The organism is Proteiniborus sp. (genome assembly GCF_040308045.1).
Classification (GTDB): domain Bacteria; phylum Bacillota; class Clostridia; order Tissierellales; family Proteiniboraceae; genus Proteiniborus.
The window spans coordinates 1-115,343 of the sequence record NZ_JAWRHZ010000055.1; the positions used below are offsets into that span (position 1 = coordinate 1).

Consider the following 115,343-nt stretch of genomic DNA (forward strand, 5'->3'; position numbering starts at 1 on the left):
AAAAAGATATCCCTTATGGGGGTAACTATTTTAATCAATATAAATGTTCAAAAATCAAGGGTTGTTAGAAATCTCTATTAAGATTTTTGACAATACCTTATAAATTGGGAAGGGAATATTATGAATAAAAACATCAATTTGTATACAAAAAAGGCTGTAGGCATGATAATTGCTATTAATTTATCTCAAGTAGTTTTATTAGCCGCTGTTATAGTTGTTTATTTGTCAAGAAATAACTTAGTCTTTTTTTCCATAACTAGTTTAGATATTCTCTTGCTTGGATTAGTAGCTATTTCTGTAACAAATAGTTATCTAGTCATGAGAGATATTAAATCTATAAATGATTTAAACTTACAAAATATTATGAAGACTAAATCTATAGAAGAGATTACAGAACTAAATAATGTTTTACGTTCTCAACGTCATGATTTTTTAAATCATTTACAGGTAGTTTATAGCTTGATTGAGTTAAACGAGTATAAAGAAGCCTCAAATTATATCGAGACCTTATATAAAGATATAAAAAAAGTGAATAAATCACTAAAAACCTCAAACACTGCCATCAATGCGTTATTGCAAGCTAAACTGGTAGACTGTGAAAATAGAGATATTCTTGTTGATTTGCATATTGACACTAGATTAGATAGGTTATCAGTTCCTGGGTGGGAGATGTGTAGAATTCTTGGAAATTTAATTGATAATGCCATGGATGCTGTTAAAGAATTAAGAGAAAAAGGATTTGTTAATATTGAAATTGCCGAAAAGGATTCTTTTTATGTTTTTATTATAAAGAATAATGGAAAAGAAATACCAGAAGACATGAGAGATAAAATATTTGAATCTGGATATACAACTAAAGGAGATAGAGGCGAAGGCATGGGATTAGCAATAACTAAAGAAATAACACAAAAGTATAAAGGAAACATTCTTGTAGATAGTAATCAAAGTATGACAATCTTTAAAGTATTAATTCCTATAGAGTAATAACTCTTTAAAACGACATATGAGACTAATAAGTGTATCTTTTATTGTGTATGTATTCATATATAAAGAGTTTAGGTGTAATATAATATTACAAACTACTCATTGGAAAGGAGTGATAGAATGATAGTAGCAGAATTGATTCAAAGTATAGGATTATTATCTGTAATCTTTTTTGGTATAGGTTTTCTATTAGTAATTATTGAAATATTTGCTCCGGGCTTTGGAGTTCCAGGTATATTGGGCATCATTTTCCTCATAGCTGGAGTAATAGTAACAGCAAAAACACTAATACAGGCATTGATATTAATAATAATAATACTAGCTATTTTAGGAGTTCTTACATCTATACTCTTAAAATCTGCAAGCAAAGGAAGGTTATCTAAAAAAATTGTGTTATCTACTTCAATAAACAAAGATGAGGGTTATATAGGTACAAGTGATATGAAGTTCTTCTTAGATAAAACGGGCATTACTCTAACTATATTAAGGCCTGCTGGTACTGTTGACTTTGATGGAGTAAAGCTTGACGTTGTTTCTGAAGGTGATTATATTCCAAAAGGTAAAGAAGTTAAAGTTATCAAGGTTGAAGGTAGAAGAATAGTAGTAAGGCAAGTAAAAAAACAAGAAAATATTATTTAGGAGGGGAATATAATGTCAACAATTGCTTTAATATTAATTATTGCTGTTATAATCATTGCAATAGCGTTATTTTTTAGCATTATTCCTGTGGGACTTTGGATATCTGCAATAGCTGCAAATGTTAGGGTTAGTATTTTTACCTTGGTAGGTATGAGGCTTAGAAGAGTTAGTCCAAATAGGATTGTTAGGACATTAGTAAAGGGAAGAAAAGCAGGACTTAGTCTTACAAGCGATCAGCTGGAAGCTCATTATCTTGCAGGCGGAAATATTGATAGTGTGGTTAATGCACTAATAGCTGCAGAAAGAGCTAATATTCCATTGGAGTTTGAAAAGGCTACAGCTATTGATTTAGCAGGAAGAGATGTTTTTGAAGCAGTACAAATGACTGTAAAACCTAAGGTTATTGAAACACCTAATATAGCTGCCATTGCTAAGAATGGTATAGAACTTATAGTAAAAGCAAGGGTTACAGTGCGAACAAGTATAGATAAATTAATTGGTGGAGCAGGTGAAGAAACTATAATTGCTCGTGTAGGCGAGGGAATTGTAACTACTGTAGGTTCAGTGGGCACTCATGAAGAAGTATTGGAAAACCCGGATTTGATTTCAAAAACAGTATTAGAAAAAGGCCTAGATGCAGGTACCGCCTTTGAAATATTATCTATAGATATTGCAGATGTTGATGTTGGAAGAAACGTAGGAGCTAAACTACAGATGGATCAAGCCGAAGCAGATAAACATATTGCTCAAGCAAAGGCTGAGGTTCGTAGGGCAATGGCAGTAGCAAAAGAGCAAGAAATGATGGCATCAGTACAGGAAATGAGAGCCAAAGTCGTAGAAGCTGAAGCTGAAGTTCCAAGAGCCATGGCTAAGGCATTAACTGAAGGCAAGATTGGTGTAATGGATTATTATAATATGAAAAATATAATGGCAGATACAGATATGAGAGAATCTATATCTAATATTGGTAAGCCGGAAAAGTCAGAGATATAATGTTAAAGAATAGGGGTTGATTTTATTGAATAGTGTTAAATTATTTGAAGCTAAAAAAGAAATAGATAATAACAACTTGAACCTAAAGCAATATTACTCTATTAATTTAACACCAAAAAGCTTACTAGATGGAATAATTCTTTCGGAAATTCTTGGTGAACCAAAAGCTAGAAAAGGATTGATGTCAAACAATGTGTATAAAAGTGTTAATAGCAGATGATGAAAGTGGCATGAGACTTGTTCTTAGGAAAATAATTGAAAAAACTGCTGATTTTCAAATTGTTGGAGAAGCAGAAGATGGTAGCTCTGCTCTTTCTCTAGTCGAAGAACTAAACCCTCAGGTTATATTTTTAGATATAGAAATGCCAAATTTAGATGGAATTGAATGTGCTAGACTTATATCTGATATAGATCCTAAGAAAATGATAGTTTTTGCAACTGCTCATCCTGGTTATATGCCTGATGCTTTTGAGGTATATGCCTTCGACTATATTACAAAACCTTTTAAAGTAGATAGAATTTTAAAGACATTAAACAGAATCAAGGAAATAGCAGCAGGAGAAAACATAAGAACTCATGAAAATACAGTATTTCAGCAACCTGTAATTGATAAGCTTATAATAAAGAATAAAGATGGAATAAACTTCATAGACATAGATAGCATAGTACTTATACAAAGAGAAGGCAAAAGTACTGCGATATGTACTGTAGACAATAAATACACTACCTCCGAGGGATTAAGTGATATAGAAGAGCGTTTAGGAAAGATAAACTTTTTTAGATGTCATAAATCATATATAATAAATACATCAAAGATAACAAAAATATCTCCTTACGGAAGATGGACTTACATCGTTCATTTCAAGGATATAGAAAACGACGCTTTGATAACCCATAAAAAATATGAAGAACTAAAGATATTATTTAACTTATCATAAGGTATCAAAAAACAAAATACTTCGGGCTTTGCCCGAAGTTGTTTTTTATAACTATACAGCTTCGTTTAATCTTTTAGTTAAACGACTTACTTTTCTAGCTGCAGCATTTTTATGAATAGTATTCTTAGCAGCAGCTCTTGATAATTTTTTCTCCACTAGTTTAAGTAAAGATCTAGCTGAATCTAAGTCTCCGTTATCAACAGCTTTATTGAATCTAGCAATATATGTTTTAATTTCAGATTTTCTGGACTTATTAAAAGCAGTTTTTACTTTAATAACTTCAATTCTCTTCTTTGCAGATTTAATATTTGCCAATAGGTTCACCCCCTTCAAAAACCTTAACAAGAGTAATTTTATCATGAAGGAAAATAAAATGCAAGAAAAATGTGCTATTTCTTTTATATCCAAATTATATATAAATTATTCAGGATTCAAAAAAGTATAAATATATTTAACTAGTGCAACTATATATTATATATGCTCTGAATTACTCAATTTTGAAAAATGATATTGCTTTGGAGGTGAAAGTATTGTTTCAAGTAAGAACTGATTTGGCAATTGAAGCAAGGGAAGTATATCAGCAAAGAAATAAAGGTGAAATAAAAGATGTGAATGTAGAAAGGGAAGAGAAGGATAACTATGAAGTTACTAGGGTTAAGATCTTAAATGAATATGGAGAACAGAGACTTGGGAAACCTATAGGAAACTACATTACAATTGAAGTTCCAGCATTAAAGAAAGCTGATCAAGATTTAAAGGATGAAATTAGTAAGACTATGGCAAAAGAGCTTAAGGCATTAATTAATCCAACTAAACACACAAAATCCTTGATTGTTGGATTGGGCAATTGGAACATAACACCAGATGCATTAGGACCTAAGGTCATAGATAAGGTATATGTGACTAGACATCTATTTAAAGCCTATAATAAAACTGAAGATGAGACCATGGCCAATGTATCAGCTATTTCACCAGGAGTTATGGGAATAACAGGTATAGAAACAAGTGAAACAATTAAGGGGATTGTAGAAAAAACTAAGCCCGATATTGTTATTGCTGTAGATGCTCTAGCATCTAGAAAAATGGAGAGAGTCAGCACAACTATACAAATAACTGACGCAGGTATAAGCCCGGGTTCAGGAATAGGTAATAAAAGAAAGGCACTTAATAAAGAGACTTTAGGAGTTCCTGTATATGCCATAGGAATACCTACAGTTGTAGATGCAGCTACAATGGTAAATGATACTATGGAGCTAATTATTAGCGCTCTAAAAAACCAAGCTAATAAAGGAACTGGTTTCTATTCTATGTTAGAGGAAATGGAGTCCCAGGATAAATACGAATTAATAAAAGAAGTACTAACCCCATATATGCCTAATGTTGTCGTAACTCCAAAAGAGATAGATGAACTAATAAGCAATCTATCTTTAATAGTTGCAAACGGAATTAATATTGCTCTACATCATGGAATAGATTTAAAAGATGTAAATAGATATATAAACTAGAATTTAATAAATACAATAGAAATATTAGTTCATAGTTTCGGATACAATGTAGTTACAGAAATCTTTGATTTCGTCGTAACTCCTTATGTCAGCGATAGCTACCTACGTCTATTTGCAAATTTAGACCCTATAAAAACATAGGGTTTTCTTGTTTCTTACTATATTCATAATACTAGGTCATGTGGAATATAATTTCATATAATATTTTTACTTAAGGAGTTGTTAATATGGTAAGAAACCAGAACTTTAAACAGGGAATTACATATGTATTAATAGCTATGCTTTGTTTAGCAAATTTATTTCTTGGTGCAAAGGTAATTAGTAAATTATCAAGTATTAAAAGTGTAACAGAAAAAAATGGGAAAAATACCATTAATGATAAAGTTATAGAAGTTTTCAATGCAGAAAACAATTTTGAAATAAAAAAGGAAAACAAAAAAGAAAAAGTAATTAATATAGAAAAGCCAAGTAAAACTGATAATGATGCTAGAGCTAGTAATTCTAAGGTTAGTATGTTTTTGAAGATTTTGCTTAACTCAAATGCTTATATGAAGGTAGTTTTTGAAATGGAAAATAAGGAATCAGAGATAAAGCCATCTCAAGAAGGTATTCTTAATAGAATGTCAATGATACTTAAACCTGACTTTTATATAAAACCGCATTTACCAGCTATAGTAAGTGCATTTAATGATACCTATTCATGGGAAGAAAAAAAATTAGATAAAGAGAAAAATGATGAATTAGAAGGCTATCTTATCCTTAGTGATATAATATTTATAGAAGATCCAGAAGAAAAAAACGATATGAATAAAGATCTTGAACTTATAGGAAGAAAGCATGAAGATAAGTTCTATATAGAACCTCCAAAGACTGTAACCTTGAATCATGAAAATCCTTATATATTTTTGTATCATACTCATGGGACAGAAGCATATTTACCAGTAACTACAGGAAGGTTCCATACTGAAAAGAGAGAATATAATGTCATAACTATAGGAGAAATTATAGGTAAAGTCCTTGAAGAGAAGGGGCATAAAGTAAAACATACTGATGTCTATCATGACATTCCTTCTTATAATCAATCATATACTAAATCATTATCTACATTAAAGGAAGAATTAAATAGAAATGAAAGCATAAAGGTAATATTTGATATTCATAGAGATGGAATAGAAGAGGATGCTCCAGCAACACTAAGTAAGGCACAGGAAGCTGCGAGGGTTACTATAGATGGTAAAAGCGTTGCAACTTTTTCTTTAGTTATTGGGCCAGACAATCCAAATAAAGAACAACTTATTAAGTTTGCAAATTATATAAGATATATTTCTGAAAGCATGTATCCAGGTCTTTTCAAGAGTATAATTATAAAACCCAGTGGAAAATTCAATCAATATGTTAGTGACTATTATGCTTTGATAGAGGTGGGAAGCAATTTAAATACAATAGATGAGGCGAAAGAATCAGCTAAATATATTGGTGAGATTTTAGATAAAGTTATAGAAGGCATTGATAACCCTGAATAATTTTCTTCTTCAAACTATTTTTTTGTGCAAATAAATGTTATAATTATTCATAGCATTTAGCTTAAGGGGGTAAATCTATGGAACAGGGATCAAAGACTAACATTAGAAAAGAAATATTTGAATGGATAAAAAGCATTGCTTTTGCAGTAATAGTAGCAATATTAATCAAGACTTTTTTATTCAATACGACTTATGTTCTTGGATATTCAATGTATCCAACATTACATGAACGGGACAGGCTGTTTACAAATAAGATAGTTTATAAGGTAACCGAACCAAAGCGTGGAGACATTGTAGTGCTTAAGGCTCCCGATGATCCAAATAAAGATTATATTAAAAGAGTAATAGGTATAGATGGAGATATAGTTGAAATAATTGATGGAAAAGTTTATGTAAATGGAGAACAATATATAGAGAAATATATATCAGAAGATGCATATACTTATAGCTATGAAAACAGTTCTTGGAAAGTAGAAGAGGGGTACTTATTTGTTTTAGGTGACAATAGAAATAAAGGAGCTAGCAAAGATAGCAGGTATTTAGGCCTCATACCAATAAGTGCTATTAAGGGAAAGGCAACATATAGATATTTTCCTTTTGATGATAGATTCGGCTCACTTTATAAATAGGAATAAAAAACCAAACAGTTGTTTATAATATATTTGGTGATTGTTTTGGAGAGCAGACTTGAGAGATACAAAATTAAGAAAATATATAAAAGACAAAAAAGGATAAAAATAATTGCATTTATTTTTGCTATTATAATTTTTATTACAGGACTTAGTATAGTGGATAGAGCTGTTAGAGATATGATGTGCATTCATGATAAACAGCTTTATTTTTTTAATTATGATAATGAGCACTATAGACTTCATTTGTTTGGCAAGGATTATATAGTTGAAAAAAAAGGAATAAATGATAAAATATATAGTGCAAAAATGATTGTAGAAGATTTTTCTAAAATAGCTAACAATTATTTGGAATGGATATTATCAAAAATAAAGACCAGGTAAAATATTAATTCTGGTCTTTTATCAGTTGTTAACCTATGTTATAATTGAAAAAGGTATTTTTTCCTGTAAAAGAGGAGGATAGATATAATGAAAGATAGACAAAAAAGAGTTAGAAACTTTTCAATAATTGCTCATATAGATCATGGTAAATCAACGCTAGCAGATAGATTAATTGAAAAAACAGGTCTACTTACTTCAAGAGAGATGCAAGCTCAACTCCTTGATAATATGGATTTAGAAAGAGAAAGAGGAATTACGATTAAGTTGCAAACCATAAGACTTGTTTATAAAGCTAATGATGGAAATGAATATATTTTAAACCTAATAGATACTCCGGGGCATGTTGACTTTAACTATGAGGTATCAAGAAGTCTAGCAGCATGCGAAGGTGCAATACTTGTAGTTGATGCTGCGCAAGGAATAGAAGCTCAAACATTAGCAAATGTTTATTTAGCATTAGACCAGAACTTAGAAATAGTGCCTGTAATAAATAAGATAGACTTACCTAGTGCAAGGCCTGATGAAATAAAGAGAGAAATTGAAGATGTAATAGGACTTGATTGTGAAGATGCTCCGCTTATATCTGCAAAGGATGGTATTAATATTGAAGAAGTTCTAGAAAATATAGTAAAAAAAATACCTGCACCAGAGGGAGATAAAGAAGCTCCCCTAAAGGCTCTTATTTTTGACTCATACTATGACAGCTACAAGGGAGTTATAGCTATGATAAGAGTAATGGATGGTGTTATAAAACCAGGTACGGAGATTAAAATGATGGCAACGAATAAAACATTTGAGGTTACAGAGGTTGGAATTTTTGCTCCAAAACATACTCCTGTAGAAGAACTAGTAGCAGGAGACGTTGGTTATGTTGCAGCCAGTATAAAGAATGTGAAAGATGCAAGAGTAGGGGATACTATCACAGAAGCATTAAGGTCTACCGAAAAGCCCCTCCCTGGTTATAAAAAAGTGACTTCAATGGTTTATTGTGGTATTTATCCAGCCGAAGGAGAAGATTATAATAGTGTTAGGGATGCTTTAGACAAGCTTCAGGTTAATGATGCAGCACTAGTATTCGAACCGGAAACATCTGTCGCTTTAGGCTTTGGTTTTAGGTGTGGTTTTTTAGGACTACTTCATATGGAAATCATCCAAGAAAGGCTAGAGAGAGAATTTGATTTAAATATAGTTACAACTGCACCTAGTGTTATCTACAAGGTGAAAAAGAGTAGTGGAGAGATTATAGAACTACAAAATCCTACAAATCTTCCTGATGCCACAGAAATTGAATATATGGAGGAACCAATTGTAGATGTTACAATTATGACTCCAACAGACTATGTAGGTGCAATTATGGAACTATGTCAAAACAGAAGAGGAACCTTTAAAAATATGGAGTATCTTGAGCAAACAAGAGTATTAATGCATTATGAATTACCATTAAATGAAGTTATTTATGACTTTTTTGATGCATTAAAATCTAAAACTAGAGGATATGCATCACTTGATTATGATTTAAAAGGATATAAACAATCTGAATTAGTAAAGCTTGATATTTTAATAAATGGAGAATTAGTCGATGCTTTTTCTATTATCGCACATAAAGATAAAGCATATGAGAGAGGTAGAATGATTGCAGAAAAGCTTAAGGATGTTATACCAAGACATCAATTTGCTGTGCCTATACAAGCTACCATTGGCTCAAAAATCATTGCAAGAGAAACTGTAAAGGCACTTAGAAAAGATGTATTAGCAAAATGCTATGGTGGAGATATTTCTAGAAAGAAGAAATTATTAGAGAAACAAAAAGAAGGAAAGAAGAGAATGAGACAAATTGGCAATGTAGAAGTGCCACAAGAAGCTTTCTTAGCTGTATTAAAATATGATGAAAAGTAATGAATAATAACAATAGAAACACACGGAGCTAAAATAGATTTTATCTATACTCTATAACAGTCATAGTCTCGTCCTGCAAGTGTTCGATTAATATATATTATTTTATGATTATAATGGTGTGAAGCTAAGGAAAAGTTCCTTAGCTTTTAAATATATAAAGGAGTGTTTCTAATGAAAGACATTGGAATATATATCCATATTCCTTTTTGCCAGAGTAAGTGCTATTATTGTGATTTTTGTTCTTTTCCTGGGACACTAGATAATGCAGACAAGTACATTTCTTTTATAAAGAAGGAAATAGATATGTATGAAGAAGAGTTAAAAGATTATAATGTAGGAACAATTTTTATTGGTGGAGGTACACCAACAGTAATAGATGGGAAATATGTCTATGAAATAATGGAATATATACACAAAAAATTAAATGCTGATAGAGTAAAAGAAGTTACTATTGAAGCAAACCCAAAAACATTAGACCAAAATAAGTTACAAATATATAAAATTGCAGGAATAAACAGAATTAGCGTTGGTGTTCAATCAATGAATGATGCAATGTTAAAAAAAATTGGAAGAATACACACAGTAGAAGATTTTATTCATACCTACAAGCTTATAAGAAAATATGAATTTAATAATGTTAGCTTTGATTTGATGTTTAATCTTCCAGAACAAACTTTAGAAGACTCAATAAGAACATTAGAATTAGCCACGGAATTACAACCAGAGCACATATCTTATTACAGTCTGAAGTTAGAGGAAGGTACCTTTTTTTATGATAAATACATTAATAATCAGTTAGCTCTGCCTGACGAAGATATTGAAAGGGACATGTATCACGAAGGAATAAATTTACTAATGAAAAAAGGATATTGCCATTATGAAATATCTAATTTTGCTAAAAAAGGATGGGAAAGTAAGCACAACATAATCTATTGGAAATGTGAACCCTATATAGGATTAGGATTGTCTGCTCATTCATATTTTAAAAGCAATAGATATGGCAATACAGAGAATATGAACTTCTATTTTGAACAAGTATCTAATAAAAGACTAGCTATAGAAGAAAAAGAATTTATAGAAAAAGATATGGAAATGGCAGAATATTTAATATTAGGTCTTAGATTAATTGAAGGGATTAACTTTAAAAGCTTTGAAGACAAATTCAACATTAATATAAAAGAAGTCTATGGAAAAACTATAAATAAATTTATAAAAGAAGGTTTATTAGAGGAAAGCAAAGGAAATATTAAGCTAACACTTAAAGGTTTAGATTTATGTAATATAGTTTTTATGGAAATTCTTCCATAAATAAAATATGCAAAAAGGTATTGACAATTTAATGTAACAATGATAACTTAAAATCATGAGATTAGCACTCAACAACCAAGAGTGCTAATAATAAAATAGGATGTGATCATGTATGATGCTTGACGATAGAAAACTTAAAATTTTGCAGGCAATTATACAAAGCTATATAACTAGTGCTGAACCTATAGGCTCTAGAACTATTTCAAAAAGGTTTGATTTAGGCGTTAGTCCTGCCACTATCAGAAATGAAATGTCTGACTTAGAAGAGCTAGGCTACTTAGTTCAGCCTCATACTTCAGCAGGTAGGATACCTTCTGATAAAGGATATAGACTATATGTAAATAGACTGTTGCAATCAACAGATTTAGATTTTATATTAAGACATGATTTAAAAAGTAAGCTTATAGAGGAAATAGGAGAAGTTGATCAGCTTATTTATAATGCTGCTAAAATTCTATCAAAGGTAACAAACTATACTTCTCTTGCCATTGCCCCACAAATAAAAAAAAGTCAGTTAAAACATATTCAATTAGTTCCTATAGATGAGACTAAAATATTGATGGTTATTGTAACTGATTCTGGAATAGTTAAAAATACTGTTTTGAGAACTGACTCTGGTATTTCATCTGATCATCTTAATATAATATCCAATTATTTAAATGACAAACTAAAGGATTGCAACATTGGAGAAATTGCCCCAGAAATATTAGATAATCTAATAAAAGAAATGTATGAGTTCAAAAAGTCAATTTTAGACATTATCCCAATTTTAATGAATACATTAAACGATACTGCTGAAATTGGAATCTTTTTAGATGGTGTAACTAAAATTTTTAACTTTCCAGAGTATAATGATGTGGAAAAAGCTAGAGATTTTATTTCTTTTATTGAAAATAAGCCTTATATTCTAGAAATGATGCTTGGTGAAGGACAAAATGATATTGAGATTACAATTGGCAATGAGAACGTCTACGAAGAAATAAAAAATTGTAGTGTAATAACTGCCACATATAGCTTAAATGGAAGAACTATAGGGAAAATAGGTGTTATAGGACCAACGAGGATGGATTATTCTAATGTAATAAGTGTGGTCAGGTCGTTATCTTTAGATTTGAATGAAATAATTAAGAAAAATTTTATAGAATAGAGCTAAAGACACAAGTCATACAATGATAAAGTGTGAAATTGTCAAAATGATGCACAATACAATAATATCTTTGAATGGAGGGCTAGAAAATGGAAAAAACGGCAAAAGAAGATTTTGTTGAGCGTAGCTTAGAGAATGGAGACGCTGATAGTAATCTAGAAGCCACTATTGAAGAAAATGAGAATGATAAAGAAATTAATGTTAGCGATTTGTTAGAAAAATATAACAAGACAGCTACTGAGCATGAAGAACTTTCAAATAGGTATATGAGACTTCAAGCTGATTTTAACAACTTCAAAAAGAGAACAGAAAAAGAAAGAGAAAGCATATTTCAATATGCAACACAAGAACTAATTACATCTTTGCTTCCTGTTATAGACAATTTTGATAGAGCACTTAAAGTAGATATTGAAGAATCTACTGTAGAGAATTTATATAAAGGAGTAGAGATGGTATACAAACAATTAATGGAATCCCTTAAATCTAATGGTTTAGAAGAAATAAATGCATTAGGAGAAAACTTTGATCCAAACTATCATCACGCAGTTGCTCAAGAGGAAAATGAGAACTATGAAGAAAATGTGGTTACAGAAGTTTTTCTAAAGGGCTATAAAATTAAAGAAAAAGTTATAAGACCTAGTATGGTTAAGGTTTCAAAATAATTTTGTACTACATAAGGAGGAATAAATATGTCAAAAATAATTGGAATTGACTTAGGAACAACAAACTCTTGTGTGGCAGTAATGGAAGGTGGAGAACCAGTTGTTATTGCCAATGTTGAAGGAAATAGAACTACACCATCTATAGTTGCATTTACAAAAGATGGAGAAAGACTTGTTGGAGAAACAGCAAAAAGGCAAGCAGTTACAAACCCAGATAGAACAATTGCTTCAATTAAAAGATATATGGGTAAAGACCATAATACACTAATAGATGGGAAACAGTATACTCCTCAAGATATTTCAGCAATGATACTCCAGAAGCTTAAAACTGATGCAGAAAACTATTTAGGTGAGACTATTACAGATGCAGTTATTACTGTTCCTGCATATTTCTCAGACAGCCAAAGACAGGCTACAAAGGATGCTGGTAGGATAGCAGGATTAAATGTAAGAAGAATAATTAATGAACCTACTGCAGCGTCTTTGGCATACGGTATGGATAAAGATGAAGAACATCATAAAATAATGGTATTTGACTTAGGTGGAGGAACTTTTGACGTATCAGTACTTGAACTAGGAGATGGAGTGTTTGAGGTTATAGCAACTAGTGGAGATAATCATCTTGGGGGAGATGATTTCGACCAAGTAATTATTGACTACATGGCAGAGCAATTTAAAAAAGAAAATGCAGTAGACTTAAGAAACGATAAAATGTCTCTTCAAAGATTGAAAGAAGCTGCAGAAAAAGCTAAAAAAGAGCTTTCAAGTGTAATGACAACTAACATAAATTTACCATTTATTACTGCTACTCAAGCAGGCCCATTACATTTAACAATGGACTTAACAAGAGCTAAGTTTGATGAACTTACTGCTCATCTTGTAGAAAGGTCAATGGAGCCAACAAGAAAAGCTTTAAAAGATGCAGGCTTATCTCCATCAGATATTGATAAAGTTATTCTTGTAGGTGGCTCTACGAGAATTCCTGCAGTACAACAAGCGGTAAAAAACTTAACAGGAAAAGAGCCTCACAAAGGTGTTAACCCAGACGAGGTAGTTGCACTAGGCGCGGCTATTCAGGCTGGAGTTCTTAGTGGAGAAGTTAAAGATTTATTATTACTTGATGTAACGCCATTATCACTTGGAATCGAGACTTTGGGTGGTGTATTTACTAAGCTTATAGAAAGAAATACTACTATACCAACTAAGAAAAGTCAGGTGTTTTCTACAGCTGCAGATAATCAAACAGCAGTTGATATACATGTACTTCAAGGCGAAAGACAAATGGCTAGTGGAAACATTACTTTAGGACGATTCCAATTAACTGGAATCCCACCAGCACCAAGAGGAATACCACAAATAGAAGTGACTTTTGACATAGATGCTAATGGTATAGTAAATGTATCAGCAAAAGATTTAGGTACAGGAAAAGAACAAAAAATAACTATAACTGCGTCAACTAACTTATCTGAAGATGAAATTCAAAAGAAGGTTAAAGAAGCTGAGCAATTTGCAGAAGAGGATAAAAAAAATAAAGAGAGTATAGAAGCAAGAAATAATGCTGATTCATTAGTATATCAAACAGAGAAAACACTTAAAGAACTTGAAGGAAAACTAGATGGTAGTGAAAAAGCAAAGGTACAAGGTAAATTAGATGAGTTAAAGAAAGCTCTTGAAGGAACAGATATAGACAATATTAAGAAAAAAACAGAAGAACTCACAACAGAGTTCCACGCACTATCTCAGAAACTATATGAGCAAGCTTCTCAACAAGGTGCACAAGGAGCTCCAAATCAAGGGAATGAGCAAGATGACAATGTTGTAGATGCAGACTATGAAGTAGTGGATGATGACGACAAATAATAAATAAAGCTAAGTCCTTAGGGATTTAGCTTTTATATTGACTATTGACATATTCAATTAAATAAATTAAACTAATAAGCGTTTATTGAGTTTTTATAGCGTAATACGCCATTAGAAGGTGGTGAGATATTGAACAAAAGGGATTATTACGAAGTGTTAGGTATCAATAAAGATGCTACAGAGCAGGAAATTAAAAAAGCTTTTAGACAGTTAGCTAAAAAATATCATCCTGACTTAAATCCTGATAATAAAGAAGCTGAACAAAAATTTAAAGAAATAAATGAAGCATACGAAGTTCTAAGTGATGCAGATAAAAGGGCTAGATATGATAGATTTGGTCATGATGGTGTAAATGGGCAAAGTGGAGGTTTTGGCCAAGGATTTGAAGGATTCGGTGGATTTGGAGATATATTTGAAGATATTTTTGATATGTTTGGAGGGGGATTTTCAAGTAATAGAAAAAATTCTCCTAGAAAAGGCCCCGATATAAAATATCGACTTGATATAGAATTTGAAGAAGCGGCCTTTGGAGTAGAAAAAGAAATTGAATTTGCAAGGACTGAGAACTGCTCAAAATGTAGTGGTACAGGAGCAGAGCCCGGGACTAGCAAGACAAAATGCCCAAAATGTAATGGGACAGGAGAAGTGAAATATGCTCAAGCTACTCCTTTTGGTCAGATTGTAAGAGTTGGAACCTGTGATAGATGTAATGGTATAGGAGAAATTATTGATAAGCCTTGTACTAAATGTTCTGGAACAGGAAAAGAAAGGAAAGCAAGGAAAATTAGCATTAAGATACCAGCTGGTGTAGATACAGGTTCTGTAATTCCGTTAAGGGGTGAAGGGGAAGCCGGTGAAAAAGGAGGCTCTCCAGGAGATTTATATATTTATATAAATATAAAACCTCATAAAATATTTAAAAGAGAAGGAAATGATATTTATTGTGAAATTCCTATTTCGTTTGTGCAAGCTACTCTTGGTTCAGAAATAGAGATCCCTTCTCTTGATGAAAAGATTAGCCATATTATACCGGAAGGAACTCAAACAGATACTGTGTTTAAATTTAAAAACAAAGGTATTCCTAATGTAAGGGGATATGGAAGAGGAGATCAATACGTTAAAGTCGTTGTTCAAGTTCCAACAAAGCTAAATGATAAGCAAAAGGAATTATTAAAACAGTTTGCTGTAGAAAGCGGAGAAAAAGTTTTTGAGCCTAAGAAAGGTTTTTTTGATAAAGTAAAAGATGCTTTTTCAGGATAATAATCACTCCATTTAATGGAGTGATTATTATATGCGTATTATAAACCTTTGTGTTTTTTATAACATATAGGGTATAATATTTGAGGAATGTTATTTTAACAGATTACTATTTATGAGGGATGTGAATGATATGAAATGGATCGAGGTACAAGTAAAAACCACAACAGAGGCTGTGGAGACTGTTTCAAGTATATTATATGAGGTTGGAGCAGGAGGTTTATCTATTGAAGATCCGAATGATATCATTTTGTATGCCAATAATGAAGAAAGCTGGGATTATATCGATCCTAGCCTATTTGGGCAACAATATGAAGGAGTTATAGTAAAGGCATATTTTCCAGAAAGTGAAGATTTAATTGATAAAATTGAATTAATAAAACAAAATGTAGAAAAAATTCCTCAATACAATTTAGATAAAGGTTTAGGAGAGGTAACGACTTCGGAGGTTTATGAAAAAGATTGGGCAGAATCTTGGAAAAAATACTATAAACCTAAAAAAATAGGAGATAGAGTAGTAGTAAAACCTTCTTGGGAAGATTATGAAAAAGAGGATAATGAAATAATATTAGAATTAGATCCAGGTATGGCATTTGGTACAGGTACCCATGAAACCACAATAATGTGTATTAGGCAGTTGGAAAAATACATAGATTCAAGACAGACTGTTTTCGATGTAGGATGCGGTAGTGGAATATTATCTGTAGCAGCTGCAAAGCTTGGAGCGGAAAAAGTCATTGCTGTAGATTTAGATGAATTAGCTATTAAAGTATCAAATGAAAATGCTAAGATAAATCATGTAAAAAATATTATAGATGTTAGGCATGGGAATCTTTTAGATGTAGTTAATGAAAAGGCAGATATAATTGTATCTAATATTATTGCTGAAATAATTGTAGTTTTAACTAAAGATATCACTAAATTTTTATCAAAAAATGGAATTTTTATTACATCCGGTATAATACATGAAAAAATAGATATTGTAAAAGAAGCAATGATAGCAGAAGGATTAGAGATAATAGATACAATAACTTTAGGAGAATGGGCTTGTGTAGTATCAAAGTTAGGGGAAGAATAAAAATATGCATAGATTTTTTGTTGATAAAGAAAATATAAAAGATAATAAGATTACAATAGTTGGCGATGATGTTAAACATATAAAAAATGTTTTAAGGCTAAAAGAAGAAGATATAATATCTATATGCGATAGGCAAAAAACAGATTATATTGCAAAAATTGCAATGCTTTGTAAGGAAGAGATAGTTTGTGACATATTAGATACTAATAAGTCTAATACTGAGCCTCCAGTTGAAGTTATATTATATCAGGGTATACCTAAGTCTGCAAAAATGGATGTAATTATTCAAAAATCTACTGAAGTTGGAGTAGTTAAGATTATACCTGTAATAACAGATAGGACTGTAGTTAAGATTCAAGAAAGAAAAAAAGAAGAGAAAAAGCTAGAACGATGGAATAGAATATCTGAAGAAGCAGCGAAGCAAAGCAAAAGAGGCATAGTACCAGATATTTGCCCAATACTTACCTTTGATGAAATGCTTGAGACATTAAAAAATGATGCATTTGTCATAGTTCCTTATGAAAATGAAGAAAAGACCGGAATTAAAGAAGTATTAATAAAAAATAAAAATAAGAGAGTAAATATAATAATTGGACCAGAAGGTGGATTTGAAGACTGGGAAATCAAGTCTTTAAAAGACATTGGTGCTAACATTGTATCGCTTGGTCCAAGGATACTAAGAACAGAAACAGCAGGTTTTATAGCATCAGCAATAGTATTATACGAGCTTGGAGACTTAGGGGTGATTTCATGAAAAAAGTAGCTTTTCATACTCTTGGCTGTAAAGTAAATCAATATGAAACAGAAGCAATGGCAGAGCTTTTTAAAAATAATGGATATGATATTGTGGAAGAAGATGAAAATGCAGATGTTTATGTAATAAATACTTGTACAGTAACTAATCTTGGGGATAGGAAGTCAAGGCAATTTATTCGTCGTGCAAAGAATAGAAATCCAGATTCTGTTATTGCGGTTGTAGGTTGCTATGCTCAGGCTTCACCCGAAGAAGTAATTAGTATAAAAGAAGTTGATATAGTTATAGGAACTAAGGATAGAGATAGGATTGTAGAGTTAAGCCAACAGGTCAAAGAAAATAGAAGAAAAATAAATATTGTAACTGATATTATGAAGCAACATGAATTCGAAGAGATGGAGATTGATGATATCAAAGGCAAGACAAGGGCATTTTTAAAAATCCAAGAGGGATGCAATCAATATTGTTCATACTGTATCATACCATATGCGCGTGGGCCAATTAGGAGCAGAAAGCTAGAAAATATAATAAGAGAAGTAAAAAAGCTTGCTAATAAAGGATTTAAAGAGGTTGTGTTGACTGGTATACATGTAGCATCATATGGTAAAGATATTGGAGAAATAAGATTAATAGATGTTATTGAAGAGGCTCACGAGATTTCTGGAATAGAACGAATTAGGTTAAGTTCAATAGAGCCTACAATTATGACAAAAGAATTTTTGGATAGATTGGTTAAGCTTCCAAAGGTGTGCGATCATTTTCATCTTTCGTTACAGAGTGGAAGTGATACTGTTCTAAAGAGAATGAATAGAAAATATACAACTGAAGAATATAAGAATATAGTTCAATTAATAAGAGAATACATGCCCAATGTAGGTATTACCACTGATATAATCGTAGGATTTCCTGGAGAGACAGAAGAAGAGTTTCAAGAAACATGTAAGTTTGTTAACGAAATAGGTTTTTCAAGAATACATGTTTTTCCTTACTCACCTAGAAAAGGTACACCTGCTGCAAAACATAAAAATCAGATATCTGGTGAGATAAAACATCAAAGAAGCAAAAAACTCATCAAGATAGGAGAAGAAAATACAACTAAATTTATTAGTAGATTTATAGATTCTACATTAGATGTATTGTTTGAAGAAGAATCAAAACTAAACTCTGGATTTATAGAAGGATATACTACAAATTATATAAGGGTTTTATCTGAGGGTAGCACTTCCTTAGAAGGCGAAATATTACCTGTAAGACTTGAGAAAGCAAAAGGTGAAAATTTAATTGGTAAAATATTTTTTCAATGAAGGATTTTTTTATTAGCTTGTTGAATAGTAATATATATAACTTTTATATTTTCAACCAAATCTAAGGAGGTGAATCGGGTGTCAGAGTGTATTTTTTGCAAAATAATAAATGGTGATATACCTGCAAGTAAGATTTATGAAGATGACAAAGTAGTTGCTTTCAATGATTTAAACCCGCAATCTCCTACTCATATCTTGATTATACCAAAACAGCATATACCCTCTGTAAACAATATAGATGAAAATAATTCCCATATTATTAGTCATATATTTGTTGTAATAAATAAGATTGCAAAAGAGAAAGGTTTGAGCAAGAAAGGGTATAGGATAGTAAATAACTGCGGAGAATTTGGTGGTCAGTCAGTAGAGCATATACATTTTCATCTTTTAGGAGGCAGGCAATTACAATGGCCTCCAGGCTAAAAATAGAGTTGCATAATTCTGATATTTAATGTATAATAATCTAGTGCCGAATTCCACTTACTGCATATAGTATAGTAAAGACCTGTTGTAGTGGTTGAGGGGAGGGAGAACGAATGTCAGAAATCAAAGTCGGGGAAAACGAATCATTAGATAATGCTTTAAAGAGATTTAAAAGACAATGTGCTAGATCTGGTGTATTAGCAGAAGTTAGAAAAAGAGAGCATTATGAAAAACCAAGTGTAAGACGTAAAAAGAAATCTGAGGCTGCAAGAAGAAAGAACTCAAGAACAAGATAAGAGGTGAAACATATGTCCCTTAAAGATAGATTAATGGATGATTTAAAAACTTCTATGAAGAACAGGGATAAGATTAGAAAAGATGTTGTCACAATGGTAAGAGCAGCTATTAAACAAAAAGAAGTTGACGAAAGAATAGAACTAGATGAAGAAACTATTATCGACGTTATCTCAAAACAGGTAAAGCAAAAAAAAGATGCTATTGAAGACTTTAAAAAAGGTCAAAGGCAGGATTTAGTGGAGTTGACAGAGAAAGAAATTGATATATTATTAGAGTACTTACCACGGCAACTGAGTGAATCTGAACTTGATGAAATAGTAAGAGAAGCTATTAATGAAGTAGGAGCTAATTCAGTTAGGGATATGGGCAAGATAATGTCAAATGTAATGCCTAAAATAAAAGGCAGAGCAGATGGTAGTATGGTAAATAAAATTGTAAAACAATATTTAAAATAGATGAAAACCTGAACATAAAATGTTCAGGTTTTCTTATTATATGACTAGCTTAAAGGATTTATACCCTCCTTAAGAATACAAATATTAAAAGCCGCATAGATTTATATATGAGGAGGGTTATTGTGAAAAAAAAGATTGATGATATAAAGTCCAATGTTTCAGAAATACTTGAACTACCTAAGGATATCATGTTAGATTTTCCTAAGATTACTTTAATAGGGAATCTACAGTTATATATAGAAAACCATAAAGGAATCATCGAATATGGCAGTTTAAGGATTAGAATAAATACTAATGCTGGAATTATAAGAGTATTGGGAAAAAACATGGTGATAAAGACTATAGTAACTGAAGAAATAATAATTGTTGGTGAAATCGAATCTGTAGAATTTACATAAGTAGGAGGGGAAACATTGCTAGTCATTCGCATATGGAATTATTTTCGTGGATATGTTATTATTAAAATTGAAGGACTAACTCTAGAAAAGTTTATTAATTTGGCTATATCCAAAAATATTATTTTATGGGATATAGTAAGAATTGATTATACTACTCTAAAAGCGAAAGTTAGTGTGGTAGGCTTCAAGGAGTTAAGAGATGTTGTGCAAAAAGTAGGCTGTAGAGTATATATAGTAGAGAAGAAGGGATATCCTTTTTTTCTTAATAAGTTTAAGTATCGGAAAATGCTTGCTATTGGTTCTGTATTATCAATTGTTCTCGTCATTTTTTTGACATCTTTCATATGGAATATAGATATTGTTGGAAATGTAAGAATAGGAGATGACGAAATATCGAATGTTTTGTCATCCATTAATATAAAAGAAGGTATAAGGAAAAGTACTGCAAGAAATCAAGATATCAGTAACACATTGCTACTTAAAATTCAAGATTTGTCATATGCGAATGTTGAAATACGAGGAACTAAGATGATTGTAGAGGTTAAAGAACGAGATTTGGTTCAAATAGAATTAAGAGAAGATACACCCTGTAATATTGTTGCTTCTAAAAAGGCTGTTATAGAGAAAGTAATAGTTAAAAATGGGAAAGCAGTAGTAAGAAAAGGTGATGTGGTAGAAGAAGGCCAAATTTTAATTAGTGGAACTTTAAAAGATGAAAGACTTGAATCACCACTTTTTGTTCATTCTGAAGGTAATGTATTTGCAAAGACTCGTTATAATGAAATAATAGAAGAGCCTATAGTAAAGTCTATAGATGAGGAAACTGGTAGAATCTTTACAACTCGAGAGATAGTAATTGGCGATAAAAGAATACAGCTAATGAATGGGGAAATACCATTCAAAAATTATGTTGAGGAAAATAAAGTCAAGAAAATTGGAAATTTAGGAATTATAAAACTTCCATTATTAACTGTTAACCACATGTATAAGGAAGTTGAAAAGACTAAAATAAAGCAAGACATTGATTCCTTAAAAAAGAGTTCTTCAGTAAAAGGAACACAGCAATTAATGAAAAAAATACCTAAAGAATCAAAAATAATTTCAAAAGATATTAGATTTAGTATTGAGGATAATATTTTAATTACTGAAATAGTATTAGAAGTAAATGAAGATATTGGAGTTAAAGAAAAAATTACTATTACAAATAATCAGGAGGATTAATATTGGAAAGAGAGACACAAGAAAGAAGAGTTAGCATAAATAAAAATGGCTATGAGCCAGAACTCTTCGGGAAATTCGATGAGAACATAAAATTGATTGAGAAAGAATTTAATGTAGATATTGTATCAAGAGAAGGAGAAATTAGAATTTTAGGGGAAGAACCTTATACTTCTTTTGTTGAAAAATTGATTTATAGTCTTCTTAAAATAATAGAAAAACAAGGAAGACTGACTAAGCAGGAAATCACATATGCTATACAACTTGTTTTGGAGGGGCAGGAGGATACTTTAAAAGAATTATTGGATCGGATAATTTGTATCACAGCCTCTGGAAAAACTATAAAACCTAAGACAATTGGGCAAAAGATTTATGTGAATACCATAAAAGAAAATGATATTGTATTTGGTATAGGACCTGCTGGTACAGGAAAAACTTATTTAGCAATGGCAATGGCAATATCAGCATTTAAAAATAAGGAAGTAAACAGAATTATTTTAACTAGACCTGCTGTTGAAGCAGGTGAAAGTCTAGGATTTCTTCCTGGAGATTTACAGGAAAAGGTGGACCCATACTTAAGACCGTTATATGATGCATTATATGATATACTTGGACCAGAGACTTATGCAAAATATATGGAAAGAGGATTAATCGAAGTTGCTCCATTAGCTTATATGAGAGGAAGAACCTTAGATTCTTCTTTCGTCATTCTTGATGAAGCTCAAAACACTACTAATGAACAAATGAAAATGTTTCTCACAAGATTAGGTTTTGGCTCAAAGGCAATTATAACAGGAGATATTACACAAATTGATTTACCTAAAGGTAAAAGCTCAGGCCTAATACAAGTAACTGAGATATTAAAAGGCATAAAAGGAATTGATATTGTGTATTTAACAAAAAAAGATGTTGTAAGACATCAACTTGTTCAACGAATCATTGAAGCCTATGATAAATTTGAAAAAAAGAGTGATACAGGTAATTAAATAAATCTTAGGAGGAAAGTCCATGATTTCATCTAAGAAAAAAACGGACAAACCATCAAAAAATCCTATTCTGTCTTTTTTTGGTAAGACTTTAGTACAGCAAATATTTCTTGCTTTAATATTTACTGTACTTATGTATTTTATTGTTGGTAGCAGCATGGCTCCTGAAAGAATTACTATTAAAGTAGGAGATTTAGCCCCAGATGATATTAGATCTACAAAGGAAATAGTAGATGAAATAACTACAGAAAAATTAAAGCAAGAAGCTATGAAAAATGTTGAACCAAGACATAGAGTTGAAACTGCTGTGCAAGTTAAAATAAAAAATGATATTAGTAAGTTTTTTATTATATTAAAGGAAATTCGAAATATTGAAGAAGAAACTCTTGCTAATAAGACAAGTATTCTCGAACAAGAATCTAATATAGGACTTAGTAAAGAGGATTATAACATAGCCTTAACCATGACAGATGATATTATATCAACACTTGAAAATAATATAAATGACATGGTAAGTCAGGTAATGAGTATTGGAATTAAAGAAGAAGAGCTAGAGTATGAAAAGCAAAGTATAGCAAGAAACTTTGAAGAACTTGAACATCTTCCTGAAGAAGCTAAGATTTTAGGAGTAAATATTATAGGAAAAACTATAAAGCCAAATAGATTCTTAGATGTGGAAACTACTATACAAAAAAGAAAAGAAGCTGCTGAACAAGTGGCACCTGTTATTATTAAAGAGGGTCAGATAATTGTAGAAAAAAGACAACCTATTGACGAAAGAATTTACTCTTTAGTAAAGAAAACTGGACTATTGAAAGAAACAGAAGGACCAGATTACAAGTTGATTTTTGGGACATTAACTATTATTTTGATATTAGAGGGTTTAATCATATCATATTTATTTATTTTTGATAAAAAAGTTTTTTATGATGTTAAGCTTCTGGTAGTATTAGCAATAATTATTTTATCTACTGTAGCAATTTCTAAGGGGATATATAGAATATCAGAGTATTTGATGCCAATTGCAATAGCTACAATGCTTATATCTATTTTAATTAATCCAAAATTAGCCATATTAGCAAATCTGGTTACCTCAATTTTCATTGCTACAATAACAGCTAATGATATGAATACTATGATAGTTCTACTTATTGGAGGAACAGTAGGAACCTTTGCTATAATTAATACTCATCAGAGATATAATATTCTTTTAACGGGGTTATTAGTAAGCAGTGTTAACGTATGTACAATAGGTGCCTTAGGGTTTATTCATGGTGTAGAAATTAAGGAAATCTTATATACTAGTATTTATGGTGCTTTGAGTGGTCTGTTTAGTGGTATACTAGCTATAGGTTCTTTACCTTTATGGGAGTATTTATTTGATATATTAACTCCTTTGAAGCTTTTAGAGCTGTCTAATCCAAACCAGCCCCTACTAAAAAGGTTACTAGTAGAAACACCTGGTACTTATCATCACAGTATTATAGTAGGTAATCTAAGTGAGGCTGCTGCTGAGGGGGTTGGGGGCAATCCATTAATAGCAAGAGTTGGTGCATATTATCATGATGTCGGTAAGCTTAAAAGGCCATTCTTTTTTAAAGAAAATCAATTTAATGGCGAGAATCCACATGACAAAATAAATCCTAGTCTAAGCACTCTCATTATTACCAACCATACTAAGGATGGAGACGAATTAGCACAAAAATATAAGCTTCCTAGTGCTATAAGAGATATTATAAAGCAGCATCATGGACAGACATTAGTAGCCTATTTTTATCATAAAGCCTTAAATAGTGAAAATGGAGATACAGTAAAGGCAGAGAGCTTTAGATATGATGGACCAAAACCGCAAACAAAAGAAGCTGCTATAGTAATGTTAGCTGATTCAGTAGAGGCAGCCACAAGAGCTATGCCTGATCCTTCAAAGGGCAAAATTGAAGGACTGGTTAGACAGATTATAAAAGATAAGTTAAATGATGGACAGCTAGATGAATGTGGTCTTACATTAAAAGATTTGAATACTATTGCAAATGCTTTTGTAACAGTTTTATTAGGAATATTTCACGAAAGAATCGAGTATCCAAAGCTTGATTTAGCTGAGTTGAAGGGAGATAACTAAATGGATGTTATAATTGATAATTCTCAAAATAAAGTTAAGATTGATGATTCAATTAGTGAATTAATTGAAAAGGTAGTTCTAGAATGTTTAAAGATAGAGAATAAAGATACAGGTTATGAAGTTAGTGTGACATTTGTAGACGATGAAGAGATTAGAGAGCTTAATAGAGAATACCGAGATGTAGATAAATCAACAGATGTTTTATCTTTTCCATTAGAGGAAAATGAATTTGATATTCCAGAGGACACTCTTTTAGGTGATATTGTGATTTCTGCTGAGACTGCAAAACGACAATCTGAAGAATATGGACATTCTTTAGATAGAGAAATTGCATACCTTACAGCTCATAGTATGTTTCATCTATTGGGATATGATCACATGAATGAAGATGATAAAAAAACGATGAGACATAAAGAGAAGGAAGTTATGCTGTCTTTAGGTATTTTTAGAAATTAAGTATAGATAGGTGTTTTAATGTGAAAGTAAGAAAATTAATCGATAGTTTTAACTATGCCGTATCTGGAATTATATATACTCTGAAAACTCAAAGAAATATGAGAATACACTATATAGCTGCAATTTTAGTGCTATTTCTGAGTCTTTTTTTAAATTTTACTAGAATAGAGCTATTAATGTTATTCTTTACAATAGCATTAGTAATAGTTGCAGAAATGATTAACACTGCAATAGAAAAGGCAATAGATTTATTTACTCAAGAGTATAATATTCTTGCAGAAATTTCGAAAAATGTAGCTGCAGGTGCTGTATTAATCGCTGCAATTAATGCTATAATTGTTGCTTACCTTCTTTTCTTTGATAGAGTTAATCCTTTCGCAGAAAAGATGATATATAAAATAAAAAACTCTAATATTCACTTAACATTTATTGGTATTATATTAGTTATAATACTAACCATAGTAATTAAAGCAAAAACTAATACAGGTACACCTTTTAAAGGAGGCACTATTAGCGGACATTCAGCACTAGCCTTTTCTGCAGCTACTGCCATAATGTTTATTTCAGAAAGTGTTTTTTTGGGAAGTCTTGGTTATTTAATAGCATTACTTGTAGCAGAAAGCCGTTTAGAAAATAAAATACATACCTTGATCGAAGTATTTGCTGGTACATTATTAGGAATACTAATCACTGTACTTATTTTTAAGCTTGTCGGTTAGAATGGAGGAATGATTTTGACTGAATCTAGTACGTATATACGGATTGCAATAGTATTTATATTATTGCTTTTTTCTTCACTTTTTTCTAGTTCAGAAACTGCTATAACTTCTATTACTATAGCTAAAATACGCCAGCTTAAAGAAGAAGATGAAGAATCTGCAGAAATTTTGAAAAGCATGAAGAGAAAAACAAATGACATTATTGCTACTATACTTATTGGAAATAATATTGTTAATATTGCTGCAACTGCAGTTTTGACTGAACTTATTTTGCAGTTACCTATCAGTGGCAAGAATTCCACACTTATAGCAACTGCAATAATGACTATTCTAATATTGATTATTGGGGAAATAACCCCGAAATCTTTTGCAGCACAAAACCCAGTTAAGGTTGCTGTAAAGGTTGCAAAACCATTAGAATTATTAGCAACTATTTTTAAACCTATTCTTTTTATATTAACTAGAATTACAAACGTAATAATTAAGTTTTTAGGTGGAGAAATAGTAACTAATACACCTTTTGTAACTGAAGAAGAAATTAGGTCCTTGGTAGATGTAGGAGAAGAGGAAGGCACTATTAAACATCAAGAGAAGGAAATGATAGAAGGAATATTTGAAATAAATGATATTGATGTTACTGAAGTTATGGTACCTAGGATTGATATTGTTGCAGTTTCAGAGGAAGCTACTTTAAGAGAAGCTTTAGATCTAATAATTACATATGGTCATTCAAGAATTCCAGTATTTAAAGATACAATTGATAACATTGTAGGCATCTTATATGCAAAAGACATGTTGCCATTTGTATCTACAAAAGACCAAAGATTTGACGAAAAAAGCATTGCTAATCTTATGAGAGCGGCTTATTATATTCCTGAAACAAAAAAGGTTAATCAATTGTTGAGAGAATTACAGCAGGAAAAGGTACATATGGCTATTGTTCTAGATGAATATGGAGGAACAGAGGGACTTGTTACAATAGAAGACATATTAGAAGAGATAGTAGGAGATATATTAGACGAATATGATAATGAAGTGGATTTAATTGAAAAAATAAATGAAAACATATATTTAGTAAAGGCAGATGTTTCTTTAGAAGAAATAAATGAAATTTTTGAAACTAATCTTCCTGAAGGAGATTTTGATTCTTTAGGAGGATTTGTATTCGGTACTTTGGGTAGAGTACCTGTGCAAGGAGACATGGTTACTTATGAAAATCTTCAAATGACTGTAATGGAACTTGATAATAGAAGAATATTAAGTATTGAGATAAAAAAAATAGAACAGTAATTAGATTAATTGAAAAGTGCATAAGGGGGAATACATATGTTAAAAAAAATATCTATAAATGTTTTAATTATACTATTAATACTTACTAGCGTAACTGCTTGCAGAAATAAAGATAAAACTACAAATAATCCAGATATTGATGAAAAAGAAATTTCTAATAATAGTCAAGTAAAGCAGGAAGAAACAGATGAAACAGAAAATGAAGATGACATCCAAATAGTTTTGTCTAATGGTATACCTTCACCATTAAGTGGTATATTTGAAGAAGAAGACAAAGTTAATAGAAGACCAGTAGCAGTAATGTTTGACAATGACCCTAAAGCTAGATGGCAGGCAGGACTTAGTCAAGCTGAAATAGTATATGAGTTCTTAGTAGAGCCTCCTTATACTAGATACATGGGTATTTTCTTATTAAATGAACCTGACCTTATTGGACCCGTTAGAAGTGCGAGACCATATTTTATAGAGACCTTGCTTGAATATGATCCTTTATATGTAAGGGTTGGAGGTAGCGAAACAGCAAAGGCAAATGTAAAAAAATACAAAATTGCAGATATTGATGGACTATATAGTGGTGTTTTTTGGAGAAATACTAAATCTGGTAAACGAGCGCCAAACAATATGTATATAAGTATGGAGGGAATAAGAAAAGAGCAAAAGAGACTTAAATATAAGGAGACAGCAAATGTCAAAGGTTTTCACTTTAATGAAAAGGATATTGAAATAGAAGGTACACAAGCAATAGAAGTATTAATAAAATATTATCCAAATAACACAACAAAATATGAATATGACTCTGAGAGTAAGGTATACAAAAGATATAAGGACGGAAAGCTACATATAGATGAAGCTGACGAAAAACCGGTATTGGCAAAAAATATTATTGTACAAGAAGCAAAGACAAAGATAATAGATAGTGAAGGAAGAATGGAAATACAAGTAGTAGGACAAGGTAAAGGTCTTTATTTTACAAATGGCAAGTATCAAAATATAACTTGGGAGAAAAAATCCCTAGATGATAAAACTAAGTTTTTTGATGAAAAAGGTAATGAAATTAAATTAAATCCAGGAACTACTTGGATACAGTTTGTAAAACCGGATCCAGACATTGAAATTAAATAATGGGGTGATTCATAATGGATGTTAAAGAATTAATTTGTAAAGCATTAAAAGCTAGAGAAAAAGCTTATGTACCCTACTCAGGCTTTAAGGTAGGTGCGGCATTGCTTTCGAAAAGTGGTAATATCTATACCGGCTGCAATATTGAATCCGTTTCTTTTACACCTACAATTTGTGCAGAAAGAACTGCAATTTCAAAAGCAGTTTCAGAAGGAGATAGAGAAATAGAAGCAATAGCAATAGTAGGTAACCTTCAGCAATATACATTTCCTTGCGGTGTGTGTAGGCAAGTAATTAGGGAATTTGGTAAGGATGCTACAATAATAATAGCTAAAAATGAAGATGAATATAAAGTATTTAAACTAGAAGATTTGCTACCACACAGCTTTGGACCAGAAGAACTTGATAATTAGGAGTGAAATAATGAAATATAAATCAGGATTTGTAACTATAATTGGCAGACCAAATGTAGGAAAATCTACACTATTAAATCACATAATAGGCGAAAAAATGGCAATAGTATCAGATAAGCCTCAGACAACAAGAAATAGAATTCAATGTATATATACTGAAGACGGGTTTCAAATTATCTTTATTGATACACCTGGGATACATAAACCTAAGAATAAACTAGGTGAATATATGGTTAACGTATCAAGGGAGACATTAGCTGAAGTTGATGTAATATTATTGCTTGTAGACGAAAGCCTCATAATGGGACCTGGAGATAAGTTTATACTAGAAGAATTAAAAAGTATTAAGACAGACAAAATATTAGTAATTAATAAGATTGATAAGTTAAAGCTTGAAGAAGTAGATATTATTAAAAATAACTATAAGGAATTAAATATATTTAAAGAAATTATTCCTCTATCTGCTATAAAAGGTAAGGGTGTAGATTCTCTAATTAAGGCGATATTAAAGTTACTTCCTGAAGGACCACAATATTTTCCTGCCGATATGATTACTGATCAACCCGAAAGGCAAATAGTATCTGAGATTATTAGGGAAAAAGCGCTTCACTATCTTGATGACGAAGTTCCTCACGGAATTGCAGTAGGAATAGATTTGATGAGGAAGAGAGAAGATAAGGATATTATTGATGTCAATGCTACAATATATTGTGAAAGAGAATCGCATAAAGGAATAATCATTGGGAAAAATGGAAGAAAACTAAAAGGTATCGGGAAAAGTGCTAGGCAAGACATAGAAGCTCTATTAGGGAGTCAAATATATCTTGAACTTTGGGTAAAGGTAGAAAAGAACTGGAGAGAAAAGGAAAAGCAAATTAAATATTTCGGGTACAAGTAAAATATATATCACATTTTGTTCATTTTAACTATAATAGCACAAATTGTATTGAATTAAATAATCACATAGTAATAAACTAATTACACATGATCACTTAAGGAGGGCAAAAAAATGTTGATGAATAAAATGTGGAAAATATTTGAAACTACAGGTAATATTAATGCTTACTTGTATTATAGAAATTGTAGCTATACAATAGAGAAAAAGGATATTAGTATAATCAATGCTACTAAAGAAGAAAAAAGAGCATAATAAGTGTTAGGACCTGAGGTGAATTAAGTTGTTGAAGACAGAAGGCCTAGTAATAAGACAGACAAAATATGATGAGTGGGATAAAATACTCACTATATTCACAAGAAATAATGGAAAGGTTCAGGCTATTGCAAAGGGTGCAAGAAGACCCAAAGGAGGCTTGGTAGCAGGTACACAGATGTTTAGTTATAGTGACTTTTTACTTTACCCAGGAAGAAATCTTTATCAAGTTAACCAAGCTGATATAATAGAATCCTTTTTTGCACTTAGAGATGATTTATATAAACTAGCATATGCTACATATATTATAGAATTAATTGATGCTGGAGCTGTAGAAGAACTTGCAAATATAAAGCTTTTTGACTTATCCATAAAAACAATTAGAATTCTTTCAAAGTTAAACAAAGATTATAAAAAGCTTCTTACAGCCTTTGAACTGAAATATATAAGCTTTATAGGATATAGACCTTATATAAGAAGCTGTGTAATATGCAATGGTGATTTAGGCAATACAGTAAAATTTAGTAATGAACACGGTGGAGCCATATGTGAAAGTTGTTCATCTCATGGTTATTATGGATATGTTGTAACTAGAGAGATACTTAGTAAAATTGAAGAATTACTTTTTATATCACTAGATGATATTGAGAATCTCGTTATTTCAAATAAAGATATTGATATTATTGAAAATATAGTTTCAAATTATATTATGAGTCATATAGAAAAAAAGAAATTTAAGTCTCTAGAATTTCTAAAAAACCTTGAAAAATGAAAGGAGGAGTAAAATGGATATTACATTAGAGAAAATCGACAAAATTAGAGAAAGAACAGGAATTAGTTACAAAGAGGCAAAGGAAGTATTAGAGAAACATAATGGAGATGTATTAGAGGCACTAATTGACCTTGAAGAAAACAAACATACTTGGAGCGATAATTTGTCTAACAAGGGAGAAATAATAATAGAAAATCTTAGAGAAATTTTGAGAAAGGGTAATGTGACAAAAATAGTAGTAAAGAAAGATGGAGATACTATTGTGAATTTACCAGTTACAGCAGGTGCTATCGGAGCCATATTAGCTTTACCTGTGACTGCGTTGGGATTAACTGCTGCATTAGTTTCAAAATGTAGTATAGAAATTACTAAAGAAGATGGAGAAATAATAAATGTAAATGAAATGGCTGAAAAAACAGTAGATAAAGTAAAAAAAGGATTTAAGAAAGAAGACAGGTCTGATACAGCTTCAAAAGACTCTAATGACAGCAGTGAAACGGAAAGCTAGTATTGACAATATGTAATAATTTTGCTAAATTATGAATTGAAGATATAAAATAGCTGCAATGACAAAGAGGTTTACTAAGAAGAATTATTTAAGAGAGTCGGGAATGGTGAGAAACCGATATAATTGCTTAGTTAATGGAGCTTTAGAGTAGCGTAAATTAAGAGGATATTCACAAGAATATCAAGTAGGGTGGAACCGCGGAAGTTACCTTTCGTCCCTATAGGGATGAGGTTACTTTTTTATTTCTTAAAAGGAGGAGCAAATATGGAAACAAAAAAAACTATGGAGAAGATAGTTTCACTAGCAAAATCTAGAGGATTTATATTCCCAGGCTCTGATATTTATGGAGGTCTTGCAAATACATGGGATTATGGTCCTCTAGGAGTAGAATTAAAAAACAACGTAAAAAAAGCTTGGTGGAAAAAGTTCGTTCAAGAGTCAGCGTATAATGTAGGGCTTGATTCTGCCATATTAATGAATCCTCAGGTATGGGTAGCATCAGGACATGTAGGGGGATTTAGTGATCCATTGATGGATTGTAAAAAATGTAAAGCTAGATTTAGAGCTGATAAGCTTATCGAAGACTATATTATTAAATCTGGAAATGAACAGATTAGCGTCGATGGCTGGTCAAATGAAATGATGGAGAAATACATAAAAGATAATGATATTAAGTGTCCTGAATGTGGTGCATTTGATTATACAGCAATAAGACAGTTTAACCTTATGTTTAAGACTTTCCAGGGAGTGACAGAGGATTCTAAATCAGAAATTTTTTTGAGACCAGAAACTGCTCAAGGTATATTCGTTAATTTTAAAAACATAGCTAGAACTACAAGGAAGAAAATGCCATTTGGCATTGGACAAATTGGTAAATCTTTTAGAAACGAAATAACTCCTGGAAACTTCATATTCAGGACAAGAGAATTTGAGCAAATGGAACTTGAGTTTTTCTGCAAACCTGGAGAAGATCTTGAATGGTTTAATTACTGGAGAGAATTTTGTAATAACTGGCTAATTAATTTAAACATGACTGCTGAAAATATTAGGCTTAGAGATCATGCAAAAGAAGAGCTTTCTCATTACAGTAATGCTACAACAGATATTGAATATCTTTTCCCATTTGGCTGGGGAGAATTATGGGGTATTGCAGACAGAACAGACTTTGATTTAAAACAACATATTAAAGTATCTGGTCAAGATCTAAGTTACCTTGATCCTGTTACAAATGAAAAATATATTCCATATTGTATCGAGCCATCTGTGGGAGTAGATAGAGTTATGCTAGCATTCTTTGTAGATGCCTATAACGAAGAAAAGCTAAAAGATGGTAGTGAAAGAATAGTACTTAAATTGCATCCTGCATTGTCGCCTTTCAAAGCTGCAGTGCTTCCACTTACAAAAAAATTAAGTGAGCCAGCAATTGAACTATATAATAGACTCCTAAAGAATTTTATGGTTGACTATGACGAGTCCGGCAGTATAGGAAAGAGATATAGAAGACATGACGAAATAGGTACTCCAATATGTATTACTTTTGACTTTGACTCACTTGAAGATAATTGTGTAACAATAAGAAATAGAGATACAATGGAACAACAAAGAATCAAAATAGAGGATTTAGAAAGAATTATTAAAGAAAAATTAGATTTTTAATGAATTGGGAGTCCATGGATTGGCTCCCAATTTATTTTATAAATCACTTAATCTACTTATAGCTATGGATTTATTTTATAAGTTCTGGTAAAATATCTTTAGAATAATACCCGAGGGTTAAAGGGGTGATTGAAATACAGCTCTCAGAAAGACAGGAGAAAATAATAGATATCGTCAGGGCTAATCAGCCAATAACTAGTGAAGAAATAGCAAAACAATTAAATTTTACTCGTGCGACTATTAGACCAGACTTGGCAATATTAACAATGTCAGGCATACTTGATGCAAGGCCTAAGGTTGGTTATTTTTATAGTGGAAAGGAAGCATTAAGCTTTTTTTCTGAACAAATAAAAAACATGACCGTTTCAGACATTAAATCAGTGCCTATAGTAGTAGACGAACAGACTACAGTATATGACGCTATAGTTACTTTGTTTCTTGAGGATGTAGGCTCAATTTACGTTACTTCTGATGGAATATTAACAGGTGTAGTGTCTAGAAAGGATTTCCTAAAAAATGCAATAGGCGGTATGAATTTAAATAATATTCCTGTAGGAGTTATTATGACACGAATGCCAAATATAATTACTATTTTACCAGGCGAAAATGTATTAAATGCAGCAATTAAAATTATTGAACATCAGGTTGATAGTTTACCTGTAGTTGAAGAAGTTGAAAAAAATAATAAAAGTGGATATAAAGTAATTGGAAAGGTTTCTAAGACTAATATTGTAAGAATATTTGTAGACCTATACAATAACAGTTAGGAGGGAGAAAATGAATAAAAATACTATAATATATGTGTTATCTGACTCCATAGGAGAAACTGGAGAACAGGTTGCAAAAGCAGCCATAAGTCAATTTAATTCAGGAAAATATGAGACAAGAAGATTTCCGTTTATCACAGAAGAAGAACAAATACTAGAAATTTTTGAGGAAGCAAAACATGAAAAATGTATGATAGTGTTTACTATTGTCATAGAAAGACTTAGAGTATATATATTAGAAAAAGCAAAGGAATATAATATACAAGCTGTTGATTTGTTAACCCCTGTATTAGATTCTCTTAAGAATGTTGTTGGCATGGAGCCAAAAAGGGAAGCAGGAATAATAAGAAAATTAGACGACCAATATTTTAGAAAGGTAGAAGCTATAGAATTCGCAGTAAAATATGATGATGGAAAGGATACAAGAGGTATAAAGAAAGCAGATATAGTATTAATAGGTATTTCTAGAACTTCCAAAACACCTCTCAGTATGTATTTAGCACATAAAAATTTGAAAGTTGCCAATGTTCCATTAGTTCCAGAAGTACCACCGCCAGATGAGTTGTTTGAGTTGGACCCTAAAAAAATAATTGGCTTGACAGCAAATCCATTTAAGTTAAATGAAATAAGACAAGAAAGATTAAGGGCATTAGGTTTAAGTAATAATGCTAATTATGCTAGCATGGATAGGATAAAAGTTGAATTAGAATATTCTGATAAAATTATGAAAAAACTAGGATGTCCTATTATTGATGTTTCCACCAAGGCTGTTGAAGAAACAGCAGGAATAATATTAGAAATGAAAAAAATAACAAATGATATATAGTAAAATTCTGTGAGTATTGTATTCTTATGCAATGCTCATTTTAATTTAAGCCTACAAAATAATAAAAAATTATATTAATTGTAATACAATAAAGGATTATAAATTTATTTGTGGTATATATATTATAATAAAATTATTTTTATTGGAAAGAATCAAAATACCGAAAATATTTGGGGAGGAGGCATATTTGTGAATATTAGATTAGAAACAGAAAAGATAGAAGGCAATATTTTATCAAAGTATGCGACCCTAAGTAAAAACTCAAAAGGAAGATTAATTGAAGAACAGAAATGCTCTATAAGGACAGATTTCCAGAGAGATAGAGATCGAATAATTCATTCAAAGGCATTTAGAAGGCTTAAACATAAAACACAAGTTTTTATAGCACCTGGGGGAGATCATTATAGAACTAGATTGACACATACTTTAGAAGTAGCCCAAATTTCTAGGACTATCGCTAGGGCTTTGCGACTAAATGAAGATTTAACTGAAGCTATAGCTCTAGGACATGATTTGGGTCATACACCTTTTGGACATACTGGAGAAAATGTTTTAGACGAAATCCATCAAGATGGATTTAAACATAATGAGCAAAGTCTTAGAGTAGTAGATTTGCTTGAAAGCTCAGAGGAAAGAAAAGGGCTAAACCTTACTTTTGAAGTAAGAGACGGGATATTAAATCATACTGGTGCTACAATGCCTGTTACTTTAGAAGGTCAAATAATTAGATTTGCCGATAGAATTGCCTATATTAATCATGATATTGATGATTCACTAAGAGCCAATATAATATCAGAAAGCATGATTCCTCGAGACTGCATAAGGGTACTTGGACTTAAACACAGAGAAAGAATAAACACAATGATAAGAGATATCATTGAAAATAGTTATGATAAGAATAGAATTAGCATGAGTGAGGAAATAAAGTTTTATACAGATAAGCTAAGGGATTTTATGTTCCAAAACGTCTATTTAAATAAAAAGGCAAAAAGTGAAGAAGAAAAAGCAAAGAGAATAATAAAACTATTATATAAATTTTATATGGAAAACTTTAGTGAATTACCTAAGGCACACAAAGAATTTTATAAAGATGTTAATTTTAGCAAAGAAGATATAATATGTGATTATATAGCAGGAATGACAGATAGATATGTTATAAATTTATATAGACAGATATTTATACCTAAATCATGGAATAAATAAATAGGGTTTATATTGAATCACGATTTAAGGTAGTCTTTATAAAACCCATTTGTGGAAATTTTATACTAAGGGAAAATACTACTTTCCTATAGGTTATAAAAGAAGGATATCTAAGAAATATGTCGAATATTAATCAGGATATTGTTGTATTATTTTAGAGTAATGTTAGAATATATAAAATAGACTTAAATAATTAAAGAAGGAAAATGAAATTTTATGACGAATAGTAAAATAAAGGTGGTTTAAATGCCTTATACTTTTAATGAAGATACTATAAGAGAAATCAGAGAAAGTAACGATATAGTAGACGTTATTTCTCAGTATATAACATTGAAACGCACAGGTTCCAACTATATAGGATTGTGTCCATTTCACAATGAAAAGACTCCTTCATTTACTGTATCACCTTCAAAACAAATGTATCATTGCTTTGGATGTGGTGAAGGTGGGGATGCTATTTCTTTTATTATGAAACATATGAACTTGGAATTTGTCGAATCATTGAAGCTATTGGCGGATAGAGCGAATATCGTGCTAGTAGAAAAGGAGGAAAATATTGATTTTAAGAAAGAGAAATTAAAAGAAATAATATTCAATATAAATAAGGAAGCAGCAAGATATTATTATGATAACTTAATAAATGACAGCATGGCTTTGAAGTATTTATACAGTAGAGGAATAAATGCGAAAACAATAAGAACATATGGACTTGGATATTCACAGAATAACTGGGATGGAATATTAACGTTTTTATCAAAAAAAGGATATCCTGAAGAGCAAATTGAAAAAGCAGGACTAATTATTAAACACAGTGATGGTAACAGATACTATGATAGATTTAGAGGAAGAATTATGTTTCCTATAATAGATACAAGAGGACGTATTATTGGCTTTGGAGGAAGAACAATAGGAGACATGCAACCAAAGTATCTGAATTCACCTGATACATCAGTTTTTTCAAAAGGAAATAATCTTTATGGATTAAATACCGCAAAGAAGAATAGTAGAAATAAAATAATACTAGTTGAAGGATACATGGATGTCATATCCCTATACCAATATGGGATAAATTATTGTGTTGCATCTTTGGGCACTGCTTTGACGCCAAACCAATCTAAACTTTTAAAGAGATATAGCAATGATATATATATATGTTATGATTCAGATAATGCAGGATTAAACGCAGCTAATAGAGCATTAGATGTGATGAAGGAAGAAAAGATAACTGCTAAAGTGCTTATGCTTCCTAGCGGAAAAGATCCAGATGATTTTATAAGAGAAAATGGAAGTAAGAATTTTAATGATTTATTTGATAGATCCTATAATTACTTAGATTTCAAAATCTTTTTTTATAAAAAAAAATATAATCTTAATACACTAGAAGGGAAAATAGATTTTACTAAAGAAGTATCTAATATGCTTAAACAAATTGAGAGTCCTATTGAACTAGATGCTTATATAAATAAAATATCTCTTGAAACAAATATTTCTACAGAAGCAATAAAAGAAGAAATACGAGAAAAACAAAGAGGACAGACCAATTCTATTATTAAGGACAAGTATATTAATACTAATTATAGGAATAATAATAAATATAATATTTTACCAGTGAAATACAACCTAGAACCAGGACATTTGATAGCTGAGAAAAAACTATTAAATTTTATAATCCAAGACAAAAAAATATTTAGTTATGTGAAAGATAGATTTAGGCCTGATGATTTTCTTAATCACGTATACAGAAGAGCTGCTGAAATTATTTACGACATCTACAATAGTGAAGAAGAAATTGACCAGGATAAAATCACTATTCATTTTGAAGGAGAAGAGCTTAAAAAGTTAGAAGAAGCAATTGACCTTAATTCTAACTTTAATAATGAAGAAAAAATCAAAGCTGTAGATGATTATATAAAAAAGATAAATTATTATGAGTTGAAAATCAAAAAAAATGAAATTAAAGAGCAAATAGCCGAGATTGAAAATAATAAGGCAGAGATTAAAGGAGATGTTGAAAAATTACTAAAAGAGCTATGTATAGAAATTATCGAAATAGACAAAGAACTAAAGCTACATCAGTAGTCTTTGCTGAAGGGAGGGGACTAAAATGAACAATATTGAAAAACAAAAAGAACCGAATATGAGTGTTGTTAAAGGCTTAATTGATAAGGGAAAAAAGCAAGGAATGCTCTCATATAAAGAAATTATGGATACTCTTGAAGAATTAGACCTTGATACTGATCAGATAGATGAAGTTTATCAAAATCTTGAAGACATGGGTATTGATATAGTAGGTGATAAAGAAGAGGATATTTTACTTGATAAAGATATAGAAGGTGAAGAAGAGATAGATGTTGAAAAAGAAGATTTATCACCTCCAAAAGGCATAAGTGTTGATGATCCAGTTAGAATGTATCTAAAGGAGATAGGAAAAGTTCCTTTATTAGATGCAGAAGAGGAAACTGAATTAGCAAAAAGAATGGAACAAGGAGACGAAGAAGCAAAAAGAAGGCTTGCTGAAGCAAACTTGAGATTAGTAGTAAGCATTGCAAAAAGATATGTAGGTAGAGGGATGCAGTTTCTAGATCTTATTCAAGAAGGTAATCTTGGCTTGATAAAAGCAGTGGAGAAGTTTGACTATAGAAAAGGGTTTAAATTTAGCACATATGCAACTTGGTGGATTAGGCAAGCCATAACTAGGGCGATTGCAGACCAAGCGAGGACCATTAGAATACCGGTTCATATGGTAGAGACCATAAACAAGCTAATAAGAGTTTCAAGACAGCTGTTACAGGACTTAGGTAGGGAACCTACCCCTGAAGAAATAGCTAAAGAGATGAATTTAGATGAGGATAAAGTTAGAGAGATACTGAAAATTGCTCAGGAACCTGTTTCATTAGAAACTCCTATAGGTGAAGAAGAAGACAGTCATTTAGGTGACTTTATTCCAGATGATGATGCACAGGCTCCTGCGGAGGCAGCTACTTTTACATTATTAAAAGAGCAATTAATGGAGGTATTAGATACTCTTACACCTAGAGAGCAAAAAGTTTTAAGACTTAGATTTGGTCTTGATGATGGAAGGGCTAGAACTCTTGAAGAAGTAGGAAAAGAGTTTGACGTTACAAGAGAAAGGATAAGACAGATAGAAGCAAAAGCTTTAAGAAAACTAAGACATCCTAGTAGAAGTAAGAAGCTAAAAGATTTTCTAGAATAATCTTAACTATTTTAAATAGAGTTTAAAGATTCGCTTTTGCGAATCTTTAATTATGATTGTTAATTATATAATGAGGTGCTAGTATGATTGATACACTATTATTTGATTTAGATGGTACACTTCTTCCTTTAGATATGGAAGAATTTACATTAAAGTATTTCAAGGAGCTATGTATTAAATTCTCATCTATTTTTGAACCAAAAAAGTTGCAAGAGGCAGTTTGGTCTTCTACAAAATATATGGTGAATAACTTAGAAAAAGAAAAAACTAATAAAGATTGTTTTTTTGAAGACTTTCAAAAAAGAGTTAATCATGACCTAGAAAAATTATTCCCGATCTTTGATGAGTTTTATAATAAAGACTTTGTTAACATCAAAGATATTGTAAATAAAAATCCTATAGTAAAAGAAGCTGTTGAAATACTTAAAAGTAAAGGATACGATTTAGTGATTGCAACTAATCCATTATTTCCCAAAGAAGCAATTTACCATAGGATAGATTGGGCAGGGCTTAAAACTACTGATTTTAAATTAATTACAACATATGAAAACATGCACTTTTGTAAGCCAAATATAGAATACTATGAAGAAATCCTATCCCTAATAAATAAAAAGCCAGATAATGCAATAATGGTAGGAAATGATGTACAAGAAGACATAGTATCATCGGTTTTGGGGATAAAAACATTTTTAGTTGAAGACTGTTTAATTGATAGGAAATCACCAGCATATAAATCTGATTATAGGGGCAGCATGGATGACTTCTATAGTTTTGTTAAGAAGTTGCCAAATCTATAATAATACTTTCTAAAGGAGCAGAAGTATGAAACTATCACCAAGACTACAAGCTATTGCAGATTATGTTCCTAAAGGCGCAATCGTTGCAGATATAGGAACTGATCATGGATATATTCCTGTTTACCTTGCAAGGGAAGAAATATCTTGCAAAATTATTGCTACAGATATTAATGAAGGGCCACTACAAAATGCTAAATCATATATTGACAAAGAATCCTATGGAGAAATAATAGAGACAAGATTAGGAAATGGGCTTAAGTGCATGTTACCTAATGAAGTAGATACAGTTATTATTGCAGGCATGGGAGGTATCTTAATCGCAGAGATACTAGAGAACTCGAAAGACATTACACAAACTATTAAGAACTTTATACTTCAACCTATGGTAGCATCAGAAGATCTTAGAAGATATTTAATTAATAATAATTATAGAATTCTTAATGAAAAACTTGCTAAGGAAGGCAATAAAATATATGAGGTAATGCTAGCAACCCATGGCATGGACAAAATAGAAAATGACATATACTATGAAATTGGGAAAAAATTAGTAGAAAATAAAGACGAGCATCTTAAGGAATTTTTAAAAAATAAAATTAGAAAAACAGAAAATATATTGAGAAAATTAAAAAATAATGAAACTATAGAAGGAAAACAAAGATATGAGTCTTTGAAAAATAAAAACGAAGAATATAAGAAGGTGTTAAATGACATATGTTAGCTAAAGATGTAATAGAGTTAATGAATATCATAGCACCACCTGAGCTAATTGAAAAAAGTTGGGACAATTCAGGTCTACAGATTGGAAGACTTGATAAAGAGATTAAGAAAGTTTTAGTTGCCCTTGATGTGAGTCCACTTACAGTAAAATACGCCCTTGATAATTCTATAGATATGATAATCTCTCATCATCCATTTTTTTTCTCACCGATCAAAGCCATTTTTCAAGAAAGCATTAAAGGTAAAATGATAACGGATTTAATAAAAAATGATATAATGGTATATAGTGCCCATACAAATTTAGATTCTGCAGAAAATGGTATCAACGAAATATTAGCTAGAAAATTTATGCTGATAAATACGAGTATTTTAGCAAAAAACTATACAGAAAAGTTTTATAAAGTAGTAACCTATGTTCCAAATTCTCACAGTGTTATGGTAAGGAATGCTATGGTAGACAGTGGCGCAGGGTTTATTGGAAATTATAGTCATTGTACCTTCAATATAAGAGGGGTAGGTACCTTTATTCCTAGTGAAGGGGCTAATCCTTATATTGGAGAGTCAAATAAGCTAGAATTTGTTGAAGAAGAGAGAATCGAAACTATAGTAAGTGAAAAGAATTTAAGGAATGTAGTTCAATCAATGCTTAAAGTTCATCCCTACGAAGAAGTTGCATATGACGTATATAGTCTTATTAACAAAGGTAAAGAATATGGGTACGGTAGAGTTGGAGAATTAGAAAAGGAAAAAACGTTATACGATGTTGCTATTTTAGCTAAAAAAGTTTTAGAGTGTGATGCTGTAAGAATATACGGAAATCCTGATTTAATAATTAAGAGGGTAGCTATTTGTGGTGGAAGTGGATTTGATTTTTTAAATGATGTATATTCTAGCAAAGCTGACGTATACATTACAGGAGATGTGAAATATCATGATGCGCAGCTTGCTTTGGAAAAAGGCATATCTATAATAGATGCAGGTCATTTTTATACTGAAAAAATAGTACTGCCATATATTAAGAGCTTTTTAGACGACATCCTAGCGAAAGAGATCTGCGTTATGAGCTATAATGAAAAGAGTATTCCTTTTATGACTATTTAATTATTGTTTTACAACTTATTAGCCTTAAGGAGGTCTTGAGATGAGCCAGTTAAAGCTTTTATGGAGTTTGCAACAACATGATAGGAGATTGGCACAGCTAATACAAAAGCTTAAGGAAATCGAAGATGAAAAGAAAATGGATGATTTAATAGTTAGGCTTCAGCAGGTAGAATATGATGTAACAAATAAAAAGACTCGAAAAGAAGTAAATGAACTTAAGATACAAAGATCTAACAATAAATTGGAGCAAATAACACTTAAACTTAAAGATGTGGAAAAGAAACTTTATAATGGTAGTGTTTCAGATTTAAAACAGCTGACCTATATGAATAAAGAAGCACAGGATATTAAAAAAGAATCTATTAGATTAGAGAAAGAAACATTAAGCTTAATGGAAGAAACAGAAAAATTAGGACAAGAATTAATAGAAGTAGTAAATAATTATAATAAACTTAAAGAAGAAATAGAAAATAATATGAATGAATTTAAATCTACATCAATACAGTTAAAGTTGGAAATTAAGAAGGAAAAAGTAATAATTAATAAAATATCATCTAGATTAAGTGAAGACCTTAGAAAGAAATACTTTACATTAAAAGCAAGCAAAGGAAAAGTATTGGCTCAAGTACATGATGGTAAATGCAATGGGTGTCATATGACTATACCTTTATATATTATGTCAAAATTAAAAAACAAAGAAGAGATAACATATTGTGATAATTGTGGAAGAATACTATATTATAAGGAATCATAGGATATAAATAAACATATATTTTCATTTTGTGTTTTTATAAGACATTATTAAAATTCTGGAATTATAACAATTATTTACATTTGACATATTAACGATTGTTATGTTATATTATATTATGTTAACTGAATAGTCAAGTAAGCCAGATGATCGCATGCATATGCATGAGGAAAGTCCGAGCTCCATAGAGCAGGGTGCTGGGTAATACCCAGTGGGGGCAACCCTAAGGAAAGTGCAACAGAGAGATACCGCCTAATATATTAGGTAAGGGTGGAAAGGTGAGGTAAGAGCTCACCAGGGGCTAGGCGACTAGCCTGCTATGTAAACCCCACCTGGAGCAAGACCAAGTAGGGACTAGGAAAGACGGCTGCTCGTCGTCATCCCAATGGTAGGTCGCTTGAACTTATTGGCAACAATAGGTCTAGATAGATGATCATTAAATACAGAACTCGGCTTATAGACTTACTTGATATAAATTATGAAAACTCAATGCTTTTAAGGCGTTGAGTTTTCTTTATTTTAAAATGTTAACAAATTGTTGCTAATTAACTTCCAGTATAATATAATAGTAATAATTAATTATTTATCTAAAGACTTACTTTTTCTAGACTAACGGAGGGGATGTGAGAAGCAGTGAAAAGATGTTTTGCTGCGTTGACCGTAGCCACTTTAATGTTTGCATCTAGTACAGCTTTTGGAGATACAGGAGTATTTATAAAAAACGCAATATTAATGGATGAAGATGGTGAAAACGTTACAACTTTTTCACAAGGAGCAAGAGTATACATTTCTGAAGAAAAAGAGAATCAATTTCTAATAAATGAAAATAATGATATATATTATGCAGACAAGCAGGATTTACTTTTAATTTCAAAAAAAACTAAAATATATAGAGTTAAGAGCACACCATCAATTATGTATTTAGAACCTAATCCTAACTCTAATCCCGTTAAAGAACTACAATTGGGAGATATTCTTTATTTAGAAAAATTAGAAGGACAATTTGGATTGTTTAAGACTGAGAACCAAAAAAAAGGGTTCGTTTTTCTTTCATCATTAGATGAAGGTTATATTGAAAAGGAAAACATTTCTCATGGAACTGCTACAGCTACAATGACTGTAAAAAATAGCGAAAACAAATATTTACATATCAGAAAAGCAGATTTATTGTACATAAAAGATTTTAGAGATAATCAGTATATAATTTTAGATGAAGAAGGAAATGAGTTTTTTGTTAATCCCCTTTTAGTTTCACTTAATAAGGACAGTATTCAGGCATCAAGATCTTCCTTTAATAGAAGAAATGTTACTAATATTAGCAAAGTAATTGAATATGCTTATAATGCCATTGGGAAGCCATATGTTTATGGAGATACAGGTAAAAAGGGTTATGATTGCTCTGGTTTAACCTACTCTGCTTTTTTAGAAATAGGAATTAAGTTACCACGTTCCTCTAGTACACAAGCTAGTACCGGAGTACCTATAAAAAAAGAGGATTTAATAACTGGAGATTTATTATTTTTTAATACAAGTGGTAAGGGAATATCTCATGTAGGCTTGTATATAGGTGAAGGTAAGATGATACATGCTTCTACTGGGTCTAAAAAGGTTAAAATAGAAGAGATAGATTCTACTTATTATAAGAAAAGATATGTTTCTGCAAGAAGAGTTATTGTTGATTAAATTACATTAGCTTTGCTTATGAAGTTTTATTAAGGTCTAATTGTAGATAGATTTTAATAAAGCTTTTTATTTTTGTTTGTAATTTGGCTTTTAGTTGAATAAAAGGTCATTAATGTGCTAATATAATAGGTAATGCGTGTTATAAATATTTTAATAGGGCTACAATTTGTATTTTTTAATATACTATTTGAAAGGATGGATTACATATGGCAGAAATTCTAAAAGGCGCTCCTGTAGCAAAGGCAATAAAGGAGAAAATAAAAAAAGAAGCAGAACTACTAAAACAGAAGAATATTATTCCTACTCTTGGTATAATAAGAATGGGAAATAGAGCTGATGATATTTCCTATGAAAAAAGTGTCATAAAAAATTGCGAATCTGTAGGTATACAAGTTCGTGTGTTTGAAGTTTCGGCTGATACTCCTATGAATGAATTTGTTGAGTTACTAAAAAAAGTTAACGAAGATGGCAGTATACATGGTATATTGATGTTTAGACCTTTGCCAAAACATATTGATTATGAAGTTATAAAAAATATAATAGATCCTCGAAAAGACATTGATTGCATGAATCCTATTAATCTTGAGAAAGTATTTGAAGGAGAATTAGATGGTTTTGTTCCTTGTACTCCAAAGGCTGTAATTGAGGTTTTAAAATACTACAATATACCATTAGCAGGAGCAAATGTGGCTATAATAAATAGAAGTATGGTAGTTGGGAGACCTCTAAGTATGATGTTTTTAGGTGAGAGCTCAACAGTTACAATATGTCACTCTAAGACTAGAAACTTGCCAAAGGTAACTTCAGATGCTGACATAGTAGTTGCAGCTGTTGGTAAAGCTAGAATGCTTGGCAATGAATATTTTAGTGAAAATAGTATAGTAATAGATGTAGGAATTAACGACGCTGGTGAAGGGAAAATATGTGGAGATGTAGACTATGATAATGTAGTTGAAAACGTAAAAGCCATCACTCCAGTTCCTGGAGGAGTAGGGAGTGTGACATCAGCTATTCTACTTAGCCATGTAATTATTGCATGCAAAAACATAACAAAATAATATTATAAGTGTTAATGATAGTGCATTCCAAATGTTAGACATAAAAACTAGCATTTGGGGGTGCACTTTTTTATTAAAGATTTAATGTTTTAATTTCTACAAGAAAGTTCAAGTTAATATATGAAAAAACAAAACAAGACATTTTTCATTGAAGGAAAACTAGATTCATTTAGAGAATAATTTATTAGATATTTGGCTGAATAGAGGAGGAGATTTTTTTGAGAATTTCGCTTAATACTAGAGATAAAATACTTATTGTAAATTTCAATGGTGAACTTGATCATCATTCAGCAGAAGAAATCAGAAAGGAGATAGATAAGATATATTTTGAAAAGAGATTAAGGAGCATTGTTCTAGACTTAAAAAACTTAAATTTTATGGATAGTTCAGGAATAGGGTTGATAATGGGTAGATATAAAAATGTATTTGAAAATGGTGGGAAGTTATATTTAATAAATGTATCTTCTAGAGTTGAGAAAATACTCAGAATGTCAGGTATACTAAAAATTGTGCAAATGTACAATGGTTTAGATGATATCCCTGAAAATATCTAAAGGAGTGATAGTTTATATGATACAAAATAGTATGAGATTAGAGTTCCCCAGTAAATCACAGAATGAATCTTTTGCTAGAGTTGTTGTTGCTTCCTTTGCAGCGCAGTTAGATCCGACTATTGAAGAGCTATCAGATATAAAGACTGCTGTCTCTGAAGCTGTAACAAATGCAATAATTCATGGATACGAAGATATAATTGGAACAGTAATTATTGAATGCAGAATAGAAGGTAATAAAATTGAGATTATTGTTGAAGATGAAGGAGTAGGAATTGAAGATATAAATAAAGCTATAGAACCATTTTATACTTCAAAACCTGAACTTGAACGATCAGGAATGGGCTTTACAGTTATGGAAACATTTATGGATGAACTAGAGTTGTTTTCGGAGATAGGAAAAGGAACCAAGGTTAGAATGGTGAAAGTTTTCAAAAGCGTAAAAGCTGAGGAGTAGATAGTATGAATGCAAGCTCTATTAAAAAAAATAACTATGGCTTGTTAAGTCACTCTGAAACAATAGAATTAATAAAAAAAGCCCAGCAAGGCGATGATAATGCACAGACTTTATTAGTAAACCATAATCTTGGTCTAGTAAAAAGCGTATTAAGAAGATTTGTTAATCGTGGTCATGAACCTGAGGACTTATATCAGCTAGGTTGCATTGGACTATTGAAGGCAATTCAAAAATTTGACACTAATTATGATGTAAAATTTTCTACATATGCAGTCCCAATGATAATTGGAGAAATTAAAAGATTTTTAAGAGATGATGGAATAATAAAAGTCAGTAGATCTTTAAAGCAAACTGCTATGAAAGCTAATATTGCAAAAGAAAAACTTACCAAAGAACTTGGAAGAGAGCCAAATATTCAGGAAATAGCTGATGAAATATGTGTAGATAAAGAAGACATTGTAATGGCTTTAGAGTCAAATATTCAACCTGATTATTTGTATGATGTAGTTCATCAAAATGATGGATCTCCAATACATTTAATAGATAGAATTATGACAAGTGAAGATGAAGACGTAGAGGTATTAGATAAAATAACTCTTAAACAGATTTTAGGTCAGTTAAAGCCAAGAGATAGACAAATAATTATTATGAGGTATTTTAAAGATAAGACGCAGACTGAAATTGCAAGCATGCTTGGAATTTCTCAAGTTCAGGTATCGAGAATTGAAAAGAGAGTTCTCAGAGATATGAAGGATATGTTAACTAAGGTATGATAAATCATACCTTTATTTTTTTGCATTAAAAAAACGTTATTAGTAAATAATAAAGTTATAAGATATGTGGAGTGACTCAATATGAAAGTTAAAATAGCGAAGTTCATAGGGTTTTGTTTTATTATATTATCTATTATTATTGTTAGTTATTTTTGTTATCAAAACTATAATTCAGCAAAAGATGAACCTAAAAGGGCAAAATTAGTAATTAATATAGAGTAATGGAGGTGGTTTATTATCAATGCTGTAAAAGTATTTTTACAAACTGAACCTAAAGTCACTGTTGCTCCAGAACAGAAGCTTAAAATTAAAGATGTTGCTTCCATCTTTTGTACTGATAAAAAAATAGAGAAAGAAATATTAGAGCTAGAAGTACATGATATATCTGGAAAAATAAAAAATGATGTTATTCCAGCACTAAAAATAATTAATGTAGTACATAAATACAACGAAAATATAGATTTAGAAATAATGGGTGATACAGAGATATTAGTAAATATACAAGGAGAAAGTAGTGAATGGAAGCTGTTTTCAATACTTAAGACGGCGCTTGTTTGTTTTATTCTTTTTCTTGGAGCAGGTTTAGCTATAGTTAATTTTCATGCAGATGTTAATATGGATAAATCTCTTCAGATAATATACCATATGGTAACTGGAGAAGAAAAGCAAAAACCTCTTATTTTGCTAATACCTTATTCTTTAGGAATTGGTGCAGGCATGACAGTGTTTTTTAATCATTTATTTCAGAAAAAATGGAAAAAGGAACCTAGTCCACTTGAGGTTGAAATGTTTATGTATGAGAAAAATATTGATGACTACATTTTAGATACAACTAAGCATAATTAGCACAAATGGTGGTGGTTCTATGATAAAACAGATATTTTTATGTGCGATTGCTCTATCTGGAGGTTCTTTAGTTGGTACAGCAGCTGCTGCATTTGTGACCCTTCTTGATATTGTCCCTAGAATGGCACAGGTTAGTGATACTTCAGATAAAATTGGGTTGTACGAGATTTCAATTTCTTTATCAGCAACTTCAATTTCATTTTTAACTTTAATTGGCTGGGGGATTGGGATTAAATCAAAAATATTTCTTGTAATAGTTGGATTTACTTTAGGTATATTTGTTGGATTACTGGCTTCTGCTTTAGCCGAGGTATTAAATGTTATGCCTGTATTATTCCGAAGAGTAAGAATTCAAAAATATATTCTAGCTGTACTTATTGCAATTGCTTTGGGGAAAATTGTAGGCTCTTTTTTTAGTTGGAATATTATTAGTAAACATTAGTTTTAGGAAGGTGATTGTTTTTATGAAGGATAGATTTAAGAACTTTAGCTTAACCTGCCTCATTGAAAATACTGAAAGCAAAAAAAATAGATATAAGGAGAGTTATTATCATCACTACGATGATATATGCAAAATTCGATTGAATCAAAGAACAAGTAATATTAGATAAGGTAGGTGTATTAAATGGATAGCATAAACCAAAAAGATTATTATAAATACGTAAAGAAAAAAATGCCCAAGCCTAACTACATAAAAAATTGTTTTTGGGCTTTTATTGTTGGAGGGTTAATTAGTGACCTTGGACAGTTAATAACAAACTTTTTCAAAAATACTGGGTTAGACAAAAAATCTGTAGCTTCAGCTACATCTATTACATTAGTATTTCTAGGAGCATTTCTAACCGGACTAGGTTTATATGATAGACTTGGAAAAAAAGCTGGAGCAGGTTCTATAGTTCCCATTACAGGTTTTGCTAATGCAATAGTATCTCCTGCAATGGAATTTAAAAGAGAAGGCTTTATACTTGGAGTTGCATCAAAAATGTTTGTTATAGCAGGACCAGTATTAGTATATGGATATGGGAGTTCCATACTTATTGGTATTATTTATTTGCTACTTAAGAAATAGGGAGGTTATAATTTGGCACAGAAAAAACTAGGAAAACAGACTGTAGTACTAGAAAACCCACCATCAATAATTTCTACAGCTACTATAGTAGGACCTAAAGAGGGAGATGGGCCATTAAAAGACTATTTTGATCTTATTTTAGATGATGATTTATGGGGAGAAGATAGTTGGGAGAAATGCGAATCAAAGCTACAACAAGAAGCAGTTAAGTTAGCTTTAAATAAAGCAAAAATGGTACCTTCACAAGTAGATTATTTATTTGGTGGAGACCTTTTAAATCAAATAATTTCTTCATCTTATGCTGCAAGGCAATTGAAAATTCCTTTTTTCGGGCTATATGGAGCTTGTTCGACCAAGACGGAGTCACTAACCTTAGGAGCGATGGCTATAGATGGAGGATTTGCAGATACTGTTGTAAGTGTTACATCAAGCCATTTTAGTACAGCAGAAAGACAGTATAGATTTCCTTTAGAGCATGGTAATCAAAGACCACCAACAGCTCAATGGACCGTTACAGGATCAGGTGCATCAGTGCTTTCTTCGTCAGGAAATGGTCCCTACATAACGCACCTAACTACAGGAAGGATTATTGATCCTGGTATTAGTAATGCAAATAATATGGGACCAGCAATGGCTCCAGCTGCTGCTGATACTATAATTCAACATTTTAGGGATACAGGCTTTAAACCAGACAATTATGACATGATAATAACTGGTGATTTAGCTACTGTAGGAAAAGAAATAGCAGAAGAGCTTATTGTTAAGGAAGGATACGATGTAACAAAAATTTTCATGGATTGTGGAATAGAAATATTTGATGCAGAAAGACAAGATACCCACTCTGGTGGAAGTGGATGTGGGTGTTCCGCTGTTGTGTTTGCAGGGTATCTTTATAATGCACTAAAAACTGGTAAACTTAAAAGAATTATGCTAGTTTCTACTGGAGCTCTTCTCTCACCAACCATTATACAGCAAGGAGAATCTATACCTGGAATTGCCCATGCAGTAACTATTAGTATTGAGAAATAGAGGAGGATTATTATGGATTATATTAGAGCCTTTATAGTGGGAGGAATTATATGCGTAATTGGTCAAGTTATAATGGATACTACAAAACTTACTCCTGCCCATGTACTCGTATTATTTGTAACATCTGGTGTTATACTTACAGCTGTAGGAATATATGAACCCATAGTAAATTTTGGCGGAGCAGGGGCTACAGTACCATTACCTGGCTTTGGTTACGCATTATCTAAAGGAGTTATAGAAGCTGTCAAAAAGGATGGTATAATAGGTGCATTTACGGGGGGAATAACAGCAACTGCTGGAGGTGTAGCAGCAGCAGTTTTCTTTGGTTACATTATGGCAGTTATTTTTACTCCTAAAACAAAGCAATAATAAGGAGGGGAAATGAAAAGGAAGATAATTTTGGTCACAGATGGTGATACTCTAGCAAAAAAAGCAGTTGAAAGAGCTGCAATAAACATAGGTGGAAGGTCTATATCAAGATCTGCTGGGAATCCTACCCCAATAAGTGGCGAAGAGATTATAAAATTAGTAGGTGAAGCTTTATATGATCCTGTAGTAGTAATGGTTGATGATATAGGGAACCCTGGACAAGGAAAGGGTGAGGATGTTCTAGCTTACTTACTTAATCATAGTGATGTTGAGGTATTAGGAGTAATTGCAGTAGCCTCTAATACTGAAAATGTAAAAGGGATAGAAGTAGATTTTTCTATAGATTATACAGGAAAAGTTGTAGAGAATGCTGTAGACAAAAATGGGTATGAAACAAGAACTAAAATATTATATGGAGACACAGTAGATGTTCTAAATAACTTTTCAGTTCCAATTATTATTGGAATAGGAGATATAGGAAAAATAAATGGCGCAGATAATTATACTAAAGGCTCTCCATTAATAACTAAGGCTTTAAAGGAAATAGTCAATAGAAATAATAAAAATTAAAAAACTAGAGAACAAATAACGTTGCTCTCTAGTTTTTATATTATTAATTTATATTAATTGTCATTTGAATCCACGTCAGAGTCTGAGTCAGAATCAGAGTTAGGTTCTTGTTCAGAGTTATTGCTATTATCTTCATTATTGAACCAGTAATCAAACCAGTCAAACCATTCTTGGTCATTTACTTCACTTTGGGTATGAATATCGCATTCTTCAGAAGGTACAGTATATTGGTAATCAGCTGGTACTATTCCATTGTGCTCTTCTGGATTATATGCAGGCTCACGTTTAATAAATACTTTATTTTCAATTAACTCCGGAGGACAATAATCTGAGGATAGTTTGCCTGTACTTGTATCTATAGCAACCTCCACGTGAACATTACATTCTTCTGTAGGTTCTGTACCCTTTACAAACATCTCAGTTCTTACTGTACTTCCCCTTGGATCACGAGAGCATAATTCTGTTGCAAGTTTACCTGAAATTTTACAAATTTGTCTAGTCACTATATTATCAGGTTTAGTAAAGTTTTTAGGTTCATATCCCTCATGAATACTTGTCATAATATATGACCAAAATTCAGCAGCCATTGAACTACCTTTTGTCATTTTAATTTGTGGAGAATCGTTTCCTATCCAGACTCCAGCAACGTAATAAGGAGTATATCCTGCAAACCATACATCACCTTTATCCTGTGTAGTACCAGTTTTACCAGCTACAGGTATTTGCATTTTGTTTCTAAGCTTTGCTCTTCCAGCTATACCATTTGATACAGTAGTTCTTAATATATCAGACATAATATAAGAGACTTCAGGCGAAGTTACTTTGGTTTTATTTGGCTTATTTTCTAGAATGACATTATCATATCTATCTAATACTTTAGTATAAGCTATAGGATCTACAGCTACACCGTTATTAGCTATTGCACCAAAAGCAGAAGTTACTTCTAATGGTGTTAGTCCCTTAGTCATACCCCCTAAACCTAGTGCAGATAGATTTTCATCATTAGTAAACTTATTTTCTTGCCTTGTTATAAAACTGTCTTTACCATCTTCTTTAATTATTCCCATTTTTGCTAGGTATTCTTTTGATACATCAATGCCAATGTTACTTAACATTTTGACTGAGTTTACGTTTACTGACTGTTCTACAGATTCCCTTAATGACATTAGACCACGATAACCTGAGTACCAGTTCTTAGGCCATAGATTTCCGTTATGGTCATAGTGAGGTATATCATCAATTGTATCTGCTGCAGTAAATCCATTATCTAATGCAGGAAGATAAACTGCTAAAGGTTTTATTACAGAACCTGGTTGACGTTGTGAAAGTGCTCTGTTAAAAAGTCTACTTCCATCTATATCCCTTCCTCCTACTAATGCTTTTATCTCACCTGTATTGTAATCTATAACAACTGTTGCAGACTGTGGTTGAACGATTCCTACCTTATCGTTATTTTGGAAGTATTTTGGATTTATTAAAAGTGTGCCGTCAGTATTAACCCTGTAAAAATTCTTGTTATTATTTAGATAAGAACTCTTAATAATAAGCTCTTTTTTATCACTAACATCATAATTATCCATTGCAAGTGCTAAAGAACCTACAACATGCTTAACAAGATTTTTCTTATCATCTATTGTATAATAATCTTCAATATCAATTGTCTTCGGATAAATATTTAGTTTTTTGTTCTTAACAACTAGGTTTCCTTCATCTGTAAAGTTATAAGTTCCAGCTTCAATAATAAGGTTTCCATCTTCATCAATTAAATTAGATTGTTTATAAAGAACAACTTTCTTATCGTCACCGATAATATTCTGTCTTTTATCAACAGACCAGTCAACAAGAATAGGTCCTTTAATTTTATTTAAGTCTCCTGAAACAAGTATCTCTCCAAATTGTTCATAAGCTTTTTCAATCTTTTGCTGCATATTTAAATCCATAGTAGAGTAAATTTTTAAACCACCAGTATAAAGCTCTTTTTCAGCTTCATCTTTTGTATATCCGGCTTTTTCAATTAAGTCGTTTAATACTTGTGTTTTTACATAATCTGAAAAATAAGATGATATTCCCATTAGCTCTCTCTTGCCAGGTTTAATGGCGCCTTTAATATCTTCATTCTTTGCTTCTTCATATTCTGATTTATTAATATAACCTAACTCTAACATCTTACTTAAAATTGTTCTTTGTCTGTTAATAGGTTCACTATTAAACACTGCTGTATATCTAGTGCCTAAGATATCTACTTGTCCTACTACTTCATCATCACTATCAACATCATCTGGTAGATATAACTTGTAGGGAGGTAGACTATTAGGATTTTTAGTTATTCCAGCTATTAATGCACATTCAGCTAAAGTGAGCTCTCCTACATCTTTAGAAAAGTATGTTTGTGCAGCTTCTTGTACTCCATACGCTCCTTGGCCAAGATAAATTCTATTAAGATAAGCTTCCAGTATTTGGTCTTTTGTAAGCTGTTTCTCAATTTGAATTGCCAAATAAGCTTCTTTAATCTTTCGTTCCAGCTTCTTTTCGTTTGATAAATATAGATTTCTAGCTAACTGCTGAGTTATAGTGCTTGCACCTCTAGCAGCAGAACCTGCTTTAATATCATCTACTAAAGCGCTCACTATACCTCTAAAATCAACTCCTATATGATCACTAAATCTTTCATCCTCAATAGCAATGAAAGCATTTTGAAGATTCTCAGGTATCTTATCTAAAGTCACTGAAGTCCTATTTTGTTCTGTAAGTAATTTTTCAATTACATTACCTTTTTCATCAAGTATATAGGAGCTTTGATGTAGTAAATCGTCAATATTTGTTGGATCAATATCAGGAGCAGTTTTTACAACTGCTAGTACGTATCCCCCTACAATTCCAGCAGCTATGAAGCCAAACAATAAGAAAAATACTATAATAAGTCTAAAAACACTTAGTTTACTCTTTTTATTATTCTTCTTTTTCTTTCTATTATCTTTACTTGAATTTTCCTGTGTCATAACTAACCTCCTTAAGTATAGGTGAAGGAAACTAACATGAACCTATATCATAGAAATTATACCACAATATTAGTCTTTTGTTAATCAAAATAGTAAAAAAAAGAACATATGTTTTGGATAATAAGTGCTAATTGATATAAATAAAATATTAACTAAGCACATTGAATTGATAAATTTGACTAATACATTAGAAGTATACCATAATTTGGTGGCTTTCATTCATTATATGTACAAGGTATGTAAAAAAACGACTTATCAATAATTGATTTATTAATAAATAATTAGTATAAACATTTCAATATCAATACATATATTATAGGAGGGGTGTTTTTTTGAGAAGGAGAAGAAACAAAAAGAAAAAAGTATTTGCAATTGTAGTTATTATTTTGGTTTTATCTATATATGGTTTTGTATGGGTAGATAAAAATATTAAGCCTACTGTCCTTGCAATTTCAGAAGTTCAAGCAAGAAAAATTGCTACTCAAGCAATAAATGAAGCGGTTAAAAACAAGATTAAAGATGATATAAAATATAAAGATCTTATATTTGTTAATTTTGATAGAGAAGGTAAAGTTACCATGATGCAAGCAAATACAATTATGATGAACAGTATAGCTTCTGATGTAGCATTGGAGGTTCAAGAAAACATTAGAAATGTGGCGACAAAACAAGTAAAAATTCCTATAGGTAACGCTCTAAATTCCCAATTATTTAAAGGACCTAATATTAATATTACTATAGTACCTCAAGGGACAGTCACTGTTGATTTTACTACCGAGTTTATTGAATCTGGTATAAATCAAACTATACATAAGGTATATCTGGTTATAATTACAGATGTGAGGGTTATAGTACCCTTGGCTTCAGAAGTTATAAGAATTGTAACTAATATACCAGTTGCAGAAACTATTATAGTTGGAGAAGTACCAGAGAGTTATATTTTCATACCAGAAGAAGAAGTCCCAAATGTTGTGAAATAAAAAAGTAATAAATATTATAAAACTTGAATTATAATACTGTTATTATATATAATTGAAGTTAAAATATGAGTAAAAAATACTCTTACTGAGGTGAAGCAATGTACGATAATCAAAAAACTGACAAACAAGAAAAAGTACTTATTGTTGGAGTTGATTTAGATAGGAAAACTGATATTGACATTGACAGTTCTATGAATGAATTAAAGGAATTAGTTCATGCTGCTGGAGGAGTAGTAATAAGTCATATAGTTCAAAACAGAGATAGAATTGATTCTGCATATTTTATTGGAAAAGGAAAGGCTCAAGAAATCGCTTTGTGTTGTGACGAATTAGATATTGACACAGTAGTATTTAATAATGAGCTTACAGGAGCTCAAATCAGAAATCTAGAGGCAGTGTTGAATAGAAAGATAATAGACAGAACAAACCTTATATTAGACATATTTGCAAAAAGGGCAACCAGTAAAGAAGGACGGTTACAGGTTGAACTTGCGCAACTTAAGTATATGCTGCCTAGATTAATTGGCCTAGGAAATCAATTATCTAGAACTGGAGGAGGTATAGGGACCAGGGGACCTGGGGAACAAAAGCTTGAGACTGATAGAAGACATATTTTTCGACGCATAAGTGATATTGAGAAAGAGCTAAAAGAGCTAGAGAACGTAAGGATGATAAAAAGAAAAAAAAGGCAGAATTCAGAGATACCAATAGTTGCCTTAGTAGGCTATACTAATGCAGGAAAATCTACTTTGTTAAACAGCCTTATTAGGCTTGATGAAGAGTATAGTGAAGATAAAAAAGTATTAGCAAAAAACATGCTGTTTGCAACATTGGATACAACTCTTAGAAAAAGCGTACTTCCAAATGGTCAAAGTTTCCTAGTAACTGATACTGTTGGATTTGTTAGTCAACTGCCAACAAAACTAATTGAGGCTTTTAAAGGAACCCTTGAAGAAGTAAAGTATGCTGATTTACTATTACATGTTGTTGATATGACTAATCAAGATTTAAATATTCAAGTAAAGACTACGCTTAGCATACTAAAAGACTTAGATGTTCTAGATAAGCCGATGATTACTATTTTTAATAAGGCCGACGCTACAGAAAACGAAGTTATTATTGATGTTTTAGGACCAACTATTACTTTATCAGCTAAAACAGGATATAATATGGCTCTATTGCTTCAAATGATTCAAGATAATTTGCCTCAGAAGTTTTATGAGGTGGATTTATTAATACCTTATTCAGAAGGTAGTTTGTCAACTTATATATTCGATAAAACAAAGGTATTAAAGCACGAATATAAAGAAAGGGGAACACAAATTACTACTATATTAGATTCTATTGAGTATGAAAAGTTCAAAAGATTTGTTATAGAAGAAGATAATTAACTAGTTGATTATCTTCTTTGTACTAGCTACTATTTGTGCAATTTTATCATAGACTTTTGCTGCCCCATATGCTGCTATCGGTCTTCCAAAGGCTACAAAATGTAGCCTTCTGGAAGAAAAACCTCCAAATTTCATTAACCAGTTAACTGGTTCCATAGTGTTTAATAAGAGTAGATCGCTTAATTTACCTCCACCTAATTGATATGCGTCTTTAATTGCAGGTAATTTTAATCTAGGAACGAACTGCCTGCTTAGTGTAAATACATTGTTTCCATGTTCATCAATACCTTTCATTAATATTTTACCTTGCTCCTGCTTAGATAAAGTATCAAAGAAAGGGATATTTAGAATATCTTCTTTTGTTGGCTTTCTATCTACTGGGAGCAAACCTAAATGTATTGACGCTGCTAAAACAGAGGAATGAGCTCCTCCTACGCAATGATATATTACAATCATAAATTCACCTCAGCTGACTAGTCAAAAATTATTTTTCCCAAAGTAGTGTTATTTATGAATAAATGATTAAAATTTAGTTATATTAATATTAAGTAAATATGAAATTTTCTGAAAAGTATTGAAATTTTTTAGAACTTGTTGTATTATGAATATAATAAGAAGAAGGGAGGCGTTCGCCATGATTTTTAGAAGTTGTGCAGGCGGTGTGGTTTTTCATGACGATAAAGTTTTCATTATGCAAAACGATAAAAGTGAATGGGTTCTACCAAAAGGTAAAATTCGTGACGGTTTCTTAGCTTCAGAGACAGCAATCGAGCGTGTCAAAGAGGAAGCAGGGCTTGATGTGGAGATTATATCTACAGCCGGAGAAACCAGTTACGAATTTTATTCTTTTTCTAGGCAAAAACCGGTATGCAATGAAATAACATGGTTTATCATGGAGTCTAAAGACATGAATTTTTTCATAAATGAGGATTATGGTATATTAGATGCAGGATTCTATAGCATTGATGAAGCTATCGACATGATAACATACAGTCAAGACAAGTCTTTAGTTAGCCTTTCATATAGAAAGTTTTTAAAATTAAAGGAGAAGGAAGCAATTTTAGTATAAGGGTAGTTATCTACCCTTTATTTTTTTTATTTAAAAATGCTATAATCTAACTATGAAGTGGAGGTGGTGCATAATGCTTATAAAGTATAGAACAATACATAGTTTTGGTTCTGATGAGATAACTATAAATAAATCAAGATTTATCGGGTATGCAAAACCTATTTCAAGCGAAGATGAAGCAATAGGTTTTATACAGGAAATAAAAACAAAGCATAAAGATGCTACTCATAATGTTTATGCATATGTTTTTGGTGAACATAGTAATATTCAAAGATATAGTGATGATGGTGAACCAAGTGGAACCGCAGGAATTCCTGTATTAGAAGTTATTAAGAAAGAGGAATTAAGAAATATAGTTGTAGTAGTTACAAGATACTTTGGTGGTGTTAAGCTAGGTGCAGGCGGTTTAGTAAGAGCTTATACAAAGGGGGCTAAGATAGGTCTCGAGGCTGGACTCATAGTAGATAAAATATTGTTCAGAAAAATAAAAGTTAGGATCGATTATACTCTTTATGGAAAATTAGAAAATGAACTTTTGAGACTAAAATATATAATTACTGATGTAGTTTATGATGATGCAGTAAACATAGTTATATTATGTGAAACTAACAAATTTGATAATTTAATCAGTGTTATTACAGAACTTACAAGCTCAAGGATGACTTATATAGAACTTGATGAAGAATATTATTCTGTAAAAGATAATAACTTGATAATATAAAAATGAATTAAAGAGTTAATCTTTAAAACTACCTGGGTATATATTAGAAAAACAGGAGGAAAGTAAATGAAAAGCTGTAATGAACTAAAAAAAGAAATGCTAGACAAAAAGACCTGGGCGGTGGTAGGAGCTTCTGTAAATAAAGATAAATATGGATATAAGGTATGGAAAAAGTTAGAACAGCTTGAATATGAAACTTATCCTATAAATCCAAATTATAAAGAGATAGACGGGCAAAGATGCTATAAATCATTAAATGAACTTCCTAAAAAACCAGATGTAATAAACTTTATAATACCTCCTACAGCTATTTTGGATTTACTACCTATAGCCAAGGAAATGGGAGTACAATATCTTTGGTGTCAACCAGGTGCTGCCAATGAAGAAGTAGTTTTAAAAGCGAAAGAATTAGGATTTATTATCGCATATAATGTATGTGTTTTAGTAGAGTTAGGATAATTAAGGTCTCCTTATTATGGAGACTATTTTTTTGCTTTTCCAAAGATTTCATAAGTTCCCATAATAAAAAGAAATATTGAGAAAAACTTTCTTAAAAAAGATGGAGTCATTTTCATTGCAACAGATGAGCCAATAAAAGCTCCGATTACTCCAGTAACAATAATTGGCACTGCAGTTTTCAAGTCAATATTTTTTTCTTTTTTGTGTGTTAATAAGGCAACAGTGGCTATGGGTATAAACACAGTAAGATTAACTCCTTGCGCTTGATGCTGATTAAGATTAGAAAAAATTATTAATCCCGGGATTAAGATTGTTCCTCCACCTATACCCATTCCACTTATTACGCCTGATAGTAAACCAATAAAAAATAATTTCATATTAAAATCATCCTTATAGCTGTTATTATCATAAAAAGTCCAAATACTTTTCTTAGAATATTACTTGGTACTTTAGTTAGATTTTTTGCGCCAATATAGCTTCCTATGATTCCTCCAAGTGTTACTATTATTGCCACCTTTAAGTTTAATACTCCATGTCTAAAGTACAAAATAGTGCTTACAAAAGATAATGGGAATATAATACTAATAGCTGTTGCATGAGCTTTATGTTGACTCAAGCCAAGCATAAAAACTAGTGCAGGTACAGCAATTGTTCCTCCTCCTGAACCAAATAGACCATTTACTAATCCTATAATGAGACCAATTGATAGTATTTTAGCTTTATTTTTTTTGTTATTCATCTAATCACCTAGAATAAAAATTGATATTATACGTAATCTTAATATATAGATATTACTTTTTCCAAAAAGTTCGTACTTATTCACTTGACAGAGGTAAAAGATGATAATATACTTAAAAACATATAGGAATACTAGGAATTAGGAGGTTGCAATGAAAATTGTAAATTATATTACGGAATTAATTGGAGATACACCAATAGTAAGGCTAAATAGAGTAGTTGATCATAGCTGTGCAGAAGTACTAGTAAAGCTAGAGTATTTTAATCCAGGGAGTAGTGTGAAAGATAGGATAGCATTAAATATGATAGAAAAAGCTGAGAATGAAGGCAAATTAAATAAAGGCTCTGTTATAGTTGAACCAACAAGTGGAAATACGGGTATTGGTTTAGCTATGGTAGGTGCTGCTAAAGGTTATAGAGTTATGCTAGTAATGCCTGATACTATGAGTATAGAGAGAAGGAATTTGTTCAAAGCATATGGTGCTGAGCTTGTATTAACACCAGGAGTGAGAGGAATGAAGGGTGCAATAGAGAAAGCAGTAGAACTTGTTAATAGAAATGACAATTATTTTTTGCCTCAGCAGTTTGAAAATCCTCATAATCCTGCAAAACATATGGAAACAACAGCAATTGAAATTCTAAAGCAAGTAGAAGGAAATATAGATGCCTTTGTTGCAGGTGTAGGGACTGGAGGAACAATATCTGGTGCAGGCAAAGTATTAAAAGGCAAGTTTGGGAAAATTAAAATAGTTGCTGTTGAGCCTGACAGCTCACCAGTATTATCGGGTGGAACTCCTAGTTCCCATAAAATTCAAGGTATAGGTGCAGGCTTTATACCTGAGGTCCTCGACACAAGTATAATAGATGAGATAGAAAGAGTTAAAGATGAAGATGCAATTACAATGACTAGAAGGTTAGCAAGAGAAGAAGGCTTATTATTAGGAATATCTTCAGGTGCTGCTGTATTTGTCGCCGTAAAAAAAGCTAAAGAACTAGGAAAAGGTAAAAAAGTAGTAGTTATTGCTCCTGATAGTGGAGAGAGATATCTTAGTACAGGTATATTCGAATAGTATTTGCTTAGTTTGCTAAAATATGCTATATTGTTTTTGATAACAATCTGGAGGTAAACATATGAGCAATATACAAAACCTATGCAGTGAAATTGTTAATTGGTTAAGAGACACAGTAAAGGAATCAGGTTCAGGGGGTTTAGTTTTTGGACTTAGTGGTGGAATTGATTCAGCTGTTGTAGCAGCTTTAGCGAAAAAAGCATTCCCAGATGACGCTCTTGGAATTATTTTGCCATGTCATAGTAACCCCGAAGACGAGGAACATGCTAGACTGGTTGCTAAAGCATTAGATATTGAAACTAAAAAAGTAGATTTGACTAATGTATATGATTTATTTTTGAGTGAGTTAGATACTAGTACTCAGAATATTTTAGCTTTATCAAATATCAAACCAAGATTTAGAATGACTACTCTATATTACTATGCACAGGTAAAAAAATATTTAGTAGCCGGAACAAGCAATAAAAGTGAATTTACTGTTGGATACTTCACTAAGCATGGTGATAGTGGTGTAGATATATTACCAATAGTAGATCTTTTAAAAGAAGAAGTATTTGAACTAGCTAGGTATTTAAAAATTCCTGACTTAATAATCAACAAGACCCCAACTGCTGGACTATGGGAAGATCAGACTGATGAAAAAGAAATGGGCTTTAGCTATAAGGAATTAGATGGCTATATTAAAACTGGAGAAGCAGACCAAAACATAAAAGAAAAAATTGAAAAAATGTATAAGAGAAGTGAGCATAAAAGAAGGTTTCCGCTTATGTACATTAGATAAGAGTAAAGATTATAATCTTTACTCTATTTTTATGATAAAGGAAATTGATACACCAACATCTTTGTGTTAAAATATATTTGTTAATAATTAAGGAGGTTTGAAAAATGTCAGGACATTCTAAATGGTCAACAATAAAGCATAAAAAAGGAAAAGCAGATGCCCAGAGAGGAAAATTATTTACTAAACTTGCTAGATATATAACTGTAGCAGTTAAAGAAGGAGGACCTGACCCGGAGTATAATAATAATTTAAAAAATGCAATCGAAAAAGCCAAAGAGGAAAATATGCCTAATGATAATATCGAAAGAGCAATCAAAAAAGGCTCTGGCGATCTTGATGGTGCTAATTTTGAAGAGATTACTTATGAAGGATATGGACCAGGTGGTGTTGCTGTTTTTGTTGAATGTTTAACAGATAATAGAAATCGTACAGCTTCTGATGTAAGACATGCATTTGATAAATTTGGAGGTAATTTAGGCTCTACAGGTTGTGTTTCATGGATGTTTGATAGAAAAGGGCTTTTAATTGTAAACAGAGATAAAGAAGTGGATGAAGATGAGTTAATGCTTAAGGCTATAGATGCAGGAGCAGATGATTTTAGTGCAGAAGATGAATACTTTGAGATAATTACTGCTCCAGAAAGCTATGAACAGGTGAAGGAATCATTGAAAGAAGAAGGATATAATTTCTCAACTTCTGAAGTAACTTACCTTCCTCAAAATGAAACAAAACTTGAAGAAGAAAAAGACATAAAGAATATGGTAAAACTAATAGATGCACTTGAAGATAGTGACGATGTTCAAGAAGTATTCCATAATTGGGATATGCCAGAAGATTTGGATATATAAGTAGAAATGATTATAAAAAAAACACTCTCATATGTCGTTATATAATAATGAGAGTGTTTTTGTCTAGTAAAGAGCAAAATATGCTAGTTAAGTGTTATAACAGTCATCTTTATGGTAATAATTGCTAGTGGGAGGGATTGTCATATGGAAGCTTTGTCAGTTAAAACACCAGATATGTATAGAGGTTTAAGAGATAAGTTTCTGTTTGGTAACGATATTAATTCAATCTATATCCTTCTAGCTTTATATGATTTAGAAGAAAATATATCTAGTATATATCCAAAGTACATGAGTAAGAATGATATCAAAAAGAAAATTAAATATGTATTAATGAACAGGGACGACAATGAGATTATATCTAGAAGCTTGAGTGATATCATACATGAGGATATTAATAGACTAGAGCTCTGTTTTTATTTGGAGGGCTATAAGCACGGCTTTACTAATAAAAAATGGGCAAATATTCTTGAAAAAAAAGCTTTAGATTTTTATGGCTTAGAAGAATTATATCGAAGAACTCATCTTTTTCATTTTAATATCTCTGATAAGTTAATAAGTGATTTAAAAAGAAGATGCAAAAGAGAGATAGACAATAGAGAGAAAAGAGATAGATTTATCGAAACATTAGTATATACTTTTACTAACAAGGTTATTAAGAAAAAAATTGTTGAACTAGATAAGTACATAAATAAACAACTTAGAATGGACTTTGACTTTCATGATATAAGAATTGAGGAGGAGAAGCATTATTTACAAGACGAAGAAGTAGATAAAGTATATCTTTCTATAGTTAATTCATTAATTAAAAAAATGAAAATCATATACAAAGAAGCGTATTGGTATGCCTTAAATGATAAAGTTTTGGGAATGTATTACTAATAGAAAACTAAGGGAATATAACATTTTTAAATATTTGTTAATAAAGTAAAATGCAGGGTAATAATTATTTAGAAGATATAGAAGGATTTATGAGATAATTGTTGAATAACTATATTAAATTTTCTTAATATATGTTAAATAAGGGGGAGTTTTCATGTATGTTAAAAATCATGTTTTATCAAAAGATAAGCTTGTAATGCTTCAAGTAGAAGATAGTATAAGTGATGCTTTAGATAAAATTACTAAAGGGGATTTTTTATCTTTGCCAGTATTAAATGGGGATAAATTTGTAGGCATTTTAATGAAAGAAACTATTTTTAGGCGTTACTTTGAAGAGGGTTATACAGATAAAGAAAAATATCTAAAAGAAACTAAGGTTAAAGATTTGTGTAAAACTGATGTAAAAACAATTAATGATAATGTTTTTATTGAAAATGCTTCATATTTATTAAATGAATTTAGAACTCCTTTTCTTCCAGTACTAGATGATAAGGATAATTTTATTGGAATATTAACTCATAGTTCAATCTTTAATGCTTTTTCTGATATTTTTGGTTTTAATGAAGGTACTAGAATAACCATAAATGTATATGATATTCCAGGACAAATAGCGAAACTGACTGAGACTATACGGAAATCTAATGTAAATATTGCTAATTTTGCTGTTATGGATGCAAAGGTTATGGATGTATATAAAGTTGTTATAAGAGTAAATATGACTGATGTAGAAGAACTTATTGATAAAATTGAAAAAGCTGGTTTCAAAGTATCTGGAGTGAATAACTAACCTGCATATAATGCAGGTTAGTTATAACTAGTAGGAAAGTTCAATATTTGTCTTTTTTATTTTTTGAACTTTCCGTCAACGAGTTTCAAAAAAAGGCTACCTTATTACGCTTCGATGGAAGCCTTTTTTACTACACTATCTTCAGGAAAGTGTATATTTTTTTCCGTTTTGGGAAAAATATCTAATTAGATAGTGTAGGAGGGATATTATGAAAAGAATATCTATGGTTTCAATTATATTGCTTTTATTTGGAATTACTGCAGTTAGTATGTTTTCGGGGTACTATATAGGGTTAAAAAAAGCAAACGAAAAACCAAATCCACCAATAGAAAATACAAAAATCACCCCGACAAAATTAGGAGATACAGAAAAAGATAAATTAAGTACAGATGACCATGATGATTATGAAGCAAGTTTATTAAATGAAGAACAAATAGGACCAAATACTATTATAGAGTATATAACTTATTATACAGAATGTAATCATGAAACCGTGGTTACTTCTGAGCCAGAGAAACACATGGTAAATATGACAAAGGAAAGCTTCGAAGAATTTATAAAAAATAACCATCCAAAGTGGAAAGTAGAAGAATTTTCTCATGATAAAGTAGTGGTATTAATAGTAAAAAATCATTTGTGTCAAAATCATTATGTAATAGGAGAAAAGGATGGTAAAATAGCTGTTTTTAAAATAGATGTAAATGGAGAAAAGGTAATAGACCGAGTTTATAATGATGCCCCCATATCTTTACTAAAAGAAATAGATCAGGAAAAGTTAATAAAAGGTATTATCACAGATAGCAAAGAAGAACTTTCGGAAGTTCTTGAAAATTATATAAGTTGACAACAGAAAAAAGCATAACAATAAGTTGGGATTAAGATTTTCTTTGTCCTGACTTTATTTTTTTGCAAAGCATAGTGAAATGTAGACTAATTAATATGTCTTTTCTATACTGCACTTCGATAGATGACTCTTTAAAAAAGTTTTGATTGAAGCTTCTATTAAAAACATATATGATAAAATAAATATCTAAAGGATTTACGAGAATTATATCGAATTATGTTTATATAATGATTGGAGCTGATAAATGTGGTAATATTTGGGATAGATCCAGGAATAGCTATAGTAGGATATGGGGTTCTAGAATATAAAGGCAATAAATTTAGAGTGATTGATTATGGATCAGTACAAACTACAAATGGAAATAATTTTCCAACTAGATTGAAGATAGTATATGATGAGATTTCTTTGCTTTTAGATAAACATAAACCAGATGCTCTTGCAATAGAAGAACTTTTTTTTAATAAGAATGTAAAAACTGCTATAACAATTGGACAAGCGAGAGGAGCTCAAATCCTAGCTGCAGTGAATAAAGGCATTGAAGTATATGAATACACACCTCTCCAAGTAAAGCAGGGTGTAGTAGGATATGGTAGAGCAGACAAAAGACAGATTCAAGAAATGGTTAAAATACTACTAAATTTAGATAAGATACCAAAACCAGATGATGTTGCTGATGCTCTTGCAGTTGCTATTTGCCATGCGCATTCTGGTAATTTTAGAGACTTGTTTAAAATGAAATAGAGGTGATCTTTTTGTATCAATATATAATTGGTAATATTGAAGAGATAAGCGAAGATTATATAGTTGTAGAAAATAATGGAATTGGTTATATTGTATATACCTCAAAAAACACAATAATGGACATTGGACAAAATACTAAGAATAGAAAAATACTTACACATTTAATCGTAAGGGAAGATGTATTAAGTCTTTATGGATTTATAACTAGTGAGGAGCTAAAAATGTTTAAGCAGTTAATTACCGTAACTAAAATAGGACCTAAGGTTGCTATTGGGTTGCTATCTACTTTGAATCCTTCAAACATTAAAATCTCAATATTAAGCAGTGATGTTGGTGCACTTTCTAGGGCACCAGGAATAGGTAAAAAAACTGCTGAAAGAATTATACTTGAACTAAAGGATAAAATTGATGATAATATTACCTATGAAGAAGGGGTTGATGTTTCTGTGGCTGTGGATGAAACTGAAGAGGTTATTGTAGCTTTAACTACTCTTGGATATACAAGGAATGAAATATTCAAGGTATTGTCTTCAATAGATACTCAGGGGAAAAGAACAGAAGAAATAATCAAGCTTGCTTTAAGGAAACTATCAAAATAAAGAAAGGATTTTGATATCATGGATGATATTAATAATAGAATTGTTACAAGGAATTTAAAAGAAGAAGATACTGACATTGAGACAACTTTAAGGCCAAGAACATTGGATGAATATATTGGACAACATAAAGTAAAGGAAAAGCTTGATATATTTATTAAAGCTGCAAAGGGTAGAAACGAACCCCTTGATCACGTGCTTCTATATGGACCTCCAGGACTTGGTAAAACAACGCTTGCTAATATCATTTCTAATGAGATGGGTGTAAATATAAGAATTACTTCAGGACCTGCAATAGAGAGGCCTGGGGATCTAGCAGCTATATTGACAAATTTATCTGAAAATGATGTTTTATTTATTGATGAGATCCATAGATTAAATAGGAGCGTTGAAGAAGTACTTTATCCTGCTATGGAAGATTATGCACTTGACATAATAATTGGAAAAGGACCAAGTGCTAGATCGATAAGGCTAGACCTTTCTAAATTTACTCTCATTGGTGCAACTACTAGAGCTGGTTTATTAACTTCACCTTTAAGGGATAGATTTGGAGTTATATGCAAGCTTGATTTATATGATACTGAAAGTTTAAAGAAAATAGTTGTGAGATCAGCTAGTATATTAGATGTTATGATAGATAAGGATGGAGCTTTAGAAATTGCAAAACGATCAAGAGGAACACCAAGAATTGCCAATAGACTACTAAAAAGAGTAAGGGATTATGCTGAAGTAGTAGAGAATGGAAATATAACAAAGGAAGTAGCAAATAAAGCCTTAAAACTACTAGAAGTTGATCCACTTGGATTAGATAGTGTAGATAAAAAGTTAATATTAACTATAATTAATAATTTCGGTGGTGGTCCAGTTGGATTAGATACATTGGCTGCTTCTACAGGTGAAGAGCGAACTACCATAGAAGATGTGTACGAGCCTTATCTTTTACAATTAGGATTTTTGAATAGGACCCCTAGAGGAAGGGTTGCTACAAAAAGATGTTATGATTATTTTGGAATAGAGTACAGAGAAGATTAATAAGTACACAAAAGTAGAGGGGTGTTAATTTGAAGAGATATTTCTTGACAATTTTCTTAGCATTATTTATATCTTTTGTTCTATCAAACCAGGTGCTTGCAAGTGAAGATGATTATGTAAAAATCGGACTAAAATCACCTTTGAAATCGGTTTTTTCGGTAAACCTTAGTAGTGAAGGATTTCGAGTAGGAAAGTGGAAAGATGGTTATAATGCACTTTTCAATATTGATGAAAGTAGATTAACTGTTAGGATAGATGGTTATTATATAAATATATTTGGAAATTACACTAAGGCTGATGATGTATCTGCTGCTACTTGTGGACCTTTTCATATAAGGACTAACAAAGCATTTACTGCATATGATGAGGCCTCATATGAAGTAAAAAAACTTAGAAGCTTAAACATAGATGCATTTGTCTATTATAATCAAGATTTTTTTGAAATTTGGATAGGGCAGTTTATATCAGAGAGAAAAGCTATGGAAGAGGCAGCAGAATATATGGATTATTTAAATAACTTGACCGATATTGCTCTTGACAGTAAGGATAGAATTATGATATTAAATGAAAATAATGAAATAGTGTTGATGTTTGATAAAAATCAAGATATCCATTTATCTTCATTATCTACACAATATAAAGACTTAGTCAAAGTTGAAGGTGCTAGTTATAGAGATTTCATCACTTTTTCTAGAAATGAAAATGAGTTAGTAGTAATAAATAACGTTAGTATTCAGCATTATTTGTATGGAGTTGTGCCAAAAGAAATGCCTCCTTCTTGGCCGTTAGAGGCATTGAAAGCCCAAGCAATAGCAGCAAAGAACTATGCTTTATTATATAAAAATAAGCATAGTAATGAAGGCTATGAATTATGTGATACTCAACATTGTCAAGTATATGGAGGGTACAATTCGGAAAATATAATGACTAATAAGGCTGTTGATGAAACATCTGGGAAAATATTAACTTATAATGGTAAGCTAGTAGATGCTTATTATCATTCTTCAAGTGGAGGATTTACTGAGAATAGTGAGAATGTGTGGAGTAATAGTTTTCCATACCTTAGTGGGGTCAAAGATGATTTTTCCTTAGGTTCTCCCTATGATACATGGCAATTTGTAATTAGTGAAGAAGAAATAAGAAACAAGCTTTTCGAAAATGGCTTAGATGTTGGGTATATAACTGAAGTCGAAATTCTATCAACGTCTCCAAGTGGAAGAGTTCAAGAATTAATGGTCAAGGGAACAATGGGAACTCAAATACTAGCAAAAGAAAAAACAAGACAAATTTTTGGGACATCAAATATCAAGAGTACATTATTTAAAGTGAAATTTTATGGTGAAGGTAGTAATATTTCAACAAGAGATATTTACATATATAATTTTAGTAATGGAGACATTATAAAAAAGCCAATTGCTGAAGCTGCTGTCATAACTTCTGATGGGCTAAGTGTTTTGGATTCTATATTTTTATCAAATGGTATAACAATATCAGATGGTTCAAGTACTTATGAAATATATAATGAACTAGATAATAATTCAATAGATAGTGTTGGAAAATATGTATTTATTGGTAAGGGCTGGGGTCATGGAGTAGGTATGAGTCAATGGGGAGCTAAAAAAATGGCTGAACTAGGATATGACTATGTGCAGATTTTAGAACATTATTATACTGGAGCAATAGTTGAGTAAAGGATGATAACAATGAGAAAAGAAGATTTTTATTTTAATTTACCAGAAGAGCTTATAGCACAAACTCCAATAGCAAATAGAGAAGGCTCTAGACTGCTAGTTTTAGATAAGAAGACAGGAGAAACAGAACACAGTTTTTTTTCGGATATAACACAATATTTGAATAAAGGGGATTGTCTAGTATTAAATAATACTAGAGTAATTCCAGCAAGGCTATTTGGTCACCGAAAAGATACAGGTAGCAGTGTAGAATTTTTATTATTAAAGAGGATAACTAAAGATAAGTGGGAAACTTTAGTAAAGCCAGGAAAAAAAGCAAAACCAGGAGCAATATTTGACTTTGGTGATGGAGTAATGGAAGGAAAAATACTAGAGGTTAGAGATGGCGGTACAAGGATAATAGAATTTATATATCATGGTGTTTTTGAGCAAATACTAGATAAACTTGGGGAAATGCCACTTCCTCCTTACATCAAAGAAAAGCTTAAGGATAAAGAAAGATATCAAACTGTTTATGCAAAGAAGGAGGGTTCTGCAGCAGCTCCTACAGCAGGTTTGCATTTTACAGAATCTCTATTACAAAAGATAAAAGAGAAGGGAGTTAATATCGTATATATTACTCTTCATGTAGGCTTAGGTACTTTCAGACCTGTAAAGGTGGAGAATATTGAAGAACATGATATGCACTCTGAATATTATGAAATTGATAAAAATGCAGCAGACATAATCAACAACACTAAAAGTTCAGGAGGTAAAATTATAGCAGTAGGTACTACTTCTGTGAGAACCATAGAATCCGCAAGTAATGAATATGGTGAAGTATCTCCTAAAAGTGATTGGACTAACATATTTATTTATCCAGGATATAAATTCAAAATTGTAGATAATTTGATTACTAATTTCCATTTGCCAGAATCCACACTAATAATGTTAATAAGTGCCTTAGCAGGAAGAGAGAATGTTTTAAGAGCCTATGAAGAAGCAATTAGATTAAGATATAGATTTTTTAGTTTTGGTGATGCTATGTATATTAAGTAATTAAGATATATGAAATATTGTATTTTTATTAATAGGAGGCAATAATGGTATTTAGATATGAATTAATAAAAGAAGCAAGTGATTGTGGAGCTAGATTAGGCAAAATTTATACGCCGCATGGAGTTATAGAGACACCTATATTTATGCCAGTTGGAACTAGAGCCACAGTAAAGACAATGACTCCTGAAGAACTTAAAGACTTAGGGGCTCAAATAATTTTGGGTAATACCTATCATTTATATTTAAGACCAGGTCATAAACTTATTGAAGAGGCAGGTGGATTACATAAGTTCATGAACTGGGATAAGCCCATATTAACAGATAGTGGAGGATTTCAGGTTTTTAGCTTAGGAGAATTGAGGAAAATAACTGAAGAAGGTGTAGAGTTTAGATCACATATTGATGGTTCTAAGCATTTTATAAGTCCTGAGAAATCTATAGAGATTCAAAATTCTTTGGGTTCAGATATAATGATGGCTTTTGATGAGTGTGCTCCTTATCCGAGTGGTTGGGATTATGTAAAGCAATCTTTAGAGAGAACTACAAGATGGGCAAAGAGGTGTAAAGAGGCAAATAAAAACCCTGAAACTCAAGCTTTATTTGGTATAGTCCAAGGTGGAATGTACAGAGACTTAAGAGAACAAAGCGCTAGGGAAATTATTGACTTGGATTTTCCAGGATATGCAGTAGGAGGGTTAAGCGTAGGAGAGCCTGCAGAACTTATGTACGAGATGCTAGACTATACAGTACCATTATTACCTAAAGAAAAACCTAGATACCTTATGGGAGTTGGTAGTCCAGATTATTTATTTGAATCAGTAATCAGAGGTATAGATATGGCTGATTGTGTACTACCTACTAGAATAGCTAGAAATGGAACTGTCCTTACAAGCTGCGGTAAGGTCGTCATAAGAAATGCAAAATATTCAAAGGATTTTACAAGTCTTGATCCAGAATGTGATTGTTATACTTGTAAAAATTATACTAGGGCATACATTAGACACCTTTTTAATGTAGATGAGATATTGGGAGCAAGATTAGCAACTATACATAATGTCTACTTCCTCTTAAAACTCATGGAAAACATTAGGCAAGCTATAAAAGAAGATAGACTACTTAAGTTCAAAGAAGAATTCTATAATAAATATGGATATACAAAATAAAAATAAAGGATTTATAATGAAAATGTAGAATAATAAACAGGGAAAGGAGGGACTGTCTTGAGAGAAGTCATATTATTTGGAGCTGCTGCACAAAGTGGGAACTTATTATCAACTTTGATGCTCCCAGTATTATTCTTAGCTATCTTCTATTTCTTTATTATTAGACCTCAACAAAAAAAGGATAAGAAAATTAAAGAAATGAGAAATAGTGCAAAAGTTGGTGACGAGGTATTAACTATTGGAGGAATCTACGGAAAGATTGTGAAAATTAAAGATGATGTAATAACAATTGAAGTAGGCTCCGACAAAACAAGATTTAACATTACTAAATGGGCTATAGGTAGTATTCAAGCATCATCAGAAACAACAGAAGAATAAGGCTACATATAGTTTTTAACTATGACATGAAAAGATTTTCTTAGTTATTTTAATTAATAACTTGGAGGATCTTTTTTATTTTTTGTAATAAAATGACACGCACAGCATAAATATTGATTAAGGATATAGGAGGTGGAGTTATGAGTTATTTTAAGAACCAGAATAGTTCAAACTATTATACAGATATTATTAAAGGTACGATTTTAGGACTAATATTAACGATAATATTGATTTTTATTTTTACAATTATTTTGACTTATACAAAGCTCTCAGAAAGTCTTATACCATTGATTAATTCAATTATTATGATTATAGGAATTACTTCAGGGGCTGTTTTTATTTCAAGAAAAGTAGATAAAAAAGGATGGCTAAGTGGAGGATTAATAGGTGTTTTGTATTTCTTTGTTATATTTATTTTGGGGATATTATTTATTGAAGATTTTACAATAGATAAGTATTCTTTAATTAAAGGATTAATGGCTATAGTGACTGGTTGTATAGGGGGAATGATAGGTATAAACATAAAATAAACCTTTATTTAGCAATATTATTATGTTATAATCAATATGTTAATTATAAATTGTTTTTTTAAGGAGGCATTAGTATGAGACACATCAAAACTATTACTGGACGTAATTTAAAGAATACTGTTGCTAATCACGGATGTGGAGAATGTCAAACATCTTGCCAATCAGCATGTAAGACTTCTTGTACAGTAGGAAACCAGAAGTGTGAAAAATAAGTTGTTGTTACATAAAAAGTAGTGGGCAACCACTACTTTTTAATTTGAATTAATGATTCTATGAAAATTTATCACTTATAAATAATAATGATTTTTTTGAGTATAAGGAGGCTAACATGATACATAAGTTTGAATTAAATAACAAAAAGTTAATATTAGACATTAACAGCGGTTCGGTACATGTTGTAGATGACATAGTATGGGATATTATAGATTTTTATGAGAAGTCATCTAATAAGTGTGAAATAGTAAGTGCTTTAAATCATAAGTATGATGAAGAGGCAATTTCTGATGCCCTAAAAGAAATTCAAGAGCTTATTGAAAATGGGCTATTATTTAGCAAAGAATTAAGTATAGATAATATAGAATATAACAAGGAAAATATTGTTAAGGCTTTGTGTTTACACGTAGCACATGATTGTAATCTTAGATGCAAATATTGCTTTGCTTCTCAAGGTGACTTTCATGGAGAGAGACTTATTATGCCATTTGAAATAGGAAAGAAAGCATTAGACTTTTTAGTTCGGAGCTCAGGGAATAGAAGAAACTTAGAAGTAGACTTTTTTGGTGGTGAACCATTAATGAACTTTAATGTTGTAAAGCAACTTGTTTCTTATGGAAGAGAGTTAGAAAAAAAACATAATAAAGTTTTTAGATTCACTATAACAACAAATGGTGTTCTTCTAGATAAAGAAAAAATGGATTTCATAAATGAAAATATGGATAATGTTGTTTTAAGTCTAGACGGTAGAAAAGAAGTCAATGATAACATGAGGCCAACAATTACTGGACAAGGAAGCTATGATGTAATAACTCCAAAGTTTTTGGAATTTGTAAAGCTTAGAGGAAATAAGTCTTATTATGTTAGAGGAACATTTACTAGTAAAAATCTGGACTTTGGTAAGGATGTAATTAGTCTATATAAAGAAGGATTTAATAGTATATCAGTCGAGCCTGTAGTAGCAAAACCAGAACAAGATTATGCATTGTTAGAGGAGCATTTACCTTTAATCTTGAAAGAATATGAGGAGTTATCACAAGAGTATATTAAAATGAATAATGAAGGAAGAGGTTTTGACTTTTTTCATTTTATGATAGATTTAAACCATGGACCATGTTTTGTTAAAAGAGTAGTAGGATGTGGAGCAGGAGTTGAGTATATGGCAGTTACTCCAGAAGGCGATTTGTATCCTTGCCATCAGTTTGTGGGAAATGAAGAATTTAAAATGGGAGATGTAAATACAGGAATTATAAATACTAAACTTAGAGATAAATTTAAAAGTGCAAATGTATATTCAAAGGAAGATTGTAAAGACTGCTGGGCCAAATTTTACTGTAGTGGAGGCTGCCATGCTAATGCATATAACTTCAACAATGATATTACTAAACCCTACTCTATAGGTTGTGAAATGGAGAAGAAGAGAATTGAGTGTGCAGTATCAATTGCTGCAAATATAGACTAGGAGGAGAGCAATGATAACTGAATATCAATGCATGAAACCTAATACACATGAAAGTTGCTTTATTGCTAAAAGCGCAGAAATTATTGGGAAAGTAAGCATAGGAGAGTACACCAGTATATGGTATAATTGCGTTTTAAGGGGTGACGAAAATTCAATTACTATTGGGAAATATACCAATATACAGGATGGTACTGTTATTCATATAAGTAAGGATTATAGCACTGAAATTGGTGATTATGTAACAGTAGGTCATAAAGCAATAGTTCATGCATGTAAAATAGGAAACAACGTACTTGTGGGCATGGGAGCCATTATTTTAGATGGAGTGAGAATAGAGGATAATGTTTTAGTTGCTGCTGGTAGTATTGTTACTCCAGGGAAAAGAATTCCTTCTGGTTCATTGGTATTAGGTTCTCCTGCTAGAGTAGTAAGAAGTTTGACTAATGAAGAAATTGAGCAGTTAAAACAATCTGCGGTAGATTATGTAAAATATGCAGAAAAACACAAGAAATGACGAATATTGCCTTAGTATTGACTTCAAAGTTGTTAAGGTTGTATAATAGTCTTTATGAAGATAGAAGGGGGAATAATAAAATGAACCTTAGAAATACAATAGTTTTTATATTAATATTAGCGATAATTGGGGTTACAGCTTATAGTGCCATGTCTGGAGTTGATTTAGGAAAGATTAAGATCCAGACTGCTAGAGAAAAAGTAGGCTTAGGGCTTGACTTGGCAGGTGGAGTTTATGTGTTACTAGAAGCTCAAACAAATGAAACAGGAGCAGAATTAGATAAAAAAGTTGACCAAGCTATGACAATTATAAGACAGAGAGTGGATAGTCTTGGGGTAGCTGAACCCAACATAGTTAGAGAAGGTAATAAAAGAATAAGAGTTGAACTTGCTGGTTTAAAAGATACGCAACAAGCTATTGATATGATTGGTAAAACAGCTCAACTTCAATTTATTGATACTGAAGGAAATATAGTGGTAACAGGGAAAAATGTGAAAAAGTCAGAAGTTGCTTTTCAACAGGTAAGTACAGGTGTAGAAGAACCAGTGGTATCCTTAGAATTTGATAAAGAAGGTGCTTCAAGCTTTGCAGAAGCTACCTCAAGATTAGCGTCCAAAACTAATGATCAAGATAAGATTATTTTTATAGTATTAGATGATAAGGTTATATCAAATCCAGTTGTAAGAACAACAATAAATGATGGAAAAGCTGTAATTGAGGGAGGATTTGATGTTCAAAGTGCAAGTGAACTTGCAACTTTAATTAGGGCAGGAGCATTACCAGTGGAACTTAAAGAAGTTCAAACATCTATTATCGGACCAACACTTGGGCTTGAATCTTTAGATAGAAGTATTTATGCTGGTGCAATTGGTTTGGCTCTAATTTTCTTATTTATGATTATCATATATAGAGTACCGGGATTTATTGCAGATATTAGTTTGACTATATATGTATTAATAGTACTAGGTATAATGATAGCATTAGGAGTAAAACTAACTTTACCAGGTATTGCTGGACTAATTCTTTCAATAGGTATGGCTGTTGATGCCAACATCGTTATTTTTGAGAGAATCAAGGAAGAACTAAGAGTAGGTAAAACCATCAGAACAGCAGTAGATAGCGGTTTTAAGAGAGCTTTATCTAGTGTATTAGATGCAAATGTAACAACTCTTATTGCAGGTTTAGTATTATATTATTTTGGAAGTGGCCCAATAAAAGGATTTGGAGTTACTTTAATCATTGGAATTATTTCGTCAATGATTACAGCAGTATTTATAACAAAGTTCTTATTAAAACTCTTTATTGGAACAAACCTAGTGAAAAATACGAAACTTTATGGTGCGTAAGGGGGGAAATATTGTGAATATAATTAAGAAAAGAAATGTTTTTTTCATACTATCAGCTCTAGTTATAGTATTTGGTCTTATATATGGACTTTCTACTGGATTAAACTACGGCTTAGACTTCACAGGTGGAACTTTAATGCAAATTGATTTAGGAAAAACTGTTTCGGTTGAAGAAATTAGGAAAATCACTGATACTTTTGACACAAAAGCAAGTATAATTCATGCTGGAACTGATAAAAAAGAGATAATAGTTAAATCCACCTTAGATTTGGATAACCAAGAAAGAAACGAAGTTTTTACAAAATTTAAGGAAGAATATGGTTTAAAAGATGATGCTCTTGTACGATCAGAAAAATTTGGACCATCTATAGGAAGTGAAATTCAAAAGAAAGCGTGGCTTTCAATTATTATTGCTACATTAGGTATGCTCATATATATTTCTTTTAGATTCGAAGTTAAGTTTGGTTTAGCTGCTATTATTGCTTTAATTCATGATACTTTGGTAGTTTTAGCTGTTTATGCTATTTTTAATATTCCACTAGATAGTTCCTTTGTAGCTGCTATTTTGACAATTGTAGGTTACTCAATAAATGATACAATAGTAGTTTTTGATAGAATTCGTGAAAACCTAAAACTTATGAAGAAAGAAAAATATGAAGATATTGTTAATATTAGTATAAAGCAAACAATAAAAAGAACAATTAACACTTCATTTACAACATTATTAGCAATAGTTACTTTATATATATTGGGAGTAGATGCAATTAAGGATTTTGCTTTTCCACTTATTGTAGGTATATTAGTAGGAACCTATTCTTCAATATTTATTGCTAGTCCAATATGGTACCTTTTAAAAACAAAGCTTAAGGAGAAAAATAATACAAATATGAATAGAGCCTAATTGAAACTGCCCACAGGCAGTTTCTTCTTTTTTATTCCATTATTACAGAACAATAATTATTGTTAAATCTATTATTATCATGGTAATATATACTCATAAGAGAAGATTTTCATTATAAACATAAAAATTTCTAAACTTAGTGAGGAGGTATTAAGATGCAAGCAGGATTTATTATATCATTAGTGTTCGCTATTATAGTCGCGGTTTTTGCACTTAGAAATGGAAATAATGTAAATATCGATTTTCTTTTTGCAAAGGTTCAAGTATCACAGGCCATAGTTATTTTTGTTTCAGCAGCTTTAGGTGCGATAATAGTAACTGTGCTAGGCTTAGTAAGGCATGTAAAATTATCTATTAAGATTAAAGAACAAAACAAACAAATTAGCTGTTTAGAAAATGAAAAACAATTACTAGAGAATAAAGTTGAAGATATGATAACAAAAGAAACAGTAAATAATGATAAAATAATTGATGAAGATAATGAGAAAAAAGTTGAACAGGAAAAGAATCCTGATGTTAGCGAAAATGACAAGTTTATTGGTATCGAATAGTATATTATTGTTGAACACTATATAAGTATAAGCTATAATGATAATGTATTTTCTATTTAGTAGGTGAGCAAATGATAAAATTCAGTAGTCTGGTAAAAATTGCTGAAAGTGATAATTCAGCAGTAGAAAAACTTAGTAAGGCCCTTAATATTTCAAGGCTTACCTCAAAAGTAATGATAAATAGAGGAATAATAGATATAGAAGAGGTAGAGGAATTTTTAAATCCAAATATTGAAGATTTTTTAGATCCTTTTTTATTAATGGACATGGATATAGCAGTAGACAGAATAATTGAAGCAATACACAAAGGTGAGAATATTTGGATATATGGAGATTATGATGTAGATGGGGTCACTAGTACATCAATTCTGATTCTTTATTTGAAAACTTTATGTGAAAATGTACAATTTTATATCCCAGATAGAATGACTGAGGGATATGGACTTAACAATGAAGCTATAGACTATATAAAAGGCAATGGTGGAGAATTAATAATTAGTGTTGATTGTGGAATTAAATCATTTGATGTTGCAGAATACTGCAGAGCTATTGGAATAGACCTAATAATAACTGACCATCATACATGTGATGAGGAGCTACCTAAGGCTTTAGCAGTTATAAATCCGAATAGATTGGATAGCGATTATCCCTTTAAAAAACTTGCTGGAGTAGGAGTTGCTTTAAAACTTATACAAGCGTTAGCATTGAAAATAGACACAAAAATAGATTACAGAAATATTCTTCCAATTGTAGCTATAGGTACTGTAGCTGATGTAGTATCTCTAACAGGCGAGAATAGAATTATAGTTAAAAATGGATTGTATATGATTAAATATACTGATAATCAAGGTGTAAATGCTCTTTTAGAAGTTACTGGCCTTGGTAATAAGGAGATAAATAGTGGACATATTGGGTTTGTTATAGGACCTAGGATAAATGCTACAGGTAGAATTGGAATGGCTAAATATGCTGTTCATCTATTTACTACAAAGAATTATAATGAAGCTATGCGTTTAGCTAATATGTTAGATGAGGAAAATATAAAAAGGCAAAATATCGAAGCTAAGATATTAGAAGAAGCTGAATATATTATTAATAAAGAAGTTGATTTAGATAAAGACAAAATATTAGTAATAGCCTCTGAGAATTGGCATAGTGGAGTTATAGGTATAGTAAGTTCTAGAATAACTGAAAAATACCATAGACCTAGTATTTTGATATCTATTGAAGGAGACGAAGGAAGGGGATCAGCAAGAAGTATTTCAAGTTTTGATTTATATGAGAATTTGAGCAAATGTAAGGATTTACTCATCAAATTTGGAGGACATAGACAGGCTGCAGGACTTACTATAAAAAAAGATGAAATTGATAAATTTAGAAAAAGAATAAATAATATTGCAGATGAAATACTAGACGAGATAGACCTTGTACCTCAAAGTATTGTTGATGCAGAAATTGATATTGAAGAAGTTATATTAGATTCTGCTAAAGAACTAAAATTACTTGAGCCGTTTGGAATAAATAATCCAAGTCCCATTTTTTTACTTAGAGGTATTTTAATTAAAGCAATTAGACCTATAGGTAAAGATGGCAAGCATTTAAAACTAACAATAATGAAGGCTGACCAATATGTAGACTGTATTGGGTTTAACTTTGGTAGTTATTATAATGATTTGAAAATTGGTCAAAAAATAGATTTAGTTGTATCTATTGATATTAACGATTTCTTGGGCCAGCAAAGTGTTCAGCTTATAATAAGAGATATTATTACATCATATAAAGAAAAGTTAGAAAAGTCAGGTGGATACATAAATTCTCTTTTATCTATACTTGAGGGAATTGATAAAAAGAATGATTTTTGTTCTAATAATGTTATTATAAAAAATCAAAGTGATGATGAGAGAACTAGCTACATAATAAATACCATAAAAGAAAATGATAGCATTTTAATTATTATCAATAATATTTTCAATTTAGGAAAGCTACTAAATACGATGCAATATGAGGGACGAGACCTTGTTAAAAAAGTAGGAATTTCCTATAATGCACCTATAGAACATAAATCATGTGACATTATTATTAACCCCACTTTAAATCGTTTAAATATGAAAAATTATAAAAAAGTTATTTTGTATGACATGTGTTTTAATGAAAGTTACTTAATGGAAATAATTGATTTTTTTAAACATGTTACTGTACAAGTCCAAGTGGTTGAAAGTGACTTTACAAATAATAGATTTTTAATTGAATATATATTACCCAAAATTGATGATATTAGATTAATATATAAAACATTTATTTCAAGAAAAGAAGAATATCTTAGAATTGAAACAGATAAATATTTAAACTCATTAGCAGATAAAACTAATAATAATATAAATAGACTAAAGCTGCTAACTATTTTGGTAATACTAAAAAAAGCAGAATTACTAGATTATACAATAAAAAATGAGTTTCTATTTGTGAAAATGTTTAGTATGCCTAATAACAAAATTGATATGTATAGAGTTACTGTTTATGAAAAACTTAATGGAGCATTAGCTGAAATATTCAATTTAAAAACAGCATTAAATTTCTTAACTAAATTAGAGGAGGAAGCATAATGGATTTTAAAAGCAAAATAAGAAGCATTCTGGATTTTCCTAAGAAAGGTATTAATTTCAGAGACATAACAACAGTATTAAAAGATAAAGAAGCATTTCATGAATGTATTAAGCAAATGGCAGATCATCTGAGAGATAAGAATATTGATATTATTGTAGGACCTGAGGCTAGAGGATTTTTAATAGGAGCTCCTCTTGCATACGAACTTGGTGTTGGTTTTGTACCTGTTAGAAAGCCAGGAAAGCTTCCTTCAGAGATCGTAAGTTTTGAATATGAGCTAGAATACGGAACAGATAAACTTGAAATGCATAAAGATGCTATAGAAAAAGGACAAAGAGTCGCTATAATTGATGATTTACTTGCAACTGGAGGAACTGCACTATCAACATGTAAAATGGTTGAGCAACTAGGTGGAGAAGTAGCATCAGTTGGATTTTTTATTGAATTAGAAGATATTAATGGAAGAAAAATCTTGGAAGATTACGATGTGTTTTCAATAGTAAAATTCTCATAGAAAAAATATATTTTCCAAAATTTACAACAGCCCATAATTTGGGCTGTTTTTATAAAAACTGTATGCTTTGTTTTATTTTTTTTATCTAATTATTTCATGAATCGTTTGAATCTGTTATACTATATTTATATAATTTTGTAGAAACTAGACTTTAGTGAGAGGTTGAGGAAATTGTTAGAAAATTTAATTCAAAAAATTGAAGAGTACAATCCTCATGGTAATATGGAACTAATAATAAAAGCATATAATTTTTCTGAATCTGCTCATGCTGGACAACTTAGAAATTCAGGAGAAAGATTTTTTATTCATCCTTTTAATGTGGCAATGATTTTAGCAGAGCTTAACATGGATACCGCAACAATAGCTGCGGCGCTTTTGCATGATGTTCTTGAGGATACAGATGTGACTTATGAGACCTTAGCTAAAGAATTTGGCGAAGAAATAGCCAATCTAGTTGATGGAGTTACAAAGCTAAAAAAATTAAAATATAGAACTAAACAGGAGACTCAGGCGGAAAATCTTAGAAAAATGGTTATTGCTATGTCTAAAGATATTAGGGTCATTATTATTAAATTGGCTGATAGACTACATAATATTAGAACTCTTGAATATATGTCAGATGCTAAGAAGAAGGAAAAAGCATTAGAGACACTTGAAATATATGCCCCAATAGCTCACAGGCTTGGTATTTCAACAATTAAGTGGGAGTTAGAAGATCTTTCTTTAAGATATATTGATTCAGAGGGATACTATGATTTAGTAGAAAAGGTATCTAAAAAGAGAAGAGAAAGAGAAGCATATATAAGAAATGTTATTGATGTTTTAAAAGAAAAGCTAGACGAGATGGAAATTGAAAATGATATTAGCGGTAGGCCTAAAAACTTTTATAGTATATATAAAAAAATGGTTTATCAAAATAAAACTTTTGAGCAAATTTTTGACCTAACAGCTATTAGAGTTATTGTTGATTCGGTAAAAGATTGTTATGGAGTACTGGGCATTGTTCATACTCTATGGAAGCCAATACCAGGTAGATTTAAAGATTATATAGCTATGCCTAAACCTAATATGTATCAATCATTGCATACTACAGTTATAGGACCACAAGGTGAGCCTTTTGAGATACAAATTAGAACTTGGGAAATGCATAGAACCGCAGAATATGGTATAGCTGCTCATTGGAAATATAAAGAAGGCTTAACCAAAACAGATGGTTTTGAGAACAAGTTAACATGGCTAAGACAGCTATTGGAATGGCAAAAAGAACTCAAAGATCCTAAAGAATTTATGGAGTCATTAAAAATCGATTTATTTACTGATGAGGTTTTTGTATTTACTCCTAAAGGTGATGTTATAAGTTTACCAGCAGGTTCTACCCCTTTAGATTTTGCATATAGGGTTCATACAGCTGTGGGGAATAATTGTGTCGGGGCAAAAGTAGATGGTAGGATAGTTCCTTTAGACTTTAAATTAAAGAATGGCAATATTGTCGATATATTAACCTCATCAAGTAGTAGTGGACCAAGTAGAGACTGGTTGAAAATAGTTATTAGCAGTCAAGCAAAAAGTAAGATAAGACAATGGTTTAAAAAAGAGGAAAGAGATTCAAATATAAATAAAGGCAAAGAATTATTAGAAAAAGAGGCTAAAAGACAAGGATATAAATTAACAGAACTCTTAAAGGAAGATTGGCTTAAATCCATAGCAAAGAAAGTTAGTTTAAATAACGTAGATGATTTATATGCTGCAATAGGATATGGAAGCATTACTTTACCTCAGGTAATTAGTAAACTAAAAGAGAACTATAGAGAGTACTACAATCAAATATTAGATGAAAAGGAAATTGTAAGTAAGCAAATTGCATCAAAAAGAGAATATAAACCAACCCAAGGAATTTCAGTAAAAGGTGTAGATAATGTTAAAGTAAGGTTTTCTAAATGCTGTAGTCCTGTCCCTGGAGATGAGATTGTTGGATATATAACAAGGGGACGTGGGGTATCAGTTCATAGAAGTGACTGCCCTAATGTTAAGGGCTTAGAAATACAGGAGAGATTTATTGATGTAGAATGGGACACTGATAAGAAAACATCCTATCAAGCTGAGATTCAAATCAAAGCTACTGATAGATCTGGACTATTAACTGATATTACACAGCTTTTAACAGATATGAAGCTTACTGTAACATCACTAAATGCGAGAACAAGTAAAGAAAAAACAGCTCTTATTAATTTAACACTAGAAATTAAGGACATTGAACAACTAAAAGAGTTGATGAAAAAAATAAAAAGGCTTGAAGGAGTTATCGATGTATATAGGGTTATAACTTAGAAGGGAGAATTACATGAGAGCAGTCGTACAAAGAGTTTCAACAGCAAGTGTTAGAGTAAATGATGAAATGGTGAGTTTAATAAATAAAGGACTTTTAGTATTATTGGGAGTTGGGCATGATGATAAAGATAAAGATATAGATTATCTAAGCAACAAAATTATTAACCTTAGAATTTTTGAAGATGAAAATGATAAAATGAACCTCTCTCTATTAGATATTAGCGGAGAATTACTTGTCGTATCACAATTTACTTTATTTGGAGACACAAAAAAAGGTAAAAGACCTAATTTCATGAATGCAGCACCCTCTAACTTGGCTAATGAAATGTATTTAAAATTCGTTGAAAAGTGCAGGACCTATGGTATAAAAGTAAAGACTGGTGTTTTTGGCGAGCATATGGATGTAGCTCTAATAAATGATGGACCAGTCACAATAATAATAGATAGTAATAAGGATTTTTAGGAGGTTTTTTAATGATCGTTGAAAGATTACCACTAGGAGTGTATGCAGCCAACTGCTATATTGTAATGTGCGAAGACACCAATGATGCTATGATAGTAGATTTAGGAGGTGAACCTGAAGAAGTTATAAATAAATCAAAAGAGCTAGGCTTTACTATTAATTGTATAGTGCTGACCCACGCCCATGGTGATCATATAGCTGGAATACCAGGTCTTTTACATGAAATTAACTGCCCGGTCTATGTTCATGAAAAAGACGAGGAAATGCTATTAAATCCTGAGCTAAATCTGTCTGCTACAATGTCCATTGATCGCATTAGCATTAAAGCAGATAAATTACTTAAGGCTGAAGATATTTTGAAAATTGGAAACTTAAATATTGAAGTTATCCATACACCTGGACATACAATGGGAGGGATAAGCTTAAAAGTAGAAAATTATATTCTAACAGGAGACACTTTATTCAAAGGTTCAATTGGTAGAACTGACCTTTATGGTGGCTGTTATGATACGATTATTGATTCAGTTAATAGGAAGTTGTTAATTTATGATGATGATACAATTATTTTGCCAGGACATGGACCTGCTTCAACAATAGGAATTGAAAAAAAGACTAATCCTTTTGCTAAAAAGTAAAATAACAGAATACTCTCAAAGATAAGTGGAAGAATAATAACAAATAACTTTGGGAGGCTTTAACGTGAAAAATTTGTACTTTAACTATAAAGATAATAGCTTTTTGAAGGATATAGAAATAATAGATTTACTAAAATTAAAAGAGATTGGGTTAAATGACAGTGAGGTAGCAAGTGAGCTAAGGATTCCAAAATCTCATTTGTCAAAATTGTACAGTGAATATGATGTTGAATTACAAGGGGAATAAAAATGATTTATGTATGCTTAGAGGGACATAATTTTAGATATGAAGTAAATGAATTGGTAAAAGTATTTTATTTTAACAAAGACATAAACTTTATTGAAAATAAGGCTTTGACTGATACTCAGAGCCTTTTAATCATGAGCACTTTGACTAATACCATAAACAAAGTTTCAGTAAATACAAAAGTTTATGAAGGAAAAGAGATCATTAGTAGTGATAATATAGATGATATATCTAAAATTGACATTAAAGATAATAATGATGTTAAGATAGCTAAACTTGCCATAAAACAGTCAATTTTTGATGCTTTGTCAAAAATTAATTCAATCAAGGTTCCTTGGGGAATTTTGACTGGAATAAGACCTACTAAGATTGTTCATAATTTATTAGGTAAGGGTGTTGGGAAAACTGACATAATGAACATATTGATTGAAGAGTATAAGTTGAAAGAGGACAAAGCAAAGCTTACATTAGATATTGCTGTAGTTGAGAAAAAAGTTACAGACTTAGTTGATAACAATAAATTTAGCTTGTATGTGAATATACCTTTTTGCCCTACGAGATGTCTATATTGTTCTTTCCTATCCAACCCAATAAGTAAATATAAAGAGCTAGTAGATATTTATACTGATAAACTTATTTATGAAATTCATAAAACTAAAGTTCTTTTAAAAGATAAGATAATAGATACAGTATATATAGGTGGAGGAACTCCAACTTCTTTACCGGTAGAAAATCTTAATAGAATTATAAAAAGCATATATGAATCTTTTAATAAGAATAATATTAGAGAATTTACTGTTGAAGCGGGCAGACCTGATACAATTACTAGGGATATGCTTTTAATGCTTAGAAATAATGATATAAAACGCATAAGCATTAATCCTCAAACAATGTGCCAAAAAACACTGTCTTTAATTGGACGAAAACATACCCCACAAGATATAATTGACGCTTTTAAATTAGCTAAAGATATGGGGTTTGAAACTATAAACATGGATATAATAGTTGGCTTGCCAGAAGAAGGTCCTAAAGAGATAAGAGCTACTATGGAAGAAATAATGAAGCTAAATCCAGAAAATCTAACTGTTCATACTATGGCAATAAAAAGGGCATCAAGATTAAAGGAAAACCTTGAGAAATACTCGTTAGCTGAACAAAACACTATAGAAGAAATGTTGTCTATTACGAAAAATTATGCAAGCAATATGGGTATGCATCCATATTATATGTATAGGCAAAAACAAATATTAGGAAATTATGAAAATGTGGGATATTCTAGAACGGAAAAAGAATGCATATATAACATTCTAATTATGGAAGAAAAGCAAACAATTATCGCAGTAGGTGCAGGTGGTATAACTAAAATTTTCTATCCAAAAGAGAATAGGATAGAAAGAGTACCAAATGTAAAAGATTTAAAAGAATACATTGCTAGAGTTGAGGAGATGATACAAAGAAAGGAAAAATATATAAAAACATTGACATAAATATTTACATAAACTATAATATTAAGCAATACATAAATACTATGAATGGAAAGAGTAGTTAAGTCGCTTAGTAATAGAGAGTCGATGATGGTGGAAAATCGATACTAATATTTAATGAAGACATCCTGGAGTAGATATGCTGAAACAAAGTAAGCCTATTCGTTAACCAGCGTTAATGGTTTTTAAGTGGGATATTTACATATGTCCAACAAGGGTGGTACCGCGGGAAATACACCTCTCGTCCCTGTCATTTTATTTGACAAGGATGGAGGTGTTTTTTATTTTTTAAAATATTAAAGCAATTAAGGAGGAAAAAGTATGCTAACAAAGGCGCCAAAGGGCACCAAAGATGTATTATCAACAGAATCATTCAAATGGCAATACCTCGAAAGAATCTTTAGAGAAGTATGTGAGAGCTTTGGATATAAAGAAATAAGAACACCAGTATTTGAGCATACAGAGCTTTTTGAAAGAGGAGTAGGAGAGACAACAGATGTTGTACAAAAAGAAATGTATACCTTTGAAGACAAGGCAGGGAGGAGTATAACCTTAAAGCCAGAAGGGACAGCACCTGTAGTTAGAGCATTCATAGAGCACAAACTATACTCAGGTGCAATGCCTCTAAAATTTTTCTACATTACTCCATGCTATCGTTATGAAAGACCACAAGCTGGTAGGTTAAGGGAATTTCATCAATTTGGAATAGAAGTATTTGGAAGCAGCCATCCTGCAGTGGATGTTGAAGTCATGAGCCTTGTATATAATATCTATAAAATCCTTGGCGTAGAAGGTATAGAGCTTAGTATTAACAATATTGGATGCCCAAAATGTAGAACAGAATACAACAAGAAATTGAGAGAGTTTTTAAAGGATAAATTAGACAGCCTATGTGAAACATGCCAATCTAGATATGAAAAAAATCCTATGAGAATTTTGGACTGCAAAAATGAAAGATGCCAGACTGAAATAATTGATGCTCCGCTTATGGTTGATTATCTGTGTAATGAGTGTAGCGACCACTTTGAAAAGGTGAAGGAATATCTGGAGATAGCTGGCATTGAGTATAAAGTTGATCCTAAAATTGTACGAGGATTAGATTATTATACAAAGACTGCATTTGAGTTTATTTCAAATGAAATAGGTTCTCAAAGTACTGTATGTGGTGGAGGAAGATATGATGGGCTTGTAGAAGAGCTTGGAGGTCCACAAACACCTGCTGTTGGATTTGGAATGGGTATGGAAAGACTTTTACTTACCCTAGAGAATAATGGAATAGAAGTCCCTAGAGAAAAAGGCTTAGATATATTCATAGTTACAATTGGAGATAAAGCTGACAAAGAAGCTTTTAGACTGTTAAATAACCTAAGAAAAAATGGAATATCTGCTGATAAGGATTACTTGGAAAGAAGTATAAAGGCCCAATTTAAGTATTCTGATAAATTAGAGTCTGAATACACTATGGTAATCGGAGATGATGAAGTAGATAAAGGTATAGTATCAATTAAAAACATGAAAACTGGAGAACAACAAGAAGTAAAGCTAAATAATTTAATTGATGAATTAAAATTCAAGTTAGGGAGGTAATATTATGGGAGAATCAATGGGAAGTTTAAGAAGAACACATATGTGTGGAAATCTTAGAATAGACAACGAGGGACAAGAAGTAGTATTAATGGGATGGGTTCAAAAAAGAAGAAATCTTGGTTCATTAATATTTGTAGATTTAAGAGATACTTCTGGTATAGCACAAGTAGTATTTGACAGCAATATTTCAGAAGAAACCTTCAATAAAGTAGAAACAATAAGAAGTGAGTATGTTTTAGCTGTTAGAGGTAAAGTATATAAAAGACAGTCTATAAATAAAGAGCTGCCAACAGGGGAGATAGAAGTATTTGTTGAAGAGCTTAAAATATTAGATGAGGCAGAGACTCCACCTATTTATATTAAAGATAATGATGATGTAGCTGAAGCTATGCGTTTAAAATATAGATATTTAGATTTAAGAAAACCTTCAATGCAAAGCAATTTAAAAGTGAGACATAAAACTGCTAGAGTAGTAAGAGAATTCTTAGATGAAAACTTTTTTGTAGAAGTTGAAACTCCAATGCTAACAAAACCTACTCCAGAAGGCGCAAGGGACTACTTAGTGCCTAGCAGAGTTAACCCAGGTAAATTTTATGCATTACCACAATCACCACAGCTATTTAAACAGCTACTAATGGTATCAGGTATGGATAGATATTATCAAATAGTAAAATGCTTTAGAGACGAAGATTTAAGAGCTAATAGACAGCCAGAATTTACCCAAATAGATATTGAAATGTCATTTGTTGATATTGAAGATGTATTAGCTATAAATGAAAAACTAATATATAAAATATTTAAGGAATTAAAAGGAGTAGAAATATCACTTCCAATAGACAGAATGACTTATGATGAAGCTATGAATAGGTTTGGTTCAGATAAACCAGATTTAAGATTTGGATTTGAGATTAAATATTTATCTGACATAGTTAAAAATAGTGAATTTAAGGTATTTGGTGATAATGTAAAAAATGGTGGGGATGTAAGAGCAATAAATGTAAATGGATATGGAGAAGAATTTACTAGAAAAAACATCTCTCAATTAGAGGACTTTGTTAAAACTTACGGAGCAAAGGGATTAGCTTGGATTAAAATATCAGATGAAGGTATTACTTCACCTATAGCCAAGTTTTTAAAGGAAGAAGAGCTAAACGGTATTATAGAAAGGATGGAGGCAAAAAAAGGAGATTTAATACTAATAGTAGCTGATAAACCATCTGTAGTCTTTGCATCCTTAGGAAGTTTAAGAATTGAAGTAGCTAAAAGATTAAACTTAATAAACAATGATGAGTATAAATTAGTTTGGATAACTGAATTCCCACTATTTGAATATGATGAGGAAGAAAAAAGATACGTTGCAAAACACCATCCATTTACTCATCCAGTAGACGAAGACATAGAATTATTAGAGACTGCACCAGAAAAAGTAAGAGCAAAGGCTTATGACATAGTTATAAATGGAGACGAAATAGGTGGAGGAAGTATTAGAATAAATAATTCTCAGCTACAAGAAAGAATGTTTAAAGCGCTAGGTTTTACTATGGAAGAAGCATGGGATAAGTTTGGATTCTTATTAGAAGCATTTAAATATGGAGCTCCACCACACGGCGGGATAGCATATGGCTTTGACAGGTTAATAATGCTTTTAACAGATAGAGATAATATTAGAGACGTTATAGCCTTTCCTAAGACACAAAGTGCAACCTGCCTACTCACAAACGCACCAACTATAATAGCAGAAGAACAGCTTAAAGAGATACATGTAAGTACTACAGTGAAAGAATAAAAAATAAAATTAGGTAATTACTAAATAAAGTTATTATCTAAAAGCCCGAGAATCCTAGTTTTGCAATGAATATCTTGGGCTTTTTGTATTCTTGACGGCTTGCATTCTAAAAATAATTTCAAAATTAAAACATTTATTTAATTCAAAAATATTAAGAAGGAATTTATAATAACAAATAGAATTCAAAGAATATGATGTAGTACATAATAGAGGAAGCCCCTAAACATCTATTAGAATAAAAAGTATATTATTGATACATAACTAAAACTGTGCTATTATTTATTTGTTCATTAATTTGAAACAATACGATATTTATATAAGGAGAGGTATTATATGCTGCACGCTTTCTCAAGAACTGAGATGCTAATAGGAACAGAGGGATTACAAAAACTAAAGACTAGCAAGATTGCTATATTTGGTATTGGAGGAGTCGGTAGTTTTTCAGTCGAGGCTCTTGCAAGAAGTGGAGTGGAATCCTTTGCACTTGTAGATAATGATGATATTAGCCTGACTAATATAAATAGACAAATTCATGCTACTAGAAAAACCATAGATAATCCTAAAGTAGAAGTAATGAAAGAACGTATACTTGAAATAAATCCAAAAGCAAATGTGGTTACTCATAAGGAATTGTACAATAGTAGTAGTGCAGAAAGGCTGTTAGATGATGATTTTACCTATGTTATAGATGCCATAGATATGGTTTCATCAAAACTAGATTTAATTGAAAGATGTAAAAATAGAAACATTCCTATAATTAGTGCTATGGGAGCTGGTAATAAATTAAACCCAACAATGCTTGAGGTATCAGATATTTATAAGACTAGTGTTTGTCCTTTAGCAAAGGTAATGAGAAAAGAACTAAGGAGTAGAAATATTAAAAGCCTTAAAGTTGTATATTCAAAGGAAATTCCTATAAAACCTCAAAATCTTGGTGAAGATTATGAAACAAATTGTACTTGTCTAAATAAGGATAGATTGAATGTAGTAAGAAGACAGGTACCTGGTAGTGTTTCATTTGTGCCTTCAGTTGCTGGTTTAATTATTGCATCTGAGGTAATCAAAGACATTTTGGGTATAAGTAATATATAATTAAATTATGGAGGTTGAGAAATGGAGCAAATTGGGTTTGTTGTTAACGTTAGTGACAATATGGCAAAGGTTGTAGTAGGTAGAACTTCTGCATGTGGAGAAAACTGTGCTTCATGTGGTTCAAATTGCAATGTACAAGGAGTGTCACTTGATGTTAAGAACACTTTAGGAGCTAAAGCTGGGGATTATGTGGAGCTTAAGGCTCATACAAGTCAAATTTTGAAATCAGCAATTATCGTATATTTGTTTCCACTATTTGCTATGATAGTAGGGATTATATGGGGAATAAATATTTTTAAGTCTGTTGGACATTCTAGCTACGAAACATATGGCTTTTTAATGGGCTTAGCCTTTTTAGGATTTTCATATATTATTTTGAAACTAGTTGATAATAAAATTAAGAAGAATAATAGAACAATTATTGAAATGACCAGGATAGTAAACAAATAATTAATAGTTATTTTTGTTTGCAGAGGAGGATGGAGGATGGAAGCTATAAAACAAAGCAATAATAGCGATAACATTCAAAAAAGACTTAGGAGAATAGAAGGTCAAATAAAAGGAATACAAAAAATGGTAAGTGAAGAGAAATATTGCGGTGATATTTTGATACAAATTGCAGCAGCTAGGGCAGCACTCAACAAGGTAGGTGGGATGATTCTAGAAAGTCATATGAAAGATTGCTTAAAGAAATATCTTGAAAATAAGGGAGAAGACGAAGTATTAGATAATTTAATAGATACAATGATAAAGTATACTAAGTAATTTGAACTTATTCAGTAGTGTTTTTTAAACTACCTAGAAATCAATTTTATATTTTAAAAAAGCTTTAGAGAAGAATGATTTCCCTAAAGCTATTTTTAGTTAATTGTTTTTAAAATATTGCTTAATACTGAAAAATTAGCTAGGTTTTTTTTGCTTTTGATTAATTAAAGCTCTGCTAAATGAGGAAGATACAATTATTCCTATTGCAATTGTTATTGCAATAAATATAGCCTCTGTTCCCAATTCTGCAGCACCTGTAAAATCCTTATCGATTATAGCTAACATTGTATAGTACATTCCAGCTCCTGGAACTAGTGGAATAATACCTGGAATAATAAATATAGATGCTGGTTTTCTAAAACGCTTAGCCATAAATTCACCTAAAAAACCAACTGTTATAGCAGCTAGAAAGGTGCCTGCTATTGAAGAAGAAAAAATATTTCTCGTAATAATATAAACTACCCAGCTTATTGCACCTCCAAAGCTTGATTTGATAACAGAGTCTCTCGGTATATTAAAAAATATTGCAAAACCTGCAGTAGATAAAAAAGCATAAGTGAACTGAATTATGTAAAACATCATTATACTCCCCCATGATATATTATAAGCATAAGGCCTACTCCAAAGGCAACAGATAATGCTACTATTATTGCTTCTAGCCCTCTTGACATGCCTGCTAAGAAATCGCCAAGCATTGAATCTCTTGCAGCATTTGTGATAGCAACTCCTGGAACCAATGGCATTATAATACCGATTATTATTTTATCCATATTATGTCCTATTCCAAGCTTAACTGATATAATTGCAAAAAAAGTACCAATTGCAGCAGCTACGAAATTATTAATAAAATATATTATATTGGTTTTACCAAGTATGTTTGTTATCTTAACTACGATTATACTTATGAGAAATGCACAAATAAAATCATTAATCGTTCCTCCAAATAAGAGAGAAAAAAAGCCTCCAGCAAATCCTCCAAATAAAATGTTAATAAGGTGTGGGTATGCTTTTTCGTTATCAATTTCTTTAAGACATTTAAATCCTTCTTCTATAGTCATATCAGAGTTGACAAAATTTCTTGAAAACTCGTTTACCATAGCTATTTTATTTAAATCAATAGTCTTACTTTTTGTTCGCTGAATATATGTCATTATGTCATCACCAAATCCAATTGCTAAATGGATTCCAGTGGGGATAACAAAAGGCTCTGAGTATGTAATAAAGCTTCTTGATTTGCATATTCTAGAAATTGTATCTTCGACACGATAAGTTTCTGCACCATTTTCAAGCATTATTTTGCCAGCTAAAATAGCCATACTTAATAATTTTTTAGCTTCCCTTTTTATTTCCACTTCAATACCACCCTTTATGTATATATATCTTTATTATACCAAAATAATATTATAAAAAATATTATGATATCTGTAATAATAATGTAAAATAAAATTATAAGTATAAACTTTTTATTACAAACATTTAAAAGTTGTTTATTATATTTAGTTATAATGGTATATTATATATGAAAAAGTAATTTATTCAATATACTAATTAAAGATTTATCTAAAGGAAAGGAGACAGATGATTATGGATTTTAGCAACCTTAGTAAATTTGACCCAGAGATAATGAAAGTAATTGAACAAGAGACAGAAAGACAAAGAAGCAAGATTGAACTTATTGCATCAGAGAATTTCGTAAGTAAACAAGTAATGGAGGCAATGGGAAGTCAATTAACAAACAAATATGCGGAGGGTTATCCCGGTAAGAGATATTATGGAGGTTGTGAATTCGTTGATATAGCGGAGGATCTTGCTAGAGAAAGGTTAAAGAAACTTTTTGGAGCTGACCATGCTAATGTTCAACCTCATTCTGGAGCAAATGCAAATCTAGGTGTATATTTTGCAGTACTTAAGCCTGGAGATAAAGTTCTAGGTATGAACCTTTCTCATGGTGGTCATTTGACTCATGGTAGTCCAGTAAATATTTCTGGTACATACTTTAATTTTGTTGCTTATGGAGTAAATAAGGAAACTGAAACTATAGATTATGATGAAGTAAGGGAAATTGCATTAAAAGAAAGACCTAAGCTTATAGTTGCAGGAGCTAGCGCCTACCCTAGAGTAATAGACTTTGCAAAGTTTAAAGAAATAGCTGATGAAGTAGGAGCATATTTAATGGTTGACATGGCTCATATAGCAGGACTTGTAGCAGTGGGCTTACATCCAAGTCCTGTACCTTATGCAGACTTCGTTACAACTACAACTCATAAAACTCTTAGAGGACCTAGAGGTGGAGCAATTCTTTGCAAAGAAGAATTTGCGAAGAAAATTGATAAATCAATATTCCCAGGAATCCAAGGTGGCCCATTAATGCATGTTATTGCTGCTAAAGCAGTCAGTTTTAGAGAAGCACTAGAAGAAGACTTTAAAGAATATCAGAAGCAAGTGCTAAAAAATGCTAAGACATTAGCTGATAGTCTTATAGAAAAAGACTTTAGACTAGTTTCAGGTGGAACAGATAATCACTTAATGCTTTTAGATGTTAGAAACAAAGGATTGACTGGTAAAAAAGCAGAAGCTTTACTTGACCATATAGGAGTAACTACAAATAAAAATACTATACCATTTGAAACTGAAAGTCCTTTTATAACTAGTGGACTTAGAATTGGTACTCCAGCAGTTACTACAAGAGGCATGAAAGAAGAAGAAATGAAGGAAATTGCAAATATTATTAGCCTAACTCTTGAAGAAAAAACTGATGAAAATACTTTAAAAGGGCTAGTTAAATCACTTTGTGATAGATTCCCACTTTACTAATTTACGAATTATATTAATCAATACTTATTGAAAGGATATTATATGATTATAATCATATAATATCCTTTTTCTTTAGAAAATTGGTGAATATATGGTTTGTTTCGGGGAAAAATATTAATGTAAAATACGTCTAAAATGGAGTAGGTGACTAATTGTTTGAATATGGTTATATAATAGTACCGTCCATTATAATAGGATTTTTGTCTAGGACATCAATGTTAAGAGTGGATTACAGACAGTATCCAAGTTATCCCCAAGGTGTATTTTCACACTTGACTCTTGGAATGATAGCTGCTTCACTAGGTTCAGTAGCAGTACCTGCAATTGTTGCAAATGAATTTGCTGCATTCACATTTTTATCTCTTGCAGCTCAACAATTTAGAGATGTAAGAAATCTTGAAAGACAGAGTTTAGATAATATTGAGCCTACTGAACTAGTGCAAAGAGGCACAGCATATATTGAAGATATTGCTAAAGCTTTTGAAGCAAGAAATTATGTTACAATGCTTGTATCATTAATTTCAAGTATCGGGATATATGTGTTAATTAAACTAGGAATTAGCAAGAAATATTCTATTATAGTAGGTGCAATTATAGGGATTGTAGCATTTTACATATTTAATAAAGCTATTTCTAGGCAAATTATTGAGGATATAGCTGAGGTTAAGCCTGCAAAAATTTCGTTTAATGGTGCTTTTTTATTAATAAATGATATTGTTATAATGAACATAGGGTTAGAGGCATCTAGGGAAATTTATTTAAAAAATGGAATAGCAGTTGAAATAACTCCAAATGATGAAAATGGAATCACAACACTTGCTAACATAGGACAAAGACAGGCTATAATCCATAATGCTTCAGTTCTTCTAGGATTAAGAAAAGATGTAGATGAGCCAGATTTTACTCCAATAGCTAGAAGGGACCCACATACAGGAAATGTGGTTATGGCAATAGTAGCACTTGAGCCGGATGTTGAATGCCTTGTAGAAGCAGTAAAGAAAACCTTAGTTCTTGAAAGTGCAAAACGCAAGCCACTTCAATCTTATATTGGAAGAAAAGCTGCAGATTAAAGGAGTGCAAAGTATGGATGTAGGAATAAAGGACAGTATTATAGCAATTATAGCAATAGATGAAAAAGTAGTTTCTGGTGGGAGTGTCCCTACATTTTATGCTAGAGATAATGAAGAACAAAAGAGAATTGCTTTGACAATTTCAAAGATTACCACTGGTATGGTACATGATTTAGAAAATGGTTGTTTAGTAATAGTTAGACATTAGAAAAAGGTATAATGATAGTTCATTATACCTTTATTTTAGCTTATATGATTATTCTAATAATTATTGAGCATAATTCATTGTATTGTGCTATAATTATTGAAGACTATATACAAAATCGAGATAACTATGATATAATATTAAAACCTAGTACTAATAGTAGGTACGACTAAAGTGTTTAATATTATATATACAGTATTTTAAATATGATTGTTTTTAGAAGGGGATATTATGGAAGTAAATAATTATGAGATAAACACCTATTATGATGGAAAAAATATTATTGATAATGTAGAAGAGAATAGTATTGCTGAAGAATTAGGAATTGAGTCAGGAGATACACTTATTTCAATAAATAATAATCCTATTACGGATATTATAGATTATAAATATTTGATTACTGATGACTTTGTTATTATTACAATTCAGAAAAGAAATGGAGAGTTATGGGATCTTGAAATTGAGAAAGATTATGATGAAGATATAGGTATTACATTTACAAATCCTTTAATTGATAAAGCAAAGCACTGTAGGAATAAATGCATTTTCTGCTTTATTGATCAGCTCCCAAAAGGCATGAGAGAAACATTATACTTTAAAGACGATGATTCTAGATTGTCTTTCTTACAAGGCAACTTTATAACATTAACAAACCTTAGCGATGAAGAAATAAACAGAATAATTAAATATAAATTAAGTCCAATAAATATTTCGGTACATTCTACTGATCCGGACTTAAGAATAAAAATGTTGAATAATAAGAATGCAGGTAAAGTTTTTGACATTTTAAATAGATTTAGTGATGCTGGCATAGAAATGAATTGCCAAATAGTTCTTGTGCCTGGCATAAATGATGGAGATAATCTTAGAAAAACATTAGTTGATCTATCAAGTTTGTATCCAAGAGTTTCTAGTGTGGCAGTAGTACCTGTAGGGCTTACGAAGTATAGAGAAGGTTTATGCCAGATAAAAACATATGATTATGAAACTGCTAATGAGATTCTGGATTTTATTCATAATAATCAAGAGAAATATTTAAAGTCTATAGATACCCGTTTTATTTTTGCTTCAGATGAGTTTTATATTTTAGCTAAAAGAACATTTCCTGAATATGAGGATTATGAAGGATTTCCTCAGTATGAAAATGGAGTAGGGTTAATAAGATCATTTTATTCTGAAGTTGAAGAAGCTCTTAAGGATATTAAGGAGAATTCATTTCTAAATGAAAATTATATTATTGCTACAGGAATGCTAGCTTATGATTTTATTAAAGAAATTGCTAGTATGGTTACAACAAAAATAAAGGGACTAAAATTAAAGGTAGTACCGATCAGAAACGAATTTTTTGGTGAAAAGATTACAGTTTCTGGTTTAGTCACAGGCAAGGATTTGATTAATCAATTAAAAGGACTTTTATGTGAAGAAAAGCTGATAATACCTAGATCTATGCTTAAAAGTGATGAGAAAGTGTTTTTAGATAACGTTACAGTTAATGATATTAATAACATTTTAAATACAAAAGTCATTATTTCTGATGTTGATGGCGGAAAGTTTATAGATATTTTCAAGAATGATATGAGGTGATAAAATGGCTAGACCAATTGTTGCAATAGTTGGGAGACCAAATGTAGGTAAATCTACACTTTTTAATAAAATCGCAGGTAAAAGGATATCTATTGTTGAAGATATGCCTGGTGTTACAAGAGATAGAATATATGCCGAAGGTGAGTGGCAAAATAAATATTTTACTATGATTGATACTGGTGGAATTGAGCCTGCAAGCAATGACATAATTATGTCTCAAATGAGAAGACAGGCAGAAATAGCAATAGAAACAGGAGATGTAATTCTTTTACTTGTTGATGGATTAGAAGGTATAACGACTACAGATAGAGAAGTAGCTGATATGCTAAGAAAAACAAATAAAGAAATCATTTTAGTTGTTAATAAAATTGATACACCTAAAACACCTGATACTGTATATGAATTTTATGAATTAGGTTTAGGAACTCCTATAATCATTTCTGCAGGGCAGGGATTAGGACTAGGAGACTTATTAGATGAGGTTGTTAAGCATTTTCCACAAGATAAAGACGTTGAATATAATGAAGATATAATTAAAGTTGCTGTAATAGGTAAACCAAATGTTGGTAAGTCATCTCTTATTAATAAAATCTTAGGCGAAGAAAGAGTAATTGTAAGTGATATTGCAGGTACCACAAGAGATGCAATAGATACATATTTTACTCATGGTGAGGATGAATATGTTTTTATTGATACAGCTGGTTTACGTAAAAGAAAAAGAATAAATGAAAATATAGAAAGATATAGTGTAGTAAGATCTCTTACTGCTATAGAAAGAGCAGATGTTTGTATTATAGTAATAGATGCAGCTGAGGGAATTACTGAGCAAGATACAAAAATCGCTGGGTATGCACATGAAAATGGGAAAGCTGCGATAATTGCAATAAATAAGTGGGATTTAATTGAAAAAGAAACAAATACTTATCTAAAATTTGAAGAAGATGTAAAACGAGTGTTATCTTTTATGAGTTATGCCCCCATTATTTTTATTTCAGCTGAGACAGGTAAAAGAGTTGACAAACTTCTTGATTTAATAAAAGTAGTTTCTAATAATCACTCAATGAGGATCTCAACAGGTACTTTAAATGACATTATTGGCGAAGCAGTACTAATGAATCAACCCCCATCAGATAAAGGTAGAAGACTAAAATTATATTATGGTACACAAGTAGGTATTAAACCACCCAAATTTGTCATATTTATTAATGATGAGGAACTAATGCATTTTTCATATGCAAGGTATCTTGAAAATCAAATTAGACAGTCTTTCGGATTTGAAGGAACACCTATCCAATTTGAGTTTCGTGAAAAAGGAGAAAAGGGGGATTAATATTGTTTAATGTCATAGCTGTAATGATTATAAGTTATGGGCTGGGGAATTTTGCAACATCCTACATTCTAGGAAAGGTTTTTAAAAAAACAGATATTAGAAAGCATGGAAGTGGAAATGCGGGAGCCACAAATGCCTTAAGAGTGTTTGGAGTAAAGTTAGCTGCTGCAACCTTTGTAATTGATGCACTTAAAGGTGTACTAGCAGTAATCATTGGAAGGTTAATTCTTGGAGATGTGGGAGGATTAATCGGTGGAGTTTTTGTAGTTGTGGGTCATAATTGGCCGGTGTTATTGAAATTCAAAGGAGGCAAAGGAATAGCTTCTACAATAGGTGTAGCTACGACTATTAACTATCAAATAGCCTTAATATGTATTGTTGTAGGATTAGTAATAGTTATTATAACTAAATATGTATCATTAGGGTCTATTACTGCTATATCTTTATTACCAATATTGGCAGTAGTTATGGTTAGACCTTTTGATTTTAATTTCTTTATATTTTGTTTGATTTTAACTTCAATGGCTATTTTTAGGCATAGAAGCAATATAAAAAGATTAATAAATGGAAATGAATCGAAATTAGGTCAAAAAGCACTTTAATAAGGAGTGAACATAAGTTGAATAGTATTTGTATACTTGGAGGAGGAAGCTGGGGGACAGCATTATCAATTGTTCTAGCGAAAAAAGGCTATAATGTTGACTTATGGCTAAGGGATAAAAAGCAATGTGAAGAAATTAATATGACAAGAGAAAATTTAAAATATTTAAGAGGAGTTCTGTTACCCAATAACATCACTGCTGTCGATGATATTATTAAAGCAGTTTCCAATAAAAAGATAATAGTTTCAGCAGTTCCTTCTCATGCAATTAGGGAAGTTTTGAAGACTATAAAAAATCATACTTCTGAAGAGCCTATTATTGTTAATGTGGCTAAAGGAATTGAAGTTGATACTTTGCTGAGAATTTCTGAAATTGTAAAGGAAGAAATACCAAAAGCAGAATATACTGCCTTATCAGGGCCATCTCATGCAGAGGAAGTTGCTAGAGACATACCAACTACAGTAGTGGCAGCTTCTACTAAAAAAGCTGTAGCCGAATATATTCAAGATGTTTTCATGACACCTAAATTTAGAGTATATACCAACCCTGATGTAATAGGTGTGGAATTAGGAGGAGCATTAAAAAACGTAATTGCCTTAGGTGCTGGTATATCAGATGGATTGGGGTATGGAGATAACACAAAGGCTGCATTAATGAATAGAGGCTTTGTTGAAATAGCCAGAATAGGCGAAGCTATGGGTGCCAATAAATTAACTTTTGCAGGACTATCTGGAATTGGAGATTTGATTGTAACATGCACAAGTATGCATAGTAGAAATAGAAGAGCAGGAATACTAATAGGACAAGGCTACAGCTTGGAAGAAGCTATCGAATCTATTGGAATGGTAGTAGAGGGTATTAAAACTACTAAGGCTGCATTCCAGCTTTCACAAAAATATGATGTTGTTATGCCAATAACAGAAGAAATATATAGGGTTTTATACGAAGAAGCAGATGTTAAAAATTCAGTAGTTAATTTAATGTTGAGAGATAAAACTCATGAAATAGAAGATATAGTTAATGAAGACCAATTTCTTTGGTAAAGACATGCGAATTGCATGTCTTTTTTTATTAGCATGTCATAATGTTAAAGCACACAGTCATATATATATATATAACTAAAGGATTTTGTTTTATAAAGCCTATATTTATTTTTATAGAAAGCTAACTAAAGTGACTTGGCTCTATAAAAAGATAAATATAAATTTTAATTATTTTGTAAAGGAGGCTAATTAGGTGGATAAGTTTGATATTTACAGAGATATTTCAGAAAGAACTGATGGTGACATCTATATTGGTGTAGTTGGGCCAGTTAGAACAGGAAAATCGACTTTTATAAAAAGATTTATGGAAAAACTAGTCGTGCCAAATATAGATAATAAATTTAAGAAAGAAAGAGCAAATGACGAACTACCTATGAGTGGTTCAGGAAAAACTATAATGACTACTGAGCCTAAGTTTGTACCTACTGATGCTGTAGAATTAACACTAAAAGACAATGTGAAATTCAGAGTAAGAATGGTAGACTGCGTTGGATATTTAGTAAAAGGTGCATTAGGTCATGAAGAAAACAATATACCTAGAATGGTAATAACTCCATGGTATGAAAAAGAAATACCTTTTGAAGAAGCTGCTGAAATAGGCACCAGAAAAGTAATCACAGATCATTCAACAATAGGCGTTGTAGTAACAACAGATGGCTCAATTACCGAGATTGATAGATCAAATTACATCAAAGCAGAAGAGAGGGTTATCAATGAACTAAAGGAATTAGATAAACCCTTTGTTGTTCTCCTTAATTCTAGGCACCCAGAATTAGATAGTACAATAGCCTTAAGAGAGAATTTAGAAGAAAAATATAAGGTTCCAGTTATAGCTGTAGATTGTCTTAACATGGAAATGCCAGAAATAAATAAGATCCTTGAAAAGGTATTATTAGAATTTCCTATAAAGGAAATTAACATTAATCTACCTCAATGGATTGAAGGATTACCAAAAAATCATTGGGTAAAGAGCACTATACTTAGTTCGATAAAGGAAATAGTTCACAATCTTCAAAGACTTAGCGAAATCAATTATGCTGTAAGCAAATTTGACGAGCTTGATATAATAAGTGATGTTAAGATCAAAGGAATTGAACTTGGTGAAGGTGTAACAAATATTGAGATGAATGTTGACGGTCAGTTATTTTACCAGATTTTGAATGAATTAACTGGTTACAAGATAGAAGGTGAACATCAATTATTAGGACTAGTAACAAGTTTGGCTAAAGCAAAGAAAGAATTTGATAAGATTGAAAGAGCTTTAAGCGATGCTAGGCTTACTGGATATGGGTTAGTTCCTCCTAGCCTTGAAGAATTGGATTTAGCAGAGCCTGAAATTTATAAACAAGGAAATAGATTTGGAGTTAAGCTAAAAGCAATGGCACCAAGTTTACATTTTATTAGGGCAGATCTAACAACTGAGGTTTCTCCTATAATAGGAACCGAGAAACAAAGTGAGGAGCTTGTAAAATATTTATTAGATGAATTTGAAAGTGATCCTTCAAAGATATGGGAATCAAATATGTTTGGGAAATCTTTACATGACCTAGTAAAGGAGCAGCTAGAAAGTAAGTTAAACATGATGCCAGAGGATGCTAGAAGTAAAATGCAAAGAACATTAGAAAGAATAGTGAATGATGGAAGTGGAGGACTAATCTGTATCATAATATAAAAATAGGAAGGTTTACCTTCCTATTTTTATGCAAAAACTGGTCGGGATGATAGGATTTGAACCTACGACCCCAAGTCCCCCAGACTTGTGCTCTACCAAGCTGAGCCACATCCCGATATCTATACTTATCCTTCGTAAAATAGACTAGTCTATAAAGTAATATTCACATTAATAATGTATTAATTATATACTATAATATTTGAATTTGCAAACAAGATGTATTACTGAGAAATCTAGTCTTTTAGTATTATTTTTGTGTAGATATTTTCTAGATTTGTTATTTGTGATATACTTTCTATAGACAATATTAGAAAGCAGGTACTGTTAATGGTTTCAAAATATATTATGCCAACTCTTGTAATGATATTATTTGTTAGTCTAATTGGCTATATACTAGTAGTTTTAAAAGAAAAATTATATTTGGACGACAATATTATCATTATTGGAAAGAAGTCTGTAACTCAAGAACATATAGATGAAGCTGATATGAAAGTTTTCTCTATAGGTGGAGTTAAAATAAAATCAGGTGATGAAGTGAGAGTTGTTTTTTCGAACAAAAATACAGTAGATGGTATAGTGATTGGAGCAAAAGCCAATAATATGGAGCTTTTAATTGTAACGCATAGAGATGAGGTAAAAACTTTTAAGGTAGACAAAATCAAGAAAGTAAAAATAGTAAGCAAGTATGGTAGTTTTTTTTAATTAGCCTTCTAGACTGTATAAATACAGGTGTTTAAAAATTTTTTCTCTTATTTTTGAAGGAAATAAGGAATTTTTGCAGAATTATCTATAGTAAGAGGTGGTTAAATGTCTCAAGAGGAAAGAAAAAAAAAAGAATCAAACGAAAAAAGTTTAGAGTAGGCTTAATAGCTATTGTAATTTCCTATGTTTTCCTTAGAATGTTACCTGTATTTTCTATTTCGAATCTTAAAACTGTAACCGTTGAAAATGGAGTAATAGAAGAGGTGGTTTCTTCTAAAGCTGTTATTATCAAAGATGAAGTTATATATAAATCTGAAACTCAAGGAGCTATATCTTTATTGAAAAAGGAAGGCGAAAAAGTAGGCAAAGGAGTACAGATTGGCAAGATTAATAAATCAGAAAATAGTTCTTACTCAAAAGAATTAGATGAAATAGAAATGCAGATAGAATTAATAAAAAAAACATCAGGTAGCAAAGAAGTATTTAACAAAGATAAAGAGAAAATCCAAAGCAATATTGAGATAATAATAGACGAACTTCAAAATAGTATTATAAAAGAAAACTATAAAGATGCTTCTATTTATAAAAACACTTTATTAGAGAGTATTGATAAACATCAGTTAGTTACAGGGCAAAAAAGTCTTGTGTCTCAAAGTCTTGATAGTCTTATGAAAAAAAGAGATAATATAATTAAGAATTTGGAAAAATCAGAGATAATTAACTATTCTTCGAAAGCAGGAATTGTAAGCTACGAGCTAGATGGATTAGAAGAAGTTTTTTCTGTAAACAAAATTAATGAATATGAACTAAGTGATTTTAGGATTATTGATAGCAATAAGATTGACTTATTAGAAAAAAAGGAAGTTAAGTATGGAGAACCTGTCTTTAAAATTATTGATAACTTCGCATGGTATGTGATGACTGAAGTTGACGGAAAAAATGCGGACAAGCTAAAAGAAGGCAAAACTATATTTGTAAGGATAAATGATAATGATAAAAAGATAATTGCTAGGATAGTAAAACTTATTAAGGAAAAAGATAAGTGCTTAATAATTTTGAAGTTTACAGATTATTTGCATGAGCACTATAAGGAAAGATACATAGACCTTCATATAATAAAAAATACTTATGATGGATTAATTGTTCCCAATAAATCCATCATTGAGAAAGAAGGAATTAAGGGTGTCTATATTAAAGACATTAGTGGCATAGTAAAATTTAGACCGGTAAAAATATTAACAAGTGATGGAGAGAATACTATTGTAAGTGAAGGAGAAGGAAACAGTAGACAAATAGAGATTAACGTAAATGGGACTAAACTAAAAATTGGGACAATACAAATGTTTGATGAAGTATTTACTAATGGAAATAAGCTTAAAGAAGGCATTATTTTAAATTAACTTAGGGAGGGATACAAAATTTACATAAGAGATAATATTGAAATCATTAAAGAAAAAGCAAACAAAATCTTATCTAGAAAGAATTTAAGCTTCAATGATATTACTTTAGTAGCTGTAACTAAAACCGTAGATACAGAAAAAATTAACAAAGCTATTGAACTTGGAATTACTAATATTGGAGAGAATAAAGTTCAGGAAATTCAAAGTAAATATGAACAAATAAATAATAAAGTTAAATGGCATATGATAGGTCATTTACAAAGCAATAAAGTTAAATATATTATTGATAAAGTTGAAATGATACACTCTTTAGATAGAATGAGCTTAGCTGAAGAAATACAGAAAAGGGCCGAAGAATTTAATGTTTATGTAAATTCTTTAGTTCAAGTAAATATTGCTGAAGAAGATTCAAAATTCGGATTAAGAAAAGAAGAAGTTATTCCTTTTATTGAATCTATTAGTAATTTTAATAGGATAAGAATAAAAGGATTAATGACAATAGCACCATATGCAGAAGACCCTGAGGAAGTTAGGTATGTCTTCAAGGACCTAAGAGAATTATTCGAAGAAATAAAAGAACTTAATTTGGACAACATAGATATGAAGTATTTATCTATGGGGATGACAAATGATTATGAGGTAGCATTAGAAGAAGGTGCAAATATTATACGTATAGGAACTGGTATTTTTGGAAAAAGAATATATTAGGGGGGTCAAAAATGGCAGATATGGCTAATAAATTTTTGAATAAGGTTAAATACATAATAGGGTTAGAAGATATGGAAGAACATGAAAATGAACAAATTGAAAATGGTAAAGAAATAGAGTTAGATACACAAAAAGGCTTGTATAAGCAAAACAAGATTTTAAATATTCATACAAACACTAACATTAAGCTTGTAGTTTATGAACCTTTAAAATATGAAGAGGCTCCTAAAATGGTTGAAGACTTAAAAAACAGAAAAATAGTTGTAATCAATTTAGAGGAAATGGAAATTGAGCCAAAAAAACAAATTTTTGATTTTTTAAATGGCTCCATATATGCTTTAGATGGGAACATTCAAAAAGTTTCTAAAGATATTTTTATATTAGCACCTAGTAATGTGGAGATTGATTCAAAATTAAAGGAAGAACTAAAGAACAAAGGAATATTCCCTTGGCAAAAATAATTAAGAGGTGGAGAGGTTGAGTATTATTAAAGTAATCTTATATAGATTAATTTACATTATTGAAACACTTATTTTTATAAGAGCCATTTTATCTTTTGTAGCAAGAGATTTTAACAACTCAATTATATCTTTTGTTTTTCAAGTGACAGAACCTATTCTATCTCCATTTAGAGAACTTATTAGGAGACTTAATATCAATACTGGAATGATTGATATTTCTCCACTGCTAGCTTTACTCTTTTTGTCGTTTTTATCAAGAATTCTAATGTATTTATAAGGTGAAATAATTATGACTATTGATAAAACAGCATTAATACAACATATTAAAGATAGAGAACAAATTTTAGTTTTAAGGAGAGCAATAGACAAACTTGAAAGAGTATTAGAAAATTATTCTATAGAATATACAGATTTTCTAGATCCGTATCAAAGGAAATTATGTCATTCATTTTTAAATAGATTTAAAGAAGTTTCTTTTTTTGAGGAAGGTGGATTGGAAGACTCTGAGAGAAAATCTATTGTAATGTATCCTATATATATTGATAGAAATGATATTGAAATACCAATAAAAGCATTGAGAATTGATGGAAGCTTCAAGTTTAAAGAATTAAGTCATAGAGATTATTTAGGGGCCTTAATGAATCTAGGGATAAAAAGAGAAAAAATAGGAGATATTTTAATACATAAAAATTATGGAACCATAATAACTTTTGAGGAGATTGTTAATTATATAAAATACAACCTAAAAATGATTAACAAAGAGTCAGTATTTGTTACTGAGATGGATATATCTGAATTAGTGGAGGTAGAAGAAGAATATACAGAGAAAAGTCTTACCTTATCTTCTTATAGATTAGATGTATTTGTAAGTACTATATGTAATATTTCAAGGGAAAAAAGTTCATCTCTCATAAAAAACGGTTATGTAAAAGTAAACTGGCAGACTATAGGTATACCATCTAAAGAAATTCATGTTGATGACATGATATCAATACGTGGATTTGGGAGAATAAAAGTAACCCAGAACTTAGGTAAAACAAAAAAAGATAGAAATAAGGTCGTTGTTAGACTAATCTAGTAGAGGGGAGTGCCGACTAATATGCTTACACCACTTGACATTCAAAATAAAGAGTTTAAAAGAGGAGTAAGAGGTTATAAAGAAGCAGAGGTAGATGCTTTTCTTGATGAAATTATGATGGATTATGAAAATGTATATAAAGAAAATATAGAGTTGAAAGATAAGATAGCAATGCTAGATGACCAATTAAAGCACTATAATAGAATTGAGGAAACGCTTCAAAATACATTAGTTGTGGCTCAAAGCACTGCTGAAGAGGTTAAAATTAATGCAAGGAAAAATTCAGAATTGATTATTAAAGAGGCTGAAGATAATTCTAAAAAATTAATTGATGAAGCTAGAAACGAAGTAATAAGAGTAAGAGAAGAGTACGAAGCAATAAAAAAAGATATGTTAGTGTTTAAAACAAGATTTAAGACATTACTTCAATCTCAATTAGAATCAGTAAATGAATATTACAGTGATTTGGAGAAAGATGACATAACAGAGTAAAGGATATGTGTTTTATTACGTATCCTTTTTGTTTTTATACTTGACACTTTTAGTTATGCCTATATAATAGAGTAGAAAACAAAAAATTACTCATATTCTTTTGTTATGTGTTAAAACTAATCATTAACATACTCTATATTTATATGTTTTTTTGGAGGATTATACATGAATACTTATATTATAGGTAATAGGAAAAATAATAAAAAAATAATTGATCTAGGCGATGACATAAAGATAGGATCAAAGGAGTTTTCAATAATATCAGGACCTTGTGCAGTTGAGAGTGAAGAACAAATTGAGTTGGCCGCTTATACCTTGAGTAATATGGGAGTTAAAATACTTAGAGGGGGAGCATTTAAACCAAGGACTTCTCCATATACCTTCCAAGGGCTAGGACTTGAAGGATTAAAACTTTTAAAAAAGGCTGGTAAAAGGCATAATATGAAAATTGTGTCAGAAATTATGGATCCTAGAGACATAGATTGTTCATATGATTATGTTGATATATTTCAAATTGGATCACGAAATATGCAAAATTATGCTTTATTAAAAGAGGTGGGAAAATTTGATAAGCCTGTCCTTTTAAAAAGAGGAATGGCTTCAACTATAGAAGAGTGGCTAAAAGCAGCAGAATATATTGCATCAGAAGGTAACGACAATATTATCCTTTGTGAAAGAGGTATAAGAACCTTTGAAAAGTATACAAGAAATACTTTAGATTTAATTGCGGTTCCTATACTTAAAGAGCTAACCAAGCTTCCTATTATTGTAGACCCTAGCCATGGAACAGGTAGAAAAGAACTTATTAGACATGCAACTAGGGCAGCTGTGGCTATAGGGGCAGACGGCGTAATGATAGAAGTACATCCAAACCCATGCGAAGCCTTATCAGATGGAGATCAGTCTTTAAATTTTGAAGAGATTAAAAGTGTCTTATCAGATATTAGGGCAATTAAGGATTGTATTAATAGCTTTAATAGTTATTAATAGCACTTACAACACTAATATTCCATATTATATAATATAATCAATTTTTTACAGTGATTAGTATACTTTTGGAATATTGAGGTGATATTAATGTATTTAAGTAAAGAAGTTAAATATGCAGACTATTTATTGTTTTTTTTCATATTATTAGTTCAAATTTGGGGAGCCAAGTTTAAGAAGAATAATTTATTGTTTTTTTATTTATTATTGGCATTATTCACTTAGAAATTTTTGATGATTTATGTATTTTATTTTAGGGCTTTAACAGTTAATTAACCTATTATCTAGTTAAAGCCTTTTTTATATTTGTTAAGTGTAATATAATGTAATATAATATATATATTGCTAATACATTATAGAGACTTGATTATAAATTAAACCTTTTAGGGAAAATTATTAGGAGGGGGATTTTACATTGAGTGAAAGTAATAAAATTGAAAAAAGATTAGAAGAGTTAGCAAATAATCTTGAAAAAGCAAAAATAAATGAATATGTGGAATTTGTAAATAATAAGAGAAGATTGTTATATATAAATTTTTTAGGAGGAGTAGCTAGAGGTTTTGGTATGGCTGTAGGATTTACTATACTTGGTGCTTTAGCCATATATATTTTACAAAAAATAATTTCCTGGAATATTCCTTTAATTGGAGACTTTATTGCCGATATAGTTAGAATTGTACAGGAAAGATTATAGGAGGAGGAAATGGAAAAACAAAAGCTGAAACATTTTAAAGAGTTATTGATTAAAGAAAAAAGTGGTATACTAAATACTTTGAAACTAATGAATTCAAATGAACCTAATGATTCAATGCAAGAGTATTTTGATGAGCTATCCTCGTATGATAATCATCCAGCAGATTTAGGCACCGAGATGTTTATGATGGAACAAAATATGGGATTAAAAAGCAGTCAAGCTAATATAGCAGATAAAATAGATGCTGCATTAGAAAGAATTAATAATGGTTCATATGGGGTATGCGAAATTTGTGGAAATAGTATAGATGAAGATAGATTAGAGATATTACCATATACCAATCTGTGTATAGAATGCTCTGATAAAGAATTACCTATAGATAAAAAGATGAGCTATCGTCCTCAGGAAGAGGAGAACATACAGTTCCCTTATGGAAATTCTAACACAGATATTTCAGTAGAAGATAATGTAGGATTTGATGGAGAAGATAGCTTGCAGTCTGTTCTGAAATTTAATGATGTTCCAGGAGATCCTTCATTTACAACAGGTGATAATCAAGGAATATTTGATGATGTGGAGCATGGTCTTGTTGAAGAAGTTGAAGGAATATCTGAAGATTATTATAAGGAACAATTTATAGACACTAAAAGAAAAGATAATTCTGACTAGTAGGCTAGATATAATCTAGCCTCATTTTATAGCTTTAAGTTGTAAAAAAAGGTTTTATACTTTACAATAGTAATATACTAATTTAAGGAGGCAAAAGATGCTATATGTTGCAATAAGTTTAATAATAATAATATTAGATCAGATAGCAAAGCTATATGCAATAAAACTACTTAAAATGAATGCTCCTATTGTTATCATCAAGGATTTTTTACAACTTAATTATGTAGAGAATTTTGGAGCCGCTTTTGGAATATTACAAAACAAAAAAATGGTTTTCATTATAATTACAACTATGGTGGTGATTGGAATCATAACATACATAAGGACGAATACAAACCTAACTATTACTATGAAGATAGCATTGTCAATGGTAATTGGTGGAGCTATCGGAAACCTTATTGATCGGATTAGATTAGGATATGTGGTTGATTTTATAGATGTGAAATTTTGGGGTCTATACGATTTCCCAGTATTTAATTTAGCAGATAGCTTTATTGTTATTGCTACATTATTAATATGCTATTTAGTAATTTTTAACAAATATGAATTTTAGGAAGAGTGTTATTATGGAATTATTAGAGATATTTGTTGATGGTGAAGACAATGAAAGAATAGATTTATTTCTATCACAAGAAATAAACGATGTTTCAAGATCATTTATTCAAAAACTTATAAAAGAAGGATTAGTTAAAGTAAATAACAAAGAAGTAAAAGCCAAGTATGTTGTTTCTGAAGGAGACTATATAAAGGTATATCTTCCAGAACCTAAAAAGTTAGATATAGAAGCTGAAAATATACCAATTGATATTGTTTATGAAGATGAAGATGTTGCTGTTGTAAATAAACCACAGGGCATGGTAGTACATCCTGCACCTGGAAACTATAAGGGCACGTTAGTAAATGCTTTATTATATCATTTAAATAGCTTATCAAGTATTAACGGTATTATTAGACCAGGTATTGTACATAGAATAGATAAGGATACTTCTGGACTCTTAATGATAGCGAAAAACGACTTAGCTCATGAGGAATTGTCAAAACAATTGAAGGCTCATACAATTAATAGAATTTATAACACACTTGTTGACGGTAATATTAAAGAAGATAAAGGCACAATAGATGCGCCAATCGGAAGACATCCTGTAGATAGAAAAAAAATGACTGTAACAAGCCAAAATAGTAGAGAAGCAGTGACACACTTTAAGGTACTAGAGAGATTTGGTCAATATACTTTCATAGAGGCAAAACTTGAAACTGGAAGGACGCATCAAATAAGAGTGCATATGTCATTCATTAATCATCCTGTGGCTGGTGATCCTGTTTATGGGAGTAAAAACCAGAGGTTTAAAACCAAAGGACAGCTTCTTCATGCCAAAACTATTGGTTTTATTCATCCTAGAACTAAAGAGTATTTAGAGTTTGATTCATCTTTGCCAGAACAATTTATGAAAATTTTGAATATTTTAAGGGATAATTAATTGAGAAAAGGTAATATTTATAAAAACTAAGTTAAGTTTTTTATCTACTATTCAGTTACAAGGCATACTTAAGCTTATTTTTCAGGTATTTAGCTTTTTTAGAAGTGATGTAGGAGGGTATAATTATGGAGACAAAGGCTATTATTATGGATGAAAGCGCTATAAATAGGGTTATTACTAGGATTGCACATGAAATTTTGGAAAAAAACAAGGGAACTAAGGATTTAGTGTTAGTTGGCATCAAGACTAGAGGGGTACCATTTGCAGTAAGGATTGCTGACAAAGTTAAAGATATTGAAAATAAAGAGGTACCAGTACAAACTCTAGATATAACCTTATACAGAGATGATTTATCAGAAATTAACCATAAGCCAATAGTGAAATCAGAAGAGTTTAATTTTAATATCAATAACAAAATAGTAGTATTAGTTGATGATGTATTATTTACTGGAAGGACTGTAAGAGCGGCTCTTGATGCATTAATTGATAAGGGTAGACCTAGAAAGATTCAACTTGCTATATTAATTGACAGAGGACATAGAGAACTTCCAATAAGAGCTGATTATGTTGGAAAAAATGTACCTACTTCTAGAGAAGAAATAATAAGTGTAAATTTATTTGAAACTGATGGAGTAAATCAAGTTCTAATAAGTAACTTATAGATAAATATTGAAGACTCCAGTCTAAAGGCTGGAGTCTTATAATAATGATCATTATTCAATTTTTGTTAGTTTATTTAGTAATTCTTTATCTGGAGTCACATAAATAGTATTGTAGTAATCATAAATAACCATACCAGGTTTTGCACCATTAGGCTTTTTTACATTTTTTCTTTCAGTATAGTCAACTGGGACATTACTAGATAATCTGGCCTTACTATGATAAGCTGCTAATAAAGCAGCCTCAGTTATAGCATATTCTGAAATTTGACCATCTTTTTTCTTAATAATTACATGAGAGCCAGGAATATTCTTTGCATGCAGCCAAATATCGTCTTTATTAGCTAGTTTTAAAGTGAGACGATCGTTTTGTTTATTATTTTTTCCAACATAAATATGGTATCCATCAGATGATACAAAATGATGTGGAAAAGATATAACTTCTTTTTCTTTTTTCTTCCCCTTAGTTGAAGATTTTTTAACGTAACCTTCATTAACTAATTCTTCTCTTACTTCTTCTAGTTCTTTTAACTCGGTACAGTTTTCTAGGCTAATCAATACATTTTCTAGATAATCTACCTCTTCTTGAGTTTTTACTATTTGTTCACTAACAAGTTGATGAGCACTTTTTAGCTTGTTATATTTCTTGTAATATTTTTGTGCATTTTGAATAGGAGATAAACGAGGATCAAGATTTATAAGAACCTTTTCTAAATCTTCTTTATAATAGTTCTCTAGTACAATTGAACTCTGCTTTTTTTCAACCTTATGAAGATTTGCTGTTAATAAATCACCGTAGATTTTAAATACTTCTCTTTCTTCAGCCTCTAGAAGCTCTTCTTTTTGCTTTGCAAGTTTATTTAGAGTTCTATCAAGTTTTATTGAAATGGATTTTCTTAAATCGCTTGATTTGTGTTTAATTCTATCTATTTTGTCTCTAGTAATATAGTAAATTTCTAAAAGCTCATTAATTGAATTATAGTGGATTTTAGGGAAATTACCATACTGTAATATATCTATAGCAGAGAATGCTATAATTTCATCACTTCTTTCGTTATTTACTATGGTTGGAAAGAAAACATTGTCATTAATATTACAAAAAAACTTTTTAAAAGAAATGTATAAATTATCAGCATAATCACCATTCAATTGCCCAACTATTATGCTATCATTTAAGTTTGCTCTGTAGCATATTTCTTTTGCTATTAAAGGACTTATCCCAATTATATTTCCATATAACATTTTAAATACTGGTATTCCTTTTTCGGATTTATCAAAGAGACTAATAAAATCTTCTTTACTTAAATTAAACGGAATTAACTTATTTTGAGAAGGAGGATTTTTATATTCTAGTCCAGGTAGAACTTGTCTTATACTACTAAGAGACGAAGGTACCCGTTTTATAGAATCAAAAATCCTATTAGTTTTTTTATCAATCAAAATTATATTGCTATGTTTTCCCATAATTTCAATAATTAATGTTTTAGTTGACAATACTCCTAATTCATCTAGACTTTGTATATCGATACATATTACTCTGTCCATGGAATACTGATAAATGTCAATTATTCTTCCACTTTGAATATGTTTTCTGAGTAGCATACAAAACATAGGTGGCGTAATTGGATTAACCTTTGTTTCATTAGTAATATAAATTCTAGGATTACTACTACTCGCAGAGATAAGAAGTTTATAATTATTGCTGCCATTTCTTATACTAAGCATTATTTCATCATTTTCAGGTTGATAAACTTTTTCTATTCTACCGTTATTCAATAAATTGAATAGTTCATATGTTACAGATTTTACTACTATTCCGTCAAAAGACATAATAATTCCTCCAAATATGTTTTAATAAAGTATATCACTTTTTATAAACTATTGAAAAGATTTAATCTCTAGGATATATACTTAGAGAAAAGTGATTCCTACAAAAAATTCTTGACTAAAGAAAGCTTAAAAAGAGATAATAAACAATAAACTATTAAGATTTTGTAATAAAACAAAGGGTTGAAGCCAATAAAGTCAAACTTAAATATATAGTATCATATGAATAAAAGAACATTCAAATAATTTATGTTAGTACTAATTTCTTTGTTGTTTATTGCTTATTCTATGTCATTGACACAAGTGTATTTTATGGTAAAATTGATTATAATAGTTTGGGAAGGATGAGTAGCTTGATAAAGAGTATGACGGGATTTGGTAGAGGAGAAAAGAATGATGGTATTAGAAATTTTATAGTAGAAATTAAATCTGTTAACCATCGATATAATGACACCTTAGTAAAGATGCCTAAGCATATTGGATATCTTGAAGAAAGAGTAAAAAAACAAGTTAGAAATGTCGTTAATAGAGGAAAAGTAGAAGTATATATTAATTTAGAATATATCAGTGAAGGAGAAGTAGAGGTAAATGTAGATTTACCTTTAGCTCAATCATATAAAAAAGCAATAGACTTATTGTGCAAAGAGATTGACTTAAAAAATGATTTTTCTGTTGAAATGTTCACTAAATTCCCCGATATTATTAAGGCAAAGAAAAGAGAAGAAGATGAGGACGAAATGTGGCTTTGCTTAAATAAAGCAGTTGATATGGCTTTACAGAATTTAATTATTATGAGAATTGCCGAAGGGAAAGAACTTGCGAAAAATATAGAATCAAAACTTCTTAATATTAACGAAATAGTTAAAGAAATTGAAAAAAAAGCCCCTCTAGTTGTAATAGAATATAAAGAAAAGCTATGGAATAGAATCAACGAATTATTAGATGAGAAATATGAAATCGATGAAAACAAACTGGCAAATGAAGTAGCCTATTATGCTGATAAAAGTAGCATTGATGAAGAAATAGTGAGATTGTATAGTCATATCAATCAGTTTATTAATACTTTACAATCAAATGAGGACACTGTTGGCAGAAAATTGGATTTTTTAGTACAAGAAATGAATAGAGAAGTAAATACGATAGGATCTAAAGTAGGAGACATTAGTGTAACTAATTATGTAGTTGAGCTTAAAAGTGAAATGGAGAAAATTAGAGAACAGATTCAAAATATTGAATAATCTCATTAAGGAGGATGATCATGAGTATAAAGCTTATTAACATAGGATTTGGTAATATAGTATCTGCCAATAGGATAATTGCTGTAGTAAGTCCTGAATCAGCACCTATCAAAAGAATAATTCAAGAAGCTAGAGATAGAGGAATGCTTATTGATGCTACTTATGGAAGAAGAACAAGGGCTGTAATTATTACGGATAGCGACCATATTATATTGTCTGCAGTACAGCCAGAAACAGTAGCACATAGATTAAATAGTAGAGAAAATACTGAAATTGAGTAACTATATATATTTATGAAAAGAGGAGAATTACATGGAAAATGGATTGCTTATTGTTATTTCTGGTCCATCAGGTGTAGGTAAGGGGACGGTATGCAAACAACTACTTCATGATAATGACAAAATAAATTTATCAGTATCTGCAACTACAAGAGAACCAAGGGCTGGTGAAATAGATAAAATAAGCTATTTTTTTATAGATAAAGAAGAGTTTGAAAGTATGATAGTAAATGGAGAGTTTCTTGAGTATGCATATGTACATGGGAACTATTATGGCACTCCTAAAAAATATGTTTTGGATAAAATCGAAAAAGGTAATGACGTTTTATTAGAGATAGATATACAAGGTGCTCTGAAGGTAAAAGAGATGTATCCGGATGGAGTATTTATCTTTATACTTCCACCTTCTATGGAAGAACTAAAGAAAAGAATTATTAATAGAGGTACAGAGACTGAAGATGCAATAGAAAAGAGATTTATGGCCGCATACAAAGAAATTCAATATGTTTTTAAATATGACTATGCTGTTTTGAATGATGAGATAGAGTTAGCAGTAAAAAGAATTGAATCAATTATTGATGCCGAAAGGTATAAAGTCAATAGACAAATAGATATTATTAAAGAAATTTAGGAGGTTTTTTATGTTATATCCTTCAATTAATGATTTATTAAAAAATGTAGACAGTAGATACACTTTAGTTTTATTAGTGTCTAAAAGAGCAAGACAAATTGTGGACGGTTCAGAACCTTTTGTAGAACCAGTGTCTAGTAAGCCAGTATCTGTTGCAGTCCAAGAGGTGGCTGAAGGTAAGGTTACTTATACAAGACCACAAGCTAGCAAATAGGTTTTATTGCGAGGTGAATGAGATGCTTAGTGGAAAAAATGTAGTAATGGGTGTTACTGGTGGCATTGCAGTATATAAAGCTGTTGATGTAGTTAGCAGACTAAGAAAATTAAATGCAAATGTAAACATAATAATGACTAAATCAGCAACTGAATTTGTAACACCTTTAACTTTTCAATCAATATCGCAAAATCCAGTGACAGTAAATATATTTAAAGAGCCAACACATTGGGAAATCGAGCATATTTCTTTAGCAAAAAAAGCTGATATTTTTTTAGTAGTACCTGCTACAGCCAACATTATTGGCAAGGTAGCTAATGGAATTGCTGATGATATGTTAAGTACTACAATAATGGCTACAAAAGCAAAGGTGATTTTTGCACCAGCCATGAATACAAATATGTATAATAATTTAATTTTCAAAGAAAATTCTAATAAGCTAAAAAAATATGGCTATGAATTTATTAAACCTGGATCTGGCAGGCTAGCCTGTGGTGATTTTGGAGAAGGCAAGATGGCAGAACCATGTGATATAGTAGATTATTTAGTAAATTCTTTAACCAATAGCCAACTTAAAGGAAAAAAAATCATAGTGACTGCTGGACCTACTATTGAACCTCTTGATCCAGTTAGATATATGACTAACCATTCAAGTGGTAAAATGGGATATGCTATTGCAAATGAAGCACAGCGGAGAGGAGCAGAGGTTATATTAGTATCAGGTCCAGTGAATTTAGAGCCACCTATAGGAACTAAGTTGATTAAAGTGAATACTACTCAAGAAATGTTAAGTTCAATAGAAAAACATTTTGCTGAATGTCATGTGCTTATAAAAGCAGCAGCTCCTTTAGATTATAGGCCAGTTACCGTAAGTGAACATAAGATAAAAAAGAGCAAAGATGAAATAGAGTTTAAGTTTACTAGAAATCCAGATATTGCTGCGCACTTTGGTAAGCTTAAGAGAAATCAAATAATTGTCGGGTTTGCTGCAGAAACAGAAAATCTTATAGAGAATGCGAAGAAAAAGATTGACAAAAAAAATTTAGATTTTATTGTTGCGAATAATGTACTTACTGAGAATTCTGGATTTAAAAGCGATAGTAACATAGTAACAATTATTGATAAAGATGGAACAGTAAAAGACTATCCACTAATGAAAAAAGAAAAAGTAGCAAAAGCAATAATAGATAAAATATCTGCAATATTAAATTGTTGATTAGAGCTAGATGTTTGACATGGTAGAGTCCTATCTTTATTGTGTATACATCTAGCTTTTGAAATATTTTATGCTTAAATCGAAAGGTTGGATCTTATGACTAATAAAGTATTTGTCGAAGTAGTTGTAGACAATACAAGTTCAAACACTGATAGATTATTCACCTATATTGTTCCGGAAGAATATAAAAAAGATATCGAAATTGGAAAAAAGGTATTGGTACCTTTTGGAATAGGCAACAAACTAGTTGAGGGGATAATAGTTAATATAATTTGCCATACAGATATAGAATATAAAAGGATTAAACCTATAAAAACTATTTTTAATGATGATCCTGTTTTATCTAATGATTTAATTAAGTTAAGCTTTTGGATGAAGGAAAAATACTTAGCACAATATAGTGACATCCTTAGAACTATGCTGCCTACTGGTACGACAAATAA

At 30.9% G+C, this 115,343-nt stretch carries 128 protein-coding genes, 1 tRNA gene, 1 other RNA gene and 1 other annotated feature (1 of these 131 running past the window's edge); of the genes, 121 read left to right on the forward strand and 9 right to left on the reverse strand.

The genetic code is table 11. The annotated features are described in order from the left end of the window. Positions 1 to 120 precede the first annotated feature (120 nt). From ABV008_RS10810 to ABV008_RS10830, 5 genes are all read left to right on the forward strand, one after another. Entirely contained in the window at positions 121 to 984 is an 864-nt protein-coding gene (locus ABV008_RS10810) for a sensor histidine kinase (RefSeq protein WP_352419833.1), read from the forward strand. A 120-nt stretch (positions 985 to 1,104) separates the two neighbouring features. After that, the gene (locus tag ABV008_RS10815) at positions 1,105 to 1,623 is read left to right on the forward strand and encodes an NfeD family protein (protein ID WP_352419834.1); all 519 of its coding nucleotides are present in this window, start codon (positions 1,105 to 1,107) and stop codon (positions 1,621 to 1,623) included. A 12-nt stretch (positions 1,624 to 1,635) separates the two neighbouring features. Then, positions 1,636 to 2,616, forward strand: coding sequence for a flotillin-like protein FloA (floA, locus tag ABV008_RS10820; RefSeq protein WP_352419835.1), 981 nt, complete (start codon positions 1,636 to 1,638; stop codon positions 2,614 to 2,616). Positions 2,617 to 2,641: 25 nt separating this feature from the next. Continuing rightward, a complete protein-coding gene (locus ABV008_RS10825; protein ID WP_352419836.1) occupies positions 2,642 to 2,836 on the forward strand; it encodes a hypothetical protein in 195 nt (64 codons plus the stop codon). Continuing rightward, entirely contained in the window at positions 2,808 to 3,554 is a 747-nt protein-coding gene (locus tag ABV008_RS10830; protein ID WP_352419837.1) for a LytR/AlgR family response regulator transcription factor, read from the forward strand. Before ABV008_RS10825 ends, ABV008_RS10830 begins: the two co-directional genes overlap by 29 nt. Positions 3,555 to 3,605: 51 nt before the next feature. On the opposite strand, the gene rpsT is transcribed toward ABV008_RS10830, so the two are convergent. Continuing rightward, positions 3,606 to 3,869, reverse strand: coding sequence for a 30S ribosomal protein S20 (rpsT, locus tag ABV008_RS10835; RefSeq protein ID WP_352419838.1), 264 nt, complete (start codon positions 3,867 to 3,869; stop codon positions 3,606 to 3,608). Positions 3,870 to 4,084: 215 nt separating this feature from the next. On the opposite strand from rpsT, the gene gpr reads away from it, so the two are divergent. The 52 genes from gpr (at position 4,085) to spoVAEA (ending at position 50,621) form a co-directional block, all read left to right on the forward strand. Then, entirely contained in the window at positions 4,085 to 5,059 is a 975-nt protein-coding gene (gene gpr, locus ABV008_RS10840) for a GPR endopeptidase (protein WP_502929776.1), read from the forward strand. A gap of 227 nt (positions 5,060 to 5,286) precedes the next feature. Beyond that, the gene (gene spoIIP / locus ABV008_RS10845; protein WP_352419839.1) at positions 5,287 to 6,582 is read left to right on the forward strand and encodes a stage II sporulation protein P; all 1,296 of its coding nucleotides are present in this window, start codon (positions 5,287 to 5,289) and stop codon (positions 6,580 to 6,582) included. A 77-nt stretch (positions 6,583 to 6,659) separates the two neighbouring features. Further along, on the forward strand, positions 6,660 to 7,211 hold the full coding sequence (lepB, locus tag ABV008_RS10850) for a signal peptidase I (protein ID WP_352419840.1): 552 nt from the start codon (positions 6,660 to 6,662) through the stop codon (positions 7,209 to 7,211). Positions 7,212 to 7,256: 45 nt separating this feature from the next. Continuing rightward, positions 7,257 to 7,595, forward strand: coding sequence for a sporulation-related protein NgaS (locus ABV008_RS10855; protein WP_352419841.1), 339 nt, complete (start codon positions 7,257 to 7,259; stop codon positions 7,593 to 7,595). An 87-nt stretch (positions 7,596 to 7,682) separates the two neighbouring features. After that, on the forward strand, positions 7,683 to 9,491 hold the full coding sequence (lepA, locus tag ABV008_RS10860) for a translation elongation factor 4 (RefSeq protein WP_352419842.1): 1,809 nt from the start codon (positions 7,683 to 7,685) through the stop codon (positions 9,489 to 9,491). 171 nt (positions 9,492 to 9,662) lie between these two features. Further along, positions 9,663 to 10,799 (forward strand): radical SAM family heme chaperone HemW, encoded by a 1,137-nt coding sequence (hemW, locus tag ABV008_RS10865; RefSeq protein WP_352419843.1) that lies wholly within the window; start codon positions 9,663 to 9,665, stop codon positions 10,797 to 10,799. A gap of 112 nt (positions 10,800 to 10,911) precedes the next feature. Further along, positions 10,912 to 11,946 carry a heat-inducible transcriptional repressor HrcA gene (gene hrcA, locus ABV008_RS10870; protein ID WP_352419844.1) on the forward strand — a complete coding sequence of 345 codons (1,035 nt, stop codon included), beginning with the start codon at positions 10,912 to 10,914 and terminating at the stop codon, positions 11,944 to 11,946. Positions 11,947 to 12,035: 89 nt separating this feature from the next. Next, positions 12,036 to 12,608 carry a nucleotide exchange factor GrpE gene (grpE, locus tag ABV008_RS10875; protein ID WP_352419845.1) on the forward strand — a complete coding sequence of 191 codons (573 nt, stop codon included), beginning with the start codon at positions 12,036 to 12,038 and terminating at the stop codon, positions 12,606 to 12,608. Positions 12,609 to 12,635: 27 nt separating this feature from the next. After that, on the forward strand, positions 12,636 to 14,468 hold the full coding sequence (dnaK, locus tag ABV008_RS10880) for a molecular chaperone DnaK (RefSeq protein ID WP_352419846.1): 1,833 nt from the start codon (positions 12,636 to 12,638) through the stop codon (positions 14,466 to 14,468). Between the two features lie 126 nt (positions 14,469 to 14,594). Beyond that, a complete protein-coding gene (dnaJ, locus tag ABV008_RS10885; RefSeq protein ID WP_352419982.1) occupies positions 14,595 to 15,728 on the forward strand; it encodes a molecular chaperone DnaJ in 1,134 nt (377 codons plus the stop codon). Positions 15,729 to 15,858: 130 nt separating this feature from the next. After that, positions 15,859 to 16,803, forward strand: coding sequence for a 50S ribosomal protein L11 methyltransferase (gene prmA, locus ABV008_RS10890; RefSeq protein WP_352419847.1), 945 nt, complete (start codon positions 15,859 to 15,861; stop codon positions 16,801 to 16,803). 4 nt (positions 16,804 to 16,807) lie between these two features. Next, a complete protein-coding gene (locus ABV008_RS10895) occupies positions 16,808 to 17,557 on the forward strand; it encodes a 16S rRNA (uracil(1498)-N(3))-methyltransferase (protein WP_352419848.1) in 750 nt (249 codons plus the stop codon). Next, positions 17,554 to 18,861: a tRNA (N(6)-L-threonylcarbamoyladenosine(37)-C(2))-methylthiotransferase MtaB gene (mtaB, locus tag ABV008_RS10900; RefSeq protein WP_352419849.1), complete on the forward strand. Its 1,308-nt coding sequence runs from the start codon at positions 17,554 to 17,556 to the stop codon at positions 18,859 to 18,861. Before ABV008_RS10895 ends, mtaB begins: the two co-directional genes overlap by 4 nt. A 78-nt stretch (positions 18,862 to 18,939) precedes the next feature. Continuing rightward, positions 18,940 to 19,284, forward strand: coding sequence for a histidine triad nucleotide-binding protein (locus tag ABV008_RS10905; RefSeq protein ID WP_352419850.1), 345 nt, complete (start codon positions 18,940 to 18,942; stop codon positions 19,282 to 19,284). 113 nt (positions 19,285 to 19,397) lie between these two features. After that, complete coding sequence (gene rpsU, locus ABV008_RS10910) at positions 19,398 to 19,580, forward strand: 30S ribosomal protein S21 (RefSeq protein ID WP_285621211.1); 183 nt, start codon at positions 19,398 to 19,400, stop codon at positions 19,578 to 19,580. Positions 19,581 to 19,592: 12 nt separating this feature from the next. Then, positions 19,593 to 20,036 (forward strand): GatB/YqeY domain-containing protein, encoded by a 444-nt coding sequence (locus tag ABV008_RS10915; RefSeq protein WP_352419851.1) that lies wholly within the window; start codon positions 19,593 to 19,595, stop codon positions 20,034 to 20,036. Between the two features lie 122 nt (positions 20,037 to 20,158). Further along, entirely contained in the window at positions 20,159 to 20,434 is a 276-nt protein-coding gene (gene yqfC / locus ABV008_RS10920) for a sporulation protein YqfC (RefSeq protein WP_352419852.1), read from the forward strand. A 15-nt stretch (positions 20,435 to 20,449) separates the two neighbouring features. Beyond that, positions 20,450 to 21,655, forward strand: a complete 1,206-nt coding sequence (gene yqfD, locus ABV008_RS10925) for a sporulation protein YqfD (protein WP_352419853.1) — start codon at positions 20,450 to 20,452, stop codon at positions 21,653 to 21,655. Between the two features lie 2 nt (positions 21,656 to 21,657). Next, a complete protein-coding gene (locus ABV008_RS10930) occupies positions 21,658 to 22,638 on the forward strand; it encodes a PhoH family protein (protein WP_352419854.1) in 981 nt (326 codons plus the stop codon). Between the two features lie 22 nt (positions 22,639 to 22,660). Next, on the forward strand, positions 22,661 to 24,757 hold the full coding sequence (locus ABV008_RS10935) for an HD family phosphohydrolase (RefSeq protein ID WP_352419855.1): 2,097 nt from the start codon (positions 22,661 to 22,663) through the stop codon (positions 24,755 to 24,757). Next, a complete protein-coding gene (gene ybeY, locus ABV008_RS10940) occupies positions 24,758 to 25,213 on the forward strand; it encodes an rRNA maturation RNase YbeY (protein ID WP_352419856.1) in 456 nt (151 codons plus the stop codon). A 20-nt stretch (positions 25,214 to 25,233) separates the two neighbouring features. Beyond that, positions 25,234 to 25,932, forward strand: coding sequence for a diacylglycerol kinase (locus tag ABV008_RS10945; protein ID WP_352419857.1), 699 nt, complete (start codon positions 25,234 to 25,236; stop codon positions 25,930 to 25,932). 15 nt (positions 25,933 to 25,947) lie between these two features. After that, complete coding sequence (locus ABV008_RS10950) at positions 25,948 to 27,222, forward strand: hemolysin family protein (protein ID WP_352419858.1); 1,275 nt, start codon at positions 25,948 to 25,950, stop codon at positions 27,220 to 27,222. Positions 27,223 to 27,258: 36 nt separating this feature from the next. Further along, a complete protein-coding gene (locus ABV008_RS10955; protein ID WP_352419859.1) occupies positions 27,259 to 28,344 on the forward strand; it encodes a DUF3048 domain-containing protein in 1,086 nt (361 codons plus the stop codon). A gap of 14 nt (positions 28,345 to 28,358) precedes the next feature. Then, positions 28,359 to 28,754 carry a cytidine deaminase gene (locus ABV008_RS10960; RefSeq protein WP_352419860.1) on the forward strand — a complete coding sequence of 132 codons (396 nt, stop codon included), beginning with the start codon at positions 28,359 to 28,361 and terminating at the stop codon, positions 28,752 to 28,754. Positions 28,755 to 28,764: 10 nt separating this feature from the next. Further along, positions 28,765 to 29,652, forward strand: a complete 888-nt coding sequence (gene era, locus ABV008_RS10965; protein ID WP_352419861.1) for a GTPase Era — start codon at positions 28,765 to 28,767, stop codon at positions 29,650 to 29,652. Positions 29,653 to 29,763: 111 nt separating this feature from the next. After that, complete coding sequence (locus tag ABV008_RS10970) at positions 29,764 to 29,904, forward strand: YqzL family protein (protein WP_352419862.1); 141 nt, start codon at positions 29,764 to 29,766, stop codon at positions 29,902 to 29,904. 28 nt (positions 29,905 to 29,932) lie between these two features. Further along, on the forward strand, positions 29,933 to 30,676 hold the full coding sequence (gene recO, locus ABV008_RS10975; protein WP_352419863.1) for a DNA repair protein RecO: 744 nt from the start codon (positions 29,933 to 29,935) through the stop codon (positions 30,674 to 30,676). Between the two features lie 13 nt (positions 30,677 to 30,689). Next, positions 30,690 to 31,184 carry a DUF4342 domain-containing protein gene (locus ABV008_RS10980; protein ID WP_352419864.1) on the forward strand — a complete coding sequence of 165 codons (495 nt, stop codon included), beginning with the start codon at positions 30,690 to 30,692 and terminating at the stop codon, positions 31,182 to 31,184. Between the two features lie 264 nt (positions 31,185 to 31,448). Beyond that, positions 31,449 to 32,840, forward strand: coding sequence for a glycine--tRNA ligase (locus ABV008_RS10985; RefSeq protein WP_352419865.1), 1,392 nt, complete (start codon positions 31,449 to 31,451; stop codon positions 32,838 to 32,840). Between the two features lie 125 nt (positions 32,841 to 32,965). Continuing rightward, entirely contained in the window at positions 32,966 to 33,607 is a 642-nt protein-coding gene (gene ccpN, locus ABV008_RS10990; RefSeq protein ID WP_352419866.1) for a transcriptional regulator CcpN, read from the forward strand. A gap of 10 nt (positions 33,608 to 33,617) precedes the next feature. Then, positions 33,618 to 34,433 (forward strand): pyruvate, water dikinase regulatory protein, encoded by an 816-nt coding sequence (locus ABV008_RS10995; RefSeq protein WP_352419867.1) that lies wholly within the window; start codon positions 33,618 to 33,620, stop codon positions 34,431 to 34,433. A gap of 189 nt (positions 34,434 to 34,622) precedes the next feature. After that, positions 34,623 to 35,636 (forward strand): deoxyguanosinetriphosphate triphosphohydrolase, encoded by a 1,014-nt coding sequence (locus tag ABV008_RS11000; protein ID WP_352419868.1) that lies wholly within the window; start codon positions 34,623 to 34,625, stop codon positions 35,634 to 35,636. A 246-nt stretch (positions 35,637 to 35,882) separates the two neighbouring features. Further along, the gene (gene dnaG / locus ABV008_RS11005) at positions 35,883 to 37,715 is read left to right on the forward strand and encodes a DNA primase (protein WP_352419869.1); all 1,833 of its coding nucleotides are present in this window, start codon (positions 35,883 to 35,885) and stop codon (positions 37,713 to 37,715) included. 25 nt (positions 37,716 to 37,740) lie between these two features. Then, complete coding sequence (gene rpoD, locus ABV008_RS11010) at positions 37,741 to 38,850, forward strand: RNA polymerase sigma factor RpoD (protein WP_352419870.1); 1,110 nt, start codon at positions 37,741 to 37,743, stop codon at positions 38,848 to 38,850. An 83-nt stretch (positions 38,851 to 38,933) separates the two neighbouring features. Continuing rightward, positions 38,934 to 39,647, forward strand: a complete 714-nt coding sequence (locus ABV008_RS11015) for an HAD family hydrolase (protein WP_352419871.1) — start codon at positions 38,934 to 38,936, stop codon at positions 39,645 to 39,647. Positions 39,648 to 39,672: 25 nt separating this feature from the next. Further along, entirely contained in the window at positions 39,673 to 40,365 is a 693-nt protein-coding gene (locus ABV008_RS11020) for a tRNA (adenine(22)-N(1))-methyltransferase (RefSeq protein ID WP_352419872.1), read from the forward strand. Beyond that, positions 40,359 to 41,465 (forward strand): Nif3-like dinuclear metal center hexameric protein, encoded by a 1,107-nt coding sequence (locus tag ABV008_RS11025; protein WP_352419873.1) that lies wholly within the window; start codon positions 40,359 to 40,361, stop codon positions 41,463 to 41,465. Before ABV008_RS11020 ends, ABV008_RS11025 begins: the two co-directional genes overlap by 7 nt. 40 nt (positions 41,466 to 41,505) lie before the next feature. Next, on the forward strand, positions 41,506 to 42,219 hold the full coding sequence (locus tag ABV008_RS11030) for a zinc ribbon domain-containing protein (protein ID WP_352419874.1): 714 nt from the start codon (positions 41,506 to 41,508) through the stop codon (positions 42,217 to 42,219). Positions 42,220 to 42,350: 131 nt separating this feature from the next. Beyond that, an RNA gene (gene rnpB, locus ABV008_RS11035) (RNase P RNA component class A) lies at positions 42,351 to 42,689 on the forward strand. Positions 42,690 to 42,849: 160 nt separating this feature from the next. Beyond that, positions 42,850 to 43,899 carry a C40 family peptidase gene (locus ABV008_RS11040; protein ID WP_352419875.1) on the forward strand — a complete coding sequence of 350 codons (1,050 nt, stop codon included), beginning with the start codon at positions 42,850 to 42,852 and terminating at the stop codon, positions 43,897 to 43,899. Positions 43,900 to 44,105: 206 nt separating this feature from the next. Continuing rightward, positions 44,106 to 44,957, forward strand: coding sequence for a bifunctional 5,10-methylenetetrahydrofolate dehydrogenase/5,10-methenyltetrahydrofolate cyclohydrolase (locus ABV008_RS11045; RefSeq protein ID WP_352419876.1), 852 nt, complete (start codon positions 44,106 to 44,108; stop codon positions 44,955 to 44,957). A gap of 218 nt (positions 44,958 to 45,175) precedes the next feature. Further along, positions 45,176 to 45,511, forward strand: coding sequence for an anti-sigma F factor antagonist (gene spoIIAA, locus ABV008_RS11050; RefSeq protein WP_352419877.1), 336 nt, complete (start codon positions 45,176 to 45,178; stop codon positions 45,509 to 45,511). Between the two features lie 16 nt (positions 45,512 to 45,527). Then, positions 45,528 to 45,965, forward strand: a complete 438-nt coding sequence (spoIIAB, locus tag ABV008_RS11055; protein WP_352419878.1) for an anti-sigma F factor — start codon at positions 45,528 to 45,530, stop codon at positions 45,963 to 45,965. Positions 45,966 to 45,970: 5 nt separating this feature from the next. Then, complete coding sequence (gene sigF, locus ABV008_RS11060) at positions 45,971 to 46,738, forward strand: RNA polymerase sporulation sigma factor SigF (RefSeq protein WP_352419879.1); 768 nt, start codon at positions 45,971 to 45,973, stop codon at positions 46,736 to 46,738. A gap of 81 nt (positions 46,739 to 46,819) precedes the next feature. Beyond that, complete coding sequence (locus tag ABV008_RS11065) at positions 46,820 to 46,960, forward strand: hypothetical protein (protein WP_352419880.1); 141 nt, start codon at positions 46,820 to 46,822, stop codon at positions 46,958 to 46,960. A gap of 15 nt (positions 46,961 to 46,975) precedes the next feature. Beyond that, positions 46,976 to 47,584, forward strand: a complete 609-nt coding sequence (locus ABV008_RS11070) for a stage V sporulation protein AA (RefSeq protein ID WP_352419983.1) — start codon at positions 46,976 to 46,978, stop codon at positions 47,582 to 47,584. A 19-nt stretch (positions 47,585 to 47,603) separates the two neighbouring features. Beyond that, on the forward strand, positions 47,604 to 48,026 hold the full coding sequence (locus ABV008_RS11075; RefSeq protein WP_352419881.1) for a stage V sporulation protein AB: 423 nt from the start codon (positions 47,604 to 47,606) through the stop codon (positions 48,024 to 48,026). A gap of 183 nt (positions 48,027 to 48,209) precedes the next feature. Then, entirely contained in the window at positions 48,210 to 48,653 is a 444-nt protein-coding gene (gene spoVAC, locus ABV008_RS11080; protein WP_352419882.1) for a stage V sporulation protein AC, read from the forward strand. A gap of 12 nt (positions 48,654 to 48,665) precedes the next feature. Continuing rightward, complete coding sequence (gene spoVAD / locus ABV008_RS11085; protein ID WP_352419883.1) at positions 48,666 to 49,682, forward strand: stage V sporulation protein AD; 1,017 nt, start codon at positions 48,666 to 48,668, stop codon at positions 49,680 to 49,682. A 12-nt stretch (positions 49,683 to 49,694) separates the two neighbouring features. After that, a complete protein-coding gene (gene spoVAE / locus ABV008_RS11090) occupies positions 49,695 to 50,051 on the forward strand; it encodes a stage V sporulation protein AE (RefSeq protein WP_352419884.1) in 357 nt (118 codons plus the stop codon). Between the two features lie 12 nt (positions 50,052 to 50,063). Next, on the forward strand, positions 50,064 to 50,621 hold the full coding sequence (gene spoVAEA, locus ABV008_RS11095; protein WP_352419885.1) for a stage V sporulation protein SpoVABEA: 558 nt from the start codon (positions 50,064 to 50,066) through the stop codon (positions 50,619 to 50,621). Positions 50,622 to 50,674: 53 nt separating this feature from the next. Here spoVAEA and ABV008_RS11100 read toward each other — a convergent pair whose 3' ends face one another. Next, complete coding sequence (locus ABV008_RS11100) at positions 50,675 to 53,620, reverse strand: penicillin-binding protein 1A (protein ID WP_352419886.1); 2,946 nt, start codon at positions 53,618 to 53,620, stop codon at positions 50,675 to 50,677. A 332-nt stretch (positions 53,621 to 53,952) separates the two neighbouring features. Between ABV008_RS11100 and yunB the strand changes: the two genes are divergently transcribed. Together yunB and hflX are read left to right on the forward strand one after the other, a co-directional pair. Next, positions 53,953 to 54,600 (forward strand): sporulation protein YunB, encoded by a 648-nt coding sequence (gene yunB, locus ABV008_RS11105; protein WP_352419887.1) that lies wholly within the window; start codon positions 53,953 to 53,955, stop codon positions 54,598 to 54,600. Between the two features lie 98 nt (positions 54,601 to 54,698). Further along, positions 54,699 to 55,991: a GTPase HflX gene (gene hflX / locus ABV008_RS11110; protein WP_352419888.1), complete on the forward strand. Its 1,293-nt coding sequence runs from the start codon at positions 54,699 to 54,701 to the stop codon at positions 55,989 to 55,991. Here hflX and ABV008_RS11115 read toward each other — a convergent pair whose 3' ends face one another. Next, a complete protein-coding gene (locus ABV008_RS11115) occupies positions 55,992 to 56,447 on the reverse strand; it encodes a DUF3189 family protein (RefSeq protein ID WP_352419889.1) in 456 nt (151 codons plus the stop codon). 178 nt (positions 56,448 to 56,625) lie between these two features. On the opposite strand from ABV008_RS11115, the gene ABV008_RS11120 reads away from it, so the two are divergent. The 3 genes from ABV008_RS11120 to ABV008_RS11130 all read left to right on the forward strand — a co-directional run bounded on the left by ABV008_RS11120 (position 56,626) and on the right by ABV008_RS11130 (position 58,240). After that, positions 56,626 to 57,060 carry an NUDIX hydrolase gene (locus ABV008_RS11120; protein WP_352419890.1) on the forward strand — a complete coding sequence of 145 codons (435 nt, stop codon included), beginning with the start codon at positions 56,626 to 56,628 and terminating at the stop codon, positions 57,058 to 57,060. Positions 57,061 to 57,133: 73 nt separating this feature from the next. Beyond that, a complete protein-coding gene (locus ABV008_RS11125; protein ID WP_352419891.1) occupies positions 57,134 to 57,781 on the forward strand; it encodes a YigZ family protein in 648 nt (215 codons plus the stop codon). Positions 57,782 to 57,847: 66 nt separating this feature from the next. Further along, complete coding sequence (locus ABV008_RS11130; protein WP_352419892.1) at positions 57,848 to 58,240, forward strand: CoA-binding protein; 393 nt, start codon at positions 57,848 to 57,850, stop codon at positions 58,238 to 58,240. A gap of 23 nt (positions 58,241 to 58,263) precedes the next feature. Here ABV008_RS11130 and ABV008_RS11135 read toward each other — a convergent pair whose 3' ends face one another. Both ABV008_RS11135 and ABV008_RS11140 read right to left on the reverse strand, forming a co-directional pair. Further along, positions 58,264 to 58,617 carry a sulfite exporter TauE/SafE family protein gene (locus tag ABV008_RS11135; protein ID WP_352419893.1) on the reverse strand — a complete coding sequence of 118 codons (354 nt, stop codon included), beginning with the start codon at positions 58,615 to 58,617 and terminating at the stop codon, positions 58,264 to 58,266. Further along, positions 58,614 to 58,979 carry a sulfite exporter TauE/SafE family protein gene (locus ABV008_RS11140; protein WP_352419894.1) on the reverse strand — a complete coding sequence of 122 codons (366 nt, stop codon included), beginning with the start codon at positions 58,977 to 58,979 and terminating at the stop codon, positions 58,614 to 58,616. Before ABV008_RS11140 ends, ABV008_RS11135 begins: the two co-directional genes overlap by 4 nt. Before the next feature lie 151 nt (positions 58,980 to 59,130). Between ABV008_RS11140 and cysK the strand changes: the two genes are divergently transcribed. The 32 genes from cysK to ABV008_RS11300 all read left to right on the forward strand — a co-directional run bounded on the left by cysK (position 59,131) and on the right by ABV008_RS11300 (position 89,848). Beyond that, positions 59,131 to 60,048, forward strand: coding sequence for a cysteine synthase A (gene cysK, locus ABV008_RS11145; protein WP_352419895.1), 918 nt, complete (start codon positions 59,131 to 59,133; stop codon positions 60,046 to 60,048). A gap of 61 nt (positions 60,049 to 60,109) precedes the next feature. After that, positions 60,110 to 60,829 (forward strand): NAD(+) synthase, encoded by a 720-nt coding sequence (gene nadE, locus ABV008_RS11150; protein ID WP_352419896.1) that lies wholly within the window; start codon positions 60,110 to 60,112, stop codon positions 60,827 to 60,829. 104 nt (positions 60,830 to 60,933) lie between these two features. After that, the gene (locus tag ABV008_RS11155) at positions 60,934 to 61,677 is read left to right on the forward strand and encodes a YebC/PmpR family DNA-binding transcriptional regulator (protein WP_352419897.1); all 744 of its coding nucleotides are present in this window, start codon (positions 60,934 to 60,936) and stop codon (positions 61,675 to 61,677) included. Between the two features lie 144 nt (positions 61,678 to 61,821). Next, a complete protein-coding gene (locus tag ABV008_RS11160) occupies positions 61,822 to 62,556 on the forward strand; it encodes a hypothetical protein (protein WP_352419898.1) in 735 nt (244 codons plus the stop codon). Between the two features lie 154 nt (positions 62,557 to 62,710). After that, complete coding sequence (locus ABV008_RS11165) at positions 62,711 to 63,343, forward strand: CBS domain-containing protein (RefSeq protein ID WP_352419899.1); 633 nt, start codon at positions 62,711 to 62,713, stop codon at positions 63,341 to 63,343. Between the two features lie 208 nt (positions 63,344 to 63,551). Next, positions 63,552 to 64,187, forward strand: coding sequence for a BofC C-terminal domain-containing protein (locus ABV008_RS11170; protein WP_352419900.1), 636 nt, complete (start codon positions 63,552 to 63,554; stop codon positions 64,185 to 64,187). A gap of 246 nt (positions 64,188 to 64,433) precedes the next feature. After that, a complete protein-coding gene (ruvC, locus tag ABV008_RS11175) occupies positions 64,434 to 64,928 on the forward strand; it encodes a crossover junction endodeoxyribonuclease RuvC (protein WP_352419901.1) in 495 nt (164 codons plus the stop codon). 11 nt (positions 64,929 to 64,939) lie between these two features. Continuing rightward, positions 64,940 to 65,527, forward strand: a complete 588-nt coding sequence (ruvA, locus tag ABV008_RS11180) for a Holliday junction branch migration protein RuvA (RefSeq protein ID WP_352419902.1) — start codon at positions 64,940 to 64,942, stop codon at positions 65,525 to 65,527. Between the two features lie 18 nt (positions 65,528 to 65,545). Next, the gene (ruvB, locus tag ABV008_RS11185) at positions 65,546 to 66,556 is read left to right on the forward strand and encodes a Holliday junction branch migration DNA helicase RuvB (RefSeq protein WP_502929777.1); all 1,011 of its coding nucleotides are present in this window, start codon (positions 65,546 to 65,548) and stop codon (positions 66,554 to 66,556) included. Between the two features lie 44 nt (positions 66,557 to 66,600). Beyond that, positions 66,601 to 68,247, forward strand: coding sequence for a SpoIID/LytB domain-containing protein (locus tag ABV008_RS11190; protein ID WP_352419903.1), 1,647 nt, complete (start codon positions 66,601 to 66,603; stop codon positions 68,245 to 68,247). A 12-nt stretch (positions 68,248 to 68,259) separates the two neighbouring features. Beyond that, positions 68,260 to 69,285 carry a tRNA preQ1(34) S-adenosylmethionine ribosyltransferase-isomerase QueA gene (gene queA, locus ABV008_RS11195; protein ID WP_352419904.1) on the forward strand — a complete coding sequence of 342 codons (1,026 nt, stop codon included), beginning with the start codon at positions 68,260 to 68,262 and terminating at the stop codon, positions 69,283 to 69,285. 44 nt (positions 69,286 to 69,329) lie between these two features. Continuing rightward, the gene (tgt, locus tag ABV008_RS11200; RefSeq protein ID WP_352419905.1) at positions 69,330 to 70,448 is read left to right on the forward strand and encodes a tRNA guanosine(34) transglycosylase Tgt; all 1,119 of its coding nucleotides are present in this window, start codon (positions 69,330 to 69,332) and stop codon (positions 70,446 to 70,448) included. 57 nt (positions 70,449 to 70,505) lie between these two features. Then, the gene (yajC, locus tag ABV008_RS11205; protein ID WP_352419906.1) at positions 70,506 to 70,826 is read left to right on the forward strand and encodes a preprotein translocase subunit YajC; all 321 of its coding nucleotides are present in this window, start codon (positions 70,506 to 70,508) and stop codon (positions 70,824 to 70,826) included. Positions 70,827 to 70,966: 140 nt separating this feature from the next. Next, positions 70,967 to 71,356 carry a TIGR04086 family membrane protein gene (locus ABV008_RS11210; RefSeq protein WP_352419907.1) on the forward strand — a complete coding sequence of 130 codons (390 nt, stop codon included), beginning with the start codon at positions 70,967 to 70,969 and terminating at the stop codon, positions 71,354 to 71,356. Positions 71,357 to 71,430: 74 nt separating this feature from the next. Beyond that, positions 71,431 to 71,568, forward strand: coding sequence for a six-cysteine ranthipeptide SCIFF (gene scfA, locus ABV008_RS11215; RefSeq protein ID WP_352419908.1), 138 nt, complete (start codon positions 71,431 to 71,433; stop codon positions 71,566 to 71,568). A gap of 116 nt (positions 71,569 to 71,684) precedes the next feature. Beyond that, positions 71,685 to 73,031: a thioether cross-link-forming SCIFF peptide maturase gene (gene scfB / locus ABV008_RS11220; protein ID WP_352419909.1), complete on the forward strand. Its 1,347-nt coding sequence runs from the start codon at positions 71,685 to 71,687 to the stop codon at positions 73,029 to 73,031. 10 nt (positions 73,032 to 73,041) lie between these two features. Next, positions 73,042 to 73,545: a gamma carbonic anhydrase family protein gene (locus tag ABV008_RS11225; RefSeq protein WP_352419910.1), complete on the forward strand. Its 504-nt coding sequence runs from the start codon at positions 73,042 to 73,044 to the stop codon at positions 73,543 to 73,545. A gap of 80 nt (positions 73,546 to 73,625) precedes the next feature. Beyond that, on the forward strand, positions 73,626 to 74,891 hold the full coding sequence (secD, locus tag ABV008_RS11230) for a protein translocase subunit SecD (RefSeq protein ID WP_352419911.1): 1,266 nt from the start codon (positions 73,626 to 73,628) through the stop codon (positions 74,889 to 74,891). A 13-nt stretch (positions 74,892 to 74,904) separates the two neighbouring features. Then, the gene (gene secF, locus ABV008_RS11235; RefSeq protein ID WP_352419912.1) at positions 74,905 to 75,792 is read left to right on the forward strand and encodes a protein translocase subunit SecF; all 888 of its coding nucleotides are present in this window, start codon (positions 74,905 to 74,907) and stop codon (positions 75,790 to 75,792) included. 155 nt (positions 75,793 to 75,947) lie between these two features. After that, positions 75,948 to 76,343, forward strand: coding sequence for a LapA family protein (locus ABV008_RS11240; protein ID WP_352419913.1), 396 nt, complete (start codon positions 75,948 to 75,950; stop codon positions 76,341 to 76,343). Positions 76,344 to 76,414: 71 nt separating this feature from the next. Then, complete coding sequence (gene recJ, locus ABV008_RS11245) at positions 76,415 to 78,946, forward strand: single-stranded-DNA-specific exonuclease RecJ (RefSeq protein WP_352419914.1); 2,532 nt, start codon at positions 76,415 to 76,417, stop codon at positions 78,944 to 78,946. Further along, positions 78,946 to 79,461: an adenine phosphoribosyltransferase gene (locus tag ABV008_RS11250; RefSeq protein ID WP_352419915.1), complete on the forward strand. Its 516-nt coding sequence runs from the start codon at positions 78,946 to 78,948 to the stop codon at positions 79,459 to 79,461. Before recJ ends, ABV008_RS11250 begins: the two co-directional genes overlap by 1 nt. A 171-nt stretch (positions 79,462 to 79,632) precedes the next feature. Further along, positions 79,633 to 81,789 carry a RelA/SpoT family protein gene (locus ABV008_RS11255; RefSeq protein ID WP_352419916.1) on the forward strand — a complete coding sequence of 719 codons (2,157 nt, stop codon included), beginning with the start codon at positions 79,633 to 79,635 and terminating at the stop codon, positions 81,787 to 81,789. Between the two features lie 13 nt (positions 81,790 to 81,802). After that, a complete protein-coding gene (gene dtd / locus ABV008_RS11260) occupies positions 81,803 to 82,252 on the forward strand; it encodes a D-aminoacyl-tRNA deacylase (protein ID WP_352419917.1) in 450 nt (149 codons plus the stop codon). Positions 82,253 to 82,263: 11 nt separating this feature from the next. Then, on the forward strand, positions 82,264 to 82,887 hold the full coding sequence (locus ABV008_RS11265; RefSeq protein ID WP_352419918.1) for an MBL fold metallo-hydrolase: 624 nt from the start codon (positions 82,264 to 82,266) through the stop codon (positions 82,885 to 82,887). A gap of 64 nt (positions 82,888 to 82,951) precedes the next feature. Next, positions 82,952 to 83,134 carry a hypothetical protein gene (locus ABV008_RS11270; protein ID WP_352419919.1) on the forward strand — a complete coding sequence of 61 codons (183 nt, stop codon included), beginning with the start codon at positions 82,952 to 82,954 and terminating at the stop codon, positions 83,132 to 83,134. A gap of 2 nt (positions 83,135 to 83,136) precedes the next feature. Next, on the forward strand, positions 83,137 to 84,621 hold the full coding sequence (hemZ, locus tag ABV008_RS11275; RefSeq protein WP_352419920.1) for a coproporphyrinogen dehydrogenase HemZ: 1,485 nt from the start codon (positions 83,137 to 83,139) through the stop codon (positions 84,619 to 84,621). 32 nt (positions 84,622 to 84,653) lie between these two features. Continuing rightward, positions 84,654 to 84,870: a binding site (T-box leader), on the forward strand. A 69-nt stretch (positions 84,871 to 84,939) separates the two neighbouring features. After that, positions 84,940 to 86,205, forward strand: a complete 1,266-nt coding sequence (hisS, locus tag ABV008_RS11280) for a histidine--tRNA ligase (protein ID WP_352419921.1) — start codon at positions 84,940 to 84,942, stop codon at positions 86,203 to 86,205. A gap of 4 nt (positions 86,206 to 86,209) precedes the next feature. Next, positions 86,210 to 87,991, forward strand: coding sequence for an aspartate--tRNA ligase (gene aspS / locus ABV008_RS11285; protein ID WP_352419922.1), 1,782 nt, complete (start codon positions 86,210 to 86,212; stop codon positions 87,989 to 87,991). 333 nt (positions 87,992 to 88,324) lie between these two features. Beyond that, entirely contained in the window at positions 88,325 to 89,083 is a 759-nt protein-coding gene (locus ABV008_RS11290) for a tRNA threonylcarbamoyladenosine dehydratase (protein ID WP_352419923.1), read from the forward strand. A 21-nt stretch (positions 89,084 to 89,104) separates the two neighbouring features. Continuing rightward, positions 89,105 to 89,533: a SoxR reducing system RseC family protein gene (locus tag ABV008_RS11295; protein WP_352419924.1), complete on the forward strand. Its 429-nt coding sequence runs from the start codon at positions 89,105 to 89,107 to the stop codon at positions 89,531 to 89,533. A gap of 36 nt (positions 89,534 to 89,569) precedes the next feature. Continuing rightward, positions 89,570 to 89,848 (forward strand): metal-sensitive transcriptional regulator, encoded by a 279-nt coding sequence (locus ABV008_RS11300; protein ID WP_352419925.1) that lies wholly within the window; start codon positions 89,570 to 89,572, stop codon positions 89,846 to 89,848. Positions 89,849 to 89,983: 135 nt separating this feature from the next. Here the strand turns inward: ABV008_RS11300 and ABV008_RS11305 are convergent, their stop codons facing one another. Then, complete coding sequence (locus tag ABV008_RS11305; RefSeq protein WP_352419926.1) at positions 89,984 to 90,430, reverse strand: threonine/serine exporter family protein; 447 nt, start codon at positions 90,428 to 90,430, stop codon at positions 89,984 to 89,986. Further along, positions 90,430 to 91,200 carry a threonine/serine exporter family protein gene (locus tag ABV008_RS11310; protein WP_352419927.1) on the reverse strand — a complete coding sequence of 257 codons (771 nt, stop codon included), beginning with the start codon at positions 91,198 to 91,200 and terminating at the stop codon, positions 90,430 to 90,432. Before ABV008_RS11310 ends, ABV008_RS11305 begins: the two co-directional genes overlap by 1 nt. 232 nt (positions 91,201 to 91,432) lie before the next feature. Here ABV008_RS11310 and glyA point away from each other — a divergent pair, with 232 nt between their 5' ends. The 8 genes from glyA to spoIVA all read left to right on the forward strand — a co-directional run bounded on the left by glyA (position 91,433) and on the right by spoIVA (position 100,168). Continuing rightward, the gene (gene glyA, locus ABV008_RS11315; RefSeq protein ID WP_502929778.1) at positions 91,433 to 92,662 is read left to right on the forward strand and encodes a serine hydroxymethyltransferase; all 1,230 of its coding nucleotides are present in this window, start codon (positions 91,433 to 91,435) and stop codon (positions 92,660 to 92,662) included. Positions 92,663 to 92,814: 152 nt separating this feature from the next. Further along, complete coding sequence (locus ABV008_RS11320; protein ID WP_352419928.1) at positions 92,815 to 93,732, forward strand: YIEGIA family protein; 918 nt, start codon at positions 92,815 to 92,817, stop codon at positions 93,730 to 93,732. 13 nt (positions 93,733 to 93,745) lie between these two features. Further along, complete coding sequence (locus ABV008_RS11325) at positions 93,746 to 93,940, forward strand: capping complex subunit for YIEGIA (RefSeq protein WP_352419929.1); 195 nt, start codon at positions 93,746 to 93,748, stop codon at positions 93,938 to 93,940. Positions 93,941 to 94,168: 228 nt separating this feature from the next. After that, positions 94,169 to 95,521 carry a DUF512 domain-containing protein gene (locus tag ABV008_RS11330; RefSeq protein ID WP_352419930.1) on the forward strand — a complete coding sequence of 451 codons (1,353 nt, stop codon included), beginning with the start codon at positions 94,169 to 94,171 and terminating at the stop codon, positions 95,519 to 95,521. Positions 95,522 to 95,525: 4 nt separating this feature from the next. Further along, positions 95,526 to 96,851 (forward strand): ribosome biogenesis GTPase Der, encoded by a 1,326-nt coding sequence (gene der, locus ABV008_RS11335; protein ID WP_352419931.1) that lies wholly within the window; start codon positions 95,526 to 95,528, stop codon positions 96,849 to 96,851. A gap of 2 nt (positions 96,852 to 96,853) precedes the next feature. Continuing rightward, positions 96,854 to 97,453, forward strand: a complete 600-nt coding sequence (gene plsY, locus ABV008_RS11340; protein WP_352419932.1) for a glycerol-3-phosphate 1-O-acyltransferase PlsY — start codon at positions 96,854 to 96,856, stop codon at positions 97,451 to 97,453. 17 nt (positions 97,454 to 97,470) lie between these two features. Next, on the forward strand, positions 97,471 to 98,496 hold the full coding sequence (locus ABV008_RS11345; protein WP_352419933.1) for an NAD(P)H-dependent glycerol-3-phosphate dehydrogenase: 1,026 nt from the start codon (positions 97,471 to 97,473) through the stop codon (positions 98,494 to 98,496). A gap of 193 nt (positions 98,497 to 98,689) precedes the next feature. Beyond that, the gene (gene spoIVA / locus ABV008_RS11350) at positions 98,690 to 100,168 is read left to right on the forward strand and encodes a stage IV sporulation protein A (RefSeq protein ID WP_352419934.1); all 1,479 of its coding nucleotides are present in this window, start codon (positions 98,690 to 98,692) and stop codon (positions 100,166 to 100,168) included. A 38-nt stretch (positions 100,169 to 100,206) separates the two neighbouring features. On the opposite strand, the gene ABV008_RS11355 is transcribed toward spoIVA, so the two are convergent. After that, positions 100,207 to 100,283, reverse strand: a tRNA-Pro gene (locus tag ABV008_RS11355). Positions 100,284 to 100,495: 212 nt separating this feature from the next. Here ABV008_RS11355 and ABV008_RS11360 point away from each other — a divergent pair. The 13 genes from ABV008_RS11360 to pyrR all read left to right on the forward strand — a co-directional run bounded on the left by ABV008_RS11360 (position 100,496) and on the right by pyrR (position 109,499). Next, the gene (locus ABV008_RS11360; RefSeq protein WP_352419935.1) at positions 100,496 to 100,870 is read left to right on the forward strand and encodes a hypothetical protein; all 375 of its coding nucleotides are present in this window, start codon (positions 100,496 to 100,498) and stop codon (positions 100,868 to 100,870) included. Positions 100,871 to 101,067: 197 nt separating this feature from the next. Next, positions 101,068 to 102,270: a biotin/lipoyl attachment domain-containing protein gene (locus ABV008_RS11365; protein ID WP_502929779.1), complete on the forward strand. Its 1,203-nt coding sequence runs from the start codon at positions 101,068 to 101,070 to the stop codon at positions 102,268 to 102,270. Between the two features lie 36 nt (positions 102,271 to 102,306). Next, positions 102,307 to 102,978, forward strand: a complete 672-nt coding sequence (locus ABV008_RS11370) for a YggS family pyridoxal phosphate-dependent enzyme (RefSeq protein ID WP_352419986.1) — start codon at positions 102,307 to 102,309, stop codon at positions 102,976 to 102,978. A gap of 11 nt (positions 102,979 to 102,989) precedes the next feature. After that, positions 102,990 to 103,439, forward strand: coding sequence for a cell division protein SepF (locus ABV008_RS11375; RefSeq protein WP_352419937.1), 450 nt, complete (start codon positions 102,990 to 102,992; stop codon positions 103,437 to 103,439). 16 nt (positions 103,440 to 103,455) lie between these two features. Next, positions 103,456 to 103,716, forward strand: coding sequence for a YggT family protein (locus ABV008_RS11380; RefSeq protein WP_352419938.1), 261 nt, complete (start codon positions 103,456 to 103,458; stop codon positions 103,714 to 103,716). 12 nt (positions 103,717 to 103,728) lie between these two features. Then, positions 103,729 to 104,517 (forward strand): YlmH family RNA-binding protein, encoded by a 789-nt coding sequence (locus ABV008_RS11385; RefSeq protein ID WP_352419939.1) that lies wholly within the window; start codon positions 103,729 to 103,731, stop codon positions 104,515 to 104,517. Positions 104,518 to 104,538: 21 nt separating this feature from the next. Beyond that, on the forward strand, positions 104,539 to 105,009 hold the full coding sequence (locus tag ABV008_RS11390; protein ID WP_352419940.1) for a DivIVA domain-containing protein: 471 nt from the start codon (positions 104,539 to 104,541) through the stop codon (positions 105,007 to 105,009). A 165-nt stretch (positions 105,010 to 105,174) separates the two neighbouring features. Next, on the forward strand, positions 105,175 to 105,996 hold the full coding sequence (locus ABV008_RS11395) for a bifunctional 3-deoxy-7-phosphoheptulonate synthase/chorismate mutase (RefSeq protein ID WP_352419941.1): 822 nt from the start codon (positions 105,175 to 105,177) through the stop codon (positions 105,994 to 105,996). A 415-nt stretch (positions 105,997 to 106,411) separates the two neighbouring features. Further along, entirely contained in the window at positions 106,412 to 106,690 is a 279-nt protein-coding gene (locus tag ABV008_RS11400) for a DUF5665 domain-containing protein (RefSeq protein ID WP_352419942.1), read from the forward strand. 9 nt (positions 106,691 to 106,699) lie between these two features. Then, a complete protein-coding gene (locus tag ABV008_RS11405) occupies positions 106,700 to 107,359 on the forward strand; it encodes a TraR/DksA C4-type zinc finger protein (RefSeq protein ID WP_352419943.1) in 660 nt (219 codons plus the stop codon). A 97-nt stretch (positions 107,360 to 107,456) separates the two neighbouring features. Continuing rightward, positions 107,457 to 107,912, forward strand: coding sequence for a signal peptidase II (gene lspA / locus ABV008_RS11410; protein WP_352419944.1), 456 nt, complete (start codon positions 107,457 to 107,459; stop codon positions 107,910 to 107,912). 13 nt (positions 107,913 to 107,925) lie between these two features. After that, positions 107,926 to 108,837, forward strand: a complete 912-nt coding sequence (locus ABV008_RS11415) for an RluA family pseudouridine synthase (RefSeq protein WP_352419945.1) — start codon at positions 107,926 to 107,928, stop codon at positions 108,835 to 108,837. 125 nt (positions 108,838 to 108,962) lie between these two features. Beyond that, positions 108,963 to 109,499: a bifunctional pyr operon transcriptional regulator/uracil phosphoribosyltransferase PyrR gene (gene pyrR / locus ABV008_RS11420; protein WP_352419946.1), complete on the forward strand. Its 537-nt coding sequence runs from the start codon at positions 108,963 to 108,965 to the stop codon at positions 109,497 to 109,499. Positions 109,500 to 109,550: 51 nt separating this feature from the next. Here pyrR and ABV008_RS11425 read toward each other — a convergent pair whose 3' ends face one another. Next, positions 109,551 to 111,326 (reverse strand): Rqc2 family fibronectin-binding protein, encoded by a 1,776-nt coding sequence (locus tag ABV008_RS11425; RefSeq protein ID WP_352419947.1) that lies wholly within the window; start codon positions 111,324 to 111,326, stop codon positions 109,551 to 109,553. A gap of 341 nt (positions 111,327 to 111,667) precedes the next feature. Here ABV008_RS11425 and ABV008_RS11430 point away from each other — a divergent pair, with 341 nt between their 5' ends. The 6 genes from ABV008_RS11430 to priA all read left to right on the forward strand — a co-directional run. Next, positions 111,668 to 112,561, forward strand: a complete 894-nt coding sequence (locus ABV008_RS11430; RefSeq protein ID WP_352419948.1) for a YicC/YloC family endoribonuclease — start codon at positions 111,668 to 111,670, stop codon at positions 112,559 to 112,561. 20 nt (positions 112,562 to 112,581) lie between these two features. Next, positions 112,582 to 112,842 (forward strand): extracellular matrix/biofilm regulator RemA, encoded by a 261-nt coding sequence (remA, locus tag ABV008_RS11435; protein WP_352419949.1) that lies wholly within the window; start codon positions 112,582 to 112,584, stop codon positions 112,840 to 112,842. A 31-nt stretch (positions 112,843 to 112,873) separates the two neighbouring features. After that, positions 112,874 to 113,470 carry a guanylate kinase gene (gene gmk / locus ABV008_RS11440; RefSeq protein ID WP_352419950.1) on the forward strand — a complete coding sequence of 199 codons (597 nt, stop codon included), beginning with the start codon at positions 112,874 to 112,876 and terminating at the stop codon, positions 113,468 to 113,470. Between the two features lie 10 nt (positions 113,471 to 113,480). Continuing rightward, positions 113,481 to 113,684, forward strand: coding sequence for a DNA-directed RNA polymerase subunit omega (gene rpoZ / locus ABV008_RS11445; RefSeq protein WP_352419951.1), 204 nt, complete (start codon positions 113,481 to 113,483; stop codon positions 113,682 to 113,684). A gap of 22 nt (positions 113,685 to 113,706) precedes the next feature. Further along, complete coding sequence (gene coaBC, locus ABV008_RS11450; protein ID WP_352419952.1) at positions 113,707 to 114,900, forward strand: bifunctional phosphopantothenoylcysteine decarboxylase/phosphopantothenate--cysteine ligase CoaBC; 1,194 nt, start codon at positions 113,707 to 113,709, stop codon at positions 114,898 to 114,900. Between the two features lie 96 nt (positions 114,901 to 114,996). Then, a protein-coding gene (gene priA / locus ABV008_RS11455) for a primosomal protein N' (protein WP_352419953.1) crosses the window boundary here: on the forward strand, positions 114,997 to 115,343 show its start. The gene runs 2,140 nt beyond the window's last position; the window shows 347 of its 2,487 coding nt (coding positions 1–347); it begins with the start codon at positions 114,997 to 114,999; the stop codon falls past the right edge of the window.

Excerpts from the sequence above, each read along its gene's own strand:
- ABV008_RS10810 (WP_352419833.1), top strand. The coding sequence starts at position 121 with ATGAATAAAAACATCAATTTGTATACAAAAAAGGCTGTAGGCATGATA.
- ABV008_RS10815 (WP_352419834.1), top strand. The coding sequence starts at position 1,105 with ATGATAGTAGCAGAATTGATTCAAAGTATAGGATTATTATCTGTAATC.
- floA (WP_352419835.1), top strand. The coding sequence starts at position 1,636 with ATGTCAACAATTGCTTTAATATTAATTATTGCTGTTATAATCATTGCA.
- ABV008_RS10830 (WP_352419837.1), top strand. The coding sequence starts at position 2,808 with ATGTGTATAAAAGTGTTAATAGCAGATGATGAAAGTGGCATGAGACTT.
- spoIIP (WP_352419839.1), top strand. The coding sequence starts at position 5,287 with ATGGTAAGAAACCAGAACTTTAAACAGGGAATTACATATGTATTAATA.
- lepB (WP_352419840.1), top strand. The coding sequence starts at position 6,660 with ATGGAACAGGGATCAAAGACTAACATTAGAAAAGAAATATTTGAATGG.
- lepA (WP_352419842.1), top strand. The coding sequence starts at position 7,683 with ATGAAAGATAGACAAAAAAGAGTTAGAAACTTTTCAATAATTGCTCAT.
- hemW (WP_352419843.1), top strand. The coding sequence starts at position 9,663 with ATGAAAGACATTGGAATATATATCCATATTCCTTTTTGCCAGAGTAAG.
- hrcA (WP_352419844.1), top strand. The coding sequence starts at position 10,912 with ATGATGCTTGACGATAGAAAACTTAAAATTTTGCAGGCAATTATACAA.
- grpE (WP_352419845.1), top strand. The coding sequence starts at position 12,036 with ATGGAAAAAACGGCAAAAGAAGATTTTGTTGAGCGTAGCTTAGAGAAT.
- dnaK (WP_352419846.1), top strand. The coding sequence starts at position 12,636 with ATGTCAAAAATAATTGGAATTGACTTAGGAACAACAAACTCTTGTGTG.
- prmA (WP_352419847.1), top strand. The coding sequence starts at position 15,859 with ATGAAATGGATCGAGGTACAAGTAAAAACCACAACAGAGGCTGTGGAG.
- ABV008_RS10895 (WP_352419848.1), top strand. The coding sequence starts at position 16,808 with ATGCATAGATTTTTTGTTGATAAAGAAAATATAAAAGATAATAAGATT.
- mtaB (WP_352419849.1), top strand. The coding sequence starts at position 17,554 with ATGAAAAAAGTAGCTTTTCATACTCTTGGCTGTAAAGTAAATCAATAT.
- rpsU (WP_285621211.1), top strand. The coding sequence starts at position 19,398 with ATGTCAGAAATCAAAGTCGGGGAAAACGAATCATTAGATAATGCTTTA.
- ABV008_RS10915 (WP_352419851.1), top strand. The coding sequence starts at position 19,593 with ATGTCCCTTAAAGATAGATTAATGGATGATTTAAAAACTTCTATGAAG.
- ABV008_RS10935 (WP_352419855.1), top strand. The coding sequence starts at position 22,661 with ATGATTTCATCTAAGAAAAAAACGGACAAACCATCAAAAAATCCTATT.
- ybeY (WP_352419856.1), top strand. The coding sequence starts at position 24,758 with ATGGATGTTATAATTGATAATTCTCAAAATAAAGTTAAGATTGATGAT.
- ABV008_RS10955 (WP_352419859.1), top strand. The coding sequence starts at position 27,259 with ATGTTAAAAAAAATATCTATAAATGTTTTAATTATACTATTAATACTT.
- ABV008_RS10960 (WP_352419860.1), top strand. The coding sequence starts at position 28,359 with ATGGATGTTAAAGAATTAATTTGTAAAGCATTAAAAGCTAGAGAAAAA.
- era (WP_352419861.1), top strand. The coding sequence starts at position 28,765 with ATGAAATATAAATCAGGATTTGTAACTATAATTGGCAGACCAAATGTA.
- ABV008_RS10970 (WP_352419862.1), top strand. The coding sequence starts at position 29,764 with ATGTTGATGAATAAAATGTGGAAAATATTTGAAACTACAGGTAATATT.
- ABV008_RS10980 (WP_352419864.1), top strand. The coding sequence starts at position 30,690 with ATGGATATTACATTAGAGAAAATCGACAAAATTAGAGAAAGAACAGGA.
- ABV008_RS10985 (WP_352419865.1), top strand. The coding sequence starts at position 31,449 with ATGGAAACAAAAAAAACTATGGAGAAGATAGTTTCACTAGCAAAATCT.
- ABV008_RS10995 (WP_352419867.1), top strand. The coding sequence starts at position 33,618 with ATGAATAAAAATACTATAATATATGTGTTATCTGACTCCATAGGAGAA.
- dnaG (WP_352419869.1), top strand. The coding sequence starts at position 35,883 with ATGCCTTATACTTTTAATGAAGATACTATAAGAGAAATCAGAGAAAGT.
- rpoD (WP_352419870.1), top strand. The coding sequence starts at position 37,741 with ATGAACAATATTGAAAAACAAAAAGAACCGAATATGAGTGTTGTTAAA.
- ABV008_RS11015 (WP_352419871.1), top strand. The coding sequence starts at position 38,934 with ATGATTGATACACTATTATTTGATTTAGATGGTACACTTCTTCCTTTA.
- ABV008_RS11020 (WP_352419872.1), top strand. The coding sequence starts at position 39,673 with ATGAAACTATCACCAAGACTACAAGCTATTGCAGATTATGTTCCTAAA.
- ABV008_RS11025 (WP_352419873.1), top strand. The coding sequence starts at position 40,359 with ATGTTAGCTAAAGATGTAATAGAGTTAATGAATATCATAGCACCACCT.
- ABV008_RS11030 (WP_352419874.1), top strand. The coding sequence starts at position 41,506 with ATGAGCCAGTTAAAGCTTTTATGGAGTTTGCAACAACATGATAGGAGA.
- ABV008_RS11045 (WP_352419876.1), top strand. The coding sequence starts at position 44,106 with ATGGCAGAAATTCTAAAAGGCGCTCCTGTAGCAAAGGCAATAAAGGAG.
- spoIIAB (WP_352419878.1), top strand. The coding sequence starts at position 45,528 with ATGATACAAAATAGTATGAGATTAGAGTTCCCCAGTAAATCACAGAAT.
- sigF (WP_352419879.1), top strand. The coding sequence starts at position 45,971 with ATGAATGCAAGCTCTATTAAAAAAAATAACTATGGCTTGTTAAGTCAC.
- ABV008_RS11065 (WP_352419880.1), top strand. The coding sequence starts at position 46,820 with ATGAAAGTTAAAATAGCGAAGTTCATAGGGTTTTGTTTTATTATATTA.
- ABV008_RS11075 (WP_352419881.1), top strand. The coding sequence starts at position 47,604 with ATGATAAAACAGATATTTTTATGTGCGATTGCTCTATCTGGAGGTTCT.
- spoVAC (WP_352419882.1), top strand. The coding sequence starts at position 48,210 with ATGGATAGCATAAACCAAAAAGATTATTATAAATACGTAAAGAAAAAA.
- spoVAE (WP_352419884.1), top strand. The coding sequence starts at position 49,695 with ATGGATTATATTAGAGCCTTTATAGTGGGAGGAATTATATGCGTAATT.
- spoVAEA (WP_352419885.1), top strand. The coding sequence starts at position 50,064 with ATGAAAAGGAAGATAATTTTGGTCACAGATGGTGATACTCTAGCAAAA.
- ABV008_RS11100 (WP_352419886.1), bottom strand. The coding sequence starts at position 53,620 with ATGACACAGGAAAATTCAAGTAAAGATAATAGAAAGAAAAAGAAGAAT.
- hflX (WP_352419888.1), top strand. The coding sequence starts at position 54,699 with ATGTACGATAATCAAAAAACTGACAAACAAGAAAAAGTACTTATTGTT.
- ABV008_RS11115 (WP_352419889.1), bottom strand. The coding sequence starts at position 56,447 with ATGATTGTAATATATCATTGCGTAGGAGGAGCTCATTCCTCTGTTTTA.
- ABV008_RS11120 (WP_352419890.1), top strand. The coding sequence starts at position 56,626 with ATGATTTTTAGAAGTTGTGCAGGCGGTGTGGTTTTTCATGACGATAAA.
- ABV008_RS11125 (WP_352419891.1), top strand. The coding sequence starts at position 57,134 with ATGCTTATAAAGTATAGAACAATACATAGTTTTGGTTCTGATGAGATA.
- ABV008_RS11130 (WP_352419892.1), top strand. The coding sequence starts at position 57,848 with ATGAAAAGCTGTAATGAACTAAAAAAAGAAATGCTAGACAAAAAGACC.
- ABV008_RS11135 (WP_352419893.1), bottom strand. The coding sequence starts at position 58,617 with ATGAAATTATTTTTTATTGGTTTACTATCAGGCGTAATAAGTGGAATG.
- ABV008_RS11140 (WP_352419894.1), bottom strand. The coding sequence starts at position 58,979 with ATGAATAACAAAAAAAATAAAGCTAAAATACTATCAATTGGTCTCATT.
- cysK (WP_352419895.1), top strand. The coding sequence starts at position 59,131 with ATGAAAATTGTAAATTATATTACGGAATTAATTGGAGATACACCAATA.
- nadE (WP_352419896.1), top strand. The coding sequence starts at position 60,110 with ATGAGCAATATACAAAACCTATGCAGTGAAATTGTTAATTGGTTAAGA.
- ABV008_RS11155 (WP_352419897.1), top strand. The coding sequence starts at position 60,934 with ATGTCAGGACATTCTAAATGGTCAACAATAAAGCATAAAAAAGGAAAA.
- ABV008_RS11160 (WP_352419898.1), top strand. The coding sequence starts at position 61,822 with ATGGAAGCTTTGTCAGTTAAAACACCAGATATGTATAGAGGTTTAAGA.
- ABV008_RS11165 (WP_352419899.1), top strand. The coding sequence starts at position 62,711 with ATGTATGTTAAAAATCATGTTTTATCAAAAGATAAGCTTGTAATGCTT.
- ABV008_RS11170 (WP_352419900.1), top strand. The coding sequence starts at position 63,552 with ATGAAAAGAATATCTATGGTTTCAATTATATTGCTTTTATTTGGAATT.
- ruvB (WP_502929777.1), top strand. The coding sequence starts at position 65,546 with ATGGATGATATTAATAATAGAATTGTTACAAGGAATTTAAAAGAAGAA.
- queA (WP_352419904.1), top strand. The coding sequence starts at position 68,260 with ATGAGAAAAGAAGATTTTTATTTTAATTTACCAGAAGAGCTTATAGCA.
- tgt (WP_352419905.1), top strand. The coding sequence starts at position 69,330 with ATGGTATTTAGATATGAATTAATAAAAGAAGCAAGTGATTGTGGAGCT.
- ABV008_RS11210 (WP_352419907.1), top strand. The coding sequence starts at position 70,967 with ATGAGTTATTTTAAGAACCAGAATAGTTCAAACTATTATACAGATATT.
- scfA (WP_352419908.1), top strand. The coding sequence starts at position 71,431 with ATGAGACACATCAAAACTATTACTGGACGTAATTTAAAGAATACTGTT.
- scfB (WP_352419909.1), top strand. The coding sequence starts at position 71,685 with ATGATACATAAGTTTGAATTAAATAACAAAAAGTTAATATTAGACATT.
- ABV008_RS11225 (WP_352419910.1), top strand. The coding sequence starts at position 73,042 with ATGATAACTGAATATCAATGCATGAAACCTAATACACATGAAAGTTGC.
- secD (WP_352419911.1), top strand. The coding sequence starts at position 73,626 with ATGAACCTTAGAAATACAATAGTTTTTATATTAATATTAGCGATAATT.
- ABV008_RS11240 (WP_352419913.1), top strand. The coding sequence starts at position 75,948 with ATGCAAGCAGGATTTATTATATCATTAGTGTTCGCTATTATAGTCGCG.
- recJ (WP_352419914.1), top strand. The coding sequence starts at position 76,415 with ATGATAAAATTCAGTAGTCTGGTAAAAATTGCTGAAAGTGATAATTCA.
- ABV008_RS11250 (WP_352419915.1), top strand. The coding sequence starts at position 78,946 with ATGGATTTTAAAAGCAAAATAAGAAGCATTCTGGATTTTCCTAAGAAA.
- dtd (WP_352419917.1), top strand. The coding sequence starts at position 81,803 with ATGAGAGCAGTCGTACAAAGAGTTTCAACAGCAAGTGTTAGAGTAAAT.
- ABV008_RS11265 (WP_352419918.1), top strand. The coding sequence starts at position 82,264 with ATGATCGTTGAAAGATTACCACTAGGAGTGTATGCAGCCAACTGCTAT.
- hemZ (WP_352419920.1), top strand. The coding sequence starts at position 83,137 with ATGATTTATGTATGCTTAGAGGGACATAATTTTAGATATGAAGTAAAT.
- hisS (WP_352419921.1), top strand. The coding sequence starts at position 84,940 with ATGCTAACAAAGGCGCCAAAGGGCACCAAAGATGTATTATCAACAGAA.
- aspS (WP_352419922.1), top strand. The coding sequence starts at position 86,210 with ATGGGAGAATCAATGGGAAGTTTAAGAAGAACACATATGTGTGGAAAT.
- ABV008_RS11290 (WP_352419923.1), top strand. The coding sequence starts at position 88,325 with ATGCTGCACGCTTTCTCAAGAACTGAGATGCTAATAGGAACAGAGGGA.
- ABV008_RS11295 (WP_352419924.1), top strand. The coding sequence starts at position 89,105 with ATGGAGCAAATTGGGTTTGTTGTTAACGTTAGTGACAATATGGCAAAG.
- ABV008_RS11300 (WP_352419925.1), top strand. The coding sequence starts at position 89,570 with ATGGAAGCTATAAAACAAAGCAATAATAGCGATAACATTCAAAAAAGA.
- ABV008_RS11305 (WP_352419926.1), bottom strand. The coding sequence starts at position 90,430 with ATGATGTTTTACATAATTCAGTTCACTTATGCTTTTTTATCTACTGCA.
- glyA (WP_502929778.1), top strand. The coding sequence starts at position 91,433 with ATGGATTTTAGCAACCTTAGTAAATTTGACCCAGAGATAATGAAAGTA.
- ABV008_RS11325 (WP_352419929.1), top strand. The coding sequence starts at position 93,746 with ATGGATGTAGGAATAAAGGACAGTATTATAGCAATTATAGCAATAGAT.
- ABV008_RS11330 (WP_352419930.1), top strand. The coding sequence starts at position 94,169 with ATGGAAGTAAATAATTATGAGATAAACACCTATTATGATGGAAAAAAT.
- der (WP_352419931.1), top strand. The coding sequence starts at position 95,526 with ATGGCTAGACCAATTGTTGCAATAGTTGGGAGACCAAATGTAGGTAAA.
- ABV008_RS11360 (WP_352419935.1), top strand. The coding sequence starts at position 100,496 with ATGGTTTCAAAATATATTATGCCAACTCTTGTAATGATATTATTTGTT.
- ABV008_RS11365 (WP_502929779.1), top strand. The coding sequence starts at position 101,068 with ATGTTACCTGTATTTTCTATTTCGAATCTTAAAACTGTAACCGTTGAA.
- ABV008_RS11375 (WP_352419937.1), top strand. The coding sequence starts at position 102,990 with ATGGCAGATATGGCTAATAAATTTTTGAATAAGGTTAAATACATAATA.
- ABV008_RS11385 (WP_352419939.1), top strand. The coding sequence starts at position 103,729 with ATGACTATTGATAAAACAGCATTAATACAACATATTAAAGATAGAGAA.
- ABV008_RS11390 (WP_352419940.1), top strand. The coding sequence starts at position 104,539 with ATGCTTACACCACTTGACATTCAAAATAAAGAGTTTAAAAGAGGAGTA.
- ABV008_RS11395 (WP_352419941.1), top strand. The coding sequence starts at position 105,175 with ATGAATACTTATATTATAGGTAATAGGAAAAATAATAAAAAAATAATT.
- ABV008_RS11405 (WP_352419943.1), top strand. The coding sequence starts at position 106,700 with ATGGAAAAACAAAAGCTGAAACATTTTAAAGAGTTATTGATTAAAGAA.
- lspA (WP_352419944.1), top strand. The coding sequence starts at position 107,457 with ATGCTATATGTTGCAATAAGTTTAATAATAATAATATTAGATCAGATA.
- ABV008_RS11415 (WP_352419945.1), top strand. The coding sequence starts at position 107,926 with ATGGAATTATTAGAGATATTTGTTGATGGTGAAGACAATGAAAGAATA.
- pyrR (WP_352419946.1), top strand. The coding sequence starts at position 108,963 with ATGGAGACAAAGGCTATTATTATGGATGAAAGCGCTATAAATAGGGTT.
- ABV008_RS11425 (WP_352419947.1), bottom strand. The coding sequence starts at position 111,326 with ATGTCTTTTGACGGAATAGTAGTAAAATCTGTAACATATGAACTATTC.
- ABV008_RS11430 (WP_352419948.1), top strand. The coding sequence starts at position 111,668 with ATGAGTAGCTTGATAAAGAGTATGACGGGATTTGGTAGAGGAGAAAAG.
- remA (WP_352419949.1), top strand. The coding sequence starts at position 112,582 with ATGAGTATAAAGCTTATTAACATAGGATTTGGTAATATAGTATCTGCC.
- gmk (WP_352419950.1), top strand. The coding sequence starts at position 112,874 with ATGGAAAATGGATTGCTTATTGTTATTTCTGGTCCATCAGGTGTAGGT.
- rpoZ (WP_352419951.1), top strand. The coding sequence starts at position 113,481 with ATGTTATATCCTTCAATTAATGATTTATTAAAAAATGTAGACAGTAGA.
- coaBC (WP_352419952.1), top strand. The coding sequence starts at position 113,707 with ATGCTTAGTGGAAAAAATGTAGTAATGGGTGTTACTGGTGGCATTGCA.